This is a genomic window from Acidovorax sp. 93 (assembly GCF_003633835.1).
GTDB classification, from domain to species: domain Bacteria; phylum Pseudomonadota; class Gammaproteobacteria; order Burkholderiales; family Burkholderiaceae_C; genus Acidovorax; species Acidovorax facilis.
The window spans coordinates 3,035,677-3,151,019 of sequence record NZ_RBIT01000001.1 but is presented as its reverse complement, the minus strand read 5'-3'; the positions used below and the strand labels follow the sequence as shown (position 1 = coordinate 3,151,019).

Here is a 115,343-nt window from a genome sequence, read left to right as displayed (position 1 = left end):
TGGTTGATGTCGTGCAGCGCGATGAACACGATCAGCCCCCGCTCCTGTGCCAGCGAGCGCATGAAGTCCAGCACCTGGATCTGACGGTGCAGGTCGAGCGCGCTGGTGGGCTCGTCCATGAGCAGGATCTCGGGGTCGCGCGCCAGCGTCTGGGCGATGGACACCAGTTGCCGCTGGCCACCACTGAGTTCCCCCAGATTGCGAAAGGCAAGGTCTGCGATGCCCAGTGACGCGGTGATGGCGTCCACCTGCGCCAGTTCGGCATCGCTCACCGCCCAGCCCTGGTGCTGCTGTTTGGCGGCCAGCAGTATGGATTCAACCACCGTGAGCCGCGCGGTGGCGCTGATTTCCTGCGGCATGTAGCAGATGCCCTCGGGTCTCTTGCGGGTGCTCTGCAGCACGATCTGGCCCGCTCCCTTGAGCATGCCGGCCATGCGCTTGAACAGGGTGGATTTGCCCGCCGCGTTGGGCCCGATCACGGCCACCACCTGCCCCGCATGGAAGACGGGGGTGTTGACGTTCGCAAGTACCGTGCGGCTGCCATAGTGCGCTCCCACCCCTTGCAACTGGAGCGTCACCATGAGCGCTCCCTGCGGCCCAGGATGAGCGAGATGAAGAAGGGCACTCCTATGAGCGAGGTCACGACGCCGATGGGAAAGATGGCCCCAGGGATCAGCGTTTTGCTGACCACCGAGCTGATCGACAGCAGCAATGCGCCGGTCATGACGGACGCGGGCAGGAAGAACCGCTGGTCCTCGCCGATCAGCATGCGTGCAATGTGCGGGCCCACCAGGCCCACAAAGCCGATAGTGCCGACAAATGCCACCGGGAAGGCTGCCAGAAGGCTGATCAGCACCAGCGTTTGCAGCCGCAGGCGCGCCACGTTGATGCCGAAGCTTGCAGCCTTGTCATCGCCCAGGCGCAGGGCTGTCAGTGCCCAGCTGTTGCGCGCAAAAAGGGGCAGCGTGACCACGAGAACCAGGCATGTCACAACCAGCTTCGGCCAGGTGGCCTTGGTCAGGCTGCCCATGGTCCAGAACACCACGGCCGCCACGGCTTGCTCGGTGGCGAAATACTGCACCAGCGCCAGCAGTGCATTGAAAGTGAACACCAGCGCAATACCCAGCAGCACGATGGTCTCGGTGGTCACGCCGCGTTTCATGCTCAGCAGGTGGATCAACCCGGCCGACAGCATCGCCATCACAAAGGCATTCAGCGGCACCACATACCCGGCCACCGTGGGGAACAGGGCAACGCCGAAGGCCAGTCCGAGCGCGGCGCCAAAGCTGGCCGCCGCCGAAATACCCAGCGTAAACGGGCTGGCCAGCGGGTTGTTGAGCGTGGTCTGCATCTGTGCGCCCGCCACCGACAGCGCAGCACCCACAGCCAGCGCCATGAGCGCGGTGGGCAGGCGGATGTCCCACACCACCACGCGCAGTTGTACGGGCACGCTGTCGGGCCACAGCACGGCCTGCACCACGTCCCTCACGCTGTAGCCCACCGGCCCGAGTGCCAGGTCCAGCAGCAGGCTCAAGGTCGTCAGCACGAAAAACCCCAGCAGCAGCCAGCGCTTGCGGCGCACCAGGGCACGGTAGCCAGCGCCGTGGCTTGAAGGGGGTGCCATCGCTGTGGTCGTCATGGGGCAGCCTTGACGGTGGAGGGCGCTGCGGAGGCTGCGGGTGTTGCGCCGTCCAGGCTCACGAAGTAGCCGGGTTCATAGGGCACGGGAAGAAAGCGTTCGTGCATCTCACGGTAGGTGGCGTCCGGGTCCAGGTCCGCGAACAAGGCTGGGTGGAACCACTTGGCCAGCTGCTGGATGGCCACAAACTCGTACGGACTGTTGTAGAACTGGTGCCAGATGGCGTGGAACGCGCGGTCTTGCGCAGCCCGGGTGCCGGTGTAGGCGGGGCGGCGGGTATAGGTTTCGAGCTTGCGCCGGGCTTCTGCCAGGTCGGCACCAGGGCCCACGCCAATCCAGTGGCCGGAGGGTACGTAGGCCTCCCAGTTGGCGCTGGTGACCACGACCTGGTCGGGGTTGGAGGCGATTACCTGCTCAGGGTTGAGCTGGCCGAAGGTGCCGGGAATCACGCCCTTGGCAACGTTCGTGCCCCCGGCCACTTCCACGTATTTGCCGAAGTTCTCGTTGCCAAAGCTCAGGCAGCAGTCTTCGGTGTAGCCGCCGATGCGTTCGATGAACACCTTGGGGCGCGGGGGCTGCTCGGCGGCGATGGTGTCTGCCACGCGCCGGATCTGCGCCGCGCGGTACGCGATGAACTCTTCAGCGCGCGCTTCCTTGCCAAGCAGCCGGCCCATCAGGCGCATGGTGGGCTCGGTGTTCTCCATGGGGCGATGGCGAAAGTCCACATACACCACCGGAATTCCCAGCGCCGCCAGTTTCTCGATGTAGCGGGCGTCATCGGTGGCCCGTTGGGCCTCGATGTTCAGCAGGATCACATCGGGCTTTTGCGCAATGGCCTGCTCGATGTCGAAGGTGCCGTCTTCAAAGCCCCCAAAGGTGGGAATGTCGGCGATGCGCGGAAATTTCTTGGCGTACGCCGAATAGGTGTCAGGGTCGGCCTGGATCAGATCCTTGCGCCAGCCCACGATGCGCTGGATCGGGTTGTCCGTATCGAGTGCGGCCACCAGGTACAACTGCCGCCCTTCGCCCAGGATCACGCGCTGCACAGGTAACCGCACCTGCACATTGCGCCCCAGCAGGTCGGTCACCGTGACGTGGTGGCTGCCGGAGGGCGGGGGGGATGCAGCGCCTTCGGGGGCTGCGGCCGGAGAAACCAGAAAAATGCCGGCGGCGGCGATGCCTGCCAGCACAAGGATAAGAAGCGCGATGCGCCAGCGGTGACCCATTGCCATGTCAAAGACTCTTTGTGAATGAAGGGGTGGGGAGGAAAAAGATGCGATGCGCAGTGGAGGTCATGGCCCGGAAAGGCCGGCTGCGCCTTGCCGGGTGCCGCGCATGCGCAGCACGGCGACGATGACCGCGAGGGCGCAGGCATAGGCCCCCGCTACGAGGAAGTAGGTGATGTGCAGGCCCAGCAGTTGGGTCAGGCCCCCGCCCAGTGCGATGCCGGCCATGGACGAGAACTGGGCGGTGCTCTGCGCCACGCCCAGAATGCGCCCCTGGTGCTGCCTGCTCGTGGCATGCGAAATCTGGGCCATCAGCACCGGTGTGGTGGCACCCAGCAGCACACCCCAGGCAAAGTGCAGTGCGATAAAAAATGCCACGCTGTGGGTGGCCCCCGCCAGCACCATCAGCAAGGCGCAGGCGGCAGCCACCCAGGCCATGCGGACCAGGGCGTCGGGGCGCTGCAGGCGCTCGAAGTAGCGCGCCCAGAGCGTGGCCGACACGATGAACCCCAGGGAGAGAAGCCCGTAACACAGGCCCACCACCCAGTTGTCCACGGCAAACACCGAGCGGACATACATCGCAAATGGGGTTTGCGTGAGCATGCGGGCCACCAGCAGGATGCCCAGCACGGCCAGCAGCCCTGCCACTGGGGACGCAAACCAGGATGGTGGTTGCAGCGGCGCTGCGTTGCCTGATGACGATGGTGGCGATGGGATTGCCGTCACGCCCAGGGCGCTGCCTGTGAAAGGACGACGCGGCAGCAATGCGGCTACGGCGACGGCGCACAGTGCGCACAGCAGCGCTGCGATGAGGTTGATCCAGAAGAACGTGGCGTGGTCCAGGATGAGCCCGCCCGCCAGCGCTCCTGCCAGCGAGCCCACGTTCGTGGATACCTGCAGGTAGGCAAACAGGCGCCCCCGGACCGCTGGCACCACGGCGCTCACACCGTAGGCCTGCGCCGGTGCCAGATAGCCAGCGCACGCCCCTTGCAAAAGGCGCAGTGCCAGGATCGTCCAGACATCCAGCGTAAAGGCCAGGGCCAGCTGTGTGATGGCCAGCCCCAGGAGCGCACGGACCATCATGGGCTTGTGCCCGAAGCGGTCCCCTACCTTGCCCCAGAAGGTGCTGGTGAGCGCCACGCCCAGCATGGGACCCACATACACGGCAATGCCCGCAAACGCCAGCACGCCGGGCGATGCGCCCAGGGACTGCAGGTGCACCGGCCAGAAGGGCCCGCTCATTTCCATGGCGCCCATGGAAATGAGCTGGATCACGAACAGTGCGTGAACCAGGCGGGGCAGGGCGCCGGATGCGGCTGGCGTGGAGACCATCAAACCTTCCCGAAGGCCTGGGCCGCACCCAGCGGGTTGGGTAGCCGGTGCTGCAGGCGGTAGTCTGCGTATTGCTGCAGGTGCATGCGCAACACCGAGCGCGTGGGCCAGGCCGTATGCAGAAACTGTTCGCGCTCCGCGCGCCACAACTGCGGCTCGACACGCGCCTGCACCGCATCGAAGGCGCCCTCGGCTTCCTCGCGAAGAATCTCCCAGAGCCAGGTAGGGGGCAACCGGTACTCGTGTGTGAGCGCCAGGGCCAGTTCATGCAGATGACACACAAAACAGGCGTCCAGCACGAAGGTGCGTACGGGTTCGATGTCGTCCCGGAAAACAGTGGGCAGGATGCCCGGGTGCACATAGGGCTGCAGTGTGTAGCCGCGCGCTTCCAGGAGCGGGGCAAACGTGCGTCCGTCGCCAAAGTCCCGGATCAGCAGGCCTCGGGGGCTGCCATCCTCGGAACACAGCACGGACGTGTTTTGCTGGTGGGCCTCCAGGCCGATGCCGTAGAGCAGGTAGATCGCCACCACAGGCCGTGTGACGGCGCGCGCGTATTGCCTGAAATACGCGCCCACCGTTTCAGGCGTGGCACGGCCTGCAGTGCGCTCGATCAGTTCCGTCACCAGCGGCCGTCCGTCCAGCGGCGAAGCCGTGAACAAGGTGGCCACCGTGATGGGCAGCAGACCGTCGCTGCGGTCCAGCGCCTGGCGGGCCCCGCGGTAGGCCACCGAGAGGTGCCGCCCCGGGCGGTCCTCCTGGCGGACCGCGTGACGGTAGTGCAGCGCCACTTCTTCGGGAAAAATTTCAAGGCGGCGGTCAAAGCCGTTTTCCTCGGCCAGGATGCGTTCGATCACTGCGCTGATGCGCGGCCCCATGTGGATCGATTTGGCCTGCAGGCTGCGCTGTTCGCTGGTGAGCCACAGCGCCAGGGGCAGCTTGATGAACGGCGTGGCCCCGGGCAGCTGCGGCACCATCGTGCGAAACGACATGGTGGGGCGGGTGTCAATGTCGATGCCGTCGGTGATGAGCACACCCTCGGCAATTTCGTCCGCGTAGGCTTCCTTCACGTAGTGCTCCAGGTGCCACGTGTGGATGGGCAGGGGCAGCCAGTCGTCAGCGTTCTGCTGCCGTGCCCGAAGGCTGTTGCTCCAGCGCTGCCACACGTCCGGGAACTGCTGGGAAAACCAGGTGCGGTAGTCCTGCACATGGGGCATGCGTTCCACATAGGCCATGTCGGCCCGCAGTGCAGCGATGCGCACGGGCACGCACGCATTGAATTCCGGTGACAGCTGTGCGACTTCGGTGGGGCTCAGCTGGGGCTTGGTTTTCCAGGTGGGGTAGAAGGGGTGCCCTTCGAGCGAGCCCCACTGCTCCAGCAGCACCGCAGCATCCCGCGCGGTGCGGTGGTGGCGCACATAGTCCACCAGGCCCTTGGAGCCGGTGTCCAAAATGGCTTGCCGCAGTTCTTCGTTCCAGTGGCGGCGGTGGCAGCGTGCCAGTGCGTCATTGGCGACGCTGTTGGCCATGTCGTTCTTCAGCCCGGCGAGGCCCTGCGCTGTGGCGGTGAAATCAAAGTAGGGCGCGAGCAGATCGATGAGTTGGCCGGGTGTGTCGATGGCCGTCTTCTTGCCGCTTGGCTCCACGAGGGTGATCGTGCCGTCGAGAAGGAAGGTGCGGGCGGGCGCAGCCCGCAGCGCGGAGAAATACACCAGGGCATGGTGCTCCCACAGCGGGAACCAGGCCGTATCGCCGTGCGGGGCAAAGACCAGCGACCCACTGTCGAGAATGCCCTCGGCGAACAGGCAGCGCACCAGGCGCCGCAGTGCGTTGTGCTGCGCGAGAGCCTGTGCGTCTTGCGGCGGAGGGATGGAGGCCGAGCTGGGTTCTGGCCGTGCCAGGGTATTGGTAGAGAGGTGCATGGGAAAGCAGGGCAGGGAACGCCCGTCAGGCGGGCCAGGTGGATGGGAAGTAGTCGAGCGCCGAGCCGCGCAGGCCCTGCATGTAGTCCACGTTCCAGTCGAAGATCTCCTGGATGTGGGGTAGTGGCACGTTGAGCCGCCGTCCCATTTCCACCAGCACGGCCAGGCCGTAGGCGACATCCTCCTGGAACGCGCGGCTGTCCTTGTCGATCACGTAGCCGGGTTGGCCAGCGGCCTGCACCATCGGGGCTTCGATCGCGTCATAGGCCTGGTTGGAGCGCAGCACGGACAGCAGCGTGCGGGGGTCGCGTACCTGGTCTCCGTAGGCTTCGACGATCTCCTGGTGCAGGGGTTTGACCGACGACAGGTTGATGCCCAGGCGTTGCTCGGCGGCCTTGCACAGCCGCTGGTTTTCTTCGTCGCTGCGCGCGAGGAAATACGCGCCCAGCTCGGTGCAGTCCGTCCACCAGCAGACGGGTGCAGGAAAGGTGCGCTCGTGCCACTGGCTGTAGGGGCCTGCCAATCCATAGACCACCGAGCTGTGCATGATGGGGTTGCCCGGCGTCAGCGTGATTTCGAGGTAGTGGTCGAGCAACTCCACCGGTGCTGCGTACAGGCGCTGCAGCATCCGTTGCAGGGCAGTGCGTGCGCTGGCGCCTTCTCGGGCGTGGGTGCCCACGTGCAGCACCTGCTTGGCGCCCCCCATGCGCACAGAAACACCGGGATGCAGGTCGTACGCGGTGTGGGGCACGTCCTTCATGCCCCAGATCACCGCGTTGGGCCGTTCTGCCAGGATCTGCTCGGCCAGCCAGTCAAAGCCGCAAAAGCCCGGGATGGCCCCCACATACACGGGTTTGTCGCGCGGGAGCGCCTGCACCATGCCGCGCAGCCAGGCGGCGCGCACGTGGGCCGGCACGGTGAGGATCACGAGGTCTGCGTTGGCGACCAGGGTGGCATCGTGGCCCACTGTGTCCAGCCGCGCCGGCAGCGGGGGCGAGTCCGGCACCAAGGCGGTCAGGCCGTAGGGACTCTTCTGGTGGCGCGCGATGACATCCTGCCGCGTGGTGAGCAGCGACACGCGAACGCCGGGCACCTGCTTGAACAGCACCGCGTTCAGGTGCCCCGTTCGCCCGCCGCCGCAGACAACCACGTCCAGGTCTTGCATGGCATCCACGTTCAGGCCACCTTCAGCCGGTCGTTGGTACGCGGCAGTTCTTCCACCACGTCCTTGGCCAGCCAGCCGTCGAGCTGCGCCCAGACCGTGGGGTCGATGATGTTGCGCTCCTTGAGCCATGCCTCGTTGAACACGGTGTGCAGGTACTTCTCGCCCCCGTCCGCCACCACCGCCACCACGTTGCCCGCGATCATGCCGCTGTGGATGAACTCCAGGGCCTTGTAGAGCACGCCGCCGGTGGATCCGCCCACCAGCAGGCCCGTGTGCTGCGCGAAGTAGCGGGCGGTTTCAAAGGCCTGTGCATCGGTCACCTGCACGCCCAGGTCGATGCAGCTGTAGTCCAGCACCAGGCCCACGGTGTCTCCCTTGGGCGTGCCCGTGCCCGACTGGTAGTACGGCCGCCCTGGCTGCCCAAAGATGATGGAACCTGCTGGCTCGACCGCGATGGTGCGGGTGCGAGGGTTGTGCAGCTTGAGCCCGCGTGCAATGCCCGTCATCGAGCCGCCCGTGCCCACGCAGCCCACATACGCGTCCACCGGGCCTTGGACCTGGTCGATCACTTCGCGCACGAAGTCGAAGTAGCCGTCCGCATTGGCCACGTTGTCCGACTGGTTCATGAACACCGCACCGGGAATCTTGGAGGCCACCTCGGCCGCCAGGCGCTGGCGCTCCACCACGGCCACCTCGTCCTCGCGGTAGTCGCCCTCCACGTAGCGGATCTCCGCGCCCAGTGCGCGCATCACGGCGATCTTGTCGGGCGCGGCATGGTGGTCTACCACCGCGATAAAGCGCAGGCCGAACTCGATGGCGGCAATGGCCAGTCCAATGCCGGTGTTGCCTGACGAAGACTCCACCACCACGCCCCCGGGCTGCAGGCGGCCGGAGCGCATCGCCGCGACGATCATGTTGCGCGCCATGCGGTCCTTGATGCTCCCGCCCGGGTTGTTCTTCTCGATCTTGAGCAGCAGCCGCGTTTTCTTCGAAGGAATCGGGATGCCAAGGATGGGCGTGTTTCCGATCAGGTCCGTCACTTTGCTGAGAATCATGTCTTTACTCCGTTCGGTCGTCGTCTGGCGAAAAGGCCATGGCACCTGTCGCAGTGCGGGTGACTGCAATGCGGCGGGGCATGGGATGGCGGTGAAACTCGTTTTCCAGCAGGTCCATCTGGTAACCCGCGGTGTTGGCATACACCAGCAGGTCCCCGGCCTGCGGCACACGCGCAAAACTGATCCAGCGGTGGGTCAGAACATCGTCGTCCAGGCAGCTGTGCCCGGCGATGTAGGCATGGCAAGCCTGTGGGGTTGCGGGGCGAGGTCCGTTGCCATCCCCTGGCACCAGGACCGGGTCCACCAGGAACTCGGAGCCGAACCAGGTCTTGCAGGCGCTGAAGCTGCTGCCTTCCACAAAGATCACATACCGTCCGTCGGCCAGCGGTTTCACCCGCGTGGCGCGAAAGACCGAAATGGCGGCCTGGTCCACCAGGCTGCGCCCGGGTTCGATGGCCAGTGTCAGGCCTGCCGCGTTCAGGGCCTGTGCCACGGTCATGCCCTCCGTGCACGCCGAGCACAGCAGTTGCTCCATCCACATGCAGGCGTCCACAGGCCCGCCATAGGGGTAGAACGATGTGGGCACCTTGCCGCTGCGGTAGTGCGCGCCATCTTGCGCTGCGAGAAAAGCGCTGTAGGCGGCGGTGTCCACATACCGGATGGGCAGGCCACCGCCGATGTCCAGCATCCGGGCGTTCAGCCCCATGCGGCGGGCTTCGTGCACCCAGGGCAGCAGCTCGCGCACGGCTTGCACACGCGGCTCGACCGCATAGCCCGACAGATGAAAGTGAAAGCCCTCCAGAACCATGCTTGCCTCTGGTTTGGCCAATCGGGCAAGGCCCGCGCGCAGGTCGCCAGCGTCCATGCCAAAGCGACTGGTGGCCAAGGCCTGGGGCCGGTAGCGCAGCAGCACACGCGCCCGCTGGCCCGCGCCAGCAGACTGCAGGCAGTGATCCAGATCCTGCAACTCCTGCAGCGAGTCGACGGAAATGAGGGATGCGTTGTCCAGCAGCAGCTTGTGGAACGCCCGGGTCTTGGCCGGGCCGGTGGCGCACAGCCGCGTGGGGTCTGCACCCGCACGCAGTGCGTCACTCGCCTCGTAGAGGCTGGATACGTCCACGCCGATGCCAGCCTGCACGGCCGCGCGGACCAGGGCGGGCGACTTGTTGACCTTGGCCCCGTAAAAGATCTCAAAGGGCATGGGGTGGGACTGCAGCACGGCCACCAGCTTGCGCACGTTGTCTTCCAGCCGCTGCGGCCAGACGAGGTGCAGCGGCGAGCCGTATTGGGCAACCAGGCCCGGCAGCATTGCGGGTGATGCGTGCACCAGTGCTGCCACCGCTTCATCCAGCAGCGGTGGCAGGGCTGGGTACACTTTGGCTGCAGTGGCCGCTGGCGGGGGCAGCGGCGTTGGCGCCGCTGCGGGTACAGGCGGCGCATGCCGGTGCGCCGCCGTAACTTTGTTCATGCCCGCCAGGTCCGCCAACTCACCATGGTGCTGGGCTCGCATGGTGGTGCCTCAGAAATCAACGGTGGCCGACACCACCAGGGAACGTGGCGCACCCTGCACCAGGCTGCCGTACTGCGATACGCTGGCCCAGTAAGCGCGGTCTGCCACGTTGCGCAGGTTGGCACGGAACGTCGTGGGCTTGCCGGCGATCTGTGTGCGGTAGCGGGCGCCCAGGTCTGCGGTGGTCCACGATGGAATGCCCAGCGTGTTCGCGCGGTCCACATACTGCTTTCCGGTGTGGGTGATACCCCCGCTCAGTGCCAGGCCCGGCACCCAGGGCAGATCCCACTCCAGCCCCAGGTTGGCCTGCACCGAGGGGACGCCGATGGCTTTCTTGCCCTGCGTGGCCGCGCTGTTGGTCTGGCTCAGCACACCTTGCAGCAGCGTCACGCCGCCGGTGACGGACACGCCAGGCACCACACGGCCGGAGGCGTTCAGTTCCACCCCCCGATTGCGCTGCTTGGCATCCACTGCAAACAGGCCGTTGGTCTGCTGGCCGCTGGGCTTGGTGATCTCGAACAGGCTCAGCGAGCTGATCATCCGGCCCCATTCGAACTTGGCGCCGATTTCCTTTTGTTTGGCCTTGTAGGGCGCAAACACCTCGCCCGCGTTGGAGGCCGTGGCCGGAGCGATGTCGCCCTTGCTCAGGCCTTCGATGTAGTTGGCGTAGAGCGATACGTTCTGCCAGGGCTTGACCACCAGGCCCGCCAGCGGCGTCACTGCGCTCTGGTCGTACGACGAGGCGACGGCGCCCGTGGTGGTGTTGAAGTTGTCGGATTCCACACGCTGGCGGCGCACGCCCAGCAGCACCTGCACCCGGTCGTCCAGCATCGACAGGGTGTCGGCCAGCGCGATGCTGGACAGCTCTGTGTCGGCCACCCGCGCGACCTGGGCCGGGGCGGCCACGTTCTGCGCCGGGCTGTTCACCGGCGCGTAGATGTTGGACAACACGGTGGTGCCGTTGACGGAACCACGACCCAGGCGGTCGTGGTAAGTGCTGGCCTGCAGCGTGACCGTGTGGCGGACGCCGCCGGTGGCGAACTTGGTGCGCAGCCCGGCGTCCGCCGTGCTCCGGTCCACCTCGAACTGAAAGCGTTGCGGCAACGTGCTGGTGTCGCCCTGCACATTGAGCAGGGTGGGGTTGCCAAAGAGCCGGTCTACCCGTGTGCGTCCGCCGCCTGCGTTGGCGAACGCGGTGGTCTGGTCGTTCAGGTCGTATTCCAGGCGCAGCAGCAGGGAGCGGTCGGTGGTTTCAAACCATTCCCAGGGCTGGCTCACGTTGCGCCGGCCATCGGGTGCGGCCGGTACGGCCGTGGCCCCTGCGGCCAGAAATGGCCGACGCTGTGGCGCATCGACACTTTCCTTTTGCGCGATGGCGTCCACGGTGGCGCGCAGCCGTTCGCCCTGGTAGTCGAGCGCGATCGCTCCCACGTCCGCCTTGCGCGACTGGTTGTCCAGCAGCGTGTCGCCTTGGTGGTGGCTGCCGTTGATGCGCACGCCCCACTGGCGTTCGGGGCCAAACCGGCGGCTCAGGTCGATCTGGCCACCCCCCTGTGCGGAGGGGCCAACGTCGGCGGAGATGCGTGTGAGCGGGGCGCTGGTGGCACGCTTGGGCACGATGTTGATGGTGCCGCCCACGCTGCTGGCCGGGGACATGCCAAACAGCAGCGCTGCGGGCCCTTTGACCAGCTCGATGCGCTCCGCGTAGTCGGCCAGCACGCGGTAGTTGGGGGCGATGCCATAGACGCCGTCAAAGGCGATTTCGCCCGAGTTCTGGTCGCCCACCGGGAAGCCTCGGATGAAGAACGAGTCCAGTTGGTCGCCGGAGTGGCCTGAGAGCCGGACCGATGAATCGTTCTTCACGATGTCGGCAATGGTGACGGCCTGTTGGTCCTGCACCATCTGCGAGGTGTAGCTGGTGGCGCTGAGCGGTGCGTTCAGGGTGTCGGTGTTGCCCAGCAGCCCCAGCCGGCCACCGCGCGCTGTGTGCCCGTTGCCGATGGTGGCGGGCAGCCCTGCATCGCCGTCTGCCGTGACCTGGACCTCGGGCAGGGCACGGGGGCGGTCGGCGGCGTCCGGAGATGCGGTCTGAGCGCCTGCCGGGGCCATGATGCCGGCCGTGACCAGACTGGCGAGCGCCAGGCGTGTGGCGGCCGCGAGGGGGTGAAGGGGGGCCGCGCGAGCGGCGTCCATCGAAGAAGAAGGCAGAGAGCCTGGCACGGTCGGTGGCAGCACAGTGGTTCCTTGAGGGGACAGGAGGCTGGCTGGCGACGGCTGGCTGCTTGGGGCGCATGGCAATGCACCGTATGGCAAAAATTATAAACAAGAATTATTCGCATTTGATGGATTTTTTGCTTGCACTTGCAACAGGACCGCGCTGCCCACCCTCCGCAGAGTCCGTGCCCTGCGGCGTTTACGATAGGCGGCTGCCCTTGTTTGCCTCAAGGCGCCCGTTTCCTTCAAGGTGCTGCCGCCGCGCCCGCCATTTCCATGAATTCCTGCATCGACTTCAGTGCCGCGCTGGCCCCGTCAGCGCCCCGCCTTCGCCATGCCTTCCGCGCGCCCCGCGCCGTGCTGTCGGCCCGTGACCTGGCCGAGGTGCGCCCCGTTCTCGATGCCGTGTTTGCTTCCGCACAGGCAGGCGCATGGTGCGTGGGCTACGTGCGCTACGAGGCGGCTCCGGCCTTCGATGCAGCCTTGCAGGTGCATGCCGCCCAGGGGCCGCTGGCCTGGTTTGCCGTCCATGACGAAGCGCTGCCGTGGCCTGGGGATGCCGCGGCCGATGTCGCCCATGTGGAGTGGGCCTCGGGCCCCTCGCGCGCGGAATTCGATGCAGCCCTGAACCGCATTCACCAGGCCATCGGCGATGGCGAGCTGTACCAGGTCAACTACACCGCGCCGCTGTCGGGCCAGTTGCTGCAGGGCAGCGCGCAGGCCTTGTTCCAGGCCTTGCAGCGCTCACAGCCCGGCGGCTATGCCGCGTTCATCGACACCGGCAACGAACAGGTGCTTTCGGTGTCGCCCGAATTGTTCTTTGACTGGGAAAGCGGAGCCCATGGTGACCCGGCGGGTGGAGCCATCCTGGCGCGCCCCATGAAAGGCACCGCGCCACGTGGCGCCACGCCTGCGCAGGATGTTGCCAACGCTGAGCACCTGCGCTCGTCGCCCAAGGAGCGGGCTGAGAACGTGATGATTGTGGACCTGCTGCGCAACGACATATCCCGCATCTCGATGCCGCACAGCGTGCGTGTGCCCGCGCTGTTTGCCACCGAAGCCCTGCCCACCGTTTGGCAGATGACGTCGGACGTGACGGCCCGCACGCGGCCCGGTACCACGCTGACCGACGTGTTTGCTGCGCTGTTTCCCTGCGGCTCCATCACCGGTGCGCCCAAGGTGCGCGCCATGCAGATGATCCATGCGATAGAGTCCGCACCGCGCGGCGTGTACTGCGGCGCCGTGGGCGTGGTGCGGCCTCTGGGTGCCGCCGGGGCGGATGGGCAGCACCGCGTGGCGGCCACCTTCAACGTACCCATTCGCACCGTGGTGCTGCGCACCGACGGCGGCCACACCCAGGCCACCTGCGGCATTGGCAGTGGCATCACCTCGGGCGCGCAAGCGGACGCCGAATGGAACGAGTGGCGCCACAAGCGTGCCTTTGTGGAGCGCGCCAGCCAGCCTTTTGACCTGCTCGAAACCCTGGCGCTGGTGGATGGCCAGTGGCGGCATCTGCCCGAACACCTGGCGCGCCTGCAGGCAGCGGCGGTACATTTTGGCTACCCCTTGGATGGCGAGAAGGTTGAGCAGTGCTTGAGGATGCTGGCCGCAGGGCATGGCACAGGCCCTTGGCGTGTGCGCCTGCTGCTCAATGCCACTGGCGAGCCCCGGGCCGAGGCCTTTGCACTGGCCCCCACGCCCGAGCCTGTGCGCCTGCAGCTGGCGCGCAGCCCGCTACCAGAGGCCCATGGTGAATTCGTGCGCCACAAGACCACGCGCCGCGCGCACTACGCGGCCTTTGCGCCCACGGCCGCCGGGGTGTTCGACACGGTGTTGTGGAACGAGGCGGGTGAGATCACCGAAAGTACCTTCGGCAACATCGCCCTGCTGCTCGATGGCCGCTGGGTCACGCCGCCGCTGGCCTGTGGCCTGCTGCCCGGCGTGGGCCGCGCGGTGGCGCTGCGCGAGGGGCGTGTGGCAGAAGCCGTGGTGCGGCTGCAGGACCTGCCCCGCGTGCAGGGCTGGGCGTTCATCAACAGCCTGCGCGGCTGGTTGGCTGCCGAGTTGGTGGCAGAAGACCCTGGCTGATGCATCAAGGCACCCGCCAGCCTTTTGGGGGAAAGAGTTATGCTATAAAAATAATAGCTGTTAATGGCTATGGATAAGCGATAGGGCCGAATTTATTCAAAAATTGCCGCCGCTGGTTCAGAGCCGCTCCTTGGCGTACGAGCCCCGGTCCATATCGACGATCTCCACGCTCAGCTGCACCATCACGCCCTGGGGCTTGGGCGTGCGTTCGCGCAGCACGGCGGCGATGCGGTCGGACAGCTCCTTCTTGGCCTCGGGCGTGCGGCCCGCGAGCAGGCGCAGTTGGGCATGTACAAAGGCGCGGTTGGCGGGCGCGATGCCAATCTCGAAGCTGTCGGCCACGATGAAGCGGGTCTTCAGGTCCGCCTCGTCCTGCACCTGGGGGTGGGCGCACAGGGTGGCATTCAGGGCCGTCAGCGTTTCGGCCTCTGGGTAGTGGGGCAGGTTGGCCGAGTATTCAATGGTCAGGTGGGGCATGGAGGGGGTCCGGTTCGGTCGAGTGAATTCACTTCAAAGCCATGGTAGACAGGTTCTTAAGCCAGCAACCCTTGGGCCGTCAGTGGCACCCAGCAGTTTAAGCCGCCGTTAAGCAAGGCTGCTGACTATCACGCGGCTGCTTGCAGCAGCTTGTTTTTCATCAACTTGTTGTTCCTTAAGAGCCATGACACCCCCCTTCTTGATCCAAAAAACCACATTGTTTGCCCTCCTGCTGTGCGCCGCCACCTGGGCCAGCGCCGAGGGCGCCCACCCGCACTGGGAATACAAGGGCAAACACGGCGCCGCCCACTGGGGCGCGCTGGAGCCTGGTTTTGAGGCCTGTGCACGTGGTGCGGCGCAAAGCCCCATCGACATTCGCAATACCGTGAAAGAGGCGCTGCCTGCGCTGGATTTCCAGTACACGGCAGGTGCCCCCACGCTGGTCAACAACGGGCACACGGTGCAGGTGAACATGCCTGCGGGCAGCAAGCTGGTGGTGGACGGCAAGGCGATGGAGCTGCTGCAGTTCCACTTCCACACCCCCAGCGAAGAGGCCATTGGCGGTAAGCACGCGGCCATGGTGGCCCACTTTGTGCACAAGGCTGCGGACGGAGGACTGGGCGTGGTGGCGGTGCTGATCCAGCCGGGCAAGACGAATGCGGCCTGGGCCCCCATCTTTGCGCACCTGCCGCGTGTGGGTGAGCAGCTGACGGTGGACGGGCTCACGCTGGACGCCAGCACCCTGTTGCCCGCCAAGAAGGGTTACTACAGCTTTGCAGGGTCGTTGACCACGCCGCCCTGTTCCGAAGGCGTGCAGTGGATGGTGCTCAAGGAACCCGTGAAACTGGGTGCCCAGCAGATCAAGGCGTTCCGCCAGCTCTATAACGCCAACGCGCGCCCAGTGCAGCCGCTCAATGGCCGCATCGTGAAAGAAAGCACCTGACTGTGACCAGCCGGTCCGCGGGTTCCAGGGGGCGGCTGAGTCGCAGGTCGATGTTCAGGCCATAGTCAGGCTGTAGCGGCCGCAGGCGCCACGCTGGTGTCTTCGGTTTTTTGGTGAAGAGCCACCACGCAGTCGGCGGCATGTGCCGCCAGCGCTGCCAGCAACGCCTCCACATCCGCCGCCGTGTGCGCGGCCGATAGCGCAATGCGCAACCGGGCCGTACCCACGGGCACCGTGGGCGGGCGGATGGCGGGCACCCACAGGCCCCGCTGGCGCAGGCTTTCCATCGCGGCCAGGGCCGCTTCGTTGCTGCCGATGACGAGCGCCTGCACCGCCGTGTGGGATGGCAGCAGGTGCCAGCCCAGTTCCGGGGGCAGCGCGGCCAGGCCTTCGCGCAGTTGCGCAATGCGCTTGCAAAGCCCCTCTCGCAGGTCGTCCGCAGTCGCGATCAGCTCCAGGCTTTTGCGCAATGCACTTGCCAGCAGGGGTGGTGCGGCCGTGGCAAAGATGTAGGTGCGGGTCTTTTGCAGCAGCCATTCAATGAGTGCAGCATCACCCGCCACAAAGGCGCCCGCCACGCCCGCCGCCTTGCCCAGCGTGGCCATGTAGAGCACGCGGCGCGAGGCGGTGGTGCCCGTCAGGCCCGCTTGCGCCAGGCTACCGCGCCCTTGGGGGCCGAGCACGCCAAAACCATGGGCGTCGTCCAGCAGCAGCAGCGCGTCGTAGCGCTCGCACAGCGCCAGCAGGGCGGGGATGTCGATCAGGTCGCCATCCATGCTGAACACCGCATCGCTGACCACCAGCTTGCGCCGTGCAGGGCTGGCGGCCAGAGCAGTCTCCAGCGCGGCCAGGTCGGCGTGGGCGTAGCGGTGGATGGTGGCGCGCGACAGGCGCGCGCCATCGATCAGGCAGGCGTGGTTGAGCGCGTCGGAGAACAGCGCATCGCCATCGCCCACCAGCGCGGGGATGATGCCGGCGTTGGTGGCGTAGCCCGCGTAGAAGTACAGCGCACGGGGTAGCTGCACAAAGGCGGCCAGGTCGCGCTCCAGCGCATCGTTGGCGGCGCTGTGGCCGCTGACCAGGGGCGAGCCGCCCGAGCCCACGCCAAAGGTGTGCGTGGCGTCCCGAGCGGCCTCGGCCAGCGCGGGGTGGCCGGCCAGGCCCAGGTAGTCGTTGCTGCAAAAGGCCAGCATGGGCTGGCCGTCCACCAGCAGGTGGGCACCGCCCGCGGGTTGCACCACGCGGCGGCGGCGCAGCAGGTGGGCGCGCTCGATGTCGGCCAGGCGCCCCGGGATCTCGTCGAGCCAGGAGGTGGGGTGGGATTCCTGCGTCATAGCCATTCCCCGGGCAGTTCAAACACCAGGCTGCGCGCATCGGGAAGGTCCTGGTACGGCACCTCGGCCAGCAGCGGCACGCCCAGGCGCGCACGCAGGTAGGCGATGTTCTCGTCAGCGGCCTCCATCTCGGGGTCCACACGGTTGGCCACCCAACCCACCAGCACGAGGCCACGCGCCCGGATGGCCTCGGCAGTCAGCAACGCATGGCTGAGGCAGCCCAGCCGTAAACCCACCACCAGCACCACGGGCAGGGCCAGGGCCTGGGCCAGGTCGGCACCGGTCTGGGTGTCGGTCAGTGGCACATGAAAACCGCCCGCGCCCTCCACCACCACGGCATCCGCCTGGGCGGCCAGCGCCTGGTAGCTGCGCACGATGGCCGCGATATCAATCTGCACCCCGGCACGTTCGGCCGCAATGTGGGGCGACAACGGGTCGAGCAGCAGCACGGGGTTGTCCAGCTCGGGTGCGACGGCCAGGGTGGAGGCCGAGCGCAGCGCGATCGCGTCTTCGCTGGCCCAGTCCTCGCCCCAGGGCACCACGCCGGCCGCCACGGGCTTCATGCCGACCACACGGCGGTGGTGCGGCGCCAGGGCGTGCAGCAGGCCGGTGGACACCAGCGTCTTGCCGACGCCGGTGTCGGTGCCGGTGACAAAACATCCAATCATCAATTCTCCTCTTGCAGCGTGGCGTTCAGCGCAGCGAGCGCGCCGCTGGCCAGGCATTGCACGGCTTCGTCGTCGAGCACGTAGGGCGGCATGGCATACAGCGTCTTGCCGATGGGCCGCAGCACCAGCCCCCGCGCCATGGCGTGCTGGTGGTAGCGGCGGGAAAAGTCGGGCAGCGTGGTGTCCACATCCCAGGCCCAGATCATTCCGAGGCTGCGCGCATGGCGCACACGTGGATGCTGTGCCAAGGGTGCGCACGCCGCATCGATGCGTTGCACCAGTGCCTTGTTGGCATTCAGCGCATCCAGCAGGTCGAACAGTTCCAGCGTTGCCAGCGCCGCGCGGCAGGCCAGGGGGTTGCCGGTGTACGAGTGCGAATGCAGAAAGCCGCGTGCCACATCGTCGTCGTAGAACGCCGCGTACACCACATCCGTGGTCAGCACGGCCGAGAGCGGCAGCGTGCCACCCGTGAGGCCCTTGGACAGACAAATGAAATCCGGCCGGATGCCCGCCTGCTGGTGCGCGAACATCGTGCCCGTGCGGCCAAAGCCTACGGCGATCTCGTCCACCACCAGGTGCACGTCATAGCGGCTGCACAGCGCGCGCGCCAGGCGCAGGTAGTCGGGGTCGTGCATGGCCATGCCCGCAGCACATTGCACCAGCGGTTCAACAATGAATGCGGCGGTGGTGGTGTGGTGCTCCTGCAGCCAGGTCTCCAGCGCGGCGGCGGCGCGCCGGGCCACGTCCTGCGCGGTTTCGCCAGGGGCTGCATTGCGCGCATCGGGGCTGGGCACGGTATCGGCCAAACGCACCAGTGGTGCATAGGCCTCGCGGAAGATCGCAATGTCGGTCACAGCGAGTGCGCCCACGGTCTCGCCGTGGTAGCCGCCGGCCAGGCCTACAAAGCGGCTTTTGGCGGGGCGGCCTGTGTTGCGCCAGTAGTGCGCGCTCATCTTCAGCGCGATCTCGGTGGCGGCTGCGCCGTCGCTGCCGTAGAACGCGTGGCCCAGTCCGGTGAGTGCGGCCAGGCGCTCGGACAACTCCACCACAGGCGCATGGGTGAAGCCCGCCAGCATCACGTGGTCGAGCTTGCCCAGCTGGTCCACCAGCGCGGCTTGGATGTGTGGGTGGCTGTGGCCGAACAGGTTGACCCACCAGGAGCTGATGCCGTCCAGGTAGCGCTTCCCATCGGTGCCGTAGAGCCACGGGCCCTGGGCGCGCGCAATGGCCACGGGCGGCTGGGTTTCGTGCCGCTTCATCTGGGTGCAGGGGTGCCAGACGCTGGCGAGGCTGCGGGCCACGAGTCCGTCGTGCGTGGGCTGCATGGTCAGACGCCCTGGGTGGGTACGGCGTGGCGCAGCTCGGTCTGGCGGTTGTGCTCGTCCACGAAGACCAACTGAGGCTGGTGCGTGCCCACCTGGTCTTCATGCACCTGCGCAAAGGCAGCAATGATGATGAGGTCGCCTGCGGCTGCGCGGCGTGCGGCCGAGCCGTTCACCGAGATCATGCCGCTGCCGCGCTGGCCCTTGATGGCATAGGTGACGAAGCGCTCGCCGTTGTTGATGTTCCAGATGTGGATCTGCTCGTTCTCTGCGATGTTGGCGGCGTCCAGCAGGTCTTCGTCGATGGCGCACGAGCCTTCGTAGTGCAGCTCGCACTGGGTCACGGCCACGCGGTGGATCTTGGATTTGAGCAGGGTGCGGAACATCGGCTTCCTTCAGTGAAGTCTGTGAATGGGGGAGGGTCTGCCGGTGGCAGGGCCTTGGTCGGTCAGGGCTGCGGAAAGTCCAGCACGCAGCTGTCGCCCAGCGCTTCGCGCCACACGCGCACGCGGCTCACGCTGGCGCGCAGGTCGGCGGGCAGCGCCTGGGCGATGAAAACGCACAGGTTCTCCAGCGTCGGCGTGCCCAGGCCGGGCACGTCGTCGAGCATGTGGTGGTCCAGCTGCTCGCGCACCACGGCCAGGCCCTGGCGCAGCAGGCCCAGGTCCAGCACCATGCCAGTGGCGGGGTCGCGTGGGCCGCTCAAAAAGACTTCGGCGTGGTAGGTGTGGCCGTGCACGCGGCGGCTGCCTTCGGCCTCGATTTCGCGGCGCAGGGTGTGGGCGGCGTCGAAGAAGAAGCGCTGGGAGATGGTGAACAACATACGGGAACCAAGAAAAGAAAGCCGCTCACCGGATGCCGGTGAGCTTGTGGGTTTGCAGGCTCAATCGCCATGCGGGGTGGGCCAGGCAGGCGTCAATGCAGGCGGCAGTGTTCTGGCGCTGCAGCAGGCCGTCCATGGGCTGCAGAAAGCGGTGGGTGAACTGCGTGTCCTGCTCCAGCGCCTGCAGGTCAAAGCCCGGCTGGGGCCACACGAGCTTCAGTTCCTGCCCGCTGCGTTGTACCCACGGGGCACCCGCCTTGGGGCTGATGCACAACCAGTCGATGCCCTCGGGCGCGGCCACGGTGCCATTGCTTTCCACAGCGATGCGGAATTGCTGCGCGTGCAGTGCGTCGATGAGCGCCGTATCGACCTGCAGGAGGGGCTCGCCGCCGGTCAGCACCACCAAGCGGTGGCCCGCGCCTGCAGGCCATTGGGCGGCGATCAATTCCGCCAGTGCCGTGGCCGTTTCGAACTTGCCGCCCAGCGTGCCGTCGGTGCCCACAAAGTCGGTGTCGCAGAACTGGCAGATGGCCTGCGCGCGGTCCTGCTCGCGGCCCGTCCAGAGGTTGCAGCCTGCAAAGCGGCAGAACACGGCGGGTGTGCCCGCCTGGCCGCCTTCGCCTTGCAGGGTGTAGAAAATTTCTTTGACGCTGTAGGTCATCGCGGCACCGGAGGGACTAAGAGGGTGGGGGCAGCGGGGGCCGCCATGTCGGGATAGTCGCGGCTGTAGTGCAGGCCCCGGCTTTCGCGGCGCAGCTGGGCGCTTTTCACGATCAGGTCGGCCACCTGCACCAGGTTGCGCAGCTCCAGCAGGTCGCGTGTGACATGGAAGTGGGCGTAGAACTCCTGGATCTCGCCCTGCAGCATCGCAATACGGTGCGCGGCGCGCTCCAGCCGCTTGTTGGTGCGCACGATGCCCACGTAGTCCCACATGAAGCGGCGCAGCTCGTCCCAGTTGTGGGAGATGACGACGGATTCATCCGCATCGGTCACGCGGCTGTCGTCCCAGGCGGGCACGGTGGGCAGTTCTGTGGTCGGGGCTGCAGCGATGGCCTGCGCGGCGGCGCGGGCGAACACCATGCATTCGAGCAGCGAGTTGCTGGCCAGCCGGTTGGCGCCATGCAGGCCGGTGCAGGCCACCTCGCCCACGGCAAACAGGCCGGGCAGGTCGGTGCGGCCCGCCAGGTCGGTCAGCACGCCGCCGCAGGTGAAGTGGGCCGTAGGCACCACGGGGATGGGCTCCTTGGTGATGTCGATGCCCAGCGACGCGCAGTGCGCGAGGATGTTGGGAAAGTGCTCCTGCAAAAACGCGGGGCTCTGGTGCGAGATGTCCAGGTGCACGCAGTCGAGGCCGTGTTTTTTCATCTCGAAGTCGATGGCGCGGGCCACCACGTCGCGCGGGGCCAGTTCGGCGCGCGGGTCGTGGTCCAGCATGAAGCGGATGCCGCCGGCCGAGGGGGGCAGCTTGAGTTGCCCGCCCTCGCCGCGCACGGCCTCGCTGATGAGGAAGGACTTTTCGTGCGGGTGGTAGAGGCCCGTGGGGTGGAACTGGATGAACTCCATGTTCGCCACACGACAGCCCGCGCGCCAGGCGGCGGCAATGCCGTCGCCCGTGGCGGTGTCGGGGTTGGTGGTGTACAGGTACACCTTGCCCGCGCCGCCCGTGGCCAGGATGGTTTGCGGCGCGCGGAAGGTGACGACCTCGTCGGTGTCGCTGTCGAGCGCATAGAGCCCCAGGCAGCGGTTGCCAGGCAGGCCCAGCTTGCGCGTGGTGATCAGGTCCACCAGCGTGTGCTGCTCAAACAGCGTGATGCCGGGCGTGCTGCGCACCACGTCGATCAGTGTGCGCTGCACGGCCGCGCCGGTGGCGTCGGTCACGTGGGCAATGCGGCGCGCGCTGTGGCCGCCTTCGCGCGTCAGGTGCAGCTGGTCGCCTTCGAGCGTGAATGGCACACCCAGCTCGCGCAGCCAGGTAATCGATGCGGGCGCGTTCTCCACCACAAAGCGTGTGGTGGCCAGGTCGCACAGGCCCGCACCGGCCACCAGCGTGTCTTCGATGTGCGCTGCAAAGCTGTCGTCGTCAGCCAGCACGGCGGCAATGCCGCCCTGGGCCCAGCCGCTTGATCCATCCTGCAGCGTGCGCTTGGTGATGACGGCCACGCGGAGGGAGGGCGCCAGGTGCAAGGCAGCCGAGAGGCCAGCGAGGCCGCTGCCTACGATGAGAACGTCGAAGTCGTGGGATGCCATGGCTTGCGGGTGAAGAAAGGGGTAACGCCACGGCCACCGGCCAGGGCGGTGAACAGGGGAGTCAGCCTAGACCGGCGTGTAAGCGAGGCGCACGTAAATGGGGGCAAAAGCCTCGGCCTGCGTGATCTCGATCAGCGTCTCTTTGGCCAGCTCCAGCAGGGCGATGAAGGTCACCACCAGCACGGTGCTGCCTTTTTCGGGCTCGAAGAGTTCTTCAAACTCCACAAAGCGGCGGCCCTGCAGCGTTTTGAGCACCATGCTCATGTATTCGCGCACCGAGAGTTCCTCGCGCGTGATCTTGTGGTGCTGCACAAGCTTGGCGCGTTTGAGGATGTCGCGCCAGGCGTCCTGCAGCTCCACCACGTGCACGTCTGGAAAGCGCGGCTGCAGGCTTTGTTCGATGTAGACCTGGGCCTTCAGGAAGTCGCGGCCGTACTGCGGCATGTGCGACAGGCGCATGGCCGCCATCTTCATTTGCTCGTATTCGAGCAGGCGGCGCACCAGCTCGGCGCGGGGGTCTTCGGGCTCCTCGCCGCCTTCCTGCTTCTTGGGCGGCAGCAGCATGCGCGACTTGATCTCGATGAGCATCGCCGCCATCAGCAAATACTCGGCCGCCAGCTCCAGGTTGCGGCTGCGGATCTCGTCCACATACGCCAGGTACTGCTTGGTGACCCCCACCATGGGGATGTCGAGGATGTTGAAGTTCTGCTTGCGGATCAGGTACAGCAGCAAATCGAGCGGGCCTTCGAAGGCTTCGAGGAAGACTTCGAGCGCATCGGGCGGGATGTACAGGTCTTGCGGCAGCGCAAACAGCGGCTCGCCGTACAGGCGTGCCAGCGCCACCTGGTCGACCACCACGGGCATGCCCGCCGCGTCCAGCGCGGACAGATCCGGCGAATCGGCCACTTCGGCTTCGTTCGCTGTGGTCATGATTTGCTATAAAAAAATGAGCTTATAGCGCTTGTTGTATAAGCGCTAGAGGCCATTTTGATGCTTAATCTGCGTTGGTCTGGTAGACGTACGGCTTTTGCTCCACCTGGCCTTCGCGGTACTCGGTCCAGATGCTGCGGTCCACCTTCTTGTCCCACAGCAGGGCACGGCCTGCCAGCTGCTGGCTTTCCAGTTCGGGGCGGCTGGCCTTGAGCTGGTTGATGAACTGGGTGGCGTCGGATTGGTAATCGGGGCGGCGGAAAATAGACATGGACTGTGAATCTCTTTCTTGGAACGCATCAGGCACAGTGACGCACCAAAGGTTCAAGATTTTACCGGGACGAATTTATGCGCTTGATATATCGCGCCGCTGCCCTGGCGGCCGCCACCTTTTCCCTGCTGGTGCTCACTGCCTGCGACCCGCAACGCATCAGTGAACTGAAGGAGGGCGTATCGACCGAAGCCGATGTGCGTGACCGCTTTGGCGCCCCCGAGAACGTGTGGGACGAGCCCGGCGGTGCCCGCACCTTCGAATACAACCGCCAGCCCGCAGGCCAGGTCAACTACATGATCACCATCGGCCCCGACGGCCGCATGATCGCGCTGCGCCAGGTGCTCACGCCCGAAACCTTTGCGCGCGTCGTGCCTGGCATGCGCATGGATGAGGTGCGCCGCCTGCTGGGCAAACCCGCAAAGGCCACGCCCTACGAGCTGAAGAAAGAGACCTGGGTGGACTGGCGCTATCTGGAGGCGCGCAACCAGGCCAAGGTGTTCACGGTGGTCCATGGGCCTGACCTCGTGGTGCTGCGCACGCAGACGGGGGCCGACCTGGACGCGCCGGAGTTCAAGGGCGGCAAGTAAGAGCGGCTAACACAACCCCCCTGGCGTCGTTGTCCCGTCTTGTCGTACCTCTCGTACTGCCTGCGACGGAACGCCTAGCCAGGGCCGCTGCGCTGGGTTGTGTTAGCCGCTCTAAGCGGTTGCCCCGCGCCCTGCCGACAACTACACATCCACGCTGGCGCCGCCCTGGGCGGCCAGCCGGTCGGCAAAGCCCGATCGCTCGATCAGCGAGCGTGGCTGCTCGTGCAGGTTCACCACCGACATGCGCCCACCGCGCGCTGCCACGGCTTTGAGGATCTGCTCCAGCGCATCCAGCCCGGTCGTGTCCAGCGCCACCAGCTCGCAGGCGTCCAGCACCACATCCATGCCGGGCGGGCCGGTTTCCACCGCCTGCACGATGGGGTCGATCTTGGCGGCTGCACCAAAAAACAGCGCGCCGTGCAGGCGCCAGCGGGCCACAGTGCGCTGGCCCGGCGCAGCGCTCGGCGGTGGAGGAGTGGGCTCGGGCTCGCGCACCGCGCGAAACAACCCGCTCATGCGCCGCACAAACAGCGCGCAGGCCATGAACAGGCCCACCTCCACCGCCACCGTGAGGTCGAACACCACCGTGAGGAAAAACGTGCCCAGCATCAGCAGCCGATAGTGGTTGCTGAAATGCTTGAGCCGCACAAACTCGTGCCACTCGCCCATGTTCCAGGCCACAAACAGCAAGATGCCCGCCAGCACCGCCAGCGGAATGTGCAGCGCCAGCGGCGCAGCCACCAGCACGATCGCCAGCAGCGTGAGTGCATGCACCATGCCTGCCACCGGCGAGGTGGCGCCCGCGCGGATATTGGTCACCGTGCGCGCAATGGTGCCGGTGGCCGGCATGCCGCCGAAAAACGGCACGATCATGTTGGCCGCGCCCTGGGCCATCAGCTCCTGGTTGGGGTCGTGTTTTTTGTGGTGCGGGTCGGTGGCCAGCTGGTCGGCCACGCGGGCGCACAGCAGCGACTCGATGGCACCCAGCAACGCGATGGTGAGTGTGGGGGTGACCAGCAGCCGCACCGTCTCCCACGAAAAATCGGGCAGCGCAAACACCGGCAGCGCCTGCGGAATGCCTCCAAAGCGCGAGCCGATGGTCTCCACCGGAAACCTGAGCCCCCAGGCCAGCAGGCTCAGCGCCACCAGCGCCACCACGGGTGCGGGCACCCGGGCAAACCGGCGCACCGTATACCCCTCCATGAGCCGGATCACCGGCGAGCCCTTGAGGAACAGCCGTGGCCAGAGGAACAGTAGCGCCACACACGCCAGCCCCAGCCCGAACGCATAGGGGTTGAAGGTGCCGATGTGCTGCGCCAGCGTGCTCACCTGCGAGAAGAAGTTGCCCGGCATGCGGTCAATCGACAAGCCCAGCCAGTCTTTCACCTGTGACAGCGCAATCAGCACCGCAATGCCGTTGGTAAAGCCGATCACGATGCTGACCGGCACAAACCGCACCAGCGTGCCCAGGCGAAACAACCCCAGCAGCACCAGAATCACGCCCGCGCAGGCGGTAGAGATCAGCAGATTGGCCACGCCATAGCGCTCCACAATGCCGTAGACGATCACGATGAACGCGCCCGCCGGCCCACCAATCTGCGCGTTGGCGCCCCCCAGGGCCGAGATGAGGAAGCCCGCAATGATGGCCGTCCACAGCCCCGCCTCGGGCTTGAGGCCACTGGCAATCGCAAACGCCATGGCCAGCGGCAGCGCCACAATGCCCACCGTGACCCCCGCACCCACGTCGGCCAGCCAGCGGCTCTTGGTGTAGCCGCGCAGGGCGTCGATCAGGCGGGGGCGAAAGGCGGGCGAAAACGGCATGGAGGCAACCAGTGTAGTGAGCGCTTCTTGAAGTGCAACCGATGGCGATCCCGACGGCCCGATGGCGTCACACCGGCGCTGCAATAGCGCCACAACAGGGCCACAAACAGAGCCTCCGCAACTTCGATAGCTTCAGCTCCATGTCGGTGTCGTACCGAATTTGCTCCTAATTTAATAGCTATTGACGCTTGCTGTATAACCGATGGATGACAAAAATGCCTGAAATCTGCCAAGACTGGCAAGGGAAAGCAGCCCCTGCGCACTGGCGCGTTGCTTGCTAGTTGTGGTGCACTGCATCCCCACCTGCTCCCATGCCCGACACCGTTCACCCTCCTGCCATGCCGACGCCCGAAATGTCCCCCCCGCCATCGCTGCGCCACGGCCTGTTCGAAGACGCGCAGGCCCTGTTCGCGGGCACCTTGTTTGTGGCCATGGCGCTCATGCTTTTCAACCAGGCGGGCCTGCTGGTGGGCGGCACCGCGGGCGTGGCGTTTTTGCTGCACTACGTCACGGGCATTTCGTTCGGCAAGCTGTTTTTTGTGGTCAATCTGCCGTTCTACTGGTTTGCCTGGACGCGCATGGGCCACGAGTTCACCATCAAGACCTTTGTCTGCGTGGGCCTGCTGTCGCTGCTGACCGAGCTGTTTCCGCACGTGATGCATGTGGACTACCTGAACCCGCTGTTCGCCTCGCTGCTGGGCGGGCTGCTGCTGGGCACGGGCTGTTTGTTTCTGGCGCGCCACCGCTCCAGCCTGGGCGGTGCCACGGTGGTGTCGCTGTACCTGCAAAGCCGCTATGGCATGCGGGCGGGCAAGGTGCAGATGATGATCGACGGCTCGGTGGTGCTGCTGGCGCTGTTCGTGGTGCCGGTCGAGCGTGTGGCGTATTCGGTGCTGGCCGTGCTGGTGATGAGCGGGTTCTTGTGGATCAGCCACCGGCCAGGGCGCTACGTGGGGCACTGAGGGACGGGGCCGCCAGCGCGACGGCCGCCTGTCTCCGATCGTGACCGAGTCCTCAGCGGCCTGAGCTCCCGCCGAACGCCCCTGCGCGACTCCATTGCACCCGTCAACCCTGCTTCAGTGGGGGTGTGTTTGCGCGTCCACCCACCATAGAGTTCGTGGCACCCCGCCTGCGCCCGCACGAGGGACGCCGGGCTCGCCCGTGCCTCCTGAATGGGTGAAGTGCCCACCCCGTTCACATGCCCGGAGAACCCTTGATGTACCGAACTTATTCCGCCAGCGCTGAAGCACTGTGGGCGAGGCTTGGTGGGGCGGCAAGGCTGCTTCTTCTGATTGCGAGCGGAGTCTTGATGGCCTGCGGCGGTGGCGAAGACCCTGCTGCGCCCCCACCGCCCCCGCCCGTGGCGCAACATGCTGTGGGCGGCACTGTGACGGGGCTGGTGGGCACGCTCGTCCTGGCCAATGGCACGGAGGCGGAGCTGACCATCACGGCGAACGGCAGCTATGCCACCAACGTTTTGCAGGGCCAGGCCTACAACATTGTTGTGCGTACCCAGCCCGCCGGGCAGACCTGTGTTGTGGAAAACGGTTCGGGTGTGGTGGCAGGCCCGGTTACCAACATCTTGGTGACATGCACCACCAATACCTACACCGTCGGTGGATCGATCACGGGCCTGCTGGGCGTGGTGACGTTGCGGCTCAACGGCGCTGCGGATCTGTTGGTGGCCACCAATGGCGTTTTCGGGTTTGCCTCACCGCTGACCCATGGCAGCTCTTACGCCGTGACGGTACATCTGCAGCCTGCGAATCAGGTTTGCACAGTAGAGGCTGGCACCGGGGTTGTCGTGGCGCCCGTGACCCAAGTGAGAGTGCGTTGCAGCACCGTCTCATCGCCTCCGCCTCCTGCTCCCCCCCCTCCACCGGCTCCCCCCACGCCGGGTGGCCTGGGGATTGCCTATGGGACGAATGCATTGGTCTTTTCGTGGACCTCGACGCCCGGCGCAACCCGCTACACGGTGTACGAAGACCCGGACGGCGCGGGCCCGCTGGCACCCGCGCAAATCGGGTCGACCGCGGCCACCGGGCTGACCTACGCAGTTCCGGTGCTGCTGCACCTTCGGGTGAATGCGACGTACACCGTGCAAGCCTGCAACGCGGGCGGGTGCAGTGCCCCATCGACCTCCATGGCGGCAGACATGGTGCGTGCCATTGGCTACTTCAAGGGATCGACTACCACCTCCGAAGGCCGGTTTGGCAACCGCGTGGCCTTGTCCAGCAACGGCACCACCCTGGCCGTGGGGGCGTATGGAGAGGGTGGCAACACTGGGGCGGTATACGTATTCACGAAGAGCGGCGCCACGTGGTCGCAGCAGGCGCGCATTGCGGCCCCCAACGGCGAGGCCAACGATTATTTTGGCAATGCCGTGGCCTTGTCGGCCGACGGCAACACGCTGGCCATCGGCGCGGATGGCGAGAGCGGCGACCAGAAGGGCACGTTTGCGACGATGCCCGCCACCAACAACCTGGCCAGCAACTCAGGCGCCGTCTATGTATATGCCCGCACGGGCGCCGTCTGGTCGCAGCAGGCATTCATCAAGGCGAACAACGCGGATGCCGACGATCTTTTCGGTTCATTCGTAGCCCTCTCGAGCGACGGCAACACCCTGGCGGTGGGGGCCTACAACGAGGATGGTGACTTGACCGGAACACACGGCAATGGAGCCTATGCAGCGTCCGGGGCTGCCTACGTCTTTGCCCGCACGGGCACCAGCTGGGCACAGCAAAGTTACCTCAAGGCCTCCAATGCAGGCGCGGGAGATTTCTTCGGCATCTACCTCAGCCTGTCTGGCGCAGGCGACACCCTGGCGGTGGGCGCGTTCTTTGAGCGCAGCGCCTTGGCGAGTGATCCTGCGGACGACACCCTGGCCAATGCCGGTGCGGCTTACGTGTTCCAGCGCAATGCGGGGGCATGGTCGCAGCAGGCCTATCTGAAGGCTCCCAGTCCCAAGGCGCAGGACCGCTTCGGTGTATCGGTCATCCTGTCAGGCGACGGCAACACGCTGGCGGTTGGCATGGATGGAGACAGCAGCAACTACACAGGCACCTTCGTCGTGCCCCCACCCAGCAACACCCTGGCACTCAACTCTGGCGCGGTGTTTGTGTTCATTCGCGCAGGTGGCGTCTGGCAGTCACAGGCGTACTTGAAAGCCTCCAACACCCGTACCCCCCACCGGTTTGGCAACAACCTGGCGATGTCGAGCGATGGCAACACACTGGTCGTGCCGTCGTACCGCGACGACAGCAATGCGCGCGGATTCAATGGCGACCCGGCCAACACCGCCGCAGCGGATGCGGGCGCTGTGCTGGTGTTCCGCCGCAGCGCAGGCACCTGGGCGCAACAGGCCTACCTGAAGGCACCCAATACGGGCGCTGGGGACCGGTTTGGTGGACGTGTGGCGATATCGGGTGACGGCACTACGCTGGCCGTGGGGGCATCCACCGAAGACAGTGGATCGACTGGCATTGGGGGCAATCAGTCGGACGAAAGCAGCGCCAACGCGGGCGCGGTGTACCTTTACTGAGAGCTTGCTTCAGGGCGGCAGTCAACATGCCGCCCCTTCCTCTATCGGCGGATGGCGAGGGGCTCAGCACCCCTCGGCATCCTTGACGGTTGCTTTGTCTATGAGCGTTGCACGCCTTACCGCACCCGCATGCCGGGCGTGGCGCCGGGCCAGGGGTTGAGCACGTAGATGCCGGGGTTGGCCTTTTCGTCGCCATGGCTGGCGGCCAGCACCATGCCTTCGCTCACGCCAAACTTCATCTTGCGCGGGGCGAGGTTGGCCACCATCACGGTGTGCTTGCCCACCAGGTCTTCGGGCTTGTAAGCGCTGGCAATGCCACTGAACACGTTGCGCGTGCGGCCCTCGCCCACGTCCAGCGTCAGGCGCAGCAGCTTGGTGGAGCCCTCGACCGGCTCGCAGTCCACGATCAGCGCAATGCGCAGGTCGATCTTGGTGAAGTCGTCGATGGTGATGGTGGGGGCCAGTTCCTCGCCGCCGGGTGCTGCTACGGTTTCTGTAGCTGCCGGGGCTTGTGCAGCGGGCGCAGGGGGCTCAAAAAGTGCTTCCAACTGCTCGGGCGTCACGCGCTGCATCAGGTGCTGGTAAGGCTGGATGGCCTGCACGTCGCCCGCCACGTTCCACTGCTGCATGTTCACGCCCACAAAACCTTGCACCGCCTGGGCCAGGCCCGGGAGCACCGGGGCCAGGTAGCGGGTGAGTGCGGCGAAGGCGTTCACGAGCACCGAGCACACCTGGTGCAGCGCCTCGTTGTTGGCCGCGTCCTTGGCCAGATCCCAGGGCTTGTTCTGGTCCACATAGGCGTTGACCTTGTCGGCCAGCAGCATGATCTCGCGCGTGGCCTTGCTGTATTCCCGCGTTTCGTACATCTGCGCGATGGCGTCACTGGCGCCGCGCACCTCGGCCAGCAGGGCTGTGCCCGTGGTGCCAAATTGGTCGGTCAGCTTGCCGTCAAAGCGCTTGGTCAAGAAGCCCGCCGCCCGGCTGGCAATGTTCACGTACTTGCCGATCAAGTCGCTGTTCACCCGCAGCATGAAGTCTTCCGCATTGAAGTCGATGTCTTCATTGCGGGCCGATAGCTTGGCGGCCAGGTAGTAACGCAGCCATTCGGCATTCATGTTCAGGCTCAGGTACTTGAGCGGGTCCAGGCCCGTGCCCCGGCTCTTGCTCATCTTCTCGCCGTTGTTCACGGTCAAGAAGCCGTGCACAAACACGTTGTTGGGCGTCTTGCGGCCGCTGAAGTGCAGCATGGCGGGCCAGAACAGGGTGTGGAAGGTGACGATGTCCTTGCCAATGAAGTGGTACTGCTCCATGGCTGGGTCGGCCATGTAGGCGTCGTAGCTTTCGCCACGCTTTGCCAGCAGGTTCTTTAGCGACGCGAGGTAGCCCACGGGGGCATCCAGCCACACGTAGAAGTATTTGCCGGGCGCGTCGGGGATCTCGATGCCGAAGTAGGGCGCGTCGCGGCTGATGTCCCAGTCGCCCAGGCCTTCGCTGGTAGTGCCGTCTGGGTTGGTGCGGACGGTGAACCATTCCTTGATCTTGTTGGCCACCTCGGGCTGGAGCTTGCCATCCTGCGTCCAGTTTTCCAGAAACTCCACACAGCGCGGGTCCGAGAGCTTGAAGAAGAAGTGCTCCGAATTCTTCAGCTCGGGCTTGGCACCCGACAGGGCCGAGAAGGGGTTGATCAGATCGGTGGGGGCGTACACCGTGCCGCACACCTCGCAGTTGTCGCCGTACTGGTCCTTGGCGTGGCACTTGGGGCACTCGCCCTTGATGTAGCGGTCGGGCAGGAACATGTTCTTCTCGGGGTCGAAGAACTGTTCGATGGTGCGTACTTCGATCAGGCTGCCATCGGCACGGTCGCGCAGGTCGCGGTAGATCTGGCGGGCCAGCTCGTGGTTTTCGGGCGCGTCGGTGCTGTGCCAGTTGTCAAAGCTGATGTGAAAGCCGTCCAGGTACTGTTTGCGGCCTGCAGCGATGTCGGCCACGAACTGCTGGGGCGTTTTGCCGGCTTTTTCGGCGGCGATCATGATGGGTGCACCGTGGGTGTCGTCGGCGCCCACAAAGTTGACCGCGTGGCCCTGCATGCGCTGGAACCGCACCCAGATGTCGGCCTGGATGTATTCCATGATGTGGCCGATGTGGAAGTTGCCGTTGGCGTACGGCAGGGCGGTGGTCACGAAGAGTTTGCGGGCGGAGGTCGTCATGAAAAGCGGCTTTCTCAGGCGGAACCCGCGATTTTAGGCGGTCGTCAGTATCCCTGGCCATTGCGGGCGCTGCGGTGGCCTCCCCAGGTCGCGCAGGTGCCAATCAGGGCGTGCGTGCAGGCCGCCTATGGCGCCACAATGCCCCGCATTCCAACAATCAACAGGAGACGACACATGGCCAGCACATGGGCAAAACGGGTGGGGTGGGGCGTGGGTGGCGCGATATTGGCGGTGGCTGCCTATCTGGCGGCGTGGCCTGTGCCCATTCAGCCGGTGGCCTGGACTGCGCCTGCCGCCCCTGGCTACCAGGGCGTGCACGCCCCCAACCAGCGCCTGGCCCAGCTGAACATCATCGACCTCAAAGGCGAGGTGGGCCCCGAGCACATCGCCTTTGGCAAGGACGGCAAGCTCTACACCACCGTGCTCAGTGGCAGCATTTTGCGCATGAACCCCGACGGCTCGGGTCAGGAGGTGTTTGCCAACACCGGCGGGCGGGTGCTGGGGTTCGACTTCGATGCGGCGGGCCACCTGATCGCGGCCGATGCCATCAAGGGCCTGCTGTCCATTGCGCCCGATGGCAAGGTCACCGTGCTGGCCGACAAGGTGGGCATCGACCCCATCCGCTATGCCGACGCTGTGGTGGTGGCCCAAAGCGGAAAGATGTACCTGAGCGATGCCTCCACCCGGTTTGCCCCCAAGGACTGGGGCGGTACGTTTGAGGCCAGCGTGCTCGACATCCTGGAGCAGGCCAGCACCGGCCGGGTGATCGAATACGACCCCGCCACCCGCACCGCACGCGTGGTGGCCCGGGGCATCAGCTTTGCCAATGGCGTGGCGCTGAGCCAGGACGAAAAACACCTGTTCGTCAACGAAACCGGCAAATACCGGGTGTGGAAGATTGCGGTGGATGCGAAAGACCTCGACATTGGCCAGGCCAGCCCCCAGGCCCGCGTGCTGCTCGACAACCTGCCCGGCTACCCCGACAACCTGATGCGCGGGCAGGACGGCAAGGTGTGGTTGGGCTTTGCCAAGCCGCGCGGGGCAGCCATCGACAACATGGCGGGCAAGCCCTGGCTGCGCAGCCTGACCCTGCGCCTGCCGCGTGCGCTGTGGCCCATTCCCCAGCCCTACGGCCATGTGATTGCGTTCACCGACGATGGCAAGGTGGTGGCCGACCTGCAGGACCCGAGTGGCGCCTACCCGGAGACCACTGCGATCACCGAGACGGCGGACCGGCTGTATGTGCAGAGCCTGCACGCGCACGGCCTGGGGTGGCTGCCCAAGCCGTAGGGTTCAGGCCTGGGGCGTTTCAGGCGGTTTCCCCATGGTGCCGGGTCTTCACCTCGGCGCCTGTATCTGTCCACCCAAAGAACCTGCACACCTCGGCCCGCATGGCCAGGGTGTCGGCCCGGCCCAGGGCCATCAGCTCCTGGGTGTAACCGGATTCGAAGAGCAGGTAGCTGGCCAGCGCCGCGCCGCGCACATCGGCCATGTTGGACGTGACGCCCAGGGCGCCCAGCATGGTGCGCACGGGCGTGGGCAGGTCGCCCACGTGGCGCGCAGCCACGGCATCCAGGCGCTGGGATGGCGCAATCACCAGCAGCTCGATGGGGCGCAGTGCGCTGTGCAGGCGCTTTTCTTCGGGGATGAGCGACAGGGTCTGGTTGATGCGCTGCACGCGCTCCACATCCACGGCCAGCGCATCCAGAAAGATGTTGGACAGCGCATGCCCCGCAATCTGCGCCAGCGTGGGGTAGGTGGCCGTGGGGTTGGCAGCGGCATCTCCCTTGGGCTCGTGCATGCGGCCCGCGCCGATCACCAGGATGCGCTCGGCCCCCAGGTGAATGGCCGGAGCAATGGGCGCCGACTGGCGCATGGAGCCGTCGCCGAAATATTCGACGTGGTCATCCACCTCGATGCCCTTGGCCGGAAAGATGAACGGAATAGCCGAGGACGCCAGCAGATGCTCGTGCGTGATGCGGTCGCTGGCCGCCTTGCGCTGCGAGCGCACCCAGGGCTTGACGGGTGCGGCGGCTTCAAAAAAGGTGACGTGTTCGCCCGAGCTGTAGCTCGACGCTGTGACGGCAAGCGCTGTGAGATGCCCTTTGCGGATCAGCCGGGGCAGGCGCACCAGCGGCACCATCTTGACCAGCAGTTTTTCGAGCGGTGTGTTGTCCAGCAACGACTTGGGCCGCATGCGCCGCCAGCGCGCCAGGGCCCAGCCCAGCGACACCAGCGTGAGCCAGCGCGCGCCGCTGCGCATCACGCTGAGCGAGTCGGCGCCATACACCTGGCTGGCGTGGAACTGCCGCCACACGCGCGCAATGCGGCGCACGGCGCGGTCAAAATTGTCGGCCCCGCAGGCCAGCGCCGCCGCGTTGATGGCCCCGGCCGAGGTGCCGGTGATGATGGGGAAGGGGTTGGGTCCGCTCCCCTCGCCACAGGCCTGGCGCAGGTCGGCAATGGCTTCGAGCACGCCCACCTGGTAGGCGGCGCGGGCACCGCCGCCGGTGAGTAGCAGGCCGGTGGCGGGTCGCGCTTCGGCGGGGATATCAGAAGTTATCAAGGGCGGCATGAATGTGTGTGGGGTGGTGTCCCAAGTGTCGGTGGGTGGCTGGGAGCCCTTCATGTGGGAAAACCCGCATGGTTGAGGCGACACTTCGCTTTTCGCTGGGGCGTTCAAGCTTGCCAGGGGAAGTCAATTGTTTGCGTCAGAGGTGGGTTCGTGCTGCTCCCCGGCCTGTGGCATGCTCAAACGCACTTTTTTGGGGAGATGGCTTGAATCCGAGCATCATCGTTTCGCTTGATTTCCCTGCTGCTGCGCCTGCGGCAGATCTGGTCGGGCAGCTGGGCTCTGCTGCGTCTGTCTACAAGGTGGGTTTGCAATTGCTCACGGCGGCTGGACCGTCCTTCGTCCGCGATCTGTTGGATGCTGGCAAGCAGGTCTTTTTGGACCTGAAACTGTTTGAAATCCCGAGCTCGGTGGCTGACGCAGTTGCCGCTGCGGGGCAACTTGGGGCTTCTATGGTGACGGTTCATGCGTCGGCAGGATCTTCTGTGCTGGAGGCTGCAGTGGCGTCGGCAGCACACTTCCCTGAGCTCAAAGTGCTGGCACTCACTGTGATCACCAGCATGGACGACGAGGCGCTGCGCGAAGTGGGCGTGGCATCGACAGTGCCAGAACAGGTGCTGCGTCTTGCGCGCCTTGCACACGCAGTTGGCTGCCACGGTGTGGTCGCATCGCCGCTAGAAGCCAGGCTTCTGCGCAACGCGCTGCCGCGGGGCGCGCTCATCGTCACGCCTGGCATACAGCCGCTGGAGTTTGCAAAAGGCGACCACGCCCGTTTCACTACCGCCAGCGAAGCCATCAAGGCGGGTGCAACGCACGTCGTGGTGGGGCGGCCGATATCGCGCGCTTTGAACCCTGCCGCTTCTTTTGCTGCCCTGTGCGCAGAACTAGAAGGTTGAAACTTTGGCCCGGGATGGGCGGATCGCCGTTTTTCTGCAGCGTTACAGCTGTGATTCTATGGGCCGGAGGCCCCGGCACATCGCTGTCTACGGTTGGCGCAGCAGCAGCTGTGCCACCGCGTCACCCTGCAGCACCACAATGCCGTGCTCCCGGGCAAACGCCTGGGCGTTGTCGCTGACCTGCCCCAGGGCAGCCACATAGACGCCTGCGGGGGCCTCGCTGGCCAGCATGGCCGCGTGCAGCTCGCGCAGGGGCTCTACGCCGTGGGTGGCGGCTTTCCAGCGTTTGGCGCTGACCAGCGTGGTTTTGCCACCCTGGGTCAGTCGCATGTCAGCGCCTGCGTTGTTGCCGTTGATCCGCTCTACGGAGTAGCCCGCCCGTGCCCAGGCCGATGCCAGGGTGTCGGCAAAGCTGCGCCAGGGCATGCTGGCCACGGCCTCCAGCATCTCGGCAACCCGGGCGGGGTTGGGGGCGCGCAGCTGCTTCCACGCGGCGATGCAGCCCACCACGAAGATGGGGAAACCGGCCAGCGCACCCACCACGAAATATTCCTTGGGCAGCAGCGCACCTGCCGCCAGAACGATGAGGCCGACCACCACAAAGCTGATCCACCAGGGCGAGCGCAGCAGCATGGCAAACAGGGATTTCTCGGCCATCTTGAATTTCACGGGAGTCCTTTTCGTTCGGTTTCTCAGGGTGCCGGCTGCTGTGGAGCCAGGGGCAAAGCGTGCGCATTGTCCTTCACGCGCCGGGGGAACAGCGCTTGGATAGACTACCGGCCCCACAGGAGTTAATTGAATGGCAGTCACCGAACAGGGCCTTTTGGCCGCACTTTCCAGCGTGCTGGACCCCCACACGGGCAAGGATTTCGTCAGCACCCGCGCCCTGCGCAATGTGCAGATCAGCGGCGGCGATGTGGCCTTCGACGTGGAGCTGGGTTACCCCGCCAAGAGCCTGGTGCCCGAACTGCGCCGCAGTCTGGTGGCCGCCGCCAAGGGCGTGGCGGGCGTGGACAACGTGTCGGTCAACATCACCACCAAGGTCATCGCCCATGCCGTGCAGCGCGGCGTGCAGCTCTTGCCCCAGGTCAAGAACATCATCGCCGTGGCCTCGGGCAAGGGCGGCGTGGGCAAGAGCACCACCGCCGCCAACCTGGCCCTGGCGCTGGCCGCCGAGGGCGCCAGCGTGGGCGTGCTCGACGCCGACATCTACGGCCCCAGCCAGCCCATGATGCTGGGTATCAACCGCCGCCCTGAAAGCGACGACGGCAAGACCATGGAGCCGCTGGAGAACTACGGCGTGCAGGTGATGTCCATCGGTTTCCTGGTGGACCAGGACGAGGCCATGATCTGGCGCGGCCCCATGGCCACCCAGGCGCTCGAGCAACTGCTGCGCCAGACCAACTGGAAAGACCTCGACTACCTCATCATCGACATGCCCCCCGGCACCGGCGACATCCAGCTCACCCTGAGCCAGCGCGTGCCCATGACCGGCGCCGTGATCGTGACCACGCCGCAGGACATCGCCCTGCTGGACGCCAAGAAGGGCATCAAGATGTTCGAGAAGGTGGGCGTGCCCATCCTCGGCATCGTCGAGAACATGGCCGCGCACGTGTGCAGCAACTGCGGCCATGTGGAACACATCTTTGGCGCCGATGGCGGCAAGAAGATGGCAGCCGAATACAACATGGACTATCTGGGCGCACTGCCGCTGGACATGAGCATCCGCCTGCAGGCCGACAGCGGCAAGCCCACCGTGGTGGCCGACCCGGACGGGGACGTGGCCCAGATCTACAAGAAGGTCGCGCGCGACGTGGCGGTGAAGATCGCGCAGCAGGCCAAGGATTTTTCGAGCAAGTTCCCGACGATTTCGATCAGCAAGAACACCTGATCTTCCTGAGTCGCCCCACCGTGCCATGAACCTGCTCGCGTCCCTGCGCTACCTTGTGGCGTTGCACGAGCACCGGCACTTTGGCCGGGCGGCGCAGGCCTGCCACATCACGCAGCCCGCGCTGTCCAACGCGCTGCGCGCGCTGGAAAAGGAGTTTGGCGTGGTGGTGGTGCGCCGGGGGCGCAGCTTTGAAGGCTTCACGCCCGAGGGCGAGCGCGTGCTGGCCACCGCCCAGCGCATGCTGCACGAGCACCAGGTGCTGCAGCAGGACCTCTGCAGCGACGCCGCCCACCCGCGCGGCACGCTGCGCCTGGGCGCGGTGCCCACCGCCATGCCCATCCTGGCGCGGTTTGCGGCGCAGCTGCAGGCGCGGCACCCGGGCATTGTGCCGGTCGCGCTGTCGATGAGTTCGCACGCGCTGGAGGCGGGGCTCGAAAATATTGCACTGGACTTGGCCCTGGGCTACACCGAGCGCATGCCTGTACGCGGCGGCACGCTACGGGCTTGGCCGCAGTATGTGGAGCACTACTTTCTGCTGCGCCGTGCGCCCCGGCCGCCCAAAGGCGCAGCGCGCGGGCTGCAGATCGGCCCACCCATGGCCTGGGCCGATGCGGCGGCGCTGCCGCTGTGTCTGCTCACCCCCGAGATGCACAACCGCAGCCTGGTGGATGGTGCCTTCCGCGCTGCAGGTGCCACGGTGATGCCCGCCATGGAGACGGATTCGGTACTGACCCTGGCGCTGAGCGTGGTGGCAGGCGAGCTTTGCAGCGTGCTGCCCGGCGCACTGGTTGATGCCGTGCGCGGGCACGACGGGCTGGAAGCGCTGCCGCTGGTCGGCCCGGTGCTTACTACCCCCATCGGCTTCATGTCGCACCGCCAGGTGCAGCCCACCCGTGCGCTGGATGCCGCTTTGGCGCTGGCGCAGGATGCGGACTGGTTGCAGCACGCCACGGCGCACAGCGGGTTGCTGGCGGCCCATTGACCAAGGCTGCCCGCAGCGGTTGGTGATTCGCAGGTCTGTGCAAATCGGGCTGTTTCATTTGTTTTTGTGATCGATCCATGTGCATCGGCAATTTGACGCCGCACGCGCCCCTGGCCGACACTGCGGCGGCGCGCCTGGCCTATGCAGGCGCCTTCATACAAAACAACGCCCCCACGCCCCCGGTCCATGCACCTTGCCCCCGAAGCCCCCCCCGCAACCGTTGTCGCCGCCGTGTCCGTCAACGACATGCGCGAGCGCATTCGCCGCAAAAGCCGCCTCAAGGGCCGCCAGCCCGAGGACGCCGCGATGGCCGATGTGGCGCAGTTGCTGGGCCCGCGCCCGGCGGAAGGCTTTCGGCGCGACCTGCTCATTGAATTTCTGCACCGCCTGAACGACCACTTTGGCGTGCTGCACGACCGGCACCTGGTGGCGCTCGCCAAACAGATGAACCTGTCGATGGCCGAGGTGTATGAGGTGGCCAGCTTCTACCACCACTTCGATATCGTGCGCGGCGAGGATGCCCAGGCCCCGCGCCTGTTGCTGCGCGTGTGTGACAGCCTGAGCTGCAGCCTGGCGGGCGCGCGCGAGCTGCTGGCCACGCTGCCCGAGCGGCTGCGCGCGGCCGGGCAGGGCGATGTGCAGGTGCAGGCCGTGCCCTGCGTGGGCCGCTGCGAACAAGCGCCCGTGGCGGTGGTGCACCAGTGCCCCGTGCCGCACGCCACGGTGGATGCCGTGCTGGAGGTGGTGAAATCCAAGCCAAATCGGGCTCTAGCGCTGTATCCACAAGCGCTAGTAGCTATCAATTTTGACATTTCTGAGTTGTCCGAGAAGAGCGTGCCAACGCAGCCGGACGGAATCAGCCCCGCGCACACCGACCTCGTCACCTATCGTGCCCACGGCGGCTACCAGACCGCCGCCGCGCTGGTCAACGGAGAGATGGACGCCGAGGCCGTGCTCGCTGCCATGGAGGACTCGGGTTTGCGCGGCCTGGGCGGCGCGGGCTTCCCGGCGGGGCGCAAGTGGCGCATTGTTCGGGACCAGCCCGCGCCGCGCCTGATGGCCGTCAACATTGATGAAGGCGAGCCCGGCACCTTCAAGGACCGCACCTACCTCGAACGCGACCCACACCGCTTTCTGGAGGGCGTGCTCATCGCCGCCCAGGTGGTGGGCACCGAGGCTGTCTACATCTACCTGCGCGACGAATACCACGGCTGTCGCGCGCTGCTGCAAAAGGCCCTGGACGACCTGCGTGCCGAGCCGCCATGCCCGCTGCCGCACATCGAGCTGCGGCGCGGCGCGGGCGCCTACATCTGCGGCGAAGAGTCGGCCATGATCGAGAGCATCGAAGGCAAACGCGGCGAACCCCGCATGCGCCCGCCCTACATCGCGCAGGTCGGCCTGTTCGGCAGGCCCACGCTGGAGCACAACTTCGAGACGCTGTACTGGGTGCGCGACATCGTGGAACGTGGCCCGCAGTGGTTTGCCAGCTTTGGTCGCCACGGGCGCAAGGGGCTGCGTAGTTTCAGCGTGAGCGGGCGCGTGAAGCACCCCGGCGTCAAGCTCGCGCCCGCGGGCATCACGGTGCAGGAACTCATCGACGAATACTGCGGCGGGATGCTGGACGGCCACCAGCTCTACGCCTACCTGCCCGGCGGCGCGTCGGGCGGCATCCTGCCCGCCAGCCTCAACCAGATTCCCCTGGACTTTGACACCCTGCAGCCCTACGGCTGCTTCATCGGTTCGGCCGCCGTCATCGTGCTCAGCCAGCACGACCGGGCGCGCGATGCGGCGCTGAACGTGATGCGGTTTTTTGAACACGAAAGCTGCGGCCAGTGCACGCCCTGCCGCGTGGGCACGGCCAAGGCGGCCGCGCTGATGCAGGCCCGGCAGTGGGACGCCGACCTGCTGGACGACTTGGCGCAGGTGATGGCCGATGCGTCCATCTGCGGCCTGGGCCAGGCGGCGCCCAACCCCATCCGCTGCATTCACAAATACTTTCCGCATGAGGTGGGCGAGGGCCCCTGGCCGGGCGATTTGCCCAAGCCGCGCAACAGCCCGCTCACCGAGCAATTGCCCGGAGGGTTGAAGCCATGAGCGCCGTGTTGACATCTACTGCTGCGGCGCAGCCCGCCGTGGCCTTCGAACTGGACGGCCAGCCCGTCACCGCGCATCCCGGCGAAACCATCCTGAAGGCCGCGCAGCGCCACGGCGTGGAGATTCCGCACCTTTGCTACAGCGACGGCCTGCGTCCCGACGGCAACTGCCGCGCCTGCGTGGTCGAGATCGCGGGCGAACGCACGCTGGCCCCCAGCTGCTGCCGTGCGCCGACCGAGGGCATGAAGGTGCAGGCCGCCAGCCCCCGCGCGCGCAAGAGCCAGCAGATGGTGGTGGAGATGCTGCTGTCCGACATGCCGGACGTGGGATACCGGTGGAACGATCAAAAGGCCAATACTCCTGAATTGATAGCTGGTGGCGCTTATCCATCAAGCGCTAGCGGCCGATATGACTCAAAAAATCCAGAAATCATAGGCCAGCACGGCGAGCTGAGCGCCTGGGCGGACCGCCTGGGCGTGGCCGTGCGCCCCGCGCTCCAGGCCCTGCGCCGCGAGCAGCCCGCGCCCGACCTGAGCCATCCGGCCATGGCCGTGAATCTGGATGCCTGCATCCAGTGCAACCGCTGCGTGCGCGCCTGCCGCGAAGAGCAGGTCAACGACGTGATCGGCTACGCGCTGCGCGGGGCCGACAGCAAGATCGTCTTCGACCTCGACGACCCCATGGCCGAGAGCACCTGCGTGGCCTGCGGCGAATGCGTACAGGCCTGCCCCACGGGCGCGCTCAGCCCCAAGACGCACATCGGCTCGCAGAAGGTGGACCGCAAGGTCGATTCGGTCTGCCCCTTCTGCGGCGTGGGCTGCCTCATCACCTACAACGTGCGCGATGAAAAAATCATCAGCGTGGAAGGCCGCGACGGCCCGGCCAACCACGGCCGCCTGTGCGTGAAAGGGCGCTTCGGTTTCGACTACGCCCACCACCCCGACCGCCTCACGGTGCCGCTGATCCGCAAGCCCGGCGTACCCAAGGAGGTGCGGCCCTACGGCGCTGACTGGCGCGACACCTTCCGCGAAGCGACCTGGGACGAGGCGCTGGACCTGGCTGCTGGCTCGCTGAAGGGCCTGCGCGACACCCACGGCCCCAAGGCGCTGGCGGGCTTCGGCTCGGCCAAGGGCAGCAACGAAGAGGCCTACCTGTTCCAGAAGCTGGTGCGCACCGGCTTTGGCAGCAACAACGTGGACCACTGCACGCGGCTGTGCCACGCGTCCAGCGTGGCCGCGCTGCTCGAAGGCGTGGGCTCCGGCGCGGTGAGCAACCCGGTAAACGATGTGGAGCACGCCGAGCTGATCTTCGTGATCGGCTCCAACCCTACGGCCAACCACCCTGTGGCGGCGACCTGGATGAAGAACGCTGCCCAGCGCGGCGCCAAAATCGTGCTGGCCGACCCGCGCGTGACCGACATCGGCCGCCATGCGTGGCGCACCCTGCAGTTCAAGGCTGACACCGACGTGGCCATGCTCAATGCGCTGATTCACACAGTGATCGATGAGGGCTTGGTGGATGAGGCCTTTATCAAGGATCGCGCCAACAACTTCGAGGCCCTCAAGGCCAACGTGATGGGCTGCAGCCCCGAAGCCATGGCACCCGTCTGCGGCATCCCGGCCGAGACGCTGCGCGAGGTGGCGCGAGCGTTTGCCACGGCCAAGTCCTCGATGATCCTCTGGGGCATGGGCGTGAGCCAGCATGTGCATGGCACCGACAACGCGCGCTGCCTGATTGCGCTGTGCGCCGTCACCGGCCAGATCGGCAAGCCCGGCTCGGGCCTGCACCCGCTGCGCGGCCAGAACAATGTGCAGGGCGCGAGCGACGCGGGGCTGATCCCCATGATGTTTCCCAACTACCAGCGTGTGGACAACGCCGGGGCGCATGCGTGGTTTGAACAGTTCTGGGGCACCCCGCTGGACGAGACCCCCGGCTACACCGTGGTCGAGATCATGCACAAGGCCCTGGCGCCTGACAGCGACCCACACAAGGTGCGCGGCATGTACATCCTGGGCGAGAACCCCGCCATGAGCGACCCCGACCTGAACCACGCGCGCCACGCGCTGGCCAGCCTGTCGCACCTGGTGGTGCAGGACATCTTCCTGACCGAGACCGCCTGGCTGGCCGATGTGGTGCTGCCCGCCAGCGCCTGGCCAGAAAAAACCGGCACCGCCAGCAACACCGACCGCATGGTGCAGATGGGCCGCCGCGCGCTGAATCCGCCGGGTGATGCGCAGCCGGACCTGTGGATCATCCAGCAGATTGCCGCGCGCATGGGGCTTGGCTGGAACTACGAGGGCGAAGAGTCCGGCGTGGCCGCTGTCTACGACGAAATGCGCCAGGCCATGCATGCCAGCATCGAGGGCATTACGTGGGACCGGCTGGAGCGCGAGTCCAGCGTGACCTACCCGTGCCTCACAGAGGGCGACCCCGGCCAGCCCATCGTCTTCACCGAGAAATTCCCCACGCCCACGGGCCGCCTGCAGCTGGTGCCCGCCAGCGTGATCCCGGCCGCCGAAAAGCCCGATGCCGACTACCCCCTGGTGCTCATCACGGGCCGCCAGCTGGAGCACTGGCACACGGGCAGCATGACGCGGCGCAGCACTGTGCTCGACGCCATCGAGCCTATGGCCACCGCATCGCTGCATGGCGACGAACTTGACCGGCTTGGCGTGGCGCCCGGTGCGCTGGTGGGCATCCGATCGCGGCGCGGCATGGTGCAGGTGCGCGTGCGGCGCGACGACGGCACGCCGCGCGGCACGGTGTTCATGCCTTTTGCGTACGTGGAGGCGGCAGCCAACCTGCTCACCAACGCGGCGCTGGACCCGTTTGGAAAGATCCCGGAGTTCAAGTACTGCGCGGTGGCGGTGGAGGTGCTGGAGGGGGCGGCAAGCTGACCGTGCGCAGAGGGGCTTTACGGACAAAGCTGCTGGTGGTCTTGCGCCGGGGTAAAGTCTGCGCCCATGACTGAGCGCCCCTACACCGACGTTGCCGTGATCATGCGGTGCGAGCACATCGACAACCGCTGGCAGCCCTGGCGGTGGTCGCTGGCCGAGGTGGTGATCAACGAGCCCGCCTTTGGCACCGAGCCGCGCCAGATCCTCCGGGACGAGCGCGAGCAGCGCTGGTTGTTCCCGGGGTTTCGGGCAGAGCTGTTTCGCGACGACGCCGAGGGCTACCACCTCAACCTCACTTCACCCGCCCCGTGCTGGTTTGTGATGTGGCGCCGCGATGACGACCCCGGCACTGGCGAGATCCCGCTGGCCCGCCCCGTGGCTGTGAGCCTGAGCTACCACGACGCCGGCCGCTGGCTGGACGCGCAGGAAACCGTGGAACAGGTGCCAGCCGCGCCCGAAGTGGTGGAAGCGCTGCGCGCCTTTGTGGCCGAGCACTACCAGCCCGAACCCAAACGCCGCAAGCGGCCGGACAGTTTTCGCACGCTGCAAGACCGGTTTGGTAACCCTGCATCTGTGTCCACTGAAAAAACGCGTGGTGGAGGTGGCGGTCATGGCTGACGGGTTCCTGGGCCGCTGGTCGCGCCGCAAGCAGGAGGTGCGCGAAGGCAAGCCGGTGGAGGAACCTCCACCACCCGCGCCGTCGTTGCCACCGGCCGCGTCTTCGTCGTCACCGCCTAACCCGTCCTCCGTGGCAGCCGGCGCCCCCCCCACCGCCGCAGAAGGCGCTGCGCCCGCTGCAGAAGCCCCTCCGCCACCCACGCTGGCCGATGCCCAGGCGCTCACGCCCGCGTCCGATTTCAAGGCCTTTGTGGCCCGCGATGTATCGCCCGAGGTGCGCAACCTGGCCATGAAGAAGCTCTTTGCCGACCCGCACTTCAATGTGATGGATGGCCTCGATATCTACATCGGCGACTACACCCAGCCCGACCCGCTGCCCGAAGGCATGCTGCGCAAAATGGCCAGCGCCCATGCGATGGGCTTTTTTGATCACGAAAAAAAGGCTGATGCAGCGCCTGATGTTCCAGTCAATGACGCCGCCGTAGAAGCCAGTGCAGACGCAGAGGCAATAGCCCCTGCCCTTGCTCAGCCTCGGGATGATGCGGAGGGGCACGCCCCCGCAGACGTGGCACAGTCCGGGGTATGCAACGCTATTCCTAGCGCCCGCTCCAGCGAGCTTGAGATGGCCGCCCGCCCCCATAAGGATGCGGTGGCCCTGCCAGCCAGCCACACAGAACATGACCACGACGCTCATCTGCGACTGCAACCAGACGATGCCCCTCAACGCGAAGGCGTTGGGCGCGGCGCTGCATGAAGACCTGACACTCCACTCCACCCTGTGCCGCCGCGAGGCGGGGGCCTTTCAAAAGGCCATCCAGTCGGGTGACGATGTGGTGGTGGCTTGCACCCAGGAGCAGCGCTTGTTTGGCGATCTGGGCCAGCAGACCGAAGGCGCGGTGTCGCCCATCCGGTTTGTGAACATCCGCGAAACCGGTGGCTGGAGCCGCGATGCCGCCAAGGCCAGCCCCAAGATCGCCGCGCTGCTGGCCGCCGCCCGCCTGCCTGATCCACCGCCCGTGCCCACGGTCACTTACAAGAGCACGGGCCGCTTGCTCATCATTGGCCCGCTCGACCAGGCCGAACAGGCTGCCGCCCTGGTGTCGGATGTGCTGGATGTGACCCTGTTCACCCAAGGCCCCGGCAATGCGGGTGGTGCGCAGGCGCGGCGTTTTCCCGTGCTGGGTGGGCGCATTACGGGCCTTACCGGCTGGCTGGGTGCGTTTGAGCTGCAGTGGAAGGCCGACAACCCCATTGACCTGGACCTGTGTACACGCTGCAACGCCTGTGTGGCGGCCTGCCCCGAGAACGCCATCGGCCTCGACTACCAGATCGACATGGCGGCCTGCAGCTCGCACCGCGACTGTGTGAAGGTGTGCCAGGTGGCGGGTGCCATCGACTTCACCCGTGACGCCACGGCGCAGACCGAGCGCTTTGACCTGGTGCTCGACCTGCGTTCGCCCACCGCCACGCCCACCTTCTTGCAGCATGCGCTGCCGCAGGGTTACCTGCGCTGGGACGGGCGTAGTGATGGGGTCAATATGACCACGCTGCTGAAGCTGCGCGAGCTGGTGGGCGAGTTCGAAAAGCCCAAGTTTTTTGTCTACAAACAAAAGCTTTGCGCCCACAGCCGCAACGAAACCGTGGGCTGCAATGCCTGCGTGGACATATGCTCGGCCGAAGCCATTGCCAGCGACAAAAGCCGTCAGCAAATCAAGGTGAACCCCAACCTGTGTGTCGGCTGCGGCGCTTGCACCACCGTGTGCCCCACGGGCGCGCTGACCTATGCCTACCCCAGTGCGACCGAGCAGGGCGCCAAGCTCAAAACCCTTTTGTCCACCTACGCCGCTGCAGGTGGCAAGGATGCTGTGCTGCTGCTGCACAGCCAGGAGCGCGGACAGGCGCTGGTGGAAGAGCTGGGTCGTGCCGCCCAGTTGAAACTGGCGCAGGGCGTGCCTGCCAATGTGATCCCGGTGGCGCTGTGGCACACCGCCAGCACCGGGGTGGACCTGTGGCTCAGCGCAATCGCTTACGGCGCCTCGCAGGTAGTGTTGCTGACGACACAGGAGGAAGCACCGCAGTACCTCGACGGCCTGCAGGCGCAGATGGATGTGGCGCAAGCCATCTTGCGGGGCCTGGGCTACACGGGCACCCATGTGCAGCTGCTGCGCGCCACCCATCCCACCGAGCTGGACGCCGCCTTGCAGGCCCTGGGCCAGACGCGCCAGAAGACCCCGGCCGTGGCCGCGCGCTTTGCCGTGGCGCAGGAAAAGCGCAGCACGCTGGAGATGGCGCTGGACCACCTCATCGAGCAGGCCCCGATGGCCGTGGCCGAGCGGCCCGCAGCCATCGCTTTGCCCGCAGTGGGTTCGCCCCTGGGCACGATTGAAGTCAACAAGGACCGCTGCACCCTGTGCCTGAGCTGCGTGAGCGCCTGCCCCGCCAGTGCGCTGCAGGACAACCCGCAGCTGCCGCAGCTGCGCTTTATCGAAAAGAACTGCGTGCAGTGTGGCCTGTGTGCCACCACCTGCCCCGAAGACGCCATCACCCTGCAGCCGCGCCTGCTGCTGACGCCGGAGCGTGCGCAACTGCGCGTGCTCAACGAGGCCAAACCTTGGGCCTGTGTGCGCTGCAGCAAGCCCTTTGGCACCGTCAAGGCCATCGAGGCCATGCTGGGCAAACTGTCGGGCCACGCGATGTTCCAGGGCGACGCGCTGGAGCGCCTGAAGATGTGCAGCGACTGCCGCGTGATTGATCTGTATTCCTCCCAAAGCGAAACGAAAGTGACGGACCTGTGAGCGCCCAACCTGCTTCTTTGACCCCCCCTGGCGGCAGTTCTGCGCTGGATGAGGAAACGGCACGCGCCGAACTCTATGGTCTGCTGTCGCAGCTGTACTACGCCGCGCCAAGCGCCGAGTTGTTGTCTGCCTTGCGGGTAGCCGTGACCGAGGCGCCCGCCGACGGCGCCTTTTTGCAAGAGCCTTGGCAGGTGCTGGTGGGCGCGGCCCGCGAACTGAGCGATGCCGCCATCGCGCAGGAGTTCGACCGTCTCTTTGGCGGTGTGGGCAAGCCCGAGGTGTTTTTGTATGGCTCGCATTACCTGAGCGGTTTTCTGAACGAAAAGCCACTGGCCCGTTTGCGCACCGACCTGGATCGGCTGGGACTGGCACGCGACGATTCCATGTCCGAAACCGAAGACCACATCGCGTACCTGTGCGAGGTGATGCGCTACCTGATCGCGGGGGATGATGTAGCTGTCTGCAACCTGACGGCGCAGCGCGACTTTTTTGCAACGCATCTGCAGCCCTGGGTTTTGCAGTTGTGTGATGCCCTGGCTGCCCAGCCGCAGGCGCGCTTCTATGCAGCGCTGGCCCAGTTCACACGGGCCTTCGTGTCGGTGGAGGCCCAGGGCTTCGACATGCTCGACTAACCTCTGGGAGGCTCGAAAAGCCTGCTCAGTTTGCTACAAAAGATGAGTGTCTTAGTGGGAGGTGTAAAGCTCGATTGCAGGCTTTTACACACTGACATAGACTGTATGAATTCCGTTTCATAGCTGCCAGCCATTCTGGAGACAAGCATGCAGAACCGCCAGCCCAATTCCTCACGCCGGAGCTTCTTCTCCGGCGCCGCCACCGTAGGGGCTGCAGCCGCAGCCGTCGTGGCACTCCCCCATGTAGTTCCCTCAGATGCCGTCGTGTCTGAACCCGCTCGGGTGGCGCCAGAAAAAGGCGGTGGCTATCACCTGTCTGCGCACGTGAAGCAGTACTACAAGACCACCCAACTCTGAAGCGGGGCGTGCCATGTTGCTAACCAAGAAGTCCTCCCACGCTGCGCAGGTCGCATCGTCTCCTTTTGTGCACAGCTTGCGCCGTGGCCTGTCGCAGGCGCTGCCCACGATGGACCGCCGCTCGTTCCTGCGCCGCTCCGGCCTGGGAGTGGGCGTGGGTATTGCGGCGTCGCAGCTCACGCTGGTCAAAAAATCCAATGCTGCCGAGGGTGCCAAGGTGGGCATCGGCGACAGCAAGATCGAAGTACGCCGCACCATCTGCACCCACTGCTCGGTGGGTTGTGCGGTGGATGCGGTCGTCGAGAACGGCGTGTGGGTGCGGCAAGAGCCTGTGTTCGATTCGCCCATCAACCTGGGCGCCCACTGCGCCAAGGGTGCGGCACTGCGTGAACACGGCCACGGCGAATACCGCCTGCGCTACCCCATGAAGCTCGTCAACGGCAAGTACGAGCGCATCAGCTGGGACACGGCCCTGAACGAAATCACGGCCAAGATGAAAGAGCTGCGTGCCGCCAGCGGCCCGGACAGCGTGTACTTCGTCGGCTCGTCCAAGCACAACAACGAGCAGGCCTATCTGCTGCGCAAGTTTGTAAGCTTCTGGGGCACCAACAACTGCGACCACCAGGCGCGCATCTGCCACTCGACCACCGTGGCGGGCGTGGCCAACACATGGGGCTATGGCGCCATGACCAACTCGTACAACGACATGCAAAACAGCAAGGTCGCTCTGTACATCGGCTCCAACGCAGCCGAGGCCCATCCGGTGTCCATGCTGCACATGCTGCACGCCAAGGAAACCGGCTGCAAGATGATCGTGGTGGACCCGCGCTTTACCCGCACAGCGGCCAAGGCCGACGAGTATGTGCGCATCCGCTCGGGCACCGACATTCCTTTCCTCTTCGGCCTGCTGTACCACATCTTCAAGAACGGCTGGGAAGACAAGAAGTACATCAACGACCGCGTCTACGGCATGGAGAAGGTGCGCGAGGACGTGCTGGCCAAATGGACCCCCGACAAGGTGGAAGAGGCCTGCGGTGTCAAGGAAGACCAGATGTTCAAGGTCGCCAAGATGCTGCATGACAACAACCCCGGCACCATTGTCTGGTGCATGGGCCAGACCCAGCACACCATCGGCAATGCCATGGTGCGTGCTTCGTGCATCCTGCAGCTGGCGCTCGGCAACGTGGGCAAGACCGGTGGCGGCACCAACATCTTCCGTGGCCACGACAACGTGCAGGGCGCGACCGACGTCGGCCCCAACCCCGACTCGCTGCCCGGCTACTACGGCCTGGCCGAAGGTTCGTGGAAGCACTTCGCCAATGTGTGGGGCGTGGACTTCGAGTGGATCAAAAAGCAGTACGCATCGCCCGCGATGATGACCAAGAGCGGCATCACCGTGTCGCGCTGGATTGACGGTGTGCTGGAGAACAACGAGCTGATCGACCAGGACTCCAACCTGCGCGGCGTGTTCTTCTGGGGGCATGCCCCCAACTCCCAGACCCGTGGTCTGGAGATGAAGCGCGCCATGGACAAGCTCGATCTGCTGGTGGTAGTGGATCCGTACCCCTCGGCCACCGCCGCCATGGCCGCCATGCCTGGCAAGGCCGAGGACCTGAACCCCAACCGCGCGGTGTACCTGCTGCCTGCCGCCACGCAGTTCGAGACCAGCGGTTCCTGCACCGCGTCGAACCGCTCGCTGCAGTGGCGCGAGAAGGTGATCGAGCCGCTGTGGGAGAGCCGTTCGGACCACATGATCATGCACCAGTTCGCTGAGAAGCTGGGCTTTGCAGCCGAGCTGTCCAAGAACTACAAGATGCAGAAGGTCAAGGGCATGGACGAGCCCGTGATCGAAGACATCCTGCGCGAAATCAACAAGTCGGTCTGGACCATTGGCTACACGGGCCAGAGCCCCGAGCGCCTGAAGGCCCACATGCGGAACATGCATCTGTTCGATGTGAAAACCCTGAAATCGAAGGGTGGCAAGGACAAGGAAACCGGCTACGACTTTGGGGGTGACTACTTTGGCTTGCCATGGCCCTGCTACGGCACGCCGGAGCTCAAGCACCCTGGCTCGCCCAACCTGTACGACACCTCCAAACACGTGATGGAAGGCGGCGGCAACTTCCGCGCCAACTTCGGCGTCGAGAAGGATGGCGTCAATCTGCTGGCCGAGGACGGCTCGCATTCGGTGGGCAGCGAGATCACCACGGGCTACCCGGAGTTCGACCATGTGCTGCTGAAAAAGCTGGGCTGGTGGGACGACCTGAGTGACGCCGAGAAGGCCAAGGCCGAAGGCAAGAACTGGAAGACCGACCCTACTGGCGCGATCATTCGCGTGGCCATGAAGCATGGCTGCCATCCGTTTGGCAACGCCAAGGCCCGCGCTGTGGTGTGGAACTTCCCCGATGCCATTCCGCAGCACCGCGAACCGCTGTATGGCACCCGGCCCGACCTCATGGCCAAGTACCCCACCCACGACGACAAGAAAGCCTTCTGGCGCCTGCCCACTCTGTACAAGACCGTGCAGGAAAAGAACGTGGCCGACAAGGCGCACGAGAAATTCCCGCTCATTCTCAGCTCCGGCCGTCTGGTCGAGTACGAAGGCGGCGGTGAGGAAACCCGCTCGAACCCCTGGCTCGCCGAGTTGCAGCAGGAGTCATTTGTCGAAATCAACCCCCGCACTGCGGCGGATCGTGGCATTCGCAACGGCGAACGCGTCTGGCTCAGCTCGCCGACCGGCGCGCGCCTGAATGTGCAGGCACTGGTGACGGAGCGCGTGGCGCCCGACACGGTGTGGATGCCGTTCCACTTCTCCGGCCACTGGCAGGGGGTGGACATGCTGGCCCACTATCCGAAGGGGGCGGCACCTGTGGTGCGCGGTGAGGCCGTGAATACCGCTACCACCTATGGCTACGACAGCGTGACCATGATGCAAGAAACCAAAACCACGATCTGCAACGTGGAACGCGCCTAAGGAGACGGCAATGGCACGAATGAAATTTATCTGTGATGCAGAGCGCTGCATCGAATGCAATGGCTGCGTGACGGCCTGCAAGAACGAGCACGAGGTTCCCTGGGGTGTGAACCGTCGCCGCGTCGTGACGCTCAATGACGGGGTGCCCGGCGAAAAGTCCATTTCGGTCGCCTGCATGCACTGCAGTGACGCGCCCTGCATGGCCGTCTGCCCGGTCAACTGCTTCTACCGCACCGAAGAGGGTGTGGTGCTGCATGACAAGGATGTGTGCATTGGCTGCGGTTACTGCAGCTATGCCTGCCCCTTCGGCGCTCCCCAGTTCCCCTCATCGGGTACTTTCGGTGTGCGCGGCAAGATGGACAAATGCACGTTCTGCGCTGGCGGCCCCGAGACGCACGGCAGCCAGGCAGAATTTGAAAAATACGGCCGCAACCGCCTGGCTGAAGGCAAGCTCCCCGCGTGCGCAGAAATGTGCTCCACCAAAGCCCTCCTGGCCGGTGATGGCGACGTGGTGGCGGACATCTTCCGCAACCGCGTGGTACAGCGTGGCAAGGGCGCCGAAGTGTGGGGCTGGGGTACGGCCTATGGGTCACAACAGGCAGGCCAGCCTGCAGGAGGCAAGTCATGATGATGAAGCGTCTTGTTCATTCGGCCCTGGCCGCCGCTGTGGCGCTGGTGGCGCTGACCGCCTGTGGCGAGAAGCCGCAGACCGGCGCGGGCATCCGTAGCGATGCAGCTCCCTATGCAGGTACGGGCAGCAATTTCATGCAGCCCGGCTGGAAGGCCGGAGACAAAGCCGGTTGGGAAGCGCAGTTGAAGGCGCGTCAGCTGTACGGCCAGAACGAATACACCCGCACCCAGTCCAAGTGAGGCCCGCCATGAAACACATCATGTGGTCCCTGGCTTTGGCGGCGGGATGTGCCTGGGGGCCAGCGGGTGCCCAGGCTCCAGCAGCGCCAGATGCCGCCGCGCCTGCGGTCACGGCACCGGCTGCTCCCGCAGCGACCAGCGGCATTCAAAGCCAAAACATTTTCGAGGTCAAGCCAGACGCCAGCGCAGACCCCAAATACGCCGAGCAGACCAATGGCGAACGCGCCAAGGTGCAGCCCGGCAACAACGCGCCCATGTGGCGCCAGGTGGGGCAGGGCGTGACGGGCTATAGCAGCCTGCCGAAAAGCCAGGCGCCCGAGGCGGGCAACCTGATCCAGCCGTTCGTGCAGTACCCAGGCTCGCGTTTCACCAACGCAGGCGAGGCATGGCGCCAGGTGCGCAACCACTGGATCATTCCTTACGGTGCGGCCTTGTTTGCCATCGTGTTGCTGGCGTTGGGCATCTTCTACTTTGTCAAAGGTCCGCTGGGGCATGAACACCCTGACGGCACCGGAGCCCGCCGCATCGAACGCTTCACACCTTTCGAGCGTGCTGCGCACTGGTCCAATGCCTTTGCGTTCATCGCGTTGGCCATCTCTGGCATCGTCATGGCGTTTGGCAAGTTCTTCCTGCTACCCATCATGGGGGCCACGCTGTTTGGCTGGCTTACGTATGCGCTCAAGAACGTACACAACTTCATGGGACCGCTGTTTGCTGTCTCATTGCTGGTGATCATCCTTACCTTCGTCAAGGACAACATCGCCAACCGGGCCGACTTTGTGTGGCTGTCCAAGGGCGGCGGCATGCTGGGGGGTGACCACCAGGTTCCTTCCCACCGCTTCAACGCCGGCGAGAAGGGCCTGTTCTGGTGGGGCATCACCATCCCCGGCATCTTTGTGGTGGCCACCGGCTTGGTGCTCGACAAGCTCATTCCTGGCTTTGGTGACGTGCGCGGCGACATGCAGATCGCCCACATGATCCACGCCACCCTGGCGATCTGGATGATGGCGCTGATCTGCGGCCACATCTACATGGGCACGGTGGGCATGCGCGGCGCCTACAAGGCCATGAGGACGGGGTACGTGAGCGAGGGGTGGGCCAAGGAGCACCACGAGCTTTGGTACGACGACGTGCAAGCGGGCAAGATTCCCCGCCAGCGCAGCGCCAACCCATCCGCAGCCGATGCTGCAGCTACACCATCTGCGGGCCAGCCCGCGCAGGTATGAGGTTCCGCACCATGATGCAATTTTCTCGATCTTCCCTACTGGCGTTGTGCGCGGCCAGCGTCTGTACCCTGGCATCGGCCAAGCTGCCTGCGCCTTCACCGGAGTCTGCCGCCAAAGCTGCAGAGGCGGCGGCCAAAGCCGCCTGGGCCGGCAAGGTGGACAACTACAAGTTGTGCCTGTCACAAGACCGTGTGGCGGCCCACTACCGCAAAACCACGCCAACAGCCAAGCCTGCAACGGCAGCAGGCGCTGCGTGCACCGACCCCGGCCCCTTCGCCTACACACCTCCCGCTGCCAAGCCCATTGAAGCGGCGGGTGCCCATTCGCCACCGGGCACGGCCAGCAGCCCACCCAGCACGCTGGCACCTGCCGCAGCTGCGTCAGCGCCCAAATCCTGACGCCAACCACTGTCCCGCCGTCAAAAAGAGCCGCACCCACTTGGTGGAGCGCGGCTTTTTTTTGGTGGTCGCCGTACGTGCTTTTCCCCGATTCAGATGCCCCATGCCCCTCCTTGGGGAGAGGTACTGCGTATATTCGCACCATGTCTCTTTCATCACCGTCCGCCTCCCCGGCTGCGCCCGTGCTGCCGCGCCTGACGCAGGCGCATGCGCCCCTTACCCACAGCGTGGAGGTCGTGAACGAACTGGGCGAGCGCGAGCAGGTACAGATCCCCGCCGAGCGACCGCTCACCATCTATGTCGACAAGCGTGAACTCGTCACCCTCATGACCCTGGGCGCGCAGCCGGAACTGCTGGTGCTGGGCTATCTGCGTAACCAGCGGCTGGTGGAGTCCGTGTTCGACATCGAATCCATCACCGTCGATTGGGAGGTGCACGCCGCCGCCGTGCGCACGCGCCACGGCATCGCCCGCATTGAAGAGCGCACCGCGAGCAAGGTGGTCACCACCGGCTGCGGCCAAGGCAGTGTGTTTGGCGGGCTCATGGACGAGGTGGACCGCATCACCTTGCCCGAGGCACGCCTGACACAGGGCGAGTTGTACGGCATCGTCAACGCCATCCGCCTCAAGGAAACCACCTACAAGTCCGCAGGCTCCGTGCATGGTTGCGCCTTGTTCCGGGGGGAGGCGCTGCTCACCTTTGTGGAAGACGTGGGGCGCCATAACGCCATCGACACCATTGCAGGGTGGATGTGGATGAATACAGATGGCAAGGTGCCGCAAGGGGGCGCTTCCTCCACGCTATCCGGCGGCACGCCTGCAGAAAATGCCGCTTCGGAGAGTCTGCACGCGCCCATGTCCGGTGCAGACAAGGTGTTCTACACCACGGGCCGACTCACCAGCGAAATGGTCATCAAATCTGCGCAGATGGGCGTCCCCATCGTAGTGTCCCGCAGCGGCATGACCCAGATGGGACACGCCGTAGCGCAGCAACTGGGCCTGTGCGCCATCGGGCGCGCCACCAATCGCCGGTTTGTCTGCTATAGCGGTACAGATCGGCTGGTGCTGCAGCCGGAGCTGGCGCAGATACCCGTCGTACCGGTGGCCAGGGGCGGAGCTGGAACTGTCTCCTGAGGAGGCGGGGCTGTGTGAAGGGGGCGTTACGCGATTTCGGGAAACATCGCAGTCCGAACTACCGGCTGGTGGCTGAAAGAAACCTCTCCCGCAATGGCATGATCGCCCCATGAAAGACCTGAACGCCAAGAGCGCCTGGGCCGATACCCTGCCCAGCCAGTGGGGGCCCGAGTCCGCCAAGATCGAAATACCCTTGGGGGAGCAGCCGCCCGCGCCATCTGCCGGCGCCGCATCCACCATGGCCCCGGCTCCCGCCAAGTTGTCCCTGTGGGACTGGATGCGTGAAGGCCTGCGGGCCGCGTTGTTCCTGTCGCCGCGCACTGCTGCTGCAGCGCCTTCACCCTGGCAGGTGCTGGTGCTGTCGCTGCTGGGTGGCGCGTTGCTGGTGGGGGCTGCGCGGTTTCAGGTGGCGGGGCCTGTGCAGTTCAATCTGCGGGGCTGGCTGGCGCCGATGTGGAGCAGCCTGGTGCTGATGTGGCTGGCCTGGTGGGCCATGGCCCCGGCCCAGCGTGCGGCGGCACAAGAGCCCTCGGAGGGTGTTTCGGGGCCTTCGGGCGGGCTGGCGGCCTGGTATGTGTTGTCGGCGTGGGCTCCGCTGGCGCCTTTGTTGCTGCTGTATGTCTTGATGGGGGCCGTGGCGCACAAGCCAGACCTGTGGGGCGGGGCGGTGGCTGGCAATATTTTCTGGGTGGCCTATGGCGTGCTCACGCTGTGGGTGCTGGCCACGCTGGTGGTGGTGAGTGCACGCTTCATCCGCTCGCGGCTGCGCACGGCCATCTTTTCGGTGGCGATGGCAGCCGTGATCGGGGTGGGCATGTGGCAGTTCCAGGACCAGCCCTGGGAGCTGGACGCCTTGGCCGCTGCATCTGCCCAGTCGGGCGAGGAGGGACAGGCACAACCGGAGCCCGCGCACCTTGTGCTCTCGCAAGCAGTCTTTGAAAACCAGCAGGCGCTCTGGGATCGGCAAGTGCAGGCCCTGCCTGCTGGCCGCGATGGCGTGGTGGATGTCTATGGGCTCGTGTTCGCCCCCTACGCCAGCGAAAACGTGTTCCGGCGTGAAAGCACCATGGTCAGCACGCTGCTGCAAGAGCGCTTTGACGCCCAGGGCCGTGTGGTTCACCTGCTCAACCACGCAGAAACCGCCGATACGCATGCCTGGGCCACGCCGCAGAACCTGCAGCGTGCCATCGCTGCGCTGGCCCAGCGCATGGACCGTGACAGCGATGTGCTGGTGATCTACATGACCTCGCACGGTGCGCGCAACCATGAGCTGGCGGCCTCGCACTGGCCGCTGGAGGTGCCCCCCGTCACGCCCGAAATGCTGCGCGCCATGCTGGACGAGGCGGGCATCCGCCACCGCGTGATTGCCGTGTCGGCCTGTTTCTCGGGCGGCTGGATCGAGCCCTTGGCCACCGACAGCAGCCTCATCATGACCGCCGCCGATGCCACGCACACGTCATATGGCTGCGGCACGCGCTCCGAGCTGACCTTCTTTGGCCGGGCGGTGTTCCACGAACAGCTGCGCCAGACGCATTCGTTCACCGAAGCCTTTGCCAAGGCAGTCCCCGTGATTGCGCAGCGCGAGGTGGAGGCGGGCAAGCAAGACGGCTTCTCCAACCCGCAGATCCATGTGGGCGCGCAGATTGTGCCGGTGCTGCGTGCGCTGGAGCATCGCCTGCAAACGGCAGAGGCAGACGGCAGCGCAGAGGCCCAGGTGGCCGCAGCGGGCGCAAAGCCCTGAGCTTCGCCAGAGCGTTCCATTTGCGCTAAGGTTCAGCGCCATGAACCTGTCTTTTTTACGCTTGGGCTGGCGCACGCTGGCCCGTGACCTGCGCGCGGGCGAGTTGCGGCTGCTGATCGTGGCCGTTACGCTGGCGGTGGCAGCCCTCACGTCGGTCGGTTTTTTTGCCGACCGCCTGCAAGGTGGCCTGCAGCGCGATGCCTTGCAGCTGCTCGGCGGCGATGCCGTAGTGGCCAGCGACAACCCCACGCCCCCCGCCTTTGTCGAGCAGGCCAAGGCCCTGGGTCTGCAGACCGTGACCACGCTGGGCTTTCCGACCATGGGCCGCGCCAGTGACGCCCAGGGCGGCGCCAGCAAGCTGGTGGCGCTCAAAAGCGTGCCCCCGGGCTACCCGCTGCGTGGCAGCCTCAAGGTGGCAGACGCCCCCGGCGCGCTCGACCAGCCCACCCGCGACATCCCGGCGCGCGGCGAGGTGTGGGTGGATGCCCCGCTGCTCGAATCGTTGAACCTGGCCATGGGCGACATGCTGCTGCTGGGCGATGCGCAGCTGCGCATTGCACGCATCATCGTGATCGAGCCCGACCGCGGCGCCGGTTTCATGAGCTTCGCCCCACGGGTGATGGTGAACGAGGCCGACCTGCCCGCCACCGGCCTGGTGCAGCCCGCAAGCCGCCTGACCTACCGCTTCGCTGTCATCGGGTCGGCCCCTGCGGTCAAGGCGTTCAGCGAATGGGCTGTTGCCGAATCGAAAAAGCCCGACGTGCACGGCGTGCGCGTGGAGTCGCTTGAAAGCGGCCGCCCGGAAATGCGCCAGACGCTGGACCGCGCGCAGAAATTCCTGAGCCTGGTGGCCCTGCTGGCAGCGCTGCTGTCGGCCGTGGCCGTGGCCCTGGCCGCGCGCGGCTTTGCGGCCGAGCACCTGGATGCCTCGGCCATGCTGCGGGTGCTGGGCCAAAGCCAGCGCACCATCGCGGGCGCCTACACGGCCGAATTTGCGTTGGTGGGCCTGTTTGCCAGCTCATTGGGCGTGGCGCTGGGCTATCTGGTGCACTACGCCTTTGTGCTGCTGCTGGCGGGCCTGGTCGAGTCGGCCCTGCCGCCGCCCAGCCTGTGGCCCGTGGCGTTTGGGCTGGGCATGGGGCTCACGCTGCTGTTTGCCTTTGGTCTGCCGCCTGTGCTGCAACTGGCCCAGGTGCCGCCTCTGCGGGTGATCCGGCGCGATGTGGGTGGGCTCAAGCCTGCCTCGCTGGCGGTGCTGGGCATTGGGGTGGCAGGCTTTGCCGCCTTGCTGCTCACGGTCAGCAGCGACATCACGCTGGGCCTGATTGCCGTGGGTGGCTTTGCCGGGGCGGTGGCCCTCTTTGCCGGGCTGTCGTGGGTGGCGGTGAAGCTGCTGCGTAAAAGTGTGAACGAGGCCACCGCGCCCCGCTGGCTGGTACTGGCCACACGGCAGATTTCTGCGCGACCGGCCTATGCCGTGGTGCAGGTGAGCAGCCTGGCCGTGGGGCTGCTGGCGCTGGTGCTGCTGGTGCTGCTGCGCACCGACCTGGTGGACAGCTGGCGCAAGGCGACCCCGCCCGATGCGCCCAACCGTTTTGTGATCAACGTGATGCCCGACCAGGCCGACGCCTTCCAGCAGACGCTCAAGGACGGTGGCGTGGCCAAGTACGACTGGTACTCCATGATCCGGGGCCGCCTGCTGGCCGTGAACGGCAAGCCCGTGGGCCCGGCCGACTACACCGACGACCGCGCCAAGCGCCTGGTGGACCGTGAGTTCAACCTATCGAACGCCGTGGAGGCACCGCCCCACAACCAGGTGGTTGCCGGTGCCTGGACGCCGGGCGAAGAGGGCGCGATCAGCGTCGAGGAAGGCATTGCCGAAACCCTGGGCCTGAAGATGGGCGACCGCCTGCTGTTCGACATGGGCGGCGTGCAGAACGAGGCACGCATCACCAGCCTGCGCAAGGTGGACTGGGGCTCGATGCGGGCCAACTTCTTCGTGATGTACCCCGTGGCCACCGTCAAGGACGTGCCCGTGACCTACCTGGCGGCCTACCGTGCGCCCGAGACCAACGGCTTTGACAACGGTCTGGTGCGCCAGTTTCCCAACATCACCAACGTGGACATGGGCGCCACCATTGCCCAGGTGCAGCGCGTGCTGGAGCAGGTGATCCGCGCGGTCGAATTCCTGTTCGCCTTCACCCTGGCTGCTGGGCTGGTGGTGCTGTTCGCCGCCGTCACGGCCACGCGCGAAGAGCGTGCTCGCGAATACGCCATCATGCGCGCCGTGGGCGCCCGCGCCAGCCTGCTGCGGCAGGTGCAGCGCGCCGAGCTGATGGGCGTGGGCCTGCTCGCGGGCTTTCTGGCCAGCGCCGTGGCGGTGGGCGTGGGCTGGGCGTTGGCGCGCTTTGTGTTCGACTTCACCTGGACGGCTGCCCCCTGGGTGCCCCTGGCGGGCGCCGTGGCTGGGGCCGTGCTGGCGCTGGCTGCGGGCTGGTGGGGCCTGCGTGAGGTGTTGCTGCGCCCGGTGGTCGATACGCTGCGGCGCTCGGCAGAGTGAGCAGGTGCATGGCCTTGGCCTGTGTTGTAGTTGATTTGCTATATTTTCGATAGCTTGTTGCGCTTTATGGATAAGCGCTAGGGCCTGTTTTGCTATGAATTCTGATACCCCCCAAGCTGGTAGCGAAGGCACCGATGCCGTGGCTGCCGTCATCCCCTTCGAATGGATCGGTGGCGAAAGCCGGGTGCGCGCGTTGGTCGAGCGCTTTTACGACCTGATGGACCTGGAGCCAGGCTACGCGGAGCTGCGGGCCGCCCACGGCAGCGACCTGGGTCAGGCGCGGCAAAAGCTGTTCATGTTCCTCTGCGGCTGGCTTGGCGGTCCCTCGTACTACACCGACCAGTTCGGCCACCCCCGGCTGCGCGCGCGCCACATGCCGTTTTCTATCGGTATCAAGGAGCGCGACCAGTGGGTGGCCTGCATGGACCAGGCCATGGGCGAGACCGGCGTGCCTGCAGACCTGCGCGCGCGCTTGAAGGAGAGCTTCATGGGCACGGCCGACTGGATGCGCAACAAGGGCGTTTGACAACCGCTGGGGTTTGGTGGGCGTGCATCCGCTGTGCTGTGCGCTGTTTTTTGAGAAAAGGAGCTGTTTTTTATGTCCCGCGATGCCCGTTTTCAGGAACAGGCCCAGACCCTGGGCTACAGCTTTGATGGCGAGATCAAGATCGGCGGCAACTACGTGCCCCTGGTCCGCGATGGGCACCACATCTACCTGAGCGGCCAGATCCCGCGCGTGGGCGACACCGTGGTGGTCACAGGTGCGGCCGGCGCAGATGCGACGCTGGACCAGGCGCAGACGGCGGCCAAGGTGTGTGTGATGCGCGCGCTGGCCCTGCTGCAGCGCGCGCTGGGCTCGCTCGATGCGCTGCAGGCTATCCTGCGCATCACCGTGTATGTGCAGTCGGCGCCGACATTCACGCAGCAAAGTGAGGTGGCGGACGGCGCTTCCGAAGTCTTGTTCACCGTGCTGGGCGACGCCGGGGCACATACGCGCACGTCGGTGGGCGTGCTGCAACTGCCCAAGAACGCGACGGTCGAGGTGGACCTGATCGCCACCGTGGCACCCTCGGCCCTCTGACCACCCAGCACCAGACGCCAGGGACCAGGCGCTGCGCACGTACCCTGGCAGAAACCGTAGGAGAGCCCGATGACCATGACGGAACCTGTTCACCGTGGAAGCTGCTTGTGCGGCGGCGTGCGCTACGAGACCACCGCACCTTTGCAGGCCGCCTCGCATTGCCACTGCTCGATGTGCCGCAAGGCCCATGGCGCAGCGTTCGCCAGCTATGGCAACGTGCGTCGCGAGCACCACCGCTTCGTCCAGGGCCAGGCGCTGGTGCGCACCTACCAGTCTTCGGCCCAGGTCACACGCACGTTCTGCTCGGTGTGTGGCTCGCCCCTGCTGTGGCACAGCGAGGGCGCCCACGCCGACTGGGTGGCCGTGCCGCTGGGCACGCTGGACACGCCCTACGACACGCCGCCCCAAAAACACATCTACGTGGACTCCAAAGCCCCCTGGGTGGTGATCGGGGATGGCTATCCGCAAGAGCCGCAGGGGTAGGGGCCATGGCGGTCAGAGACCTTGTTGATCAGGACCTTCCGCAGGTGTATGCCTTGCTGGTTGCGCACGGCTGGTCGCACCGGCTAGGCACCCTGTCGAAGTTCGAGGCGCTGGTGGCTGCGTCGCAGTGCAACCTGGTGGCGCTGCACGGGGACGAGGTGGTGGGCTATGCGCGCGCCATTACTGACGGGCCAAGAGCCTGTTTACGATCTCCCAGGGGTCGCGCAGCGGTCTTGGCGGGATGGAATGCAAGGCGCGGTGCGCAGTGGATAGCCCGGCTATCCACAAGCGCTGCAACGCCGCAGACCACCCGCAAAAACCACTGCCCGAAGGGTTGAAGCGAAATCGGGCGATTGGACGCCCCGGCTGCTTGCATGGGCATGAGCCCATGCGGCGCATCCGAAGCGTCCACTCATCCCGATTGCGCTCCAACGCGATCCCCTGCGAGATCGTAAACAGGCTCTTCGCAATGGCTATCTGTCCATGCTGGTCGTGGCCCCTGCGTTTCGGGGCCGGGGGCTGGGGCGCGCGTTGGTGCAACAAGCATTGGCCAAGGCGCCCGCAGCCACCTGGGTGTTGCGCGTTGGCCGTCCAGGTGCATCCGAATTTTTTGCGAGAATGGGTTTTGCTCCGTCGGCGATTGCAATGGAGCGCACACGCTCCACCTGACACGCTTGAATCCCATGAACCACCCGCGTTTCCATGTTTTTGGCCGCATCGTCGAGGTGCGGCGCGAAGGTGCGCTGTGGCAGGCCTACCGCGTGGGCGCTGATGGTAAACGCACACCCTCAGGCTTTGTGATCCCCGACTTTGTCGAAGAACATGAACTGGCGCAGTTCCTCGAAGACCTGTTCCACGAAAGTGCTTCGCCGCACAACGGCGACGTGCACCGCATCGACTGACATCCTGACGACGGGGTGCCGCGTCACACCGCTGTCAAACCCCTGCCAGACACTCGGTCCCTTCTTTCACCCAGGGACTGTTCATGTCTGCGCGCACTCCAATCCATTCGCTTCTTTCTTCGCACATGTTGCGCCGCGTTGCCGCGCTAGGCATGGTGGCACTGGCGGCTTCGCTGGCTGCTTGCGGTGGCAGCGACGACAGCAATAACAATGCGGGCGCCACGGCCACGCTGGCCGTGCTGGAGACCACCGACCTGCACTTCAACGTGCGCAGCTACGACTACTTCAAGCTGGCCGAGGACAAGAGCTATGGCTTTGAGCGCACGGCCACGCTGGTGCGCGCCGCGCGCAAGGAGTTTGCCAATACGCTGCTGGTGGACAACGGCGACACCATCCAGGGCACGGCGCTGGCCGACTACGAAGCCACCATCAACCCCATCCCCTGCACGCAGCAGCTGTCGATGTACAAGGCCATGGGCTCCCTGGGCTTTGACGCGGGCACCCTCGGCAACCACGAGTTCAACTACGGCTTGCCCTTTCTGAACCAGGTGCTGGGCGGCGGCCTGGATGTGGACGGCATGGATGGCTCCAAGAAGTGCGCTGGCGCGGGCTTCCCGGTGGTGCTGGCCAACGTGGTCAGCAACAAGACCAAGAAGCCGCTGGTGCAGCCCTACACGCTGCTGGAGCGCACCCTGGTGGCCAAGAGCGCGGATGGCAAGGACGTGAAGCTGCCCATCAAGATCGGTGTGATCGGCTTCACCACGCCGGGCATCATGAACTGGGACAAGCGCTACCTCGAAGGCAAGGTCACTACCGAAGGCGCGGTGGAGGCGGCCAACAAGTACGTGCCCGAACTGCGCGCCAAGGGCGCTGACCTCGTGGTGGCTCTTCTGCACGGCGGGCTGGACGGCGCGGCGTATTCGCCCACCATGGAGAACCCCGGCCTGTACCTGTCGAAGGTGGCTGGCATCGATGCGATGGTGATGGGCCACCAGCACGGCGTGTTCCCCGACACGGCGGCCATCCCCGGCTTCAAGCTGCCGGGGGTGGACCACAAGGCGGGCACCATCAACGGCGTGCCGGCGGTGATGGCCAGCTCCTGGGGCAAGGCCTTGGGTGTGGTGCAGCTCGCGCTGCAGTGGGATGGCACCAAGTGGGTGGTCAACAAATCCGCCAGCAAGAGCGAGTTGCGCAACATCCAGAGCAAGAACGCTGCGGGCACGACGGTGACCGTGGATGCCGACCCTGCCATCGCCCCGCTGATCGAGACGCAGCACCAGGCCGCGATCCAGTACGTGAAGACGCCCATCGGCCAGACCGACTTCCGCATGAGCACGCTGTTTGCCGATGTGGGAGACCCGGGCGCGATTCAGATCGTGAACCAGGCCCAGCAGGCCTATGTGGCGGCCTATGTCAAGGCCAACCTGCCGCAGTATGCGCAGCTGCCCGTGCTGTCGGTGAGTGCGCCGTTCAAGAGCGGCTTCCAGGGCGGCGCCGACTACACCGACGTGGCCGTGGGCCCGCTGGCCATCAACAACGCAGCCGACCTCTACCTGTACCCCAACACGGTGTACGCGGTGAAGGTCAACGGTGGCGACATCAAGAACTGGCTGGAGGCCGCCGCCAAGCGCTTCAACCAGATCGACCCTGCCAAGACCACCGAGCAGCAGCTCATCAGCACGTTCCCTGGGTACAACTTTGACATGTTCACCTCCGCCGACATGCAGTATGAGATCGACGTGACCCAGCCCGTGGGCAGCCGCATCAAGAACCTGACGTACCTGGGCAAGCCCATCGACGTGGCGCAGGAGTTCGTGATCGCCACCAACAACTACCGCGCCACCAGCGGCAAGAGCTTTATCGACAAGCTCGATGGCTCGGGCACCATCTGGGCCTCGCCCGACGCCAACCGCGACGTGGTGATCGACTACATCCGCAAGAACCCGGCCGTGACCCGCACGGGCAACGGCGCGGCCAAGAGCTGGCGCTTTGCCAAGGCCACGGTGGCGAGCCCGGTGGTGTTCAGCTCGGGCGCCAATGCGCTGAGCGTGGCACAGGCGGGCGGGCTGGCCAATGTGTCGCTGCTGGCGGCCGATGATGGATCGGGCAAGGGCACGTCGAAGTACGCGATCGACCTCTCGAAGTAAGTCTGGACGGACACAAATACCGCTCTTGGAGACAAAGTGTTACGTGTTAGAGTGACCGCCATGGGTGGAGCAGGCTCCTCTATTGGGGGCTCATTGCCCGCCATTCTCTTTTTGGAGTCACTATGAACCGAACCGCTATCCGCCGCTGGGCCTGTGCTGGCCTGGGGCTGTTTTCCTCTTTGGCAGCGCTGGCGCAGCCGGCTTCCGGCGGAGTCATCAGCTTTGGACTGAGTTCCTCGATCCCCACGTTGTCTGACTTGGGGATGCTGGCTTTGGTGGGTGCCCTGGGATTGCTGGCTTGGAATGCCTTCCGGCGCCAGGGGCAGAGCGGCAGGTTCTACTCGCTGCTGGCGGCAGCCGTGGGGGTGACCCTGGTGCTGGGCAGTGTCTTTGGCGTACGCAATGCCTACTCGAATGGCAGCATTGATGCGGCCAACTACATCGGGTCTTCGTACAACTTCCCCGCCAATATTGATGAGGTGGTCTACAACTCCGGGGATGAAGATGTGTTGATCCTGAGCATCCAGGCAACCCCCGGTTACACCGTCGTGACGCCAAATACCTTGCCCCAGTGCCAGGTAGGTATGCGGATCCCTGCCCACAGCGCCATCCCCTTCTGCTACGTCAGAGTGCAGGGTGGTCCGGTTTGACGGGAAGCTTCACGGCCAAATTCTGGAAGCGTATCGTGCGGGTGATGCCGTAGTGATTGCTCTGAAATAGATAGCGCCCAGTGCTTTTCTGTCAAGCGCTAGGCCCTATTTCCGCAGCATCTTCTGCGCCGAGCGTAGCAGGACCACCAACGCACCTGCTCCACCTTCATCCCCCCGGGCTTGCACAAAGGCCAGGACTTCGTTCTTCTGCACCAGCCAACTGTGCACCCGGCCTTTGAGGACCGGGCTCTTTCCCGGTGAGCCCAGGCCCTTGCCGTGCACCACGCGCACGCAGCGCAGGCCGGTCTTGTGGGCGTGGCGGATGAAGTCGCCCAGCGCCTCGCGCGCCTCGTCCACGCGCAGGCCGTGCAGGTCCAGCTGGCGCTGGATGCTCCAATGGCCCGCGCGCAGGCGGCTCGTCACCTCCACGCCGATGCCGGGGCGGCGGAAGCTCAACTGGTCGTCCGTGTCCAGCAGCGTGGTCACGTCAAAGTCGTCGCTGATGGATTCGCGCAGCACGCGCTCTTCGTCCAGCCAGTGCTGCACGGGCAGCGGCGGGGGCTGGTGCTTGCGCAACCGCGCCACGTTGGGGTTGCGCAGCGGCGTGACGGGGCCCACGCTGCGGCTGAAGAGGTGGCGCTCGGCCTCGGCCCGGGCGGCGACTTCGCGCTGGGCTTTCTCCTCGGCCTCGCGGCGCTCCTGGTCCTCGCGCAGGCGGCGGGCCACGGTGGCCAGGTCCTGCAGCTGGGTGATGCGTTCGCCTGCCCGGCGAGGGGTAGGTGGTGCACGGCGTCGGGGCGGTGCCGGGTTGTCGCCGATGGAGGGTGGCGCGGGGGCATGACGGACAGGCCGCATCGCCGCCTTGGCCGCAGCCTTCTTGTCGGCCAAACCTGCGCGCCGGGCGGACCGGGGCACGGCGGTGGTGGTGGGGGCAGGGGCAGGCTGGGCGGCGCCCATAGGGCCTTCGGGGCCGCGCGTAGCGCGTGCCAGTGCGGCGTGTAATGCCGTCGTCGGGTGGGCCGGTGCGGGCGCAGGCGCAGTCACACCAGGCCCTTTTCGGCCATCGACAGCGCCTGGCCGGGCGCCACGATCACATGGTCGAGCACGCGCACGTCCACCAGTGCCAGCGTGGTCTTCAGGGTCTGAGTCAGCGCCTCGTCGGCGCGGCTGGGCTCCACGCTGCCGCTGGGGTGGTTGTGGGCCAGCACCACGGCGGCCGCCTGGTGGTGCAGGGCGCGCAGCACCACCTCGCGCGGGTACACGCTGGTCTGCGTGAGCGTGCCGCGAAACAGCTCCTCCAGCGCCAGCAGGCGGTTTTGTGCATCGAGGAACAGCACCGCAAACACCTCGTGCCCCTTGGCCGCCAGGTGCAGCTGCAGGTAGTGCTTGACGGTGTCGGGGGAGTCGAACACCTCGCGCTCGCGCAGCTGCTGGGCCAGGGCGCGGCGGGCCAGCTCCAGCACGGCCACCAGCTCGGCGCGTTTGGCGGGGCCCAGGCCCTTGATGCGTTCCAGGTCGGCCGCGCTGGTGTGCAGCAGCCCGGCAATGCCGCCAAAGCCGCCGGTGATGGCGCCGGTGTCCGGGTCGATGCCGGGCGGGTCCAGCAGCTCCTGCGCCATCTGCAGCACGCCCTTGCCCACGATGCCCGTGCGCAGCAGGATGGCCAACAGCTCGGCATCGGCCAGGGCGGCGGGGCCTCGCGCCAGCAGCTTTTCGCGGGGCTGGGCGTCGGCGGGCAGGTCTTTGAGGGGCATGGCGCGAGGGTCTTTGACGCCTGTCAGGGAGTGACGGGCGTAGGGCTTTGCCCGGTTTTCTACAATGCAGGCCAGTTTATCGGGACTTTCATGACCTCTATCGATGCCTCCGTTCCCACCGTCCAGCCGGGCTCTTTCCTCACCTTGCATTACCGTCTGGCGGGCCCTGCAGGCGATGTGATCAACACCTTTGCCGACAAACCCGCCACCCTGTCGCTGGGCACGGGCGAGTTGTCGCCCGCCATGGAGCAGCGCCTGCTGGGCCTGGCCGAGGGCACGCGCACCACGTTCGAGCTGCCTGCGGGCGAGGCCTTTGGCGAGCGCAACCCCGACATGCAGCAGTGGGTGGCGCGCAAGCTGATGAACGAGCTGGGCGACCCCGACGAGAAATACAACGTGGGCGATGTGGTGCAGTTCCCCACGCCCGACGGCCAGGGCAGCTACGCGGGGGCCGTGATGCAGGTGCGTGACGACGGCGCCGTGCTGTTCGACTTCAATCACCCTCTGGCGGGCCAGCCGGTGACCTTTGAAGTGCAGCTGATCGGGATCCTGTGATGCAGGCGCCGCAAGAGATCCTGCTGGCCGAGCCGCGCGGGTTTTGCGCAGGGGTGGACCGCGCCATCGAGATCGTGGAGCGCGCCATCCAGAAGTTTGGCGCCCCCATCTACGTGCGCCACGAAATCGTGCACAACACCTATGTGGTCAACGACCTCAAGGCCAAGGGCGCGATCTTCATCGAAGAGCTGTCGGACGTGCCGCCCGGCGCCACGCTGGTCTTCAGCGCCCACGGCGTGAGCAAGGCCGTGCAGCAAGAGGCCGTGGAGCGTGGCTTCAGCATTTTTGACGCCACCTGCCCGCTGGTGACCAAGGTGCACGTCGAAGTGGCCAAGCTCGCCAAAGAGGGCTACGAGTTCATCATGATCGGCCACAAGGGCCACCCCGAGGTCGAGGGCACCATGGGCCAGCTCGACCATGGCATCCACCTGGTGGAAGACGTGGAAGACGTGGCCCGGGTGCAGCCGCGGCAGACCGAGAAGCTGGCCGTGGTCACGCAGACCACACTGAGCGTGGACGATGCCGCCGAAATCTCGGCCGCCGTGCGTGCGCGTTTCCCCAGCGTGCGTGAGCCCAAGCAGCAGGACATCTGCTACGCCACCCAGAACCGGCAGGACGCCGTGAAGGTGCTGAGCCCGCAGGTGGACGTGGTGATCGTGGTGGGCAGCCCCACCAGCTCCAACAGCAACCGCCTGCGCGAGCTGGCGGCCAAGCTGGGCACCACCGCCTACATGGTGGACAGCGCCGACGAGCTGAAGGGCGAATGGTTTGATGGCCTCGCCCGCGTGGGGCTGACCGCCGGAGCCTCGGCGCCGGAAATTCTGGTGCAGCAGGTCATCGACCGCATCAAGGCGCTGGGTGCTGTGTCGGTACGCACCATGGCGGGCATCGAGGAAACCATCAAGTTCCCGCTGCCCAAGGGGCTCAAAATCGACGCGACCACCGGCTTGAGCATCACCGAACGCACACCAGAGACCGGGCCTGCGGGGCATTGATCTGGGGGCAGCGGGCGCCTCATGGGAAGGTGTTTGTTGGTTTTTGCTTCTTAATTGATAGCTGCTAGCGCTTGATAGATAAGCGCTAGGGCCTGATTTGAATCCTATTTTGTCACCGTGCAGGATGGGTTGCGCTACAGCGCCATCGCAGGCCCGCTCCACAAATCCAGCGGTGGGTCCGCCGCCACCGCGCGCAGGATGTCGGTGCGGGAGATAAAACCCGACAGCACGCCCGCCTCGTCGGTCACCGGCAGGCCGGGCAGGCCCGTGTCCAGCAACACGGCGGCCACGCGGCGCAGCTCGGTGTCGGGCGACACGGTGGGCACGGGGCTCACCATCACTTCGGATACCGGGCGGCGCGCCAGGTCGATGGCCTGCTTGACGGCACCGGGCTCGGGCAGCAGGTCCAGCGGCGCCATGTCGGCCCGCAGCAGCAGGCCAATCACGCGGCCCAGCGCATCCACCACCGGCGCCTGTGCGACCTTGTTCTCGGCCAGGGTCTGCCAGGCATCGTTCACGCGCACACCGGGCGCCACACTCACGCCACCGGTGGTCATCACGTCGCTCACCTTGGTCAGCGGCTGGCGGGCGGTGGCCTGGGGGCCTTGTTCGGTTTGCGCATAGGCGCTCACGGCGTCGTGCATGCGCAGGTTGACGATGGCGGCAGGTGCGGCAGCGCTGGCATCGGCCGCAGTGGGGCGGGGCGAGGCCGTGAAGATGGGCCCCGGCTGACCATCTTGCGCGTCCATGGCCCGCGTGCGCAGGGCCTGCGGGCGCTGCACGCTGCGCACCGCAGAAATACGCGCCAGGTTTTCAGGGCCACCTCGGTACATCTGGCCCGACGGGCCGAACACAAAGAACATGCTTTTTCTCCTGCGCGCAAGCCGACCACCGCGTTGGGGTGGGGGCTGCTCTGCCCATGTTATCGGCAGTTGTGCGGCGCGCGTGCAGTCAGCGTTGTGTCTGCATGTTGCGGGCAACCCCTACACTGCCCGTTCTTCTGACCCCACCAGCTTCACCGGAGCCCCTGCATGATCGACCGCGCCGCCATCGCCGCCGCCCGCCACCAACTGGCCACCCAGCCTGATTTTTTGCGCACCACGCCGCTGATGCGCGTTTCTGGCAAGTCCCTGGGCGTGGATTGCGCCGAGGTCTGGCTCAAGCTGGAGCACCTGCAGGTGGGCGGCAGCTTCAAGGCGCGCGGCATGTTGTACCGCCTGCTGGCCAACCCGGTGCCCGAGAGTGGCGTGATCATTGCATCTGGCGGCAACGCCGGAATTGCCGTGGCTGCTGCCGCCAAGGCGCTGGGTGTGCGCTGCGAGGTGTTTGTGCCCGAGGTGTCGCCCGAGGCCAAGCGCGCCCGGCTGCGCGCGCTGGGCGCCGAGGTGGTCGTCACCGGCGCTGCCTATTCACAAGCCTTCGAGGCCTGCGTGGCCCGCCAGAAGGCCACCGGCGCGCTGCAGGCCCACGCCTACGACCAGCCCGAGGTGGTGGCTGGTGCAGGCACCTTGGCACTGGAGATGGAAGAGCAGGGTGGCCGTCTGCCCGACACGGTGCTGGTCAGTGTGGGCGGCGGTGGCCTCATCGGCGGTGTGGCCGCGTGGGTGGAGAGCCGCGCCCATGTTGTCGCGTTGGAGCCAGAACTTGCGCCCACCCTGCACGCTGCGCGCGCCGCAGGCCAGCCGGTGGATGTGGACGTGGGTGGCGTGGCCGCTGATTCCCTCGGCGCGCGCCGCATCGGCGCCATTGGCTGGGAGGTCAGCCAGCGCCATGTGCACGATGCCCTGCTGCTGCCCGACGACGCCATCCGCGCCGCCCAGCTGTGGCTGTGGAAAGAGTTGAAACTGGCCGTGGAGCCCGCTGCCGCGCTGGGTTTGGCGGCGCTGCAGATCGGTGCCTACAAGCCCCAGCCGCAGGAAACGGTGGCCCTCATTCTCTGCGGCGCCAACTTCGACCCGGCAATCCTTGCCTGAGCCCAGGCCGACCACCCCTTTAAAATCCAGCCATGCTTGACATTCTTCTCCTCCGCAAAGACCTCGACACCGCCATCGCGCGGCTGGAAACCCGCAAAAAGCCCCAGGCCTTCCTGGACGTCTCCGCTTTCCAGGCCCTGGAGTCCGAGCGCAAGACGCTCCAGACCCGCGCCGAAGAGCTGCAGGCCCAGCGCAATCAGCGATCAAAACAAATTGGGGTGCTGATGGGGCAAATTGCGCGTCTAGTTGCGACTGAGGAGTTCGATCAGGCTGAGTTCAATAAGCAGCAGGCCGAGACACTCAAGTTAGAAGTCGCTGCAATCAATCAAGAGTTTGATTCCTCCAAGATTCGGCTCGACCAAATCCAGGCCGAGTTGCTGGCCATGCTGGTGGCCGTGCCCAACCTGCCACACGAATCCGTGCCCGTGGGTGCCGACGAATCCGGCAACGTCGAAGTGCGCCGCTGGGGCACGCCTCCTACGTTCGCTTTCGAGATCAAGGACCACGTTGATGTGGGCATCCCGCTGGGCCTCGATTTTGAAATGGGCACCAAGCTGTCGGGTTCACGCTTTACGGTCATGAAGGGGCCGATTGCCCGCCTGCACCGCGCCCTCGCCCAGTTCATGCTGGACGTGCAGACGCAAGAGCACGGCTACATCGAGTGCTACGTGCCCTACGCCGTGAATGCCGACTCGCTCAAGGGCACCGGCCAGTTGCCCAAGTTTGAAGGAGACCTGTTTGCAGCCAAAAAGGGCGGCCAGGACGGCGAGCCCGTGCCCGACAACACCGCGCTGTACCTCATCCCCACCAGTGAAGTGCCCCTGACCAACTTTGTGCGCGACGTGGTCACGCCAGAGGCCGACCTGCCCATCAAGCTCACGGCCCACACGCCATGCTTCCGCTCCGAAGCCGGGAGTGGTGGGCGTGACATTCGGGGCTTGATCCGCCAGCACCAGTTCGACAAGGTCGAAATGGTGCAGATCGTGCACCCCGACAAGAGCTACGAAGCGCTGGAAGAAATGACCCGCCACGCAGAGACCGTCCTGCAGAAGCTGGGCCTGCCCTACCGCGTGATGAGCCTGTGCACCGGCGACATGGGCTTTGGCGCCGCCAAGACCTACGACCTGGAAGTGTGGCTGCCCGCGCAGAACACCTACCGTGAGATCAGCTCGGTGAGCAACTGCGAAGCCTTCCAGGCCCGCCGCCTGCAGGCCCGTTTCAAGAATGCACAAGGCAAGAACGAACTGCTGCACACGCTGAATGGCTCCGGCCTGGCCGTGGGCCGCACGCTGGTGGCTGTACTGGAAAACTATCAGCGTGCGGACGGAACCGTCGAGGTTCCGGCCGTTCTCCGCCCCTACATGGGCGGAGTGTCGGAGCTGACACCCGCGGCCTGACCGGCCACGTGTTGCGCCCCGGATCGGCTTTGGCCGGGCGCACCCCGCAGGGCCTGCCCACGCAAATCAAATGCGTGGGCAGGCCCTGGTGTTTTTGCGGCCCCGCAATGGCAGTAGCCCGCCGATTCGGGACAATGCAGCCATGACTTCTCCCGACACCCCTCCTGGCATCGCCTCCCCCAGCACCCCCATCCGTCTCACCCAATACAGCCACGGTGCAGGCTGTGGATGCAAGATCAGCCCCAAGGTGCTCGACGTGATCCTGGCGGGCAGCGGCGCCCAGAACCTGGACCCGCGCCTGTGGGTGGGCAATGCGTCGCGGGACGACGCTGCCGTGTACGCGCTGGACGACGAACGCGGTGTGGTGTCCACCACCGACTTTTTCATGCCCATCGTGGACGACCCGTTCGACTTCGGGCGCATTGCAGCCACCAACGCCATCAGTGACATCTATGCCATGGGTGCAGACCCCCTGATGGCCATTGCCATCCTGGGTTGGCCGGTGAATGTGCTGCCGCCCGAGGTGGCACGCGAGGTGGTACGCGGCGGACGCGCGGTGTGCGACGCTGCAGGCATTCCGCTGGCCGGCGGGCATTCGATAGATGCGCCGGAGCCCATCTTCGGGCTGGCCGTGACGGGCGTGGTGGAAAAACGCCACCTCAAGCGCAACGACACCGCCACGGCGGGCTGCCGCCTGTACCTGACCAAGCCGCTGGGGATCGGCATCCTCACCACCGCAGAGAAAAAGGCCAAGCTGCGGCGCGAGGACGTAGGCCGCGCGCGCGACCTGATGTGCACCCTCAACCAGCCCGGCAGCCGTTTTGGCAAGTTGCCGGGCGTCATGGCCATGACCGATGTCACGGGCTTTGGCTTGCTGGGCCACCTGGTCGAGATGGCCGAGGGCAGTGGCCTGACGGCGGTCCTTGACTATGCCGCCGTACCGCGCCTGAGCGGCGTGGAGTACTACCTGGCCGAAGGCTGCGTGCCCGGCGGCACCCAGCGCAACTTCGACAGCTATGGCGCCAGGATTGCGCCGCTGGACGACACGCAGAAGCAACTGTTGTGCGACCCACAGACCAGCGGCGGCTTGTTGGTTGCCGTGGCACCCGAAGGCGAGAGCGATTTTCTGCAAGTGGCAGCCGGGTGTGGCTTGGAGCTCGCGCCCATCGGCCACTTGACCGCGCGACAGGCCTTCGCTGTCGTTTTGGGTTGACCATGGAGAACCTGGCCGACTACCGGCACATCTTTCTGAACGATGTGCCCATGATGGATGTGCGTGCACCCGTGGAGTTTGCCCAGGGGGCTTTCCCTGCAGTGGTCAACCTACCCTTGATGGACGATGCCGAGCGCCAGCAGGTGGGCACCTGCTACAAGCAGCGGGGCCAGCAGGCGGCCATTGCGCTGGGGCACACGCTGGTGTCCGGCGACATCAAGCGGGCGCGCATCCAGGCCTGGGCCGAGTTTGCACGGGCCCATCCGCAGGGCGTGCTCTATTGTTTTCGCGGCGGCTTGCGCTCCCAGATCGTCCAGCAGTGGCTGCAGACCGAAGCGGGCATCGACTACCCCCGTGTGATCGGTGGCTACAAGGCCATGCGCACCTTCCTGCTGCAGACCACGCAGGCTGCTGCCCAGGAATGCCGGTTTGTGGTACTTGGCGGGCTCACGGGCACCGGCAAGACCGAGTTGATTGAACAGCTGGCCAGCGGACTTGACCTGGAGCGGCACGCGAACCACCGGGGCTCCAGCTTTGGCCAGCGTGTGAGCGGCCAGCCCGCGCAGATTGATTTCGAGAACCAGCTGGCCATCGACATCCTCAAGAAGCGTGCGGCAGGGCAGCGGCTGTTCGTCGTCGAGGACGAGGGCCGGCATGTGGGGCGCTGCGCTGTGCCGCTGGAGCTGAGGCTGTGCCTGGAGCAGGCCCCGATGGTGTATGTCGAGGAGCCCTTTGAAGCCAGGGTTGAGCGCATCCTGCGGGACTACGTGGTCGCGCAGTGCGCCGAGTTTTGTGCTGCGCAGGGCGAGGTGCAGGGGTTTGACGCCTTCTCTGCCCGCCTGCTGGAAAGCCTGGACAAACTGCACAAGCGCCTGGGGGGAGATCGTCACCAGATGCTGCGGGCGACGATGCTCCGCGCCCTGGCCCAGCAGAAGGCGCAGGGCGATGCTGCGCAGCACCGCGACTGGATCACGGCGCTGCTGCGGTGTTACTACGACCCCATGTACGCCTACCAGCGCGAGAGCCGGGCAGACCGCATTGAGTTTCAAGGGGCCTACGGTGAAGTCCTGGCGTATTTGCGGGAACGCGCCCGGCTCTCAAGCTGCCAGTCGTAGGGACCCTCTGCACGAATCACCGCGCCGTGTGCATCTGCGGCCTCGGGCGGTCTGCGGCGTTGCCAATGCTCGCAATAGCTACGGCCATTGCTGCTTTTTGCGCCTTGCAGCCTATCCCGCTCCGCAGCGCCAACTTGCCGTTCAATTCGTGCAGAGGATCCCTAGGGATGTCCTGCATAACTCCCTGCGGTCTGTGATAGCGCGGTCTCGGGCAGTCCGCTGCGTTGCTTTTCTTGCCAATAGCCCGGCTATTGGCTGCCAAAAGACGCCTTGCGGCCCCACCCGATCCGCACTACCACCGACTCGCGAGGGTTATGCAGGACATCCCTAGCGCAGGCGACACCGAAAAGTCCACCTCTGCCTGCGCCAGGCGTTGCATGGCGGGGATCAGTGCCCGCGCATCACCCCGGCGCCACTGGAAGCTGTATTGCAGCGGCGCTAGTGGCGTGCGTGCGCCCGGGGTGCGCAAACCCAGCGGGCCCACCCACCCCGAGGGCAGAAACCCCACACCCACTCCTGCGCGCAGCATGCCCGCCACGGCCCCCAGGCTGTTGCACAGGATGTGCTCGCGGACGGTGACACCTTGCGCCAGCAACCAGTCGTCCAGCAGCCGCGTGGTGCCAGCGCCTGGCGGCAGCGTGACGAGGGGATGCTGCTGCAGCAACGCTTTGATGCCCAGGCGGCTGGCGCCCGCCAGGCTGGGTGACAGGGCCCAGGCGAAGCGCGCGGCGCCCACGGGCTGCGATAGCAGTGTGCTGCGCGACGAGCGTCCTGCGATCACGGCGAAGTCCAGTTCGCCGTCGTCCAGGCGGCGCTCCAGCACCCCGCCCACATCCACGCAAGGTTCCAGAGCCAGGCGTAGGTGCGTTCGCCGCACTGCCGCCACAAAGGTGGGCAGCCACGTGAGCGCAGAGAGGTCGCCCACGCCAAAACGGCAGCGGCCCGCAAGCTCCTCGCGGGAGCCTAGCGTATGGCCCAGCGCCGCCATGGCATTGAGTACTTCCAGTGCGGCCGGCAGCAGACGCTCCCCCGCTTCGGTGAGCACGGCACGGTGCCCGCTGCGGTCGAACAGCGACTGGCCCAGCGTGGACTCCAGTTCGCTGATGCGTTTGGACAGCGACGAGACCGACAGGTGCACCCGCTCCGCTGCCGTGGCGAAATTGGCGCAGGTGGCCGCCCACCAGAAGGCTTCAAGTTGTTTGACCGAGGGATGGGGCATGTGCAGAGAGATTGGCAAAAAGCGAACAAAGTCATTCTAAATATTCCGCTTTTATTCACTGATGCGGAAATCTACAGTTGCGCTGATCCCTCAACGCAATGACCATCTGCCATGCCCGTCTCTACTGCTAGGCCGTCTACCACCGCGCCGCGCTCGCCTGCTGTATTGCGCCGCATGCTGTCGCTGCACGACTTTGAGGACGCCGCGCGCAGGCGTCTGCCCCGGCCCATCTTCGGGTACATCGCCGGTGCGGCGGAGGACAACGCCTCGCTGCGCGACAACCGCGCAGCGTTTGGAGACTTTGCCTTCGTGACGCGGGTCCTGCGCGATGTATCGCAACGGTCGCAATCCGTCGAGCTCTTTGGCGAACGCTACAGCAGCCCTTTCGGGATAGCGCCCATGGGCATCAATGCGCTGTCCACCTACCGGGGCGATCTTGTGCTGGCGAGTGCTGCACGGCGCATGGGCATTGCGTCTGTGATGAGCGGTACGTCGCTGATTCCGATGGAAGACGTGGCCCGCGACAGCCCGGGCACCTGGTTCCAGGCCTACCTACCTGGCGATCAGGCACGCATTGATGCGCTCATCGACCGCGTGGAGCGTGCGGGTTTTCGCACCCTCGTCGTCACGGTGGATATCCCCATCTCCGCCAACCGCGAGAACAACATCCGCACGGGTTTCTCCACACCCTTGCGCCCCAGCCTGCGTCTGGCATGGGATGGCCTCGTTCGGCCGCGTTGGGTGGCGGGAACCTTTTTGCGCACGCTGCTGCGCCACGGCATGCCGCACTTTGAAAATTCGTTCGCCACGCGCGGTGCGCCCATTGTTTCTTCCACGGTCCTGCGCGACTTCTCGGCGCGCGACCATTTGAGCTGGCGCCACATTGATGCCATTCGCCGCCGCTGGAAGGGGCCCTTGGTCGTGAAGGGCCTGCTCAGCGTGGAGGACGCGTTGCAGGCGCAGCATGCCGGGGCCGATGGCGTGGTGCTGTCCAACCACGGGGGGCGCCAGCTCGACGGGGCCATATCGCCCATGCACGTGCTGGAAGACGTGGTCGCGGCCGTGGGCCCGAGCTACCCGGTGCTGGTGGATGGGGGCTTTCGGCGCGGCTCCGACGTGCTCAAGGCCATCGCGCTGGGTGCGCGCCTGGTTCTGGTGGGCCGACCCTTCAACTATGCCGCCGCCGTTGCCGGTGAAGCGGGGGTGCTCCACGCAATCACCCTGCTGCGCGACGAGGTCGATCGCAACCTCGCCATGCTCGGCGCCACGGGTTGCAGCGAACTGGGGCCCCAGCACATCGCGCGCCAGAGAAGCTGAGGGATGGATTGCAAGGGACGGCGGTGGTGTCGCCCTTGTCCGTTCACGATGCGCCAAAGAAAAAGCCCTGCGCTATCGATTAAATAGCATCAGGGCTTTGTCAGTGGCGGAGAGGGTGGGATTCGAACCCACGGTAGTGTTGCCACTACGCCTGATTTCGAGTCAGGTACATTCGACCACTCTGCCACCTCTCCTGTGTGTCGAAGCCTGCGAGTATAGCAAGTTTTTCAGGGACACCAGCGCCTCTCTCTATCTTCCACGCCAAATGCGGTCGCTTGCCGTGGGCCAGCGCGCGCCGTCTGGTGGAGCTCCTGCCTGTAATTGCCTGTAATCGCTTTGCTTTGCGGGCCTGCCTACAGTCGCATCACTGCTTCAAAAACGCAGTGCCAAGCAACCCAGCGACAGGACATCAGGTAGGAGTCCCCATGGATATCAAGCTGCGATTTGTGAACCAGTCCCGCGACGGCAATAAGTCGGAGGTGGTGATGTATCAGAAGAACCAGCTCACCAGCATGGCCTCGCTGGCAATGGCCTGGAAGGTGATCCGGTTCTGCGGACGTGACTGTTACCACCCCTTTGTTTTCCCAGCGGGTTTCGAAGTAGGCGTTGCCGATGAGTACGGCAATTTTTCACCCCGCATGGCCGCAGAAAACGGCCAGATGCTCAGGCTGGAGTCCACTGCTTCGGGGGGACGGCGCCTGCGGCGTGCGGGGCTGGCCAGTGCCTCCAATGAGCTCGATGTGCTCAACGACCTGGGCCAGGGCGCGGTCAATATCTGCGTCTTCAGGGATGGCCGGATGGTGGGCATGAAGACTGCCGTCACACCTGGCCAGAAGGCCGTGTTCCAGTACCAGCCGGTGCTGTGGATTGGCGTTGCATCCCAGGTGGCGCAGGGCGTGGCGATCAGCTCTGCCGTCATGAGCAATGCGAACACGGAACTGTCGCTGTTGGGCATCGCCAGCGCAGACATCGTGATGTCGGGCGGTGGGCCAGGCGAGGGCTCCACCCCCTACGAATTCAATCTTGAAAACATCGTGCAGATCTGACCATCCGGGCAGGTCCGCATCCACAGAGTTCGCTTTTCGGGCTTCAAGGCCGGGGGGCAAACGGGCAACGCATGGCGTGTTGCCACCACTTTCACCAACAGGAGAAACTCATGGGCGTTCAACTCAATTTCATCAATAACTCCAACGACACGAACAACTCGGAGGTCGTGATATTCCAGAAGAATGTCGCCACCAATTTCGACGAGCTGTCGGTGGCCTGGCAGGTCATCAAGTACTGTGGCCAGGGCGACAACCATCCGTTCACGTTTCCCATGGGCATGCAGGTGGGGGCCAGTGACAGCTACGGCAACTACACGCCACAGCTGGATGCCCAGAACGGCGAACTGTTCCAGATGTCCTTGACCACGTCTGGCGACCGGCTCGTGCGCGCAGGCAATGGCAGCAGCTCCAGGGAAGTGCAGGTGCTCAACGCGCTGCCCAAGGGGGCCATCAACGCCAGTTGCTACAAGGACGGGAAGCTCCTGGCCATCAAGACCTCGATCGCGCCCCAGCAAAAAGCAGTGTTTGAGTTCAAACCCACCATCTGGATTGGTGTGGCCTCCCAGGTCGTGCAGGGCCAGGTCATGAATTCGGCCATCATCTCCAACATCAACACCGAGCTGTCCCTCCTGGGCATTGCTAGCGCGGACATTGTGATGACGGGTGGAGGCCCTGGTGCCAACTCGACGCCGTTCGCGTTCAACCTCGAAAACATTGTGATGTGCTGAAGCGGTGCGTCGGTGCGGGGGGCTGTTGAGCGCCCCTGCGCCGATGCTTCGCAGCCCTCGCCGTCCACCCACGAAGCATGCCGTGAACGAAATGGTCCAAAGAAGATGGAGCGCCATGGATGGCTGCCTGATCTTCGACATCACCATCAACCGTGCACCCCACGACGATGTCCCTTCCTGTGTCAGCGTTTCCTGCAGTTCGGGGGAGTCGGAGCGCCAGCGGGTCACCGTCACCAGACACTGGCCCGCACAGCCGTTTGAATTCAGATTCTCCTCGGGCTGCTATGTGTCGGGCTACCTGCAGCAGAAAACGCCGGTGCACATCGACGGCGTCCCCAATACGGCCATCTTTGCCGACATCCACTATGGAATGCGGGGGCAGGCGGATGACCACCACTTTGAAGGCCTTATGGCAGCGTGCCCCATGCGTGGGCCCCTTCCGCTCCCCCAGCCTCCCAGTCCATTGCCGCCTGTTCCCACGCCGGTGCCGCCAGCCCCGCCGGTCGATCCCGTCGAGCCTCTGCCTGTCATCAATAGCCATCCGGAGGAGCTGTTTCCTTACGTGTACGTGCGCCGCTGGCCCAAGATCTCATCCTCGGATCTTTTGCATGGCTTTGTCCAGTACGCCAGTGCCAGCCCTCCTTGCTGCAGTTTCTTTGAGGACCTGGTAGCGGCACGCGCCCAAGGCCGTGAAGCCGTGCAGTCACTGGCGCTGCGGTTCATTGACGGAGATGCCCCTTACCAGGGACTCTTCATCGGAGACCTGGACCGCCTTCCCGGGCCCATGGGCCAGTTTGCGTCCTTGCTGGAGCAACTGCCCTCGCCCCATGACAAGCCGCTTGAGTGGCTGGCGACCGCCCGTGCGGAAGTCACGCAGTTGCTGCAGCGGTACGCCCTGACCTGGAGCTGTTTGGAGTCTGGAAACTACCTGCAGACCTTGGACAGGGTCTGGCAGAGTTACTTCGCCCTGGTCATCACCCGGGGGTATGACGCTGCCTTGCTGGATGGGTTGACCCGCACCTTGCAGATGGCCCATCTGATCGCGGTGGCATTGCAGCCCCAATCTCAGGGCATGGCGGCAGTCGGCGCCGCATCAGAGACGCCAGCGCCCTTGCAGCCGGCCCCCATCAGTGCCGCCCAAATTGCATTGCTGCGCGAGGCCACCGTGGTGCTGCCGGCCCAGGTTTTTCCTTTGCCCCCGGCCCGCACTGCAGAAAGATCTCCGCCCGTGGCCCCCGACGGTTGGATCGAGCCCTATGCCATTGGCGACTTGCAGATGGTGCGCCAGCGCCTTCTGCGCTACCAAAGCGGAGAGATCGCACGCATAGAAAACGTGATGCGCGGTGAGCGCCGGGAGGTCACGCACAAACGCACCCACCGGCAAAAGGATGAGCAAAAGCAGACCCTGGCCGAGATGCAGGTCCTGCAAAACGATGCAGCGGACGAACGCAGCAATCTCCAGGAAGAGTCTCGCAAGACCGTGGCCGAGGCGACCGAGACCCACCAGTACAACAAGTTCACCAGCAGCTACGGCCCTCCCACGCAGGCCACCCTGGATGGTTCCTGGACCAAGGCCATGCAGCAAGGCGCCAACCCGGGGCTGGACGACACCACCCGCTTTGCACGCGACATTCTGAACAAGACGGTCAATCGCATCAGCCGCAGTGTCAGCCACACGCGCTCCAGCAGCACGATGAGCCAGACCGAAGATGCGGTAGTCAGCCTGATCGACAACACCGAGGGCACCCGGAGCATGCGCGCCGTGTTCCGCTGGGTGAACAAGGTGTACGAGGCGTGCGTTGTGAACTACGGCCAGCGGTTGATGATGGAGTTCATGGTGTGCCAGCCCGCAGCGGGCTTCATTGCGCAGGAGCAGGCGCTGGCGGGGCAGGACTTCGCCAAGCCGCTGTCTCCGCTGCAAATGGGAGTGGCCACCTTCGAGGACATCAAGGTGGACGGCCCTCGCAACTACGCACGGCTCGGGGCCTACTACGGCGTGCTGGATCTGGATCCGCCCCCGCTGGCAGAGCGCTTCGCCTCGGCCACACTGCGCAACGGTGAAGAAAAGCAGATCGCCGTTCCCGCAGGGTACGGCGCTACCCAGGCCTTTGTCAGCTGGGTAGGAGCGTCCCCTGGCCAACAGGCGCCTGTCGTGCTGGTGGGGCGGCAAACCGTGACCCCTAGCGCTGCGGCCAGTCCCGTGGCGCTTCACGGAGAGGACGAGACCGTACCGGTGTCCGTGATGGACTATCCACCCGGTTTCTCGCCACCTGGCGACCAACCGGTGCAGGTCAATGTGGAGATCGGCTGCGCACCTTCCAGTCGATGCATGGACCAGTGGCGCATCCGTACCTACGCCAGCATCGTGCGTGGCTATCAGGAGCGGATGGCGGCATACCATGGCCGCGCCCAAGGCGGCGCGCCATCGTCTCCCGCACCGGCCTGTTCGCCGCTGGCCCGTCGGCAGATCGAGCAGCGTGAGTTGAAGAATGCCTGTCTGCGCCTGTTGCTGGAACGCCTGCTGACCCTGACTGGCATGTCCGCAGGTGCCACGTGGGGGTCTCCGCCATCGCAATTCATGGTCAATGAGCCCCGCTATCTGCAGTTCTTCGACGAAGTGCTGGAGTGGAATGAAATGGCCTATAGCTTCTATGCCAGCCCTGGCCTGGACGCTGCGGGCGGGGTGCCGGAGCTGGGGAGCCTTGCGGCCGACGACGATGCCTTGTTCGCCAGTTTCTTGCAGGCTGGTCAGGCGCGCGTGCTGCTGCCCGTGCAGCCAGCGCATGTCCTGGCCTTTCTGTATTTTTATTCGGCGGGCATGCTCTGGAGCGCCCCGGATCGGCTTGCCCCCGTCAATCCGGACGACATCGCACTGGTCAACGACCTCAAGCATGCAGGGCCCCGGCAACAGAGTCCTGCGCACCGCCTGGGGCCGTGCTGGCAGGTGGTGGTGCCTACCTCCATGCAGGTGCTGGATGCGCCGGGCGGCGAAGGGGGTGCGGACCTGCCCGCCCTTGGGGGGGCTGCACCATGATTGTGGTACCGGGGGCAGCCATCCCCTTCTTCTGTCGGCCAGCTTTTGGCGACCTCCCCGTGGGTTCGGTGACGGCGTTTGCGGGCACGTTGGGGCCGCCCGACAGCGCGAGCCCTGCTGCTGCGGTGAGCCCAGCCGCATACACCACCAACCCCCTTGAGGCGTGGGGATGGATGGTTTGCGATGGCCGATCGTTGCCCTGTGTGGACTACCCCGAACTGTTTGCCGTGCTGGGCTACGTGTATGGCGGTGCTGACGACAACTTCAACATCCCCGACTACCGTGGTTACTTCCTTCGCGGTATTGGCACGGGCACCCGCAACGACCCCGACATCGGCCAACGCAGCCAGCCGCCTGGGGGCCAGGGTGCGAGCGATGGTGTGGGTTCCATCCAGCCGTTTGCCGTACAGACGCATGAGCACACCTACAGCAGCGCACCAGCCCCTTCGGCCACGTCCCCCAGTGGAACTGCAGCAGGCGCGCCCAGCGTCGCCAGCACGCTGACCACGGGTGGTCCGGTTGCGGGCACGGGCCAGGCGCAGGCGGTGCAGGTGAGCCCGAACGAGACGCGCCCCCTCAATGTGTCCGTCAACTACCTCATCAAGTTCACCTACGGACTGCTCCCGCTTTTGAGATGACCGCGCACGTGTCCCCAGAACCCTTTCCAAGGAGAAAATTGCATGGCATACACCAACGTCCAATTCATCGGCTACGTGCTCGACACGGCGCCCCAGGTGAACCCCGACGGATCCAAGACCTATCTGGGGTTGAACGATCCCAAGCTCGACATTGAGGCGCGCTGCGATGTGATGTTGCGCGCCATGCAGGCGGCCCGGGATGCGCTGCCGCAGGCGTCTCCACCGACACCCGAGGGGGAAACCCTGAAGGTCTTCATGGCCCCCGAGTTCTTTTTTCGAGGTGCCTCCGGGGCTTACCAGATGGATGATGTCCAGCTCGCCATCACCGCGCTGCAGCGCATGGCGGCCGATGACCAGTGGGTGGACTGGGTGTTCGTGTTTGGCACCATTTTGGGCGCGTCGTCGGCCACCCAGCAGACGCCACCCTACGACATCGACCCACTCGCGAGCACCGAGATCTACAACTTTGCGCTGGTGCAGCAAGGGGGCGTAGCGTCACATGGCGACGCGGGGGCGCGGATGGTGATGAAGGAGTTGATGTCGGGGGTTGATTTCATCGCCACTGCCGTGAATCCGGGCGGCCTGTTGCTGGGCGACGTGGAATACTGGCCTGCATCGACCGGCGGTGGGCTGGGACGTGAGCAGCAAGAGGTCAACTATGACGGTGCCGGCGTGTTCGAGTTGGCAGGCATCACCTGGGGGCTGGAAGTCTGCCTGGACCACAGCGGCACGGTGCGCCGACTACAGAGGTCGCCGCAATTGCCGGGCCAGAAGCTGATTCAGCTGCAGGTGGTGCCATCGTGTGGCATGGGCATCCAGGCGCCGAGCGTGATCACGCAGGCGGGCGGCTATGTCTTCAATTGCGATGGCTCGGGCGCGGCAAGCCACTCCACCCTGGTGCAGCAGGTGCCACCGCTGGCCAATGTGCCCTTGCTGTGCAGTGCACCGGTCAGCGATGCCGATGTCGCGCTGTATAGCACCTCGCCGGTGGAGGATGTTTCTCTCAGTGCCCTCTACGCCAGGGGACCGGGCGTGGTCAATATCTATCCGGCACAGGCCTTGCCTGCACAGCAGGTGGTGGCCGGCAACATCGTATGCCTCGACTGGCCCGCCAGCCCCGACTACCGTTTCATCTTCCAGCTGGTCTATAACAGCAGTGGCAGCTTCGTGACGCTGGTGTGCGAGATACGCAGCAAGAAGGCCAACTTCTACGGGAACAACTATTTCCTGCCGCTTTCGCTGCAGACGCAGGACTCCTGGAAACAGGATGTGCGCATCCAGATGACCTTGGCGGCGGGCAGCAGCCCCTATGCTGGTGCCGTGTGGTGCAAGATCAACGTGCCCGGATTCATCTTTGAAGGCAATGCCTTTGAGTTCAGTGCCACGTATGACGGCCCCGCGCCGTTCACCATCTGGCAGTCCACGGACACGGATGGCCTGGCCAATGACAACCTGTGACCCTGGCGCCGAGAGCGTACTGCAAGCACTGAGCGTGTCGGTGGGCCCGCAGGCCTTCCTGGTGCGTGCCAATGCGACCCGGTGCGCGTTCTGGCACCGGGTGCAGGCCGGCGCGTGGGAGCCGCAAACCTTCGAAGTCTTCCGGCGTTTTCTGCAACCGGACCGCTCCTACATTGACCTGGGTGCCTGGATCGGCCCTACGGTGCTCTATGGCGCGACGCTGTCGCGCAGCGTGCATGCCCTGGAGCCTGACCCGGTCGCCTTTGCAGAGCTGGACCGCAACGTGCAAGCCAACCCTGGGCTGTGCAAAAAAATCCATCTGTACTCCTTCGGCATTGGCCCCGAGTCTGGTCCGCTGCAACTCTATGCCGGTGGCCTTTACTACGCAGGGCGCAGCGAGTTCGGGGACAGTATGTCGGGCATGTTGGCCGCGCCGGATGTGCCTGGCCAGCCTTGCCACGAGGCGCGGGGTGTGGACATGGAACGCTTTCTGGACATGTATGCCGGGAAGGACTGCAACTTCATCAAGATGGACATAGAGGGTGGCGAATACGCTGTGATTCCCGGCCTCTGGCGCCGTTTGTGGCGGTGGGGGCCACCCACCCTTTGTGTGTCCTTTCATGCTCCGGAAATCGCCCGGCGCGAGTCCTTGGTGCGGGCCTGCATCGAAGAGCTGCTGCTGTGTTACCCGCGCTTTTATGCGGCTGCCGACACCAAGGCCGTTGCGCTCGAAGAACTGGCGGACGCGGTGCATGACTGGGGCGACGAAGCCCCTGGCAGCCCCTGGCGCAAGCTGGAAGCGCTGCTGGGAGCGGGTCTGGTGGCGACCAGTGAGGAGTGGTGAATGACTGCTGCACCAGATCGCCAGATCCTGATTGGGGTGCATGTGACAGGGGCGGGCGAAGGCCTGGCCGCCACGCTGTCCAGTGTTTTCGAGAACACGCCGCTGACCTTCGGGCTGCGGATATTGCCGGACAGTGCCGCCGCATCCCGGGCCCCGGGTTTGCTGCAGTTGCGGCTTGCCCCTGGGTCTATGGTGCAGCGGCCCAGCCCGGCGCAGCCGGGGGCCGCTGCCTGCTTCAACCAGCTGGTGAGCGAGCCTGCCGACATCTATGTGTTTCTGGAAAACGGCGTGCGGGTCTGCCCCGGCTGGCTGGAGCTGCTCTTGGCCGCGCTGGACAGCGACGCCAGCCATGGCTTGGCGGGCCCCTCCACCAACCGGGGGTGGAATGAACAGGCCGTGGCACCAAACTGTGGCAGCACTCAGGAAGCGCTGTGGGACCAAGCGGATGCCTCGCTGGCGCGCTATGGCAATGCCTGGGTACCCCTGGCGCCTCTGCACAGCCTGGCGGACTTCTGCTATGTGGTGAAGAACGAGGTGGTGGCCGCCATTGGCGCAGCGGACACGGCGTACACGCAGGGTCCTTGTTGGGAGATGGACTACAACGTGCGCGCCGCCCGCGCCGGCTTCCTGGGTGTCTGGGTGCAGGGCGCCTTTGTGCACCGTGCGCCCCGCTGCGCGGTGCCGGCACCTGTCCACGATGGACTGCTGGAGGCGAACAAACGGCTGTACCAGGACCGGTTCTGTGCCTGGCGCCGCGAGAGCCACCCGCAGGCGCCGCCCTACCACGGCCACTGCGTGGGAGACGATTGCCGCTACTTTGCCGTGCCCGAGCTGATGCGCATCTTCGTGCCACTGCCTGGCAATGTGGCGCCCGCACCGCAGGTGCCTGCGGCCACCGCATCACCTTTGCTGAGCTGTGTCATGCCCACGCGGGGGCGGGCGGCCTTTGTTGCGCAGTCGATCCGCTACTTCCAGCGGCAAGACTATCCCGCGCTGGAACTCATCATCGTCTACGAGGATGAGTCCGACCTCCCTGCTGGCATTGATGACCCGCGCATCCGCTGCATCCGAATGCCGGCCCGCACCAGCATCGGCGCCAAGCGCAATGAAGCGGTCCGCGTGGCGTGGGGCGAACTGATCGCGCATTGGGACGATGACGACTGGTATGGCGCGCAGCGCCTGAGCCGCCAGGCCGCGCCCATTTTGCACAACCTGGCGGATGTCACCGGGCTCAACGACATGCTGTTTATGGCCCGGCCGCTGGCCGAGTTCTGGGCCAGCAGCCGGGCACTGTTTCGCCGGTTGTTTGTAGAAAACGTGAGCGGCGGCACTTTGGTTTTCAGGCGCAGCCTGTGGGAGCATCATGGGCGGTATCCCGATACCTCGCTGCGGGAGGATGCGGATTTCCTGGTGAAGGCCCTGCGGGGCGGTGCGCGGCTGTGCCGCATCTCGGGGCGTTCGCTGTGCATCTATGTGCGCCACGATGGAAACACCTGGAAGTTCAAGGAAGGCCATTACCTGCAGCAGGCCGCCTGGACCCTGGTGCCTGCCCCGGTATGCCTGTCGGACGATGATCGCGATTTCTACTTTCCTGCCGCCCCCGGTGGCACAGGCGACACTGTTGGCGCTGTTGGCACAGAGGGCTCGCCGACGCCCGCGATGCCGCTGGTGTCGTGCATCATGCCCACCGCAGACCGGCGTGAGTTTGTGCCCCAGGCCATTCGGAACTTTCTGGCGCAGGACTATGAGCCCCGCGAACTGATCGTGCTGGACGACGGGCGCGACAGCGTCGCCGATCTGATCCCATCGCACGGCAGCATCCGATACCTGCGCCTGGACCGCAAATCCACCCTTGGTGCCAAGCGCAACATGGCCTGCGAGTTGGCGCGCGGCGAGGTGATTGCACACTGGGACGACGACGACTGGATGGCGCCCACCTGGCTCAGTTCGCAGGTCAAGGCCTTGCGCGGCCAGGGGGCCGACATCTGCGGCCTGGACAAGGTGTTCTTCTATGCGCCAGACGCGCGCCGGGCCTGGCAGTATGTGTATGACGGGCGCACACCCTGGGTGTGTGGGGGCACGCTGTGTTACCTGCGCGAGTTCTGGCGCAGTGCGCCGTTCGCCGATATCGATGTGGGGGAGGACAACGCTTTTGTCTGGTCGGTGCGGGACAAGCGCATTGCCACCAACCCGGACCAGCACCTGTATGTGGCCCGCGTCCACGACCGCAACACCAGCCCCAAAGACACCTGGAACCGGCGCTGGCACAGTTACCCGGTGGAGCATGTCGAGAGGCTCATTCGCTGACTCTGTTCAGGCCTACTGGAGGGTGACGGGTGCCAGCCGGTACACCGGCTCGGGTTCCGGCGGGTGGGCCTTGCTGGTGCTGGCGTAGGCCTCCATTTTCACGCTGCCAGCCAGCTCATGGTGCGCGCGGTGGCTCAGCAGAACGGTTCCGGGGCCTGCCAGGCTGTTCAGGTGCAGCGTCACGTTGGCCGCGTGGTGGCTGTCCAACGGCTCACCGTGGGCTTCCAGGGTGGCCGTGTGCATGCTTCCCGATATTTCCAGGCGCACGCCATGCTGTACCTCCAGCATGCGGCTTCTTCGTTGCACCCGGATGCACAGGTCCTGTGCCAGGGCTGCTGCCTGCTGCAGGTTCTGCGCGCTGCTGGGTCCCTGCTCGAAGTGGAACAGCATGCAGTCTCCCAGCGTCCCCGCGCCATGGCCCTGGCCCGACTGCACGGCGTTGGCGCACCAGCGCAACTGCTGTTCGCGAATCTCCTGCAGGTCGGACAGGGCAAGTGACGCATCGCGGGCGGGGTACAGGCGCAGGGTCAGGCACAGGATGGCGCGCGAAGGAGCATCGACGTTCTGCGACCTGGGACGTTCCAGCGAATCCATGGTGGCCTGCTGCGCCTGGCCGGATGTGGGCGGACCTGTAGGGCTCGGCCCCGCCGCGTGGCTGGGTGGGCGAAGCTGGCGCACCTGCGCCGCGCACTGGGCAAGGTCACCGTACAGTTGCGCGGCATCGGCGGTACGCTGGCGCACGTCCTTTTGCAAGGCCCGCTGGAGCAGCGCGGCCAGCGGACTGCCCTCTAGTTCCTCTGGCAAGGCGACGATATCTGTGCTCAGCTGGCGCTGCAGCACCTCTGTCAGGCTGGCGCCCTGGATGCTTGGTCGTGCGCTCAGGCACTCCACGAACATCAAGGCCCAGGCATAGATGTCGGTGGCGGGCCCGCACACCTCGCCGCGCAACTGTTCGGGTGCGCAGTAGGCGGGCGTGCCCTCGGCTCCCGCGGTGAACTGGGGTTCTCCGTGGTGGCTGGCAAGCCCAAAGTCCAGCACCTTGGCGTGCAAGGTGGTGCCGCTGGAGATCACCATCACGTTCTCTGGCTTCAGGTCGCGGTGCACGATATGGTGGGCATGCAGGAAAGCCAGGGCATCGAGCAGCTGCGCCATCAGCCCCACCGTGTCCGGCAATGAGAGCCGGCCCTGGCGCTGCAGGAATTCGCGCAGCGTTTCGCCAGTCACGTACTCCAGCACGGCAAACGGCACGCCCTCCTGGGCCAGGCCTTTATCGATGAGCCGGACCACATGGATGTGGTGCAACAAAGACAGCACCCGGGTTTCCTGGTGCAGCCGCTGCTGCACACGCCGCCGGTTGGCGGGATCGCGCGCGGCTGGGGTGCTCGGAATCTTGATGGCCACGAACTGGCCGGTGCTGCGCTGCCGGGCCTTGAAAACCTGGCCCGATGCGCCCTGGCCCAGCAAACCCAACGATTGATAGCCCGGCACACCCACGGGAAAACCGTGCGTGGGCACTCGTGTCATTGCGATGGGGGGCAGGCTCAGGCCGCAAGCGACTCTTCAGCGTGGATGGGGCTGATCAGGGCCAAGGGGTCGAAATCGGCTTCCCGCTGTGTACCCCGTGTGATGCTGAAACGCAGGCAACCAAAGCGCAAGGAGCCACGGCGCCTTTCGATCAGCTCGGGGACATGGGAGTCGCCGGGCATGGCCAGTGCAAGTTGCTTGCGCATGCGGAAGATCTGGATGTTGAGGTGCCCGGGCTCCACACCCAGCATCTTCGCCAGGCGCTCCAGCTCGACCCAGCCATGGGCCTGGCTGTCCCGGTGGCGCTGCGCATCGGCCCATCGCAAACGTGCCAGCGTCAGCAGTGCGTAGTGGTGGGTGCGCTCGCCCAGGTCGAACTGCCGGTCTCCCTCCTGCACCTGCAGGTGCACATGCTCCTCATCCAGGCTGACGTTGAAATGCAGGCTCGTGCGTGGACGAATACACGGCGCTGCGCCAACCATGGCCTCCATGGTCGATGTGACCTCCTGCGCCGCAAGGAAGCACCAGGCCTGGTTGGAAAATCGGACCTCGTCGCCGTCTTCCAGCACCCAGCTGCCCTGGGGCGTGGTACATATCCACCGGCCTTGCTCGGCGCAGTGGATGGACACTTCGGCATGCTGGCCCTGGGGCAGCAGGTTGGACCGCTCCAGTGGCACGGGAGCGCTGTCGTGCCCCAGCGGCCAGAGCAGATTGGCGGGGGCTGCAAGGTCTTCCACAACCCAGCCAGAGCCGTCGTCACGCCCGAAGCCGATGGTGCTTCCTACGCGGAGTGCAAAGGCTCCGCTGTGGGACAGCAGCTCGCCATCGAGCAGGGTTCCGTTGCGGCTGTGGTCGTGCAGTTCCCAGGTGCTGCCCGTCCAGCGGATCGATGCATGCAGTTGCGAGGCATCCGGGTTTTCCAGCAAGGTATCCGAGGAACGGCCTCGCCCAAACACGTGAAGTGTTCGCAAATGGATCTTGCGCTGTGTTGCGCGGTTTTTCAGGATTGCCATCAGTCAGTCCCTCATTTTTTCTTCGTCACACCTTGCGGCGCGGTTTCCTTTGGCCCCGCGCATGGCTGAATGTGATGCCTCGCAGCCCGTGGCATGCCGCTGTGCAGCGGACGCGGGTTTCCTGTCCGGGCGTTCGCCAAGAATTCCCGATGCAGCCCAATGAGTGTGTTGGCGCTGTCCTCCCCACGCAACTACCAAATCTGGTAGTTAACGTTCTGCTTGCAATTGCGCGGGATATCAACGGCGTGACGCCCCGTTGCAAGGCATCGCGCAGCCCAGCCGTTCAACTGATTTTTTGACCCCGCTGTTTGCAGGGCCAGGTAGTTTGGGGATTGACTGCAGCGGCACGACGGTGCAAAGAATCTGCTCCCCAGGCCGGCTGCAGACTGGTGTGCAGAGCGGTGGGTCAGTATCTGTGATGGCGTGTAATGGGCTGTAATCGCCAAGCGAGAAAAGGGTCTCCACAATGTATCGAGCGAGATGCGCTTGCCATCCGCACCGATCCATTGACGGAGAAAACCATGCCTTACCTGTCTGACACTCAACGCAATTTGCTGGCTCCTGCGGGCCAGCCACATCCTCGCAACGGTGCCACGGTGCCAACCTCGCAGCAGGCGCCCTTTGTGAACGCCGCCTGCTGGGGTTGGGCGTTGAATGGCGAATACGTGAATGCTGATGACCCCTACGCAGCCACCACCATCTATACCTCGGACAACGGCGCCTTCGTGTTCAATGCCGAGCGTGTTCCCACCGGTCTGAATGCGGATTTTTTTGCGGTCACCGATGTGATTTTTCCGCAGACGATGCCGTATCACACCGCACTGGCCGCCAATTTTGCCAACGCACTGGGTGGCAATGTGGCAGCGCAGGACGCCTGCCGTTTTGCCCTGATGAAGCTCACGGCAGAACTCAATGGGCATACGGTGTTGCCCGACAACGGCTCAGCGGTCTACACCATGGTCATGAAGTCGCCGAGCTGGTACGGCTGGTGCCATTGGGGAATTGGCATTCAGGGGGCAGGCGGTGGGGACACGACCTACCAGCAAAAGGTCAACGGCAGCGTCCTGAACCCCAACACCCTGCAATACAACTGCGGCGTGATGTGGGATGAAGGCCAGCCGCTGACCACGACGATCCGCATTGATGGCCTGTTGCAAACGCAGGTCGACATGCTCAACCGCGTGGTGTGACGCCATGACAGTCCAAACCCGTGGCATCGACGTCAGTCACTACCAAGGCAACGTCAACTGGCCCAGCGTGGCTGGCAGCAACGTGGCCTTTTCCTTCATCAAGGCCACCGAAGGCATCGCCTATGTGGACCCGCTTTTCCGTGCCAATTGGTCCGGCAGCGCCGCCGCAGGATTGCGCAGGGGCGCCTACCACTTCGGCCATGCTGGCAGCGATGCCGTCGCCCAGGCACAGTTTTTCTACAACACGGTCAGCGCCGATGGAACGCTCGGGCCCGGGGACTTGCCGCCGGTGCTGGATCTGGAAACCCTGGATGGGCAAAGCCCCGCCGAAGTCCTGCAGTGGGCCCTGGCATTCCTGTCTGAGGCCGATGCGCTGTTCGGGCGCCAGACCATGGTCTACACCGACACGGGCTTCTGGCAGGCGCTTCAGGCGCTGCCCGGTTGCCAGGTGCTGGCCTCCCGCCCGCTGTGGCTGGCCGCGTATTCGGCCTACCCGCACGTGCCACCGCCCTGGTCGTCCTGGACGTTCTGGCAGTACAGCGATGGCTCCTCCAATGGCGGCAGCCCGGTGGCGGGTGTGGTGGGTGCCGTGGACCAGAACTGGTTTGCAGGCTCAGTGGCGCAGCTTGGCCAGCTGGGCTAGCAAGTTCTTTTCTGGGTCAACTGCCCAGAGGCAATACCAGCCTGAACTCCGCCCCCCGTCCCACATCGCTGTCCACTTCCAGCGTTCCGCCGTGCCGGTGGATCACGGTGTGCACCAGGGCCAGCCCCAGGCCGACACCGCCGATGGCGGGGTGGCTGCGGTCGTGCAGTCGCTGGAACGGTGCGAACAGCTGGCCCTGCAGTTCCGGTGCGATGCCGGGGCCTTCGTCACGTACTGACACGATCCAGTGGGCCCCCCGTTGCACGATGGAGCACTGCACCGTGCCTTCTTCGGGGCTGAACTTGACGGCGTTGTTCAGCACGTTGGCCAGCGCGCGGGACAGCAGGGCGCGGTCGCCCACGGTGGGGGCGGTTTCCGGCGCGGTGGCGATGGTTACCTCCACGCCCCGGTCGCGGGCCAAGGCCCAGATGTCGTCCACGGTTTCGGCCAGCACGGCCACCAGGTCCAGGGGCGCCATGCGGTATTCCTGCGACTCGGCGCTGGCGAGCTTGACGAAGTTTTCGGCCATGCCCAGCGACGCGCGTGCATAGCGCTCGATGCGCAGCATCAGCTCGTCATCCGGCATGCGGCCAGGGTAGGCGCGCTGCATCTCCAGCAGCGTGAGGATGGAGGCATTGGGCGCACGGATGTCGTGCGAGATGAAGTTCATCGCCTGGTCGCGCTGCAGCTGGGCGCGGCGCATGTCCGTCAGGTCCACCAGGGTCAGCAGCCAGCCGGCCTTGGCCAGGTCGGTGAAGGGCTTGCACAGCACCAGCAGGTTGCGGCCTTGGGCATCGCGGCCTTCGCTCTGTTCGGGCATGTGGTGGTTGTGCAGTTTGTCCTGCGTGACCAGGGGCTGGCCGGTGCCGGTGTGCACCAGGTCGTGCAGCAGTTCGACCACGGACTGGCCCTGCAGCGGCACCTGGGGGTCTCCGCCCACGTGCCGGCGTGCCGCCATGTTGGTGAGCAGGATGCGCCCCTGCGGGTCGCAGACGATGGTGGGGGAGGGCAGCTGCTGCAGGCTTTCGCTTACGAAGTGGTGCAGGTCGCGCAACTGGCGCGATGCGCGTTCCACAGCATTGATGCGTTTTTCCAGAAAGTCACCGGAATCCCCGGGGCGTTGCTGCAGCCGCATCGACAGGCCGTCGCGTTGCAGGCGCTCCATCTCCAGTCGCAGGAAGTGTGCGGCTGCGCTCAGGCGCCGCCAGCTCCACAGCGGATAGGCCAGCACCAGCCCAGTCAGAGCCGCAGCGGGTGCGAACTGCAGGCCTATCCACGAAGGCAGGGCCACGCTGAGCAGCAGGGTGACCACGCCCAGCGCTGCGCTGGTGAGCAAGGCCACGAAGGGGCCCAGCAACAGCAGAGCCAGCAGCGCGCACACCACGGGCGCCAGGTTGAACAGGGTGTTGAGGGCGTTGGCGGCAGGCTCGATCCGCACGCCCGACAGGCGGCCGTCCAGCACCTGGGCCACCACCTCCACGCCTGGCATCAGCCGCGATTGCTCGCTCACGGGTGTGGCAAACATGTCGCCCAGGCCCGAGGCCGCAGCGCCCACGATCACGTACTTGCCGCGAAACGCATCTGCCGGCACCTGGCCGCGCAGCACGTCGATGTAGGAGTACGTGGTGAAGTGGCCGGGGCCGCCGGCATAGGCAATCAGCGTGCGGTCAGCGCGTTGCCAGGGGCCACTGCCTGGACGCTCTGTGGCTGCAGCGCCATCGGCCACCGGTGCGGCGTGCGCTGCATTGCACTGGGGCGAATTGTGTGATGCGGATGTGGAAGCGGCCACGCACTGCAGCGCCATGCTGAAGTGCTGCCAGGGCGCGGCGGCGGGCCCTTCCTGCAGGTAGAGGCTGCGCACCACGCCGTCGTTGTCGGGGGCCACATGCACATGGCCCAGGCCGGCTGCGGCGTCTGCAAATGCGGGCCAGGGCAGGTCGGCTATGTTGGCTGCCGGGCCATGACCGCGCCGCAGCACCGGAAGCACCACCCGCCCACTGCGCCGCATGGCGTCGGCCAGCAGCACATCGTCCTCGGGGTAGTCCAAGTCTTCTTCGTTGAACAGCACGTCCATGCCGATGGCGCGGGGCTGCTGTGCCGATACGCGCGCGATCAACTCTGCGTGTAGCGCCCGGCGCCAGGGCCAGCGGCCAATGGCCGCGATGCTAGGGTCGTCGATGGCAACGATGACGATGTCGGGGTGCGCGGGGCGCGAAAGCAGGCGCAGGCCAGCGTCCTGCACCAGGTGGTTCATCCGGCTCAGGCTGTCGGCGGTGCTGAGCCAGGCCACCAGCCCCAGCAAGGCGGCGGCCAGAAGGCTCCATTCCAGGCGCCGTTGCTGGCCCCGGGTGCGTCCGGCGGTGATCATGGGCTCAGAACCCTCGGGCTCGGGGCAAACGGCGTGCGCGGCTCAAGGGCGTGCCACGGGCTGGCCGTTCGAGGTGGAGACCGGCAGGCCCGAGCCCGTGCTGATGCCTGAGCCGACCCGGATCTGGCGCGGCGGCGAGAAGTCGCTCTGCAGCCCCGTGGGGTCCAGCACCTGGATGCGCACGAGGTAGTCGCCTGCGGGCAGGTTGCTGGCGGTCCATGCAGGGGCGTCGAGCTGGGTGTCGAGCACCACCTTGTCAAACGCCAGGTCCTTGGCTGGGGCCAGTTGCAGGCGGAACCGCTGGCCAGGCTGCGCGGGCCAGTGCACCCGCACCGTGGTGTCGCCATCCTGCGCTTGCAATGACTGGGGCGACAGCGTGGCGGGGCGGTCTGCCACCGAGAAGGGCTGGGGCGGGGCAAACGGACCTTGGTCGGCCTGACTGCTCGGACTGTTTGGCAGCTGCAGCAGGCTGGCCGCACGCCAGAAATAGTTGCCTACCGGCAGCGTGTTCAGCGGCAGGCGGCATTCGGTGAGGCGTTGCTCGTCCAGCACGGGCTGGGTGAACTGCGCATCGCGGGCCACCTGCAGGCGGTACCAGGCCACACCGGGCACCTGCGTGCACCGCAGCTCGCCCGTGCCGCTGGCCAGCACCGCGCCGGGCGCAGGTTGCTGGTACAGCGGGGCCACGGGGCGCGTCTTGACCACAAAAGGCTGCACGGCAGGCACACCGGGGATGCCCGCGTCGTCCAGGGCGCGCACCGACAGGTAGTACCGCCCGTCTTCCACGGCTTTCCAGCGCAGCTGGCCATCGGCAAAACTGCCGTGGCGCAGCACCTGGGTGAAGTCGGCGTCCTGCGCCACCTGGGCCTGGTAGCGCGAGGCGCCCGGCAGTGGTGGCACGTTGATGGCCAGAATGCTCGCATCGCTGAGCATGGCCGGGACGCCCGATGTGTCGGGCGCCACCAGCAGCGGGCGGGGTGCGCCCACGCTGCCATCGGCCGCCACGGCCAGCCCTTGCCCCGGAGCCAGCATCGAGGCCGCTGCCGCAGACGAATTGGATGGGCCAGTGGTTTCTTGTTGGCGGGACTGTACGGCCACCGAGCCGCTAAGCACCGATGCGGTGGTCTGGCCCGATTCACCCATTGCCACGCCAAAGTGGGTGCCGCGCACACTGGTCACGGCCAGGGGCGTGCGCAGCTCAAAGCGGCGAAAAGCCTCGGCATTGGGTGGCACGCTGGATTCCACCGCACCGCTGCGCATCTCCAGCACCGACTGCAGGCTGCCCGCACGCCCCCGGCGGCGCAGCTGCCGCAGCAGCAGTTCGGACTGCGCCTGGACTCGCACCACCGTGCCGTCGGCCAGCTTGACGGAGACAAAAGCATCCGGCCCGACCTGCAGCGCGGTGCCCTCTTCAAGCTTGCCGCCCTGGGTGACGGGCGCCGGGGCGTCGCCCGCGCGGGCTTGCGCGGTGACCGTGCCGTGCACGAACTCCACCGTGGCCGACTCGGCGGGCTGCAGGCGCACCGGAATCCACACCACCGAACCCGGCACCAGGCGCCTGGGGTTGGCCACCTTGTTGCGGGCCTGCAGCAGCGGCCACTGCCGGGGCGCGGCCAGATAGGCCTTGGCCAGGCCTTCGAGCGTGTCACCCTCCTGCATGGTGTGGGCAATTTCATCGCCCTGCGGCGTGGTGGCGGCAGGGGGAGCCGCCTGGGCACTGGTGCCCACCAGGCTGCCGAGGAAACCCAGGGTCAATGCCGCGCTGGCGCGCAGGGCCCAGCGGGGGCGGCCGGTGTTCGTTGCCACGTGAAATCTCCTTCGTGCCGCTCGGTGCAGGCGGGCTGGCGATGGCATCCTGTGAGGATGCCGCCGTTGATAGTTGGGGGTCAGGCCCTTCGCTGGGCCTCAACAGCTTCAAAACGGTAACCCACACCGTAGACCGCCGAGACGATGAAGCCGTTGGCGGGCCGCAGGTCCAGCAGGGTGCGCAGGCGCGAGATGTGGGTGTCCAGCGAGCGCGACATGACATCCGCCACCTGGCCCCAGACGATGTCCTTGAGGTGGTCGCGCGACAACAGTCGGCCCATGTTCTGAAACAGAAACAGGGCGAGATCGTACTCGCGGTTCTTGAGCTCCACGGGCACGCCGTCAATTTCGATGGACCGGGTTTCGGACAGGAAGCGGTAGCGCCCGAACTCCACCACGCCCCCCACATTGGCTGGGTAGGCCCGCCGCAGCAGGGCCGAGACGCGGGCATTGAGCTCGCCAATGCGCACCGGCTTGACCATGAAGTCGTCGGCGCCACTGCCCAGGCCTTCGACGATGTCGCGCTCTTCCTGGCGGTGCGTGACGAACAGGATGGGCAACTGGGTGCCCACATTTTTGCGCACCCAGCGCACCACTTCAGGCCCCGTCGTGTCTGGCAGGTGCCAGTCCACGATCAACAGGTCAAAGGTCTCGCGGCGCATCTCGCGCAGGAAGTCGGCACCGTTGAGGTGGGTGTGGCAGACGTGGCCCATTGCCTCCGTGGCCTGTTTGATCAGATCCAGCTGGAGCGCATCGTCGTCCAACGCGGCTATGCGCATGGTTTTCTCCCCTGTCGAAAATGCAATTGCGGATTATTCGCGATAACCGCCGTCTGCGCTGCTGCGCACCGGCCTACCGCCCGGCAGTTGACATTTGTTAACGCTCTCTCGTTCGCCGCGACCGGGGAAGGGGCTGGGGAGAGATTTCGCGCACCAGCCGCATGCCGACCAGGGTGTACCGGGTTTGCGGGCTGTTCCAGTTGCGGTAGCCGCAGCGGGCATAAAACGACCAAGTGTGCCACGAGCCCCCACGGCGCACCCGCACGGTGCCGTCTGCGGGGCCTTGTGGATCGTTGCGCGGGGAGTGCGCATAGTAGGTGTCCCCGTGCCAGTCCGACACCCACTCCCAGGCATTGCCCAGCATGTCGTGCAGGCCAAAGGCATTGGGCGCATAGCTGCCCACCGGGGCGGTGAAAACATGGCCGTCGCTGCCCGCCAAGGCGTGCTGCTGCCAGCGGGGCCACAGCGGGGCGACCTCCTGGTCAAAGGTGTTGGCGGTGTGCAGCAGGCCCTGCGGGTCGTCGCCATGCGGATAGCGGGTGCGGGAGCCAGCGCGGCAGGCGTATTCCCATTCGGCTTCGGTGGGCAGGCGGTAGTGGTGGCCTTCGGTGCGGCTCAGCCATTGGGCCAAGGCCTGGGCGTCGTTCCAGGTGACGTTGACCACGGGATGGTCTTGCCCCTGCGCAAAACCCGGGTTGCGCCACGAATAGCGAGGGTCTCGGCCCTCAAAGGCATCGCCGCGCTGGGTGGTGGCGGGGTCGTACTGCGCGTTGTAGCCGTAGCCGCCCGTGCCATCGGCTTCCGATTCGGGCTGGTAGCCCGAGGCCTCCAGAAAGCGCTGGAACTGCCCCACGGTGACCTCGTGCCGACCCAGGTAGAACGCCCGCCGGATGTGCACCGTGTGCGCGGGGCCTTCATCGGTCAACTCGGTAAAGCGCCTGGCCTCCAGCGCCGGGTACGCGCGTGCCAGGGTATCGGGCGGCTCCACGCCCCCCATCGTGAAGCGGCCCGCCGGGACCTGCTGGAAGACCATGCCCAGGCTGTTGGTCCAGGTGGCGGGGGCGGTGTTTTGCGCAGGCCCCGCATGGGCGCAGGCGCAGACCAGCACGGCTGTCAGGGCCACCCCATGCGCCCTGAGGGGGCGCCGCAGAAACCAGACCATGGCAGGGATCAGGGTTGGCGGTCGGGGGCTTCGCTCACGCATTCAAAAACTAGGCGCGAGCCATCGTTGCGCAGCAGCTTGGGGAACAGCGCCAGCCGCTGGCATTCGCGCGTGGCCGCTGCATAGGCGGGCGACGTGTCGGTGCCGTACACGGGCACGCTGAAGGTGCGGTCACGGCCCGATGCCATGGGCCCCGAGGGGTGGTGGGGGCTGGTAGCGTTGCAGCCCGCCAGCACGGCGAGCACGGAGAGGGTGGCAACTGGCAGTTTCATGGGAGTCTCCAAGAACAGAACGGACAGTTTACGCACAAGGCCCACGCCGACAGCGTAGGCGCATTGCGCACACACCACCATCTTCTGTCGCAGCCAGGCGGGTATCCTGCGGATTCACCCTGGAGATGAATATTTGAATAATTTTGGCCGCTAGCGCTTATTGGTAAAGCGCGAGCAGCTATCAAAAAGTGACCGCTTCCCCCAGCGCATTCCGACCTCGGATCCCGCGTTGGACAGGGGCAGAGCGGTTTACGCGGCGGCTGCAGCCTCTGCCAGCGCCTGCAGCGCGGCTGCCACATCGTCGGCGCTCACGCCCTCCATCGGTGCCAGGCGCTGTGCCAGTGTTTGCAGTGCGTCCGGGTCTTTTTGCAACTGGGCAATGGCCTGGCCTGCTTCCTTGGGCGCGTCAAAACCAGTGCTTTGCAGCAGCAGGCGGCCATCGGCATCCACCAGCTTGAAGTAGAACTTGCCGTCGGCTTCGCGGTATTGCTTGAACGAAGGCAGCGCTGTCTTCGCGGCCTTGGCGGGCTTGGGCGCCGCAGTGGCCTGGGCCAGACTGCGCAGGCCCACAGCGGCGCGCAGCTCGCGGATGAACGGCGTGGCCAGCGCACGGGCGCGTTCGGCACCGGCCAGCAGGGTCTGCTCGATGCGGGCGGGGTTGTGGATGAGTTCTTCGTACTGCGCACGCATGGGGGCGATCACCTGGTCCACACGTTCGAACAGGGTGTTCTTGGCATCACCCCAGGCAATGCCGTCGGCGTAGGCCTGGCGCAGCGCGGCGGTTTCGTCGGGCGTGGCAAACGCCTGGTAGATCTGGAACAGCGCCGATCCCTCGGTGTCCTTGGGCTCGCCGGGTGCGCGCGAATCGGTCAGGATGCCGCCGATCAGCTTCTTGAGCTGCGCGCGCGAGCTGAACAGCGGGATGGTGTTGTCGTAGCTCTTGCTCATCTTGCGCCCGTCCAGGCCGGGCAGCGTGGCCACATGGTCGTCAATGGCGGCCTCGGGCAGCACAAAGTGTTCGCCATACAGGTGGTTGAAGCTCGCGGCCATGTCACGCGCCATTTCGATGTGCTGGATCTGGTCGCGGCCCACGGGCACCTTGTGCGCCTTGAACATCAGGATGTCGGCGCCCATCAGCACGGGGTACATGAACAGGCCGGCCGTCACGCCGTCGTCGGCATCGCGGTCGGCGGCAGTGTTCTTGTCCACGCTGGCCTTGTAGGCGTGGGCGCGGTTGAGCACGCCCTTGCCCGTCACGCAGGTCAGCAGCCAGGTCAGTTCGGGGATCTCAGGGATGTCGGACTGGCGGTAGAACGTGACCTTCTCGGGGTTCAGCCCTGCGGCCAGCCAGCTGGCGGCGATCTCCAGCGTGGAGCGCTGGATGCGCACCGGGTCTTCGCACTTGATGAGCGCGTGGTAGTCGGCCAGAAAGTAAAAGCTCTGCACGCCGGGCGTGAGGCTGGCGGCCACCGAGGGGCGGATGGAGCCCACGAAGTTTCCCAGGTGGGGTGTGCCCGTGGTGGTAATGCCGGTGAGAAAACGCGTGATGCTCATGGGAAGGATGTCAGCAAGAAACGGGGGTAGAAGAATTAACGCAACAGTGCTGTGAGCGGGGTGAGCAGAAACTGGATGACGCCGTAGCCCAGCGACATCAGCGGGCGTAGCCACAGCGTCCCCACCACCCCAGCGATCACCAGGCCCATCACAATGAAAAAGCCCCAGGGTTCGATGCGAGAGACCATGTGCGCCTGTTTCCAGGGCAGCAGGCCCACCAGGATGCGCCCGCCATCCAGCGGCGGCAGCGGAAACAGGTTGAACGCCCACATCACGAGGTTGACCAGCACGCCAGCGCGGGCCATCTCGATGAAAAAGCGCTCCTCCACGCCAGAGCCCACCAGTGCCACCAGCAGCACGGCCCAGCCAATGGCCTGGATGAAGTTGGACGCCGGGCCCGCCAGCGCCACCCAGACCATGTGTTTCTTGGGATTGCGCAGGTTGCCGAAATTGACCGGCACCGGCTTGGCATAGCCAAACAGGAAGGCTCCCGAGGTCGCAAAGTACAGCAGCAGTGGCATCAGGATGGTGCCCACCGGGTCGATGTGTTTGATCGGGTTGAGGGTGATCCGGCCCATCATGTACGCGGTGTTGTCGCCAAAGTGGCGCGCGGCGTAGCCGTGGGCTGCCTCGTGCACGGTGATGGCAAACAGCACCGGCAGGGCGTAGATCAGAACGGTTTGGATGAGATTGGAGATGTCCACCCGGTGATTGTCTCAGACGCCCGCCACCCCAGCCGTTGCCGGGGCGACCCGCGCGGAGTACACGGCATGCCTGTGGTGGGATGACCGGCGCACAACAGGACTCGGGCAAGTGGCTCACCCCCAGGCAAGCCGGTTGTTGCATCCCGATTCGCGCAAGTTCTATGTGGGATGTACGTATGCCGAGGGCGCCCGCAGCGCCGTGATCATTGCTAGCATCTGCCGGTTGCCCCCGGGGCGACCCAAAAAACCAAAACAACAGCCCTGGAGAGGCATAACATCATGTGGAACAACCTGAAAATTGGAACGCGCCTGGCCCTGGCGTTTGGCGGTATGGCACTGCTGGTGCTGCTGTTAATGGTCATGGCGCTGGCTGGCATCGGCGGGGCCGAGCAGGCACTGCAGGGCGCGCCTGTGACAGCGCCCCAGGCCCAGGCAGCACAGGCGCACCTGCAAAGCGCCCGGGCATGGATCATCGGCTGCAGCTGTGTGGCGTTTGTGCTGGCGCTGCTGGCTGTGTTCAGCCTGCGCATGAGCATCGTGGCGCCGCTCAACCAGGCCATCCTGATTGCAGAAACCGTGGCTTCGGGCGACCTGAGCCAGGAATTCAGCTCCGATCTGCAGGGCGACTTTGGCCGGCTCCTGAACGCCCTGGGCACCATGGAGGACACGCTGACCGACCTGGTATCGCGCATCAAGCAGGACGCCGATGCCATCAGCGCCTCTGCCGCAGACATCGACCATGGCAACACCGACCTTTCCCGCCATGCGGAAGACCAGGTCTCTTCACTCACCGAAACTGCTGCCAGCATGGAGCAGCTGACCGCCACCGTGCGCCAGAATGCCGAGCGCGCCCATTCCGCCAGCGACCTCGCGGTGAAGGCCTCGGGCATTGCAGAGCAAGGGGGCGCGGTGGTGGGCGACGTGGTGTTGACCATGCAGGCCATCAGTGGCAGCTCACGCAAGATTGTGGACATCATCCAGGTCATCGAAGGCATTGCCTTCCAGACCAACATCCTGGCGCTCAACGCGGCGGTGGAAGCCGCCCGCGCGGGCGAGCAGGGCCGGGGCTTTGCCGTGGTGGCCAGCGAGGTCCGCAATCTGGCCCAGCGCAGCGCGGTGGCCGCCCGCGAGATCAAGGCGCTGATCAGCGCGTCGGTCGAGCAGGTGGAAAACGGCGCTGGCCAGGTGGGCAAGGCGGGCAAGACCATGCAGGAGATCGTGGCGGCCGTCGGGCAGGTCAGCGCACTGCTTGGCGAAATCTCCCACGCCCTGCGCGAGCAGAGCGATGCCATCAGCCATGTGAACGGCGCCGTGTCGCACATGGACGGCACCACCCAGGAAACGGCTGCGCTGGTTCAGAACGCGGTTTCCACCGCCACCTCGCTCACAGCCCAGGCGCGCGATCTGGAGCAGGCTGTGGGTGCGTTCAAGTTATAGCCCCCCTGAGCGGCTGCGCCGCTTCCCCCTCAGGGGGACGCCACCGGTGGCCTGGCAAAGCCAGTTCCACGGTGGCGCTGGGATGGGGCCGCGCCAGTTGTGGAGGCCCCGGGCAAGCGCTATGGCAGTCGAGGTGAGGAGCTGCGGCTACAACCCCAGCGCCTGCAGGCTGCCCCGGCCTTCGCGCACCACTTCGGGTTCGCCGCCGCTGCCCATGGGGGTCAGGTCCACCACAGTGGTGGGCTCCAGCGGGCAGGCGCCTGCGTCCACGATGGCGTCCACCAGCTTTTCGTAGCGTTCGCGGATTTCCTGCGGGTCGTTCAGGGGCTCGGTCTCGCCGGCCGGGATCAGCGTGGTGGCCAGCAGCGGGGCGCCGTGCAGCTCCAGCAGCAGCTGCAGGCCCTTGCGGTCGGGTACGCGCAGACCGATGGTCTTGCGCGAAGGGTGGCTCACGCGGCGCGGCACTTCCTTGGTCGCTTCGAGGATAAAGGTGTAGGGCCCGGGCGTGCCCAGCTTGAGCAGGCGGTACTGGCGGTTGTCCACGCGGGCATAGTTGGCCAGTTCCGACAGGTCACGGCACAACAGGGTGAGGTGGTGCTTATCGTCCACCTGGCGGATGCGGCGCATGCGATCGACGGCATCCTTGTCGTCCAGGTGGCAGACCAGCGCATAGCTGGAATCGGTGGGTACGGCCAGAATGCCGCCCTTTTGCAGCAGCATGGCGCCCTGCTTGAGCAGGCGCGGCTGGGGGTTGTCGGGGTGGACTTCGAAATACTGGGCCATGAAATGGTGCGTCTCGTCTCAAACGGCAGCGGGGTGCCGGATGCGTTCAGCCAGCAGTTCCCAGACCGGGGTGAGCTGCCCGGGTAGCAGCGGCAAGGTCCCCAGGTCGGTGTGGGACTCGTCCGGGCTGTGGAAGTCGCTGCCGCGCGAGGCGGCCAGCCCAAACTCCTTCGCCATCGCGGCGTAGGTGACATACTCGGCTGCGCTGTGGCTTCCGGTGACGACTTCCACCCCGCGCCCGCCGTGGGCCTTGAACTCGGAAAACAGCGCAAATTCTTCGTTGGCACTGAACTTGTAGCGCGCCGGGTGGGCAATGATGGCCATGCCGCCTGCCTCGGTGATCCAGCGCACGGCGTTGCCCAGCGACGCCCAACGGTGCGGCACATAACCAGGCTTGCCTTCGATGAGGTATTTGCGAAATACCTCGGAGGTGTCCTTGCAGACCCCGGTCTCCACCAGAAAGCGGGCGAAATGGGTGCGTGAAATCAATGCCGGGTTGCCTACGAACTGCAGCGCGCCCTCGTAAGCGCCCGGAATACCCGCCTGGGCCAGTTGTTCGGCCATGTCCTTGGCGCGTTCGCCGCGCCCACCGCGCGTAGCGGCCAGGCCCTCGGCCAGTCGGGTGTCGTTGGGGTCGAAACCCAGGCCGACGATGTGGACGGTGGTGTCGGCAAAGGTGACCGAGATTTCGACGCCCGTGAGGTAGGCCATGCCCTGCGCATGGGCAGCGGCGGCGGCGCGGTGCTGGCCGCCGATTTCGTCATGGTCGGTGAGCGCCCACAGCTCGACACCGTTGGCTTTCGCGCGGGCGGCCAGATCCTCCGGGGTCAGGGTTCCGTCGGATACCACGGAATGGCAATGCAGGTCGGCGTTCAGTATGGATGTCACCGTGCCATTTTAGGGCTTGTACCGATATCGCGCGCCACCGCGCAACCCCTGTGCCGTCGTGGACGGGTTCTCCGGAGTCCTGCCAGGTGCCGCTGACCCCCGGGTGGGCCGTCCTGTCACCTTCAGCACGCTGGGTGCGGGTTTTTCCCGGGAAAAAGTGCGCAGGGCAGTGCCTGGGCTGGCGTAGGCTTGTGGCCTGCTGTTGACGCAATCGGATGTTGCGTGCCGCGCGTTGGCCGCACACTTACATTTCCAGGTCCACGAGGAAAAAGAACCATGCAAATCGACAATATCCGCGTTTCGCGCAAGCTGTGGGGAGCATTCATCCTGCTGATGCTGGCCATGCTGTTGATCTCCGGCTTCCAGCAGTACCGGGCCAACAGCTCCATGTCGGCGGCGATGGACCAGGTGGTCGAGATCGAAGAGCGCATCTCGGCGGCCATACGCTGGCGGGGGGCCACCGAAACCGCCGTCAACATGGTGATGGGCGGAGCCGTCACCACCGACGCGGTGCTGGCCCAGCAGTACGACGCCAAGGTCAAGGAAATCATTGGCGGCATCAACAAGATTCAAGAGGGGATCGTGGCCGGTGCCACGGCGCCCGAGGAAAAAGCGGCGCTCGACAAGGTGCTGGCCGAACGCAAGCTGGTGCTGGCCGCCACCGCCAAGACCTGGGAGCTCAAGGGCGCGGGCGATGGCGTGGCCACCCAGCAGTTTGCCGACAATGAACTCACCCCCATGGTGGCGCGCTACCTCAAGGCGCAGGACGACTTTGTCGCTGTACTGCAAAAGCGCCGCGAGGAGATACGGGCCGAGACCACACAGCGGCGGGTTGCCTACGCCATCCAGGGCCTGGTGGTGTCGGCCGTGCTGGTTGTGGTGGTGCTGCTGCTGGCCTGGAAGCTGGTGCGCTCCATCACCGTGCCATTGGACGAGGCGGTGGAAACCATCGACGCCATCGCCGCTGGCGACCTCACGCGCGAGCTGCAATCCACCCGCAAGGACGAGTTCGGCCACATGCTGAGGTCCCTGTCGGCCATGTCCACCCGCTTGCGGGGGGTGGTGAGCGAGGTGCGGGTGGGTGTGGATTCCGTCTCTTCGGCCTCGATCCAGATCGCCAACGGCAACCACGACTTGTCAGCCCGCACCGAGCAGACTGCCTCGAACCTGGAAGAAACCGCCGCCAGCATGGAAGAACTTACGGCCACGGTGAGCCAGTCGGCCGACACCGCGCGCCAGGCCAACCAGCTCGCGGGCACGGCGGCCCAGGCGGCGGCGCGCGGCGGCGAAGTGGTGGGCCAGGTGGTCACCAGCATGCAGCAGATCACCGACAGCAGCCGCAAGATCAGCGACATCATCGGTGTGATCGACGGTATTGCCTTCCAGACCAACATCCTGGCGCTCAACGCCGCTGTGGAAGCCGCCCGCGCGGGCGAGCAGGGCCGGGGCTTTGCGGTGGTGGCCAGCGAAGTGCGCAGCCTGGCTGGGCGCAGCGCTGAGGCCGCCAAGGAGATCAAGAACCTGATCAGTGCCTCGGTAGAAAACGTCGAGTCGGGCTCTGCCCAGGTGGCCCAGGCGGGCCAGACCATGGGCGAGATCGTGGCCAGCGTGCAGCGCGTGAGCGACCTGATTGGAGAAATCACGGCATCGTCCTCCGAGCAGCGCGACGGGATTGCCCAGGTCAACCAGGCCGTGACGCACCTCGACCAGATGACGCAACAGAACGCGGCGCTGGTGGAGGAGTCCACCGCCGCTGCAGCCTCGATGCGCGACCAGGCCCAGCGCCTGGCCGAGGTGGTGGCGGTGTTCAATGTGGGCGCGATGGCGGTTCGCGCACCGGCAGCGCCCCGCCCGGCTCCTTCTGCGGCGCCCCGGCCAGCGCCAGCGGCCAGAACCGCCCTCGGCAACCAACCCGCAGCACCCAAGGCAACCAAGCCTACCAAGGCAGCCGCCGCCGCTCGCTTGGCACCACCGGCCCCCGCCGCTGCACGCCCCGCTGCCACCCCTGGCCCATCGGCCGCGCCCGCTGCACCTGCGCCCCGGGCTGCAGCCCAAGGCGGGGATGACGACTGGGAAAGCTTCTGACAAGGTGGTTTCTTAAAATTGATAGCTGTTCGCGCTTTCTGGATAAGCGCTAGAGGCCAGTTTGGTTTGAAATCCTTTACATCTCTTGCAAAGGCAGCGCATGCTGCATTTTGTTTTTGTTCACACCCGAAAGGACTCGACGATGCCCCTGGTCAACATTCGCCTGGCGCGGCGCGACCTGCCCACCACCGCAGCGCAAAAGGCCGCATTGATCGCAGGTGTCACCCAGCTCATGCAGCAGGTACTGGACAAACGGCCCGAGAGCGTCACCGTCATCATCGATGAGGTGGACCCCGAGAACTGGGGTGAAGGCGGCGAGCCGGTCACGGTAATCCGCAAGCGGCGCAAAGGGCCGACGCAGTTGGTCGTGTGAGCAAGTAAGGCGTCTGCGCTTCGGTGCAAGGAAAGTATTGGGCCGGTATTTTGATTTTTGCATCAAAAATTGTTAGTATTAACGAAATTTTGACGCAAATATCAATTGCAGACCCTTCAAGAACTCGGTGAGGCCGTCGCCACACGTCGCAAACTGCTAGGCCTTAAGCAGGGCGACGTCGCGGCTCAAGCGGGCGTTACCGCCGAATCCCTGTCGCGCTTTGAGCGGGGCAGGTCGGCAGAGTTTGGCTCACGCAAACTGCTGGCTGTGCTGGCCGTGCTGGGGGCTGAGCTAGACATCGTGGTGGAAGGCCAAGCAGGCAACCTGGACGAACTGCGTCGCGAGCGTGCGCAATCTCCAGCCGGGCGCGCTGCCGATGCGCCAAGTGTTTCCAATACGGCGCGCCGCTAATGCAGTTGTCTGTTTACGTACTGGGCCGCGAAGTGGCAACGCTGGAACAGTCCGGCGACTTCAAAAGCGTGCTCACCTACCACCCGCACGTGGCGGCAGACGACTTCGTCTCCCTCACCATGCCCGTGCGGCTGGAGAGCTACGTGTGGGACGACCAACTCCCGCCCGTGTTGCAAATGAACCTGCCCGAAGGCTACCTGCTACAGGTGCTGCAAGAACAGTTTGGCCCGCACATCGGTGCCAGCCCCATCGCTTTGCTGTCCGTCATCGGCCGCAACATGGTGGGCCGCCTACAGGTGGCCGTGCCTGGCGCGCAGCTTGATGAACCAGCCCAGCCCGTCGAAGTGGCCGCGCTGCTCAAAGGCGACAACTCCGAAGCCGCCTTTGCCGCGCTGGTGCGCCAGCACGCCACCAGCGGCGTATCGGGCGTGGTGCCCAAGTTTCTGGACGCGCAAACCGCTCCCCCCACCGTTCAGGCAGAGCTTGTCGAAGCCCTGCACCCGCCCAACCCCGCCCTCGGACCCCACCCCAAAGCCAGCCTCACCACCCGCCGCCACATCATCAAAGGCTCCAGCGCCCAACTGCCCTTTGTCGCGCTGAACGAACACCTGTGCATGCAGGTCGCCCGCCGCGTTATGTCCGCCGCCACAACCGAAGTGTCTGACGACGGCCAGGCCCTGGTCGTGCACCGCTTTGATGTGGACGAGCACGGCCAGCCGCTGTGGGGCATGGAAGACTTTTGCAGCCTGCTGGGCTTGCGCCCCGCCGCCAAATACGACACCACCTGGGAGCGCATCGCCAAAGCCGTGCGCGACCACGTGCCCGGCGCACAGCGGCTGGCCACCTTTCGCCAGTTGGCCACCACCTTGCTGCTGACCTACGCCCTGCGCAACGCCGACTGCCACGCCAAAAACCTGGCCCTGCTCTACACCAGCCGGGCCAACGCCCACCTGTCACCCGCCTACGACATGCTCACCACCAGCGTGTATGCAGGTTTTCAGCACAACCCGCCCGCCATCGACTTCATGGGCAAACGCACTTGGGCGCCGGGCAAAAACCTGCAAAAGTTCATCGCCGCCACCTTTGGCATCCAGCCCAAAGAGCAACAGCACATGGTGCAAGCCATCAGCGACGCCGTGGCCGACGTGGCCCCCCAGGTGCGCCAGGCCATGGCGCAGCACCCCGGGTTTGAAGACATTGGCAAACGCATGCTGATGGCCTGGGCTGAAGGCGTGCAGGGCCTGCGCGATGCGCGGGTGTATGCGGTGGGTGAGTGGCAGGCGGGGGAGGCGTTTGCAGGGTTTTCTGCACCGCCCAAGCTGGTGAGCCCACACGAAAAAATTGGACGTTCGCCCTTGTTGGGCCAGCGTTAACTTGAATCAGAGGAAAACAACAACATGCCAACGTTGCAATGGGTCGGTAAAGACAAGGTGGTGAACCACCATCTCGACGTGCCTTTTCGGGTGCTCAACAAAGTGTCCAGCTTCCGCGCGCCTGAAGGCACTCCAGCGAACAGCACCGATAACCGCATCATTCACGGCGACAACCTGGAAGCGTTAAAGAGCCTGCTGCCAGAGTTTGAGGGCAAGGTGAAGTGCATCTACATTGACCCGCCTTACAACACCGGCAACGAGGGCTGGGTCTACAACGATGCGGTCAATGATCCCAAGATCAAGCGGTGGCTGGGTAAGGTTGTGGGCAAGGAAGGGGAGGATCTTTCGCGGCATGACAAGTGGCTGTGCATGATGTACCCGCGAGTAAAACTCCTTCACCGTCTCCTTGCGAAGGACGGCGTGATATTCGCGTCAATAGATGACAACGAAGCTGTCCACCTGCAACAGCTCCTAAACGAAATTTTTGGTGCTGAGAGCTTCCTGGCCAAACTGGTGTGGAAGCGAAAAGCGGGTGGTGGAGACGATAGCGAACACGTTGCAACTGAACATGAATATGTTCTGTGCTACGCGAAACGCAAGCAATTCGCGAAGATCAGCCGAGTGTTGCATGAGAGTCCGGCGATGACTGCCAAATACAACAAGGTTGAAAACGGTCGTCGCTACTATTTAGAGCGGCTGGACAAAACAAGTCTCACATATAGCGAATCGATGGATTTTCCTATCGAGTGTCCAGACGGGTCATTCGTTTCGCCTCCTCACCCGGATCCGAAAAATCCGACGACATCGTGGCGATGGTCTGAAAAAGCGGTGAAGGAGCGCCGAGAGGAACTCCAGTTCATCAAAGAAAAGAAAACAAATGAGTGGCGCATCTACACGCGTACGTGGGAACCGTCGGAGGGCGTAACTCCGCGAAGTTTGTTGGTGGATAAAGACTTCGGACGGAACCGAGACGGAACTCAAGAACTTGATTCAATTCTCGGCCCTAAAGTTTTCAATAACCCATAGCCCACCAAGCTACTGACCCATCTTCTGCAGATGGGGGCTTTTGCTAAAGATGCTTTGGTACTCGATTCATTTGCAGGATCAGGCTCAACAGCTCATGCGCTGCTGAAACTGAACCGAAGCGATGGTGGACATCGAAGGTTCATCCTTTGCGAAACTATGGACTACGCTCAAACATTGACCGCCGAAAGGGTCAGGCGTGTTATGGCTGGCTACGGAGACAGAGACAAAGAAAAGGCGGGTCTCGGCGGCGGTTTCGACTTCTACACCGTCGGCGAGCCGATATTTCTGCCTGACGAAAATCTCAACGAGACCGTAGGTACTGATGCCATCCGCGCCTATGTAGCCTACAGCGAAGGCATTCCGTCAGGCGATCAAACCACGGCGGAGAATCCGCACAGCCCGTACCTTTTGGGGCTGAACCGAGAAACAGCCTGGATCTTCCACTACGAGCCCGACAGGGCGACCCGTCTTGATATGGAGTTTTTGTCGGGGCTGCGTTTTGGTGCCGATACGGGTGCCAGCAAGCCGGGCACGGTCATCATTTATGCCGACCGCTGCCTGTTGTCTGCGGCTTTCATGGCCAAGCACGGAATCATCTTCAAGAAGATTCCGCGCGACATCACTCGCTTCTGAGCCAGTACACCACCACGGATTGCAGCGACATCATGGAACTCAAAAATTACCAAGCGCGTGTGCTGGTTGATTTGGCCGACTATCTGGACGTGCTGGACCGCACGCCCAACCTGGCCCAGGCTTTTTCTGACTATTGGTCCAGCCGGGGTGTGCGCGTGGGCAGCACGGGTGCGCAGGCAGGCATGGCGCCGTACAAAAACACGGTGCCCGGTGTGCCGCACATTTGCGCCAAGGTGCCCACGGCGGGGGGCAAGACTTTTATTGCGGTGAATGCGTTGGAGACGGTGTTTACCGCGCTAACTAAGCGAAGCCCCAGGCGCCCCAAGATGGTGGTGTGGCTGGTGCCATCACTCACCATCTTGGACCAAACCGTGCAGGCGCTGAGCAGCCCCGAGCATCCTTACCGCAGGCGGCTTGACCAGTTGTTCCGTCATCGGGTGGTGGTGTACGAGAAGCGCGACTTGCTGATGGGTGCCGGGTTCTCGTACGACACGGCCCAAGAACAACTGTCGATTGTGGTGATGAGCTTTGATTCGCTGCGCGCCAAGAACAAGGAAGACCGCAAGATTTACCAGGAGAACGGCAACCTGGCCTCGTTCTTGTTGCCCGACCAGGGCGACGGTGGTGACTGGCTTTTGCCCGAGCATGACCCATCGGCCTTGATCAATGTGATTCGCCGCATGCGGCCTGTGGTGGTGGTGGACGAGAGCCACAACGCAGAAAGCCAGTTGTCGGTGGAGATGATGAAGAACCTGAACCCGGACTTCATCCTGGACCTGACGGCCACGCCGCGCAACAACAGCAACATCATCAGCTTCGTGGATGCGCTGGCGCTCAAAAAGCAGCACATGGTGAAGTTGCCGGTGATCGTGGCCAACCGCAGCAGCAAGACTGAGGTGATGGAGGCCGCGCTGATTTTGCGGGGGCAACTGGAGGCTATGGCCCAGAAGGAAGAGGCTGCTGGCGGCAAGCACATCCGGCCCATCGTGCTGTTCCAGGCGCAGCCTCGTACGGCCGATGACAACACGACGTTCGAGAAAATTCGTGAAACCTTGGTGCAGTGGAAGGTGCCTGCCGAGCAGATCAAGATCAAAACGGCCGACATTAATGAACTCAAGGGCATCGACTTGATGAGCCGGGATTGCCCGGTGCGCTACATCATCACCGTCAACGCGCTCAAGGAAGGTTGGGATTGCCCGAACGCATACATCCTGGCATCACTGGCCGACAAAACGTCTGCCGTGGACGTGGAGCAGATTTTGGGTCGCGTGCTGCGCATGCCCCATGTGCAGCAACACAGCCATGATCTTTTAAACCTGTCGTACGTGTTTACGGCCAGCAATCGGTTCATGGACACCTTGCAAAGTGTGGTGAAAGGGTTGAACCGGGCGGGCTTTACCGACAAGGACTTTCGCGCGGTGGAGCAAGAAAGCCTGGCCTCGGCTCCAGGCGGCGGTGCATCAGCGCCATCGCTGGGTTTGTTTGATGCCTTGCCTGATGCGCATGCCACCGATATGCCAAGTCATGCCATTGATGAGTTGGATGCGAGCGCTCCGGCGCCAGACTGGCAAGCTGCCGCCCAGTGTGACGAAGACGCCGCGCCTGCGGTAGCGGCTACAGGCGGGGCTGCCCCGCCCTCAACGGCGTTCGTGGATCAAATCAAGGCGCAAGCCAAGGCGGAAAACCAGGCTTTTGAGGCCAAGGCGCAGGCTGCGGAAGAGGGCGTGACGCAAGAGCTGGAAGACAAGATGAATCGACACCGGCTGAAAGAACTGTTCCGCGATGAAGCCATGAATTTGGCGCTGCCACAGTTTTTTATCAAAGTGCAAAACGGGGGGTTTTTTGATGCGGACCAGCCCTACCAAACATTCGAGCGCGAAGAGCTTTTGAGGGATTTCCGGTTGTCGCAAGCCGATGCCACGATTTCCTTTGATGACGTGGAGGCCGAGGTGTATCGCGTGGACTTGGAGCAGTTGGGCGAAGAGAACTATGCGCCCAAGGCCTTCAAGCTCGCGGTGAATGAACGCGCGCGGTTTACCGCTTACCTGCTGAGCCTGCCGCAAGAAAGCCAGATTGCCAATCTGGTGAGCCGCATCACGGAGTTGATCGGCAACATGTATCCCATTACGGACCCCGAAGTGAAGGAGTACGTCCGGCGCATTGTGGTTGGCATGAGCGCGGAGCAAATGCGCGACTGCATCGAGCGCGACGTTGCCTACGTGCGCAAGATCAAAAAGAAGATTTCCGCGCTGGCCGATGTTCACGCAGTGAAAGCGTTCACCGACCTGCTGGATGTTGACCGCATCGTGCTGCAGCCGGGGTTCAAATTGCCCGAATCGATTACGCCCAGCGCCAATTCAAGCGCCGTACCCAAGAGCTTGTACGTGACCGAGGCGGCCATGGGCGACTTTGAACGACGATTAATCAACGACATCGCCAATCTTGACAGCGTGCAGTGGTGGCACCGCAATCTGTCGCGGGGCAAGGGCTTTCGCATCAACGGCTTCCTTAATCACTACCCGGACTTCATTGTGAAGACCAAGGCTGGCAAGATCGTTGCGCTTGAAACCAAAGGTGATGACCGCGACAACGGCGACTCGGAGTTGAAGCTCAAGCTGGGCAAACTTTGGGAGGCCAAAGCTGGTCGGGACTACCGATACATGATGGTGTTCGACAACAACCCTATCGAAGGTGCAGAGCGGCTGTCAGATGCCTTGAAGAAGATTGGTCAGCTTTGAGATGGATGGGAGCTACATGGAGACAATGAATGGCTGAAATCACCCGCCGCCGTACCGGCGAACTGTTGCGCGAGCTGTTCAAGCTGTTGATGGCCGCGCCTGAAGGCTTGCAGGCCAGTGCGGCCTTGGCTGCACTGGCGGAGCGCGTGACGTTGACCCCCTACGAAGCAGACAACTACGAATCTGGCGGGCGGCGCTTTGACAAGATTGTGCGGTTTGCCACCGTGGACTGTGTGAAGGCCGGTTGGCTCGTGAAAGAAAAGGGGATCTGGACGATTACCGATGAGGGCCGCAAGGCCTATGCCGAGCTGGTGGACCCGGAGGCTTTTTACCGACGCGCCTGCAAGCTGTATGCCGAATGGAAGGCCGCGCAGCCTGATGCAGACGCAGCGCCATCGCCCAGCACTGCCGCTGACCCCGACCCGCTGGCGCAAGACAACACCGCCAAGGCTGTGAGCATTACGTTTGAAGAGGCCGAGGAGCACGCCTGGGCTGAGATTGCGCAGTACCTGCGCAACATGCCGCCCTACGAGTTTCAGGAGCTGGTGGCCGACCTGCTGCGGGCCATGGGCTATTACGTGAGCTGGGTGTCGCCGCCGGGCAAGGATGGCGGCATTGACATCCTGGCCCAGCCGGATGTGCTGGGCACCCGGCCGCCGCGCATCAAGGTGCAGGTGAAGCGGCAAAAGGAGGCTGTCAGTGTGGATGGCTTGCGCTCGTTCATGGCGCTGCTGGGCGATAGCGATGTGGGGCTGTTTGTGTGCACGGGCGGCTTTACCAAGGATGCTGCTACCGAGGCGCGCACTCAGGAGAAGCGCCGCATCACGCTGATTGGGCTTGATACCTTGTTTGACCTGTGGGTGGAGCACTACGGCAAGCTGACTGACCAGGCGCGGCGGCGGTTGCCGCTGCGGCCTATTCAGTTTTTGTCGCCGCAGGGCTGAGGGCGTTTGAGCAAGCATCTGCTTTTGCTACTGAAAGCGTAGCTGCTTGCGCTTGACTATCAAGCGCTAGAGGCCAATTTGGCTTGATAAGTGACGGCCGGAGGCAGGTCGTTGGCCTTGAGTCTGTCGAAGGGGCTGTTCGTGCAAAGTGCCTGGCTTCGACTGGCTCAGCCCGAACGGACGGGGGGAGGCATCTGTGACAGGTCGCAATCAGGCGGTTTGGCCCCTGATTTTGGCGGCGACTCAGACCTACAGCTGTGCCCCTTCCACCAGAAACTGCACCTTGCGCTCGCCCTTCCACTCGTTCACATCGAGGCGGAAGGCCAGCAGCACGCGCGCGGGCAACTGCTCGGTGTGGCCGAACCAGATGGCGTCCACCGGGTTGCCCTGGTGCATGAGCTTGATCGACAGGTGGTTCTTGGACTCACCCACCAGGCGCTGGCTCACGATCTGCACTTCCTCGCTGAAGGTGGGGGGCGCAAAGCCCTGGCCCCACACCTCGTGGTGCAGGGTGTCCACCATGTCGGCGCGGCAGTATTCCGGGGCCAGGGGGCCGTCGGTCTCGATGCGGCGGGTGAGGGTGGCGGCGTCGAGCCATTCCTGCGCGACCTGGGCCAGGGCTTGCTCGAAGGTGTCGAACGAGTCTGCGTCCACCGTGCAGCCCGCCGCCATGGCGTGGCCGCCAAATTTGAGCAGCACGCCCGGGTGGCGCTTGGCCACCAGGTCGAGCGCATCGCGCAGGTGAAAGCCGGGGATGGAGCGGCCGGAGCCCTTGAGTTCGTGGCCTTTGCCCGGTGCGCTGCTGGCCGCGAACACAAAGGTGGGGCGGTGCAGTTTGTCCTTGATGCGGCTGGCCACGATGCCCACCACGCCTTCGTGAAAGTCAGGGTCGAACACGCTGATGGCCGGGGGCGGTTCTTCGTCTTCCTGGAACAGGCTTTCGGCCATCAGCATGGCCTGGTCGCGCATGCCGCCTTCGATCTCGCGGCGCTCGCGGTTGATGCCGTCGAGCGTGCCCGCCAGTTCGGCGGCGCGGCCTGCTTCGTCGGTGAGCAGGCATTCGATGCCCAGCGTCATGTCGGCCAGGCGCCCTGCGGCGTTGATGCGCGGTCCTAAGGCGAAGCCAAAGTCGAAGGTGGTGGCCACGGGCGCCTTGCGGCCGGCAGCGGTGAACAGCGCGGCTACCCCGGCGGGCATCTGGCCTGCGCGGATGCGCTTCAGGCCCTGGGCGACCAGGCGGCGGTTGTTGGCGTCGAGCTTGACCACGTCGGCTACCGTGCCCAGCGCCACGAGGGTGAGCAGCGGGTCGAGCTTGGGTTGGGTGGCCGCATCGAATATCCCGCGTGCCCGCAGCTCTGCCCTTAGCGCCAGCAGCACGTAGAACATCACGCCCACACCGGCCATGGACTTGCTCTCGAAGGTGCAGCCGGGCTGGTTGGGGTTGACGATGGCATCGGCCGCGGGCAGCTCGGGGCCGGGCAGGTGGTGGTCGGTGACGACGACCGTGAGGCCCAGCGCCTTGGCCTCGGCCACGCCGTCCACGCTGGCGATGCCGTTGTCCACGGTGATGAGTACGTCGGCGCTGCGTTCGGCTACGCGGCGGGCGATGGAAGCAGTGAGGCCGTAGCCATCGGTCACGCGGTCGGGCACGAGGTAATCCACGTTCTGCGCGCCCAGCAGCCGCAGCCCGCGCACGCCCACGGCGCAGGCCGTGGCGCCGTCGCAGTCGTAGTCGGCCACGATGACGAGGCGCTTGTTCTGCGCCATGGCGTCGGCCAGCAGGCGCGCGGCGGTGTCAATGCCTTTGAGGCCCGAGGGGGGCAACAACCGGCCCAGGCCGTCGTCCAGCTCGTCTTTGGCACGCACACCGCGCGCGGCATACAGGCGCGCCAGCAGCGGGTGCACACCGGCCTGTTCCAGCGCCCAGGCGGCACGGGGGGGAATGTCTCTTGCTACTATTTTCATAGCTTATCGCACATGTCTGTAAAGCGCTGGGGCCTGAAAAGGCTTTGAAAACGCTGGGCCAGGGTGCGGGGGGCGGTGTGGAAGGCCAGCGTATTGCGCTCGCCGCACAGGGTCAGCTGCACCGGCACGCCGCCTTCGGACTTGCGCAGCAGATCGGCCACCGGGCCTGCGTCCAATGCGGTCCACGCGGCGGCCCAGGCGCGCCAGTCCTCGTTCAGTGCCGCATCGCGCAAGGTGGTGGGCACCGTCGGCGTGGGGAGGGCAGACGGGGCAGGGGTGGGTATTGGGCCGGTGCCATGCACCCAGAACGAGTTGATCACCGGCAGCCCGCGCTCCGAGCGCTCGTCGTTGAAAGCGTGGGTGTAGAGCAGCATCTGCATCTCGCTGTGCAAACGGTGCAGGGTCCGGGCCGCCTTTGCGTCCGGCATCCAGGCGCGCACGTCGCGCTGCAGCACGCGCTCCAGCGAGGCGGTAGCCAGGTCGGCAAACAGGGGGCTGGTGGCCAGCCAGCGTGTGGGCTGGTCGTAGTGCAGGGTGATGCCGTCTTCGGCAAACCAGGGCGAGACGATGGCCAGCAGCGCGCGCGATGCGGCGTCATCCAGCGCGAGGTGCTCGGGGTTGCGCAGCGTGACGTGGTCGGTGCTGACCTGCCACTGGCAGGGCGTGACAAACGCCCAGGCGTCACCGTTGGGTGACTGGCCTTGCTGGTGGCGGTGCCACGCGGCCCAGGGGATGCGCCCGTCCTGCGCTGGCAGTCCCAGCGCGCGCGCCAGGGCGCGTTCGTGGGGGGCGGAGAAGCTGGTCTCCTCGCCGCTGTCACTGTGGGTGGGATGGGGGCTGAGCCGGGCCAGAAGCCGGTCCAGGTGGGGCAGGGCCAGGCCCTGCAGGGCTTGCTGGCATCCGGTGGCTGCGCTGGCGGCGTAGGGAATGAGCAAATGGTTGGTGTCCGACATGGGCCTATTGTCCGGGATGCCACAATCTGGCCGGCCTGTGGCGTGCATTCCGCACTCTGCAGTGCCTTCTTTCCTTATCCATGCAAATCCCCTACGAACTGGCCCTGGGCTGGCGCTACACGCGCGCGGGCCGCGCCACGCGGCGCAATGGCTTCATCTCGTTCATCTCGGGCGTGTCCATGCTGGGCATTGCGCTCGGGGTGGCGGCGCTCATCATTGTGTTGTCGGTGATGAACGGCTTTCAGAAAGAAGTGCGCGACCGCATGCTGAGCGTGGTCTCGCACATCGAGATTTTTGCGCCCCAGGGCGCTGCGTTGCCCGACCCGGCGCGCACGCTCGCCGAGGCGAAGCAAAACCCCAACGTGGTGGGCGCCGCACCGTTCGTGGCCGCGCAGGCGCTGCTGGCGCGCGGCGAGGACATGAAGGGTGCGCTGGTGCGCGGCATCGACCCGGCGCTGGAAGGCGCCGTGACGGACCTGGCCGCCACCAACGAAAAGACATTGAATCTGCTGGTGCCCGGCGAATTCCGCGTTGTGCTGGGGGGCGAGCTGGCCCGCATGCTGGGCGTGCGCGCTGGTGATGTGGTCACCCTGATCGCGCCCGCAGGGCAGGTCACGCCGGCGGGCGTGGTGCCGCGCCTCAAACAGATGACCGTGGCGGGCACGTTTGATTCGGGCCACTACGAATACGACTCGGCCCTGGTGCTGCTGCACCACGAGGATGCGCAGCGCATCTTTCGCCTGGAAGGCCCCACGGGCGTGCGCCTGAAGCTTAAAGACCTGCACCAGGCGCGCGAGGTGGCCCAGCAACTGGCGGGCAGTCTGAGCGGCCAGTTGCTCATCCGCGACTGGACGCAGCAGAACCGCACCTGGTTTGCGGCCGTGCAGCTCGAAAAACGCATGATGTTCATCATCCTCACCCTCATCGTGGCGGTGGCGGCGTTCAACCTCGTATCGACCCTGGTGATGACGGTGACCGACAAGCGCGCCGACATCGCCATCCTGCGCACCCTGGGCGCCAGCCCCAAGAGCATCATGGGCATCTTTGTGGTGCAGGGCGCCATGGTCGGCGTGATCGGCACGGCCGTGGGCCTGCTGCTGGGCCTGGGCATCGCGTTCAACATCGATGTGATCGTGCCCGCCATCGAGAAGGCGCTCAACGCGAGCTTCTTGCCCAAGGACATCTACCTCATCAGCAAGATGCCGAGTGAACCCCAGAGCAGCGACATCATGCCCATCGGCATCATCTCGCTGGTGTTGGCTTTTGTGGCCACCCTGTACCCCAGCTGGCGCGCCAGCCGTGTGAACCCCGCCGAGGCGCTGCGCTATGAGTAATCAGAAAGTTGGAGTGGTGGTATTGGAGGCCAAGGGCCTCACTAAGCGATTCACCGAAGGCCGCCTTGATGTGACGGTGCTCAAGGGCGTGGATCTTCAGATCCGCGCGGGCGAAACGCTGGCCATCGTCGGCGCATCGGGCTCGGGCAAGAGCACGCTGCTGCATTTGCTGGGCGGGCTGGATGCGCCCACGGCAGGCACCGTGCGCCTCAAGGGCGAAGAGATGTCTTCGCTGTCAGCAGAGCGCCAGGGCCAGCTGCGCAACCAGCACCTGGGTTTTATCTACCAGTTCCACCACCTGCTGCCCGAGTTCAGCGCGCTGGACAACGTGGCCATGCCGCTGCGCATCCGTCGTCTGCCGCTGGCGCAGTGCCATGCCGAGGCTGAGCGGGTGCTCACCTCCGTCGGTTTGAAAGAGCGTCTGATGCACCGACCCGCCGAGCTATCGGGCGGCGAGCGCCAGCGTGTGGCGATTGCGCGTGCCTTGGTGACGCGGCCCGCGTGTGTGCTGGCGGATGAGCCCACGGGCAACCTGGATCGCAGCACCGCCGACGGCGTGTTTGACCTGATG

General features: G+C 65.3%; 98 protein-coding genes and 1 tRNA gene (2 of these 99 only partly in view). 58 read left to right on the top strand and 41 right to left on the bottom strand.

The genetic code is table 11. The features are described from left to right. The 9 genes in view from C8C93_RS14310 to C8C93_RS14270 are tightly spaced (at most 60 nt apart) and all read right to left on the bottom strand, a layout consistent with a single transcriptional unit that may run on beyond the window. Window positions 1-581 carry the 5' portion of an ABC transporter ATP-binding protein gene (locus C8C93_RS14310; RefSeq protein WP_121507350.1) on the bottom strand. The gene continues 175 nt to the left of window position 1, outside the view, so the window shows 581 of its 756 coding nt (coding positions 1-581); its start codon is at window positions 579-581; the stop codon falls past the left edge of the window. Next, entirely contained in the window at window positions 575-1,639 is a 1,065-nt protein-coding gene (locus C8C93_RS14305) for an iron ABC transporter permease (RefSeq protein WP_199727032.1), read from the bottom strand. The genes C8C93_RS14310 and C8C93_RS14305 overlap by 7 nt, the downstream gene beginning before the upstream one ends. Continuing rightward, entirely contained in the window at window positions 1,636-2,871 is a 1,236-nt protein-coding gene (locus tag C8C93_RS14300; protein ID WP_121507348.1) for an ABC transporter substrate-binding protein, read from the bottom strand. The genes C8C93_RS14305 and C8C93_RS14300 overlap by 4 nt, the downstream gene beginning before the upstream one ends. A 60-nt stretch (window positions 2,872-2,931) precedes the next feature. Then, complete coding sequence (locus C8C93_RS14295; RefSeq protein ID WP_121507347.1) at window positions 2,932-4,197, bottom strand: MFS transporter; 1,266 nt, start codon at window positions 4,195-4,197, stop codon at window positions 2,932-2,934. Further along, window positions 4,197-6,116, bottom strand: a complete 1,920-nt coding sequence (locus tag C8C93_RS14290) for an IucA/IucC family siderophore biosynthesis protein (protein ID WP_121507346.1) — start codon at window positions 6,114-6,116, stop codon at window positions 4,197-4,199. Before C8C93_RS14290 ends, C8C93_RS14295 begins: the two co-directional genes overlap by 1 nt. 25 nt (window positions 6,117-6,141) lie before the next feature. Further along, window positions 6,142-7,281, bottom strand: a complete 1,140-nt coding sequence (locus C8C93_RS14285; RefSeq protein WP_121508807.1) for an NAD/NADP octopine/nopaline dehydrogenase family protein — start codon at window positions 7,279-7,281, stop codon at window positions 6,142-6,144. Window positions 7,282-7,292: 11 nt separating this feature from the next. Further along, window positions 7,293-8,336, bottom strand: coding sequence for a PLP-dependent cysteine synthase family protein (locus tag C8C93_RS14280; protein WP_121507345.1), 1,044 nt, complete (start codon window positions 8,334-8,336; stop codon window positions 7,293-7,295). Window positions 8,337-8,340: 4 nt separating this feature from the next. Beyond that, entirely contained in the window at window positions 8,341-9,846 is a 1,506-nt protein-coding gene (locus tag C8C93_RS14275; protein WP_233559407.1) for a Y4yA family PLP-dependent enzyme, read from the bottom strand. A gap of 9 nt (window positions 9,847-9,855) precedes the next feature. Next, window positions 9,856-12,081: a TonB-dependent siderophore receptor gene (locus C8C93_RS14270; protein ID WP_121507344.1), complete on the bottom strand. Its 2,226-nt coding sequence runs from the start codon at window positions 12,079-12,081 to the stop codon at window positions 9,856-9,858. Window positions 12,082-12,336: 255 nt separating this feature from the next. On the opposite strand from C8C93_RS14270, the gene C8C93_RS14265 reads away from it, so the two are divergent. Then, the gene (locus C8C93_RS14265; RefSeq protein ID WP_121507343.1) at window positions 12,337-14,148 is read left to right on the top strand and encodes a chorismate-binding protein; all 1,812 of its coding nucleotides are present in this window, start codon (window positions 12,337-12,339) and stop codon (window positions 14,146-14,148) included. Between the two features lie 117 nt (window positions 14,149-14,265). On the opposite strand, the gene C8C93_RS14260 is transcribed toward C8C93_RS14265, so the two are convergent. Further along, window positions 14,266-14,625 (bottom strand): 5-carboxymethyl-2-hydroxymuconate Delta-isomerase, encoded by a 360-nt coding sequence (locus C8C93_RS14260; RefSeq protein ID WP_121507342.1) that lies wholly within the window; start codon window positions 14,623-14,625, stop codon window positions 14,266-14,268. Window positions 14,626-14,809: 184 nt separating this feature from the next. Here C8C93_RS14260 and C8C93_RS14255 point away from each other — a divergent pair, with 184 nt between their 5' ends. Beyond that, complete coding sequence (locus tag C8C93_RS14255; protein ID WP_121507341.1) at window positions 14,810-15,568, top strand: carbonic anhydrase; 759 nt, start codon at window positions 14,810-14,812, stop codon at window positions 15,566-15,568. 65 nt (window positions 15,569-15,633) lie between these two features. On the opposite strand, the gene bioF is transcribed toward C8C93_RS14255, so the two are convergent. From bioF to C8C93_RS14210, 9 genes are all read right to left on the bottom strand, one after another. Beyond that, on the bottom strand, window positions 15,634-16,902 hold the full coding sequence (gene bioF, locus C8C93_RS14250; protein ID WP_121507340.1) for an 8-amino-7-oxononanoate synthase: 1,269 nt from the start codon (window positions 16,900-16,902) through the stop codon (window positions 15,634-15,636). Further along, window positions 16,899-17,570, bottom strand: a complete 672-nt coding sequence (bioD, locus tag C8C93_RS14245; RefSeq protein ID WP_121507339.1) for a dethiobiotin synthase — start codon at window positions 17,568-17,570, stop codon at window positions 16,899-16,901. Before bioD ends, bioF begins: the two co-directional genes overlap by 4 nt. Beyond that, window positions 17,570-18,895 carry an adenosylmethionine--8-amino-7-oxononanoate transaminase gene (bioA, locus tag C8C93_RS14240; protein WP_121507338.1) on the bottom strand — a complete coding sequence of 442 codons (1,326 nt, stop codon included), beginning with the start codon at window positions 18,893-18,895 and terminating at the stop codon, window positions 17,570-17,572. Before bioA ends, bioD begins: the two co-directional genes overlap by 1 nt. 2 nt (window positions 18,896-18,897) lie before the next feature. After that, a complete protein-coding gene (gene panD / locus C8C93_RS14235; protein WP_008903448.1) occupies window positions 18,898-19,278 on the bottom strand; it encodes an aspartate 1-decarboxylase in 381 nt (126 codons plus the stop codon). A 62-nt stretch (window positions 19,279-19,340) separates the two neighbouring features. After that, window positions 19,341-19,715, bottom strand: coding sequence for a 6-carboxytetrahydropterin synthase (locus tag C8C93_RS14230; RefSeq protein WP_121507337.1), 375 nt, complete (start codon window positions 19,713-19,715; stop codon window positions 19,341-19,343). Between the two features lie 25 nt (window positions 19,716-19,740). After that, entirely contained in the window at window positions 19,741-20,376 is a 636-nt protein-coding gene (gene queE, locus C8C93_RS14225) for a 7-carboxy-7-deazaguanine synthase (RefSeq protein WP_121507336.1), read from the bottom strand. Further along, window positions 20,373-21,962, bottom strand: coding sequence for an L-aspartate oxidase (gene nadB, locus C8C93_RS14220; protein ID WP_121507335.1), 1,590 nt, complete (start codon window positions 21,960-21,962; stop codon window positions 20,373-20,375). The genes queE and nadB overlap by 4 nt, the downstream gene beginning before the upstream one ends. A gap of 66 nt (window positions 21,963-22,028) precedes the next feature. Continuing rightward, the gene (locus C8C93_RS14215) at window positions 22,029-22,892 is read right to left on the bottom strand and encodes a ScpA family protein (protein WP_199727031.1); all 864 of its coding nucleotides are present in this window, start codon (window positions 22,890-22,892) and stop codon (window positions 22,029-22,031) included. A 64-nt stretch (window positions 22,893-22,956) separates the two neighbouring features. Continuing rightward, window positions 22,957-23,163 carry a DUF3460 family protein gene (locus tag C8C93_RS14210; protein ID WP_055402867.1) on the bottom strand — a complete coding sequence of 69 codons (207 nt, stop codon included), beginning with the start codon at window positions 23,161-23,163 and terminating at the stop codon, window positions 22,957-22,959. A gap of 77 nt (window positions 23,164-23,240) precedes the next feature. Between C8C93_RS14210 and C8C93_RS14205 the strand changes: the two genes are divergently transcribed. Next, window positions 23,241-23,753, top strand: a complete 513-nt coding sequence (locus C8C93_RS14205) for an outer membrane protein assembly factor BamE (RefSeq protein WP_121507334.1) — start codon at window positions 23,241-23,243, stop codon at window positions 23,751-23,753. A gap of 141 nt (window positions 23,754-23,894) precedes the next feature. Here C8C93_RS14205 and C8C93_RS14200 read toward each other — a convergent pair whose 3' ends face one another. Further along, on the bottom strand, window positions 23,895-25,574 hold the full coding sequence (locus C8C93_RS14200) for a SulP family inorganic anion transporter (protein ID WP_121507333.1): 1,680 nt from the start codon (window positions 25,572-25,574) through the stop codon (window positions 23,895-23,897). Window positions 25,575-25,885: 311 nt separating this feature from the next. Between C8C93_RS14200 and C8C93_RS14195 the strand changes: the two genes are divergently transcribed. Together C8C93_RS14195 and C8C93_RS14190 are read left to right on the top strand one after the other, a co-directional pair. Further along, a complete protein-coding gene (locus C8C93_RS14195; protein WP_055402863.1) occupies window positions 25,886-26,536 on the top strand; it encodes a YitT family protein in 651 nt (216 codons plus the stop codon). Window positions 26,537-26,934: 398 nt separating this feature from the next. Further along, window positions 26,935-29,115 (top strand): integrin, encoded by a 2,181-nt coding sequence (locus C8C93_RS14190; RefSeq protein WP_158603271.1) that lies wholly within the window; start codon window positions 26,935-26,937, stop codon window positions 29,113-29,115. A gap of 116 nt (window positions 29,116-29,231) precedes the next feature. Here C8C93_RS14190 and metG read toward each other — a convergent pair whose 3' ends face one another. Beyond that, window positions 29,232-31,322: a methionine--tRNA ligase gene (gene metG, locus C8C93_RS14185; RefSeq protein WP_121507331.1), complete on the bottom strand. Its 2,091-nt coding sequence runs from the start codon at window positions 31,320-31,322 to the stop codon at window positions 29,232-29,234. Between the two features lie 174 nt (window positions 31,323-31,496). On the opposite strand from metG, the gene C8C93_RS14180 reads away from it, so the two are divergent. Beyond that, window positions 31,497-32,612: an SMP-30/gluconolactonase/LRE family protein gene (locus C8C93_RS14180; protein WP_199727030.1), complete on the top strand. Its 1,116-nt coding sequence runs from the start codon at window positions 31,497-31,499 to the stop codon at window positions 32,610-32,612. 19 nt (window positions 32,613-32,631) lie between these two features. On the opposite strand, the gene C8C93_RS14175 is transcribed toward C8C93_RS14180, so the two are convergent. Then, window positions 32,632-33,897 carry a patatin-like phospholipase family protein gene (locus C8C93_RS14175; protein WP_121508804.1) on the bottom strand — a complete coding sequence of 422 codons (1,266 nt, stop codon included), beginning with the start codon at window positions 33,895-33,897 and terminating at the stop codon, window positions 32,632-32,634. Between the two features lie 167 nt (window positions 33,898-34,064). Here C8C93_RS14175 and pyrF point away from each other — a divergent pair, with 167 nt between their 5' ends. Continuing rightward, window positions 34,065-34,790, top strand: coding sequence for an orotidine-5'-phosphate decarboxylase (gene pyrF, locus C8C93_RS14170; protein ID WP_233559402.1), 726 nt, complete (start codon window positions 34,065-34,067; stop codon window positions 34,788-34,790). 87 nt (window positions 34,791-34,877) lie between these two features. Here the strand turns inward: pyrF and C8C93_RS14165 are convergent, their stop codons facing one another. Next, window positions 34,878-35,447, bottom strand: a complete 570-nt coding sequence (locus C8C93_RS14165) for a restriction endonuclease (protein ID WP_055402904.1) — start codon at window positions 35,445-35,447, stop codon at window positions 34,878-34,880. A 142-nt stretch (window positions 35,448-35,589) separates the two neighbouring features. On the opposite strand from C8C93_RS14165, the gene apbC reads away from it, so the two are divergent. From apbC to C8C93_RS14035, 24 genes are all read left to right on the top strand, one after another. Then, window positions 35,590-36,681, top strand: coding sequence for an iron-sulfur cluster carrier protein ApbC (gene apbC / locus C8C93_RS14160; protein WP_121507329.1), 1,092 nt, complete (start codon window positions 35,590-35,592; stop codon window positions 36,679-36,681). Between the two features lie 25 nt (window positions 36,682-36,706). Continuing rightward, window positions 36,707-37,663, top strand: coding sequence for a LysR substrate-binding domain-containing protein (locus tag C8C93_RS14155; protein ID WP_121507328.1), 957 nt, complete (start codon window positions 36,707-36,709; stop codon window positions 37,661-37,663). A 186-nt stretch (window positions 37,664-37,849) separates the two neighbouring features. Beyond that, entirely contained in the window at window positions 37,850-39,757 is a 1,908-nt protein-coding gene (locus tag C8C93_RS14150; protein WP_121507327.1) for an NADH-ubiquinone oxidoreductase-F iron-sulfur binding region domain-containing protein, read from the top strand. Continuing rightward, window positions 39,754-42,654, top strand: coding sequence for a formate dehydrogenase subunit alpha (gene fdhF / locus C8C93_RS14145; protein WP_121507326.1), 2,901 nt, complete (start codon window positions 39,754-39,756; stop codon window positions 42,652-42,654). Before C8C93_RS14150 ends, fdhF begins: the two co-directional genes overlap by 4 nt. 66 nt (window positions 42,655-42,720) lie before the next feature. Next, complete coding sequence (locus tag C8C93_RS14140) at window positions 42,721-43,272, top strand: DUF3305 domain-containing protein (protein ID WP_121507325.1); 552 nt, start codon at window positions 42,721-42,723, stop codon at window positions 43,270-43,272. Then, a complete protein-coding gene (locus C8C93_RS14135) occupies window positions 43,265-44,026 on the top strand; it encodes a DUF3306 domain-containing protein (protein ID WP_121508803.1) in 762 nt (253 codons plus the stop codon). The genes C8C93_RS14140 and C8C93_RS14135 overlap by 8 nt, the downstream gene beginning before the upstream one ends. After that, window positions 43,986-46,067, top strand: a complete 2,082-nt coding sequence (locus C8C93_RS14130; protein ID WP_121507324.1) for a 4Fe-4S binding protein — start codon at window positions 43,986-43,988, stop codon at window positions 46,065-46,067. The genes C8C93_RS14135 and C8C93_RS14130 overlap by 41 nt, the downstream gene beginning before the upstream one ends. Next, the gene (locus C8C93_RS14125; RefSeq protein WP_121507323.1) at window positions 46,064-46,699 is read left to right on the top strand and encodes a molecular chaperone; all 636 of its coding nucleotides are present in this window, start codon (window positions 46,064-46,066) and stop codon (window positions 46,697-46,699) included. Before C8C93_RS14130 ends, C8C93_RS14125 begins: the two co-directional genes overlap by 4 nt. A gap of 147 nt (window positions 46,700-46,846) precedes the next feature. Beyond that, window positions 46,847-47,056, top strand: coding sequence for a formate dehydrogenase (locus C8C93_RS14120; RefSeq protein ID WP_055402831.1), 210 nt, complete (start codon window positions 46,847-46,849; stop codon window positions 47,054-47,056). A gap of 13 nt (window positions 47,057-47,069) precedes the next feature. Beyond that, window positions 47,070-50,030 (top strand): formate dehydrogenase subunit alpha, encoded by a 2,961-nt coding sequence (locus C8C93_RS14115; RefSeq protein WP_121507322.1) that lies wholly within the window; start codon window positions 47,070-47,072, stop codon window positions 50,028-50,030. Between the two features lie 10 nt (window positions 50,031-50,040). Further along, window positions 50,041-50,658, top strand: a complete 618-nt coding sequence (fdh3B, locus tag C8C93_RS14110) for a formate dehydrogenase FDH3 subunit beta (RefSeq protein ID WP_055402827.1) — start codon at window positions 50,041-50,043, stop codon at window positions 50,656-50,658. Beyond that, window positions 50,658-50,900, top strand: coding sequence for a hypothetical protein (locus C8C93_RS14105; RefSeq protein WP_055402825.1), 243 nt, complete (start codon window positions 50,658-50,660; stop codon window positions 50,898-50,900). The genes fdh3B and C8C93_RS14105 overlap by 1 nt, the downstream gene beginning before the upstream one ends. A gap of 8 nt (window positions 50,901-50,908) precedes the next feature. Continuing rightward, the gene (locus C8C93_RS14100; RefSeq protein ID WP_121507321.1) at window positions 50,909-52,126 is read left to right on the top strand and encodes a formate dehydrogenase subunit gamma; all 1,218 of its coding nucleotides are present in this window, start codon (window positions 50,909-50,911) and stop codon (window positions 52,124-52,126) included. Between the two features lie 11 nt (window positions 52,127-52,137). After that, the gene (locus tag C8C93_RS14095; protein ID WP_121508802.1) at window positions 52,138-52,524 is read left to right on the top strand and encodes a hypothetical protein; all 387 of its coding nucleotides are present in this window, start codon (window positions 52,138-52,140) and stop codon (window positions 52,522-52,524) included. 143 nt (window positions 52,525-52,667) lie between these two features. Continuing rightward, window positions 52,668-53,657 carry a formate dehydrogenase accessory sulfurtransferase FdhD gene (locus C8C93_RS14090; RefSeq protein WP_121507320.1) on the top strand — a complete coding sequence of 330 codons (990 nt, stop codon included), beginning with the start codon at window positions 52,668-52,670 and terminating at the stop codon, window positions 53,655-53,657. 109 nt (window positions 53,658-53,766) lie between these two features. Continuing rightward, the gene (locus tag C8C93_RS14085) at window positions 53,767-55,398 is read left to right on the top strand and encodes a C13 family peptidase (protein ID WP_121507319.1); all 1,632 of its coding nucleotides are present in this window, start codon (window positions 53,767-53,769) and stop codon (window positions 55,396-55,398) included. Window positions 55,399-55,438: 40 nt separating this feature from the next. After that, window positions 55,439-57,958, top strand: coding sequence for an ABC transporter permease (locus C8C93_RS14080; RefSeq protein ID WP_121507318.1), 2,520 nt, complete (start codon window positions 55,439-55,441; stop codon window positions 57,956-57,958). A gap of 94 nt (window positions 57,959-58,052) precedes the next feature. Next, window positions 58,053-58,484 (top strand): group II truncated hemoglobin, encoded by a 432-nt coding sequence (locus C8C93_RS14075; RefSeq protein ID WP_121421023.1) that lies wholly within the window; start codon window positions 58,053-58,055, stop codon window positions 58,482-58,484. A 72-nt stretch (window positions 58,485-58,556) separates the two neighbouring features. Further along, complete coding sequence (locus C8C93_RS14070) at window positions 58,557-59,039, top strand: RidA family protein (protein ID WP_121507317.1); 483 nt, start codon at window positions 58,557-58,559, stop codon at window positions 59,037-59,039. A 75-nt stretch (window positions 59,040-59,114) separates the two neighbouring features. Next, entirely contained in the window at window positions 59,115-59,522 is a 408-nt protein-coding gene (locus C8C93_RS14065) for a GFA family protein (RefSeq protein WP_233559400.1), read from the top strand. A gap of 414 nt (window positions 59,523-59,936) precedes the next feature. Next, window positions 59,937-60,191, top strand: coding sequence for a GNAT family N-acetyltransferase (locus tag C8C93_RS14050; protein WP_370110839.1), 255 nt, complete (start codon window positions 59,937-59,939; stop codon window positions 60,189-60,191). Window positions 60,192-60,205: 14 nt separating this feature from the next. Next, the gene (locus C8C93_RS14045; RefSeq protein WP_121507315.1) at window positions 60,206-60,424 is read left to right on the top strand and encodes a hypothetical protein; all 219 of its coding nucleotides are present in this window, start codon (window positions 60,206-60,208) and stop codon (window positions 60,422-60,424) included. Between the two features lie 125 nt (window positions 60,425-60,549). Next, a complete protein-coding gene (locus tag C8C93_RS14040) occupies window positions 60,550-62,571 on the top strand; it encodes a bifunctional 2',3'-cyclic-nucleotide 2'-phosphodiesterase/3'-nucleotidase (protein ID WP_199727029.1) in 2,022 nt (673 codons plus the stop codon). 122 nt (window positions 62,572-62,693) lie between these two features. Continuing rightward, a complete protein-coding gene (locus C8C93_RS14035) occupies window positions 62,694-63,221 on the top strand; it encodes a midcut-by-XrtH protein (RefSeq protein ID WP_121507313.1) in 528 nt (175 codons plus the stop codon). A 105-nt stretch (window positions 63,222-63,326) separates the two neighbouring features. On the opposite strand, the gene C8C93_RS14030 is transcribed toward C8C93_RS14035, so the two are convergent. Together C8C93_RS14030 and radC are read right to left on the bottom strand one after the other, a co-directional pair. After that, on the bottom strand, window positions 63,327-64,109 hold the full coding sequence (locus C8C93_RS14030) for a Smr/MutS family protein (protein ID WP_233559598.1): 783 nt from the start codon (window positions 64,107-64,109) through the stop codon (window positions 63,327-63,329). Between the two features lie 152 nt (window positions 64,110-64,261). After that, a complete protein-coding gene (radC, locus tag C8C93_RS14025) occupies window positions 64,262-64,975 on the bottom strand; it encodes a DNA repair protein RadC (protein WP_121507312.1) in 714 nt (237 codons plus the stop codon). 90 nt (window positions 64,976-65,065) lie between these two features. Between radC and C8C93_RS14020 the strand changes: the two genes are divergently transcribed. Beyond that, window positions 65,066-65,530: a peptidylprolyl isomerase gene (locus C8C93_RS14020; protein WP_121507311.1), complete on the top strand. Its 465-nt coding sequence runs from the start codon at window positions 65,066-65,068 to the stop codon at window positions 65,528-65,530. Then, window positions 65,530-66,525 (top strand): 4-hydroxy-3-methylbut-2-enyl diphosphate reductase, encoded by a 996-nt coding sequence (ispH, locus tag C8C93_RS14015; RefSeq protein ID WP_121507310.1) that lies wholly within the window; start codon window positions 65,530-65,532, stop codon window positions 66,523-66,525. The genes C8C93_RS14020 and ispH overlap by 1 nt, the downstream gene beginning before the upstream one ends. Window positions 66,526-66,659: 134 nt before the next feature. Here ispH and C8C93_RS14010 read toward each other — a convergent pair whose 3' ends face one another. Then, window positions 66,660-67,388, bottom strand: a complete 729-nt coding sequence (locus C8C93_RS14010; RefSeq protein WP_121507309.1) for an HPP family protein — start codon at window positions 67,386-67,388, stop codon at window positions 66,660-66,662. Between the two features lie 168 nt (window positions 67,389-67,556). Here C8C93_RS14010 and C8C93_RS14005 point away from each other — a divergent pair, with 168 nt between their 5' ends. From C8C93_RS14005 to mnmH, 4 genes are all read left to right on the top strand, one after another. Then, window positions 67,557-68,498 (top strand): threonine/serine dehydratase, encoded by a 942-nt coding sequence (locus C8C93_RS14005; RefSeq protein WP_055402251.1) that lies wholly within the window; start codon window positions 67,557-67,559, stop codon window positions 68,496-68,498. A gap of 32 nt (window positions 68,499-68,530) precedes the next feature. Continuing rightward, window positions 68,531-69,895: a serine--tRNA ligase gene (gene serS, locus C8C93_RS14000; RefSeq protein WP_121507308.1), complete on the top strand. Its 1,365-nt coding sequence runs from the start codon at window positions 68,531-68,533 to the stop codon at window positions 69,893-69,895. A 142-nt stretch (window positions 69,896-70,037) separates the two neighbouring features. Continuing rightward, window positions 70,038-71,108, top strand: a complete 1,071-nt coding sequence (selD, locus tag C8C93_RS13995; RefSeq protein ID WP_121508800.1) for a selenide, water dikinase SelD — start codon at window positions 70,038-70,040, stop codon at window positions 71,106-71,108. Window positions 71,109-71,110: 2 nt separating this feature from the next. Then, the gene (gene mnmH / locus C8C93_RS13990; RefSeq protein WP_121507307.1) at window positions 71,111-72,223 is read left to right on the top strand and encodes a tRNA 2-selenouridine(34) synthase MnmH; all 1,113 of its coding nucleotides are present in this window, start codon (window positions 71,111-71,113) and stop codon (window positions 72,221-72,223) included. Between the two features lie 292 nt (window positions 72,224-72,515). Here the strand turns inward: mnmH and C8C93_RS13985 are convergent, their stop codons facing one another. Then, window positions 72,516-73,442: a LysR family transcriptional regulator gene (locus tag C8C93_RS13985; protein ID WP_121507306.1), complete on the bottom strand. Its 927-nt coding sequence runs from the start codon at window positions 73,440-73,442 to the stop codon at window positions 72,516-72,518. A 111-nt stretch (window positions 73,443-73,553) separates the two neighbouring features. Here C8C93_RS13985 and C8C93_RS13980 point away from each other — a divergent pair, with 111 nt between their 5' ends. Continuing rightward, a complete protein-coding gene (locus C8C93_RS13980; RefSeq protein ID WP_121507305.1) occupies window positions 73,554-74,759 on the top strand; it encodes an alpha-hydroxy acid oxidase in 1,206 nt (401 codons plus the stop codon). 104 nt (window positions 74,760-74,863) lie between these two features. Here C8C93_RS13980 and C8C93_RS13975 read toward each other — a convergent pair. After that, window positions 74,864-74,953 (bottom strand) — tRNA-Ser (locus C8C93_RS13975). Window positions 74,954-75,184: 231 nt separating this feature from the next. Between C8C93_RS13975 and C8C93_RS13970 the strand changes: the two genes are divergently transcribed. The 7 genes from C8C93_RS13970 to C8C93_RS13940 all read left to right on the top strand — a co-directional run bounded on the left by C8C93_RS13970 (window position 75,185) and on the right by C8C93_RS13940 (window position 84,814). Beyond that, the gene (locus tag C8C93_RS13970) at window positions 75,185-75,805 is read left to right on the top strand and encodes a hypothetical protein (RefSeq protein WP_121507304.1); all 621 of its coding nucleotides are present in this window, start codon (window positions 75,185-75,187) and stop codon (window positions 75,803-75,805) included. Between the two features lie 110 nt (window positions 75,806-75,915). Further along, the gene (locus C8C93_RS13965) at window positions 75,916-76,533 is read left to right on the top strand and encodes a hypothetical protein (protein WP_121507303.1); all 618 of its coding nucleotides are present in this window, start codon (window positions 75,916-75,918) and stop codon (window positions 76,531-76,533) included. A 91-nt stretch (window positions 76,534-76,624) separates the two neighbouring features. Further along, a complete protein-coding gene (locus tag C8C93_RS13960) occupies window positions 76,625-79,567 on the top strand; it encodes a hypothetical protein (RefSeq protein ID WP_233559597.1) in 2,943 nt (980 codons plus the stop codon). Then, window positions 79,564-80,205 (top strand): tail fiber protein, encoded by a 642-nt coding sequence (locus C8C93_RS13955; protein ID WP_121507301.1) that lies wholly within the window; start codon window positions 79,564-79,566, stop codon window positions 80,203-80,205. Before C8C93_RS13960 ends, C8C93_RS13955 begins: the two co-directional genes overlap by 4 nt. Window positions 80,206-80,247: 42 nt before the next feature. Beyond that, window positions 80,248-81,663 (top strand): hypothetical protein, encoded by a 1,416-nt coding sequence (locus C8C93_RS13950; RefSeq protein ID WP_121507300.1) that lies wholly within the window; start codon window positions 80,248-80,250, stop codon window positions 81,661-81,663. Beyond that, window positions 81,650-82,507: an FkbM family methyltransferase gene (locus C8C93_RS13945; RefSeq protein WP_233559397.1), complete on the top strand. Its 858-nt coding sequence runs from the start codon at window positions 81,650-81,652 to the stop codon at window positions 82,505-82,507. Before C8C93_RS13950 ends, C8C93_RS13945 begins: the two co-directional genes overlap by 14 nt. Next, entirely contained in the window at window positions 82,508-84,814 is a 2,307-nt protein-coding gene (locus C8C93_RS13940; protein ID WP_121507298.1) for a glycosyltransferase family A protein, read from the top strand. A 12-nt stretch (window positions 84,815-84,826) separates the two neighbouring features. Here C8C93_RS13940 and C8C93_RS13935 read toward each other — a convergent pair whose 3' ends face one another. Together C8C93_RS13935 and C8C93_RS13930 are read right to left on the bottom strand one after the other, a co-directional pair. Beyond that, entirely contained in the window at window positions 84,827-86,338 is a 1,512-nt protein-coding gene (locus C8C93_RS13935; protein ID WP_233559395.1) for a protein kinase, read from the bottom strand. Between the two features lie 17 nt (window positions 86,339-86,355). Continuing rightward, window positions 86,356-87,351 (bottom strand): FHA domain-containing protein, encoded by a 996-nt coding sequence (locus C8C93_RS13930; RefSeq protein ID WP_121507296.1) that lies wholly within the window; start codon window positions 87,349-87,351, stop codon window positions 86,356-86,358. Window positions 87,352-87,872: 521 nt separating this feature from the next. On the opposite strand from C8C93_RS13930, the gene C8C93_RS13925 reads away from it, so the two are divergent. Further along, a complete protein-coding gene (locus tag C8C93_RS13925) occupies window positions 87,873-88,541 on the top strand; it encodes a hypothetical protein (protein WP_121507295.1) in 669 nt (222 codons plus the stop codon). Between the two features lie 4 nt (window positions 88,542-88,545). Beyond that, window positions 88,546-89,184, top strand: a complete 639-nt coding sequence (locus tag C8C93_RS13920) for a glycoside hydrolase family 25 protein (RefSeq protein ID WP_121507294.1) — start codon at window positions 88,546-88,548, stop codon at window positions 89,182-89,184. 16 nt (window positions 89,185-89,200) lie between these two features. Here C8C93_RS13920 and C8C93_RS13915 read toward each other — a convergent pair whose 3' ends face one another. The 7 genes from C8C93_RS13915 to C8C93_RS13885 all read right to left on the bottom strand — a co-directional run bounded on the left by C8C93_RS13915 (window position 89,201) and on the right by C8C93_RS13885 (window position 97,829). After that, window positions 89,201-91,552 (bottom strand): CHASE2 domain-containing protein, encoded by a 2,352-nt coding sequence (locus tag C8C93_RS13915; RefSeq protein ID WP_121507293.1) that lies wholly within the window; start codon window positions 91,550-91,552, stop codon window positions 89,201-89,203. A gap of 42 nt (window positions 91,553-91,594) precedes the next feature. Continuing rightward, window positions 91,595-93,358 (bottom strand): FecR domain-containing protein, encoded by a 1,764-nt coding sequence (locus C8C93_RS13910; protein ID WP_121507292.1) that lies wholly within the window; start codon window positions 93,356-93,358, stop codon window positions 91,595-91,597. Between the two features lie 80 nt (window positions 93,359-93,438). Further along, window positions 93,439-94,137: a response regulator transcription factor gene (locus C8C93_RS13905; protein WP_121507291.1), complete on the bottom strand. Its 699-nt coding sequence runs from the start codon at window positions 94,135-94,137 to the stop codon at window positions 93,439-93,441. Between the two features lie 97 nt (window positions 94,138-94,234). Continuing rightward, a complete protein-coding gene (locus C8C93_RS13900) occupies window positions 94,235-95,170 on the bottom strand; it encodes a formylglycine-generating enzyme family protein (RefSeq protein ID WP_233559596.1) in 936 nt (311 codons plus the stop codon). 137 nt (window positions 95,171-95,307) lie between these two features. Next, window positions 95,308-95,571: a hypothetical protein gene (locus C8C93_RS13895; RefSeq protein ID WP_121507290.1), complete on the bottom strand. Its 264-nt coding sequence runs from the start codon at window positions 95,569-95,571 to the stop codon at window positions 95,308-95,310. A gap of 249 nt (window positions 95,572-95,820) precedes the next feature. Next, window positions 95,821-97,125: a tryptophan--tRNA ligase gene (locus C8C93_RS13890; RefSeq protein ID WP_121507289.1), complete on the bottom strand. Its 1,305-nt coding sequence runs from the start codon at window positions 97,123-97,125 to the stop codon at window positions 95,821-95,823. A 35-nt stretch (window positions 97,126-97,160) separates the two neighbouring features. Then, window positions 97,161-97,829, bottom strand: coding sequence for a site-2 protease family protein (locus C8C93_RS13885; RefSeq protein ID WP_055393480.1), 669 nt, complete (start codon window positions 97,827-97,829; stop codon window positions 97,161-97,163). Window positions 97,830-98,108: 279 nt separating this feature from the next. Between C8C93_RS13885 and C8C93_RS13880 the strand changes: the two genes are divergently transcribed. Then, window positions 98,109-99,266: a methyl-accepting chemotaxis protein gene (locus tag C8C93_RS13880; protein ID WP_121420992.1), complete on the top strand. Its 1,158-nt coding sequence runs from the start codon at window positions 98,109-98,111 to the stop codon at window positions 99,264-99,266. A gap of 147 nt (window positions 99,267-99,413) precedes the next feature. On the opposite strand, the gene C8C93_RS13875 is transcribed toward C8C93_RS13880, so the two are convergent. Together C8C93_RS13875 and C8C93_RS13870 are read right to left on the bottom strand one after the other, a co-directional pair. Then, window positions 99,414-100,049, bottom strand: coding sequence for an L-threonylcarbamoyladenylate synthase (locus C8C93_RS13875; protein ID WP_121420991.1), 636 nt, complete (start codon window positions 100,047-100,049; stop codon window positions 99,414-99,416). Window positions 100,050-100,067: 18 nt separating this feature from the next. Next, a complete protein-coding gene (locus C8C93_RS13870; RefSeq protein WP_055393474.1) occupies window positions 100,068-100,937 on the bottom strand; it encodes a 3',5'-nucleoside bisphosphate phosphatase in 870 nt (289 codons plus the stop codon). 276 nt (window positions 100,938-101,213) lie between these two features. Between C8C93_RS13870 and C8C93_RS13865 the strand changes: the two genes are divergently transcribed. The 8 genes from C8C93_RS13865 to C8C93_RS13835 all read left to right on the top strand — a co-directional run bounded on the left by C8C93_RS13865 (window position 101,214) and on the right by C8C93_RS13835 (window position 110,520). Beyond that, entirely contained in the window at window positions 101,214-103,022 is a 1,809-nt protein-coding gene (locus tag C8C93_RS13865) for a methyl-accepting chemotaxis protein (RefSeq protein WP_121507288.1), read from the top strand. A gap of 142 nt (window positions 103,023-103,164) precedes the next feature. Next, window positions 103,165-103,395 (top strand): 4-oxalocrotonate tautomerase family protein, encoded by a 231-nt coding sequence (locus C8C93_RS13860; RefSeq protein WP_121508798.1) that lies wholly within the window; start codon window positions 103,165-103,167, stop codon window positions 103,393-103,395. Window positions 103,396-103,500: 105 nt separating this feature from the next. Continuing rightward, on the top strand, window positions 103,501-103,806 hold the full coding sequence (locus C8C93_RS13855; RefSeq protein ID WP_121507287.1) for a helix-turn-helix domain-containing protein: 306 nt from the start codon (window positions 103,501-103,503) through the stop codon (window positions 103,804-103,806). After that, window positions 103,806-105,179: a type II toxin-antitoxin system HipA family toxin gene (locus tag C8C93_RS13850; protein WP_121507286.1), complete on the top strand. Its 1,374-nt coding sequence runs from the start codon at window positions 103,806-103,808 to the stop codon at window positions 105,177-105,179. The genes C8C93_RS13855 and C8C93_RS13850 overlap by 1 nt, the downstream gene beginning before the upstream one ends. Before the next feature lie 24 nt (window positions 105,180-105,203). Continuing rightward, window positions 105,204-106,205 carry a site-specific DNA-methyltransferase gene (locus C8C93_RS25255; protein ID WP_199727028.1) on the top strand — a complete coding sequence of 334 codons (1,002 nt, stop codon included), beginning with the start codon at window positions 105,204-105,206 and terminating at the stop codon, window positions 106,203-106,205. Window positions 106,206-106,217: 12 nt separating this feature from the next. After that, window positions 106,218-106,838 (top strand): DNA methyltransferase, encoded by a 621-nt coding sequence (locus C8C93_RS25250; protein WP_255424303.1) that lies wholly within the window; start codon window positions 106,218-106,220, stop codon window positions 106,836-106,838. A gap of 32 nt (window positions 106,839-106,870) precedes the next feature. Beyond that, window positions 106,871-109,576 (top strand): DEAD/DEAH box helicase family protein, encoded by a 2,706-nt coding sequence (locus tag C8C93_RS13840; RefSeq protein ID WP_121507285.1) that lies wholly within the window; start codon window positions 106,871-106,873, stop codon window positions 109,574-109,576. 29 nt (window positions 109,577-109,605) lie between these two features. Continuing rightward, window positions 109,606-110,520, top strand: a complete 915-nt coding sequence (locus tag C8C93_RS13835) for an Mrr restriction system protein (RefSeq protein WP_121507284.1) — start codon at window positions 109,606-109,608, stop codon at window positions 110,518-110,520. 249 nt (window positions 110,521-110,769) lie between these two features. On the opposite strand, the gene recJ is transcribed toward C8C93_RS13835, so the two are convergent. Further along, window positions 110,770-112,485 carry a single-stranded-DNA-specific exonuclease RecJ gene (gene recJ, locus C8C93_RS13830; RefSeq protein ID WP_121507283.1) on the bottom strand — a complete coding sequence of 572 codons (1,716 nt, stop codon included), beginning with the start codon at window positions 112,483-112,485 and terminating at the stop codon, window positions 110,770-110,772. Further along, window positions 112,482-113,438: a phosphoglycerate mutase gene (locus C8C93_RS13825; RefSeq protein ID WP_121507282.1), complete on the bottom strand. Its 957-nt coding sequence runs from the start codon at window positions 113,436-113,438 to the stop codon at window positions 112,482-112,484. The genes recJ and C8C93_RS13825 overlap by 4 nt, the downstream gene beginning before the upstream one ends. An 80-nt stretch (window positions 113,439-113,518) precedes the next feature. On the opposite strand from C8C93_RS13825, the gene C8C93_RS13820 reads away from it, so the two are divergent. Both C8C93_RS13820 and lolD read left to right on the top strand, forming a co-directional pair. Next, window positions 113,519-114,772, top strand: coding sequence for a lipoprotein-releasing ABC transporter permease subunit (locus C8C93_RS13820; protein WP_121422572.1), 1,254 nt, complete (start codon window positions 113,519-113,521; stop codon window positions 114,770-114,772). Next, window positions 114,765-115,343 carry the 5' portion of a lipoprotein-releasing ABC transporter ATP-binding protein LolD gene (gene lolD, locus C8C93_RS13815; RefSeq protein WP_121507281.1) on the top strand. Its footprint extends 111 nt past the window's final position, so only the first 579 of its 690 coding nucleotides appear in the window; the start codon lies at window positions 114,765-114,767; its stop codon lies beyond the right edge, outside the window. The genes C8C93_RS13820 and lolD overlap by 8 nt, the downstream gene beginning before the upstream one ends.

Bases quoted from the DNA above. Each gene is read 5' to 3' on its own strand.
- C8C93_RS14305 (WP_199727032.1), bottom strand. From the start codon at position 1,639: ATGACGACCACAGCGATGGCACCCCCTTCAAGCCACGGCGCTGGCTAC.
- C8C93_RS14300 (WP_121507348.1), bottom strand. From the start codon at position 2,871: ATGGCAATGGGTCACCGCTGGCGCATCGCGCTTCTTATCCTTGTGCTG.
- C8C93_RS14295 (WP_121507347.1), bottom strand. From the start codon at position 4,197: ATGGTCTCCACGCCAGCCGCATCCGGCGCCCTGCCCCGCCTGGTTCAC.
- C8C93_RS14290 (WP_121507346.1), bottom strand. From the start codon at position 6,116: ATGCACCTCTCTACCAATACCCTGGCACGGCCAGAACCCAGCTCGGCC.
- C8C93_RS14285 (WP_121508807.1), bottom strand. From the start codon at position 7,281: ATGCAAGACCTGGACGTGGTTGTCTGCGGCGGCGGGCGAACGGGGCAC.
- C8C93_RS14280 (WP_121507345.1), bottom strand. From the start codon at position 8,336: ATGATTCTCAGCAAAGTGACGGACCTGATCGGAAACACGCCCATCCTT.
- C8C93_RS14275 (WP_233559407.1), bottom strand. From the start codon at position 9,846: ATGCGAGCCCAGCACCATGGTGAGTTGGCGGACCTGGCGGGCATGAAC.
- C8C93_RS14265 (WP_121507343.1), top strand. From the start codon at position 12,337: ATGAATTCCTGCATCGACTTCAGTGCCGCGCTGGCCCCGTCAGCGCCC.
- C8C93_RS14260 (WP_121507342.1), bottom strand. From the start codon at position 14,625: ATGCCCCACCTGACCATTGAATACTCGGCCAACCTGCCCCACTACCCA.
- C8C93_RS14255 (WP_121507341.1), top strand. From the start codon at position 14,810: ATGACACCCCCCTTCTTGATCCAAAAAACCACATTGTTTGCCCTCCTG.
- bioF (WP_121507340.1), bottom strand. From the start codon at position 16,902: ATGACGCAGGAATCCCACCCCACCTCCTGGCTCGACGAGATCCCGGGG.
- bioD (WP_121507339.1), bottom strand. From the start codon at position 17,570: ATGATTGGATGTTTTGTCACCGGCACCGACACCGGCGTCGGCAAGACG.
- bioA (WP_121507338.1), bottom strand. From the start codon at position 18,895: ATGCAGCCCACGCACGACGGACTCGTGGCCCGCAGCCTCGCCAGCGTC.
- panD (WP_008903448.1), bottom strand. From the start codon at position 19,278: ATGTTCCGCACCCTGCTCAAATCCAAGATCCACCGCGTGGCCGTGACC.
- C8C93_RS14230 (WP_121507337.1), bottom strand. From the start codon at position 19,715: ATGTTGTTCACCATCTCCCAGCGCTTCTTCTTCGACGCCGCCCACACC.
- queE (WP_121507336.1), bottom strand. From the start codon at position 20,376: ATGACCTACAGCGTCAAAGAAATTTTCTACACCCTGCAAGGCGAAGGC.
- nadB (WP_121507335.1), bottom strand. From the start codon at position 21,962: ATGGCATCCCACGACTTCGACGTTCTCATCGTAGGCAGCGGCCTCGCT.
- C8C93_RS14215 (WP_199727031.1), bottom strand. From the start codon at position 22,892: ATGACCACAGCGAACGAAGCCGAAGTGGCCGATTCGCCGGATCTGTCC.
- C8C93_RS14210 (WP_055402867.1), bottom strand. From the start codon at position 23,163: ATGTCTATTTTCCGCCGCCCCGATTACCAATCCGACGCCACCCAGTTC.
- C8C93_RS14205 (WP_121507334.1), top strand. From the start codon at position 23,241: ATGCGCTTGATATATCGCGCCGCTGCCCTGGCGGCCGCCACCTTTTCC.
- C8C93_RS14200 (WP_121507333.1), bottom strand. From the start codon at position 25,574: ATGCCGTTTTCGCCCGCCTTTCGCCCCCGCCTGATCGACGCCCTGCGC.
- C8C93_RS14195 (WP_055402863.1), top strand. From the start codon at position 25,886: ATGCCCGACACCGTTCACCCTCCTGCCATGCCGACGCCCGAAATGTCC.
- metG (WP_121507331.1), bottom strand. From the start codon at position 31,322: ATGACGACCTCCGCCCGCAAACTCTTCGTGACCACCGCCCTGCCGTAC.
- C8C93_RS14180 (WP_199727030.1), top strand. From the start codon at position 31,497: ATGGCCAGCACATGGGCAAAACGGGTGGGGTGGGGCGTGGGTGGCGCG.
- C8C93_RS14175 (WP_121508804.1), bottom strand. From the start codon at position 33,897: ATGCCGCCCTTGATAACTTCTGATATCCCCGCCGAAGCGCGACCCGCC.
- C8C93_RS14165 (WP_055402904.1), bottom strand. From the start codon at position 35,447: ATGGCCGAGAAATCCCTGTTTGCCATGCTGCTGCGCTCGCCCTGGTGG.
- apbC (WP_121507329.1), top strand. From the start codon at position 35,590: ATGGCAGTCACCGAACAGGGCCTTTTGGCCGCACTTTCCAGCGTGCTG.
- C8C93_RS14155 (WP_121507328.1), top strand. From the start codon at position 36,707: ATGAACCTGCTCGCGTCCCTGCGCTACCTTGTGGCGTTGCACGAGCAC.
- C8C93_RS14150 (WP_121507327.1), top strand. From the start codon at position 37,850: ATGCACCTTGCCCCCGAAGCCCCCCCCGCAACCGTTGTCGCCGCCGTG.
- fdhF (WP_121507326.1), top strand. From the start codon at position 39,754: ATGAGCGCCGTGTTGACATCTACTGCTGCGGCGCAGCCCGCCGTGGCC.
- C8C93_RS14140 (WP_121507325.1), top strand. From the start codon at position 42,721: ATGACTGAGCGCCCCTACACCGACGTTGCCGTGATCATGCGGTGCGAG.
- C8C93_RS14135 (WP_121508803.1), top strand. From the start codon at position 43,265: ATGGCTGACGGGTTCCTGGGCCGCTGGTCGCGCCGCAAGCAGGAGGTG.
- C8C93_RS14130 (WP_121507324.1), top strand. From the start codon at position 43,986: ATGCCCCTCAACGCGAAGGCGTTGGGCGCGGCGCTGCATGAAGACCTG.
- C8C93_RS14120 (WP_055402831.1), top strand. From the start codon at position 46,847: ATGCAGAACCGCCAGCCCAATTCCTCACGCCGGAGCTTCTTCTCCGGC.
- C8C93_RS14115 (WP_121507322.1), top strand. From the start codon at position 47,070: ATGTTGCTAACCAAGAAGTCCTCCCACGCTGCGCAGGTCGCATCGTCT.
- fdh3B (WP_055402827.1), top strand. From the start codon at position 50,041: ATGGCACGAATGAAATTTATCTGTGATGCAGAGCGCTGCATCGAATGC.
- C8C93_RS14105 (WP_055402825.1), top strand. From the start codon at position 50,658: ATGATGAAGCGTCTTGTTCATTCGGCCCTGGCCGCCGCTGTGGCGCTG.
- C8C93_RS14100 (WP_121507321.1), top strand. From the start codon at position 50,909: ATGAAACACATCATGTGGTCCCTGGCTTTGGCGGCGGGATGTGCCTGG.
- C8C93_RS14095 (WP_121508802.1), top strand. From the start codon at position 52,138: ATGATGCAATTTTCTCGATCTTCCCTACTGGCGTTGTGCGCGGCCAGC.
- C8C93_RS14090 (WP_121507320.1), top strand. From the start codon at position 52,668: ATGTCTCTTTCATCACCGTCCGCCTCCCCGGCTGCGCCCGTGCTGCCG.
- C8C93_RS14085 (WP_121507319.1), top strand. From the start codon at position 53,767: ATGAAAGACCTGAACGCCAAGAGCGCCTGGGCCGATACCCTGCCCAGC.
- C8C93_RS14080 (WP_121507318.1), top strand. From the start codon at position 55,439: ATGAACCTGTCTTTTTTACGCTTGGGCTGGCGCACGCTGGCCCGTGAC.
- C8C93_RS14075 (WP_121421023.1), top strand. From the start codon at position 58,053: ATGAATTCTGATACCCCCCAAGCTGGTAGCGAAGGCACCGATGCCGTG.
- C8C93_RS14070 (WP_121507317.1), top strand. From the start codon at position 58,557: ATGTCCCGCGATGCCCGTTTTCAGGAACAGGCCCAGACCCTGGGCTAC.
- C8C93_RS14065 (WP_233559400.1), top strand. From the start codon at position 59,115: ATGACGGAACCTGTTCACCGTGGAAGCTGCTTGTGCGGCGGCGTGCGC.
- C8C93_RS14045 (WP_121507315.1), top strand. From the start codon at position 60,206: ATGAACCACCCGCGTTTCCATGTTTTTGGCCGCATCGTCGAGGTGCGG.
- C8C93_RS14040 (WP_199727029.1), top strand. From the start codon at position 60,550: ATGTTGCGCCGCGTTGCCGCGCTAGGCATGGTGGCACTGGCGGCTTCG.
- C8C93_RS14035 (WP_121507313.1), top strand. From the start codon at position 62,694: ATGAACCGAACCGCTATCCGCCGCTGGGCCTGTGCTGGCCTGGGGCTG.
- radC (WP_121507312.1), bottom strand. From the start codon at position 64,975: ATGCCCCTCAAAGACCTGCCCGCCGACGCCCAGCCCCGCGAAAAGCTG.
- C8C93_RS14020 (WP_121507311.1), top strand. From the start codon at position 65,066: ATGACCTCTATCGATGCCTCCGTTCCCACCGTCCAGCCGGGCTCTTTC.
- ispH (WP_121507310.1), top strand. From the start codon at position 65,530: ATGCAGGCGCCGCAAGAGATCCTGCTGGCCGAGCCGCGCGGGTTTTGC.
- C8C93_RS14010 (WP_121507309.1), bottom strand. From the start codon at position 67,388: ATGTTCTTTGTGTTCGGCCCGTCGGGCCAGATGTACCGAGGTGGCCCT.
- C8C93_RS14005 (WP_055402251.1), top strand. From the start codon at position 67,557: ATGATCGACCGCGCCGCCATCGCCGCCGCCCGCCACCAACTGGCCACC.
- serS (WP_121507308.1), top strand. From the start codon at position 68,531: ATGCTTGACATTCTTCTCCTCCGCAAAGACCTCGACACCGCCATCGCG.
- selD (WP_121508800.1), top strand. From the start codon at position 70,038: ATGACTTCTCCCGACACCCCTCCTGGCATCGCCTCCCCCAGCACCCCC.
- mnmH (WP_121507307.1), top strand. From the start codon at position 71,111: ATGGAGAACCTGGCCGACTACCGGCACATCTTTCTGAACGATGTGCCC.
- C8C93_RS13985 (WP_121507306.1), bottom strand. From the start codon at position 73,442: ATGCCCCATCCCTCGGTCAAACAACTTGAAGCCTTCTGGTGGGCGGCC.
- C8C93_RS13980 (WP_121507305.1), top strand. From the start codon at position 73,554: ATGCCCGTCTCTACTGCTAGGCCGTCTACCACCGCGCCGCGCTCGCCT.
- C8C93_RS13970 (WP_121507304.1), top strand. From the start codon at position 75,185: ATGGATATCAAGCTGCGATTTGTGAACCAGTCCCGCGACGGCAATAAG.
- C8C93_RS13965 (WP_121507303.1), top strand. From the start codon at position 75,916: ATGGGCGTTCAACTCAATTTCATCAATAACTCCAACGACACGAACAAC.
- C8C93_RS13960 (WP_233559597.1), top strand. From the start codon at position 76,625: ATGGTCCAAAGAAGATGGAGCGCCATGGATGGCTGCCTGATCTTCGAC.
- C8C93_RS13955 (WP_121507301.1), top strand. From the start codon at position 79,564: ATGATTGTGGTACCGGGGGCAGCCATCCCCTTCTTCTGTCGGCCAGCT.
- C8C93_RS13950 (WP_121507300.1), top strand. From the start codon at position 80,248: ATGGCATACACCAACGTCCAATTCATCGGCTACGTGCTCGACACGGCG.
- C8C93_RS13945 (WP_233559397.1), top strand. From the start codon at position 81,650: ATGACAACCTGTGACCCTGGCGCCGAGAGCGTACTGCAAGCACTGAGC.
- C8C93_RS13940 (WP_121507298.1), top strand. From the start codon at position 82,508: ATGACTGCTGCACCAGATCGCCAGATCCTGATTGGGGTGCATGTGACA.
- C8C93_RS13935 (WP_233559395.1), bottom strand. From the start codon at position 86,338: ATGACACGAGTGCCCACGCACGGTTTTCCCGTGGGTGTGCCGGGCTAT.
- C8C93_RS13930 (WP_121507296.1), bottom strand. From the start codon at position 87,351: ATGGCAATCCTGAAAAACCGCGCAACACAGCGCAAGATCCATTTGCGA.
- C8C93_RS13925 (WP_121507295.1), top strand. From the start codon at position 87,873: ATGCCTTACCTGTCTGACACTCAACGCAATTTGCTGGCTCCTGCGGGC.
- C8C93_RS13920 (WP_121507294.1), top strand. From the start codon at position 88,546: ATGACAGTCCAAACCCGTGGCATCGACGTCAGTCACTACCAAGGCAAC.
- C8C93_RS13915 (WP_121507293.1), bottom strand. From the start codon at position 91,552: ATGATCACCGCCGGACGCACCCGGGGCCAGCAACGGCGCCTGGAATGG.
- C8C93_RS13905 (WP_121507291.1), bottom strand. From the start codon at position 94,137: ATGCGCATAGCCGCGTTGGACGACGATGCGCTCCAGCTGGATCTGATC.
- C8C93_RS13900 (WP_233559596.1), bottom strand. From the start codon at position 95,170: ATGGTCTTCCAGCAGGTCCCGGCGGGCCGCTTCACGATGGGGGGCGTG.
- C8C93_RS13895 (WP_121507290.1), bottom strand. From the start codon at position 95,571: ATGAAACTGCCAGTTGCCACCCTCTCCGTGCTCGCCGTGCTGGCGGGC.
- C8C93_RS13890 (WP_121507289.1), bottom strand. From the start codon at position 97,125: ATGAGCATCACGCGTTTTCTCACCGGCATTACCACCACGGGCACACCC.
- C8C93_RS13880 (WP_121420992.1), top strand. From the start codon at position 98,109: ATGTGGAACAACCTGAAAATTGGAACGCGCCTGGCCCTGGCGTTTGGC.
- C8C93_RS13875 (WP_121420991.1), bottom strand. From the start codon at position 100,049: ATGGCCCAGTATTTCGAAGTCCACCCCGACAACCCCCAGCCGCGCCTG.
- C8C93_RS13865 (WP_121507288.1), top strand. From the start codon at position 101,214: ATGCAAATCGACAATATCCGCGTTTCGCGCAAGCTGTGGGGAGCATTC.
- C8C93_RS13860 (WP_121508798.1), top strand. From the start codon at position 103,165: ATGCCCCTGGTCAACATTCGCCTGGCGCGGCGCGACCTGCCCACCACC.
- C8C93_RS13850 (WP_121507286.1), top strand. From the start codon at position 103,806: ATGCAGTTGTCTGTTTACGTACTGGGCCGCGAAGTGGCAACGCTGGAA.
- C8C93_RS25255 (WP_199727028.1), top strand. From the start codon at position 105,204: ATGCCAACGTTGCAATGGGTCGGTAAAGACAAGGTGGTGAACCACCAT.
- C8C93_RS13840 (WP_121507285.1), top strand. From the start codon at position 106,871: ATGGAACTCAAAAATTACCAAGCGCGTGTGCTGGTTGATTTGGCCGAC.
- C8C93_RS13835 (WP_121507284.1), top strand. From the start codon at position 109,606: ATGGCTGAAATCACCCGCCGCCGTACCGGCGAACTGTTGCGCGAGCTG.
- recJ (WP_121507283.1), bottom strand. From the start codon at position 112,485: ATGAAAATAGTAGCAAGAGACATTCCCCCCCGTGCCGCCTGGGCGCTG.
- C8C93_RS13825 (WP_121507282.1), bottom strand. From the start codon at position 113,438: ATGTCGGACACCAACCATTTGCTCATTCCCTACGCCGCCAGCGCAGCC.
- C8C93_RS13820 (WP_121422572.1), top strand. From the start codon at position 113,519: ATGCAAATCCCCTACGAACTGGCCCTGGGCTGGCGCTACACGCGCGCG.